98 protein-coding genes (1 of these 98 running past the window's edge) are annotated in these 115,343 nt (G+C 59.5%); 44 read left to right on the forward strand and 54 right to left on the reverse strand.

Going from position 1 to position 115,343, the window contains the following annotated elements; all coding sequences use genetic code 11:
- Positions 1-11: 11 nt before the first annotated feature.
- From A8O26_RS16760 to A8O26_RS16790, 7 genes are read right to left on the reverse strand one after another with little or no spacing between them, the layout of a single operon-like run.
- Complete coding sequence (locus A8O26_RS16760; protein ID WP_064118980.1) at positions 12-1,340, reverse strand: amidase family protein; 1,329 nt, start codon at positions 1,338-1,340, stop codon at positions 12-14.
- Positions 1,341-1,370: 30 nt separating this feature from the next.
- Positions 1,371-3,080 (reverse strand): NAD(P)/FAD-dependent oxidoreductase, encoded by a 1,710-nt coding sequence (locus tag A8O26_RS16765; protein ID WP_064118981.1) that lies wholly within the window; start codon positions 3,078-3,080, stop codon positions 1,371-1,373.
- Positions 3,081-3,099: 19 nt separating this feature from the next.
- On the reverse strand, positions 3,100-3,585 hold the full coding sequence (locus A8O26_RS16770; protein WP_064118982.1) for an aromatic-ring-hydroxylating dioxygenase subunit beta: 486 nt from the start codon (positions 3,583-3,585) through the stop codon (positions 3,100-3,102).
- Complete coding sequence (locus tag A8O26_RS16775; RefSeq protein ID WP_064118983.1) at positions 3,566-4,864, reverse strand: Rieske 2Fe-2S domain-containing protein; 1,299 nt, start codon at positions 4,862-4,864, stop codon at positions 3,566-3,568. Before A8O26_RS16775 ends, A8O26_RS16770 begins: the two co-directional genes overlap by 20 nt.
- A 14-nt stretch (positions 4,865-4,878) precedes the next feature.
- Positions 4,879-5,811: a flavin reductase family protein gene (locus A8O26_RS16780; RefSeq protein ID WP_064118984.1), complete on the reverse strand. Its 933-nt coding sequence runs from the start codon at positions 5,809-5,811 to the stop codon at positions 4,879-4,881.
- Positions 5,808-6,224: a hypothetical protein gene (locus tag A8O26_RS16785; RefSeq protein ID WP_064118985.1), complete on the reverse strand. Its 417-nt coding sequence runs from the start codon at positions 6,222-6,224 to the stop codon at positions 5,808-5,810. Before A8O26_RS16785 ends, A8O26_RS16780 begins: the two co-directional genes overlap by 4 nt.
- Positions 6,205-7,572 (reverse strand): MFS transporter, encoded by a 1,368-nt coding sequence (locus tag A8O26_RS16790; RefSeq protein WP_064118986.1) that lies wholly within the window; start codon positions 7,570-7,572, stop codon positions 6,205-6,207. Before A8O26_RS16790 ends, A8O26_RS16785 begins: the two co-directional genes overlap by 20 nt.
- A 105-nt stretch (positions 7,573-7,677) precedes the next feature.
- On the opposite strand from A8O26_RS16790, the gene A8O26_RS16795 reads away from it, so the two are divergent.
- Entirely contained in the window at positions 7,678-8,565 is an 888-nt protein-coding gene (locus A8O26_RS16795) for a LysR family transcriptional regulator (RefSeq protein WP_064118987.1), read from the forward strand.
- Between the two features lie 353 nt (positions 8,566-8,918).
- On the opposite strand, the gene glpD is transcribed toward A8O26_RS16795, so the two are convergent.
- From glpD to A8O26_RS16815, 4 genes are all read right to left on the reverse strand, one after another.
- Positions 8,919-10,454, reverse strand: a complete 1,536-nt coding sequence (gene glpD, locus A8O26_RS16800; RefSeq protein ID WP_064118988.1) for a glycerol-3-phosphate dehydrogenase — start codon at positions 10,452-10,454, stop codon at positions 8,919-8,921.
- Between the two features lie 295 nt (positions 10,455-10,749).
- Entirely contained in the window at positions 10,750-11,505 is a 756-nt protein-coding gene (locus A8O26_RS16805) for a DeoR/GlpR family transcriptional regulator (RefSeq protein ID WP_064118989.1), read from the reverse strand.
- Positions 11,506-11,600: 95 nt separating this feature from the next.
- Positions 11,601-13,103 (reverse strand): glycerol kinase GlpK, encoded by a 1,503-nt coding sequence (gene glpK, locus A8O26_RS16810; RefSeq protein ID WP_007916698.1) that lies wholly within the window; start codon positions 13,101-13,103, stop codon positions 11,601-11,603.
- A 77-nt stretch (positions 13,104-13,180) separates the two neighbouring features.
- On the reverse strand, positions 13,181-14,032 hold the full coding sequence (locus A8O26_RS16815; RefSeq protein WP_064118990.1) for an MIP/aquaporin family protein: 852 nt from the start codon (positions 14,030-14,032) through the stop codon (positions 13,181-13,183).
- Positions 14,033-14,395: 363 nt separating this feature from the next.
- Here A8O26_RS16815 and ybaK point away from each other — a divergent pair, with 363 nt between their 5' ends.
- Together ybaK and A8O26_RS16825 are read left to right on the forward strand one after the other, a co-directional pair.
- Positions 14,396-14,866 carry a Cys-tRNA(Pro) deacylase gene (ybaK, locus tag A8O26_RS16820; RefSeq protein WP_007916692.1) on the forward strand — a complete coding sequence of 157 codons (471 nt, stop codon included), beginning with the start codon at positions 14,396-14,398 and terminating at the stop codon, positions 14,864-14,866.
- 95 nt (positions 14,867-14,961) lie between these two features.
- Positions 14,962-15,744 (forward strand): PhzF family phenazine biosynthesis protein, encoded by a 783-nt coding sequence (locus A8O26_RS16825; protein WP_064118991.1) that lies wholly within the window; start codon positions 14,962-14,964, stop codon positions 15,742-15,744.
- Between the two features lie 117 nt (positions 15,745-15,861).
- On the opposite strand, the gene A8O26_RS16830 is transcribed toward A8O26_RS16825, so the two are convergent.
- A complete protein-coding gene (locus A8O26_RS16830; protein WP_064118992.1) occupies positions 15,862-16,971 on the reverse strand; it encodes an ABC transporter ATP-binding protein in 1,110 nt (369 codons plus the stop codon).
- On the reverse strand, positions 16,968-17,888 hold the full coding sequence (gene argF / locus A8O26_RS16835; RefSeq protein WP_064118993.1) for an ornithine carbamoyltransferase: 921 nt from the start codon (positions 17,886-17,888) through the stop codon (positions 16,968-16,970). Before argF ends, A8O26_RS16830 begins: the two co-directional genes overlap by 4 nt.
- Positions 17,889-18,291: 403 nt before the next feature.
- Here argF and A8O26_RS16840 point away from each other — a divergent pair, with 403 nt between their 5' ends.
- From A8O26_RS16840 to grxD, 3 genes are all read left to right on the forward strand, one after another.
- Entirely contained in the window at positions 18,292-18,582 is a 291-nt protein-coding gene (locus A8O26_RS16840; protein WP_027612069.1) for a hypothetical protein, read from the forward strand.
- 134 nt (positions 18,583-18,716) lie between these two features.
- On the forward strand, positions 18,717-20,822 hold the full coding sequence (locus A8O26_RS16845) for a molybdopterin oxidoreductase family protein (RefSeq protein ID WP_064118994.1): 2,106 nt from the start codon (positions 18,717-18,719) through the stop codon (positions 20,820-20,822).
- A 97-nt stretch (positions 20,823-20,919) separates the two neighbouring features.
- Entirely contained in the window at positions 20,920-21,261 is a 342-nt protein-coding gene (gene grxD, locus A8O26_RS16850; protein ID WP_064118995.1) for a Grx4 family monothiol glutaredoxin, read from the forward strand.
- Between the two features lie 132 nt (positions 21,262-21,393).
- Here the strand turns inward: grxD and bfr are convergent, their stop codons facing one another.
- Positions 21,394-21,867, reverse strand: coding sequence for a bacterioferritin (gene bfr / locus A8O26_RS16855; protein ID WP_016986653.1), 474 nt, complete (start codon positions 21,865-21,867; stop codon positions 21,394-21,396).
- 200 nt (positions 21,868-22,067) lie between these two features.
- The gene (locus A8O26_RS16860; protein WP_003227725.1) at positions 22,068-22,286 is read right to left on the reverse strand and encodes a bacterioferritin-associated ferredoxin; all 219 of its coding nucleotides are present in this window, start codon (positions 22,284-22,286) and stop codon (positions 22,068-22,070) included.
- A 314-nt stretch (positions 22,287-22,600) separates the two neighbouring features.
- On the opposite strand from A8O26_RS16860, the gene A8O26_RS16865 reads away from it, so the two are divergent.
- From A8O26_RS16865 to A8O26_RS16875, 3 genes are all read left to right on the forward strand, one after another.
- On the forward strand, positions 22,601-23,203 hold the full coding sequence (locus A8O26_RS16865; protein ID WP_003227723.1) for a peroxiredoxin: 603 nt from the start codon (positions 22,601-22,603) through the stop codon (positions 23,201-23,203).
- 216 nt (positions 23,204-23,419) lie between these two features.
- Entirely contained in the window at positions 23,420-23,890 is a 471-nt protein-coding gene (locus tag A8O26_RS16870; protein ID WP_064118996.1) for a Panacea domain-containing protein, read from the forward strand.
- Positions 23,891-23,893: 3 nt separating this feature from the next.
- Positions 23,894-24,304 carry a hypothetical protein gene (locus tag A8O26_RS16875; protein WP_064118997.1) on the forward strand — a complete coding sequence of 137 codons (411 nt, stop codon included), beginning with the start codon at positions 23,894-23,896 and terminating at the stop codon, positions 24,302-24,304.
- A gap of 57 nt (positions 24,305-24,361) precedes the next feature.
- Here A8O26_RS16875 and rnt read toward each other — a convergent pair whose 3' ends face one another.
- Complete coding sequence (gene rnt, locus A8O26_RS16880; protein WP_007916667.1) at positions 24,362-25,039, reverse strand: ribonuclease T; 678 nt, start codon at positions 25,037-25,039, stop codon at positions 24,362-24,364.
- On the reverse strand, positions 25,036-26,082 hold the full coding sequence (pyrC, locus tag A8O26_RS16885) for a dihydroorotase (protein WP_064118998.1): 1,047 nt from the start codon (positions 26,080-26,082) through the stop codon (positions 25,036-25,038). Before pyrC ends, rnt begins: the two co-directional genes overlap by 4 nt.
- A 160-nt stretch (positions 26,083-26,242) precedes the next feature.
- Here pyrC and A8O26_RS16890 point away from each other — a divergent pair, with 160 nt between their 5' ends.
- Together A8O26_RS16890 and A8O26_RS16895 are read left to right on the forward strand one after the other, a co-directional pair.
- A complete protein-coding gene (locus A8O26_RS16890; protein ID WP_064118999.1) occupies positions 26,243-27,151 on the forward strand; it encodes a flagellar protein MotY in 909 nt (302 codons plus the stop codon).
- 129 nt (positions 27,152-27,280) lie between these two features.
- The gene (locus tag A8O26_RS16895) at positions 27,281-28,498 is read left to right on the forward strand and encodes an argininosuccinate synthase (protein WP_007916658.1); all 1,218 of its coding nucleotides are present in this window, start codon (positions 27,281-27,283) and stop codon (positions 28,496-28,498) included.
- A 111-nt stretch (positions 28,499-28,609) separates the two neighbouring features.
- Here A8O26_RS16895 and A8O26_RS16900 read toward each other — a convergent pair whose 3' ends face one another.
- Entirely contained in the window at positions 28,610-29,326 is a 717-nt protein-coding gene (locus A8O26_RS16900) for a hypothetical protein (protein WP_064119000.1), read from the reverse strand.
- A 505-nt stretch (positions 29,327-29,831) separates the two neighbouring features.
- Here A8O26_RS16900 and A8O26_RS16905 point away from each other — a divergent pair.
- Positions 29,832-30,458 carry a response regulator transcription factor gene (locus A8O26_RS16905; protein ID WP_064119001.1) on the forward strand — a complete coding sequence of 209 codons (627 nt, stop codon included), beginning with the start codon at positions 29,832-29,834 and terminating at the stop codon, positions 30,456-30,458.
- 89 nt (positions 30,459-30,547) lie between these two features.
- Here the strand turns inward: A8O26_RS16905 and A8O26_RS29800 are convergent, their stop codons facing one another.
- From A8O26_RS29800 to metG, 8 genes are all read right to left on the reverse strand, one after another.
- Positions 30,548-30,724, reverse strand: a complete 177-nt coding sequence (locus A8O26_RS29800; RefSeq protein ID WP_155740668.1) for a PA3496 family putative envelope integrity protein — start codon at positions 30,722-30,724, stop codon at positions 30,548-30,550.
- A 109-nt stretch (positions 30,725-30,833) separates the two neighbouring features.
- Entirely contained in the window at positions 30,834-31,472 is a 639-nt protein-coding gene (gene nth, locus A8O26_RS16910; RefSeq protein ID WP_064119002.1) for an endonuclease III, read from the reverse strand.
- Positions 31,469-32,041, reverse strand: a complete 573-nt coding sequence (locus tag A8O26_RS16915; protein WP_064119003.1) for an Rnf-Nqr domain containing protein — start codon at positions 32,039-32,041, stop codon at positions 31,469-31,471. The genes nth and A8O26_RS16915 overlap by 4 nt, the downstream gene beginning before the upstream one ends.
- Positions 32,038-32,643, reverse strand: coding sequence for an RnfABCDGE type electron transport complex subunit G (locus tag A8O26_RS16920; RefSeq protein ID WP_064119004.1), 606 nt, complete (start codon positions 32,641-32,643; stop codon positions 32,038-32,040). The genes A8O26_RS16915 and A8O26_RS16920 overlap by 4 nt, the downstream gene beginning before the upstream one ends.
- Positions 32,640-33,623: an RnfABCDGE type electron transport complex subunit D gene (locus tag A8O26_RS16925; RefSeq protein ID WP_064119005.1), complete on the reverse strand. Its 984-nt coding sequence runs from the start codon at positions 33,621-33,623 to the stop codon at positions 32,640-32,642. The genes A8O26_RS16920 and A8O26_RS16925 overlap by 4 nt, the downstream gene beginning before the upstream one ends.
- Positions 33,610-34,818, reverse strand: a complete 1,209-nt coding sequence (gene rsxB / locus A8O26_RS16930) for an electron transport complex subunit RsxB (protein ID WP_064119006.1) — start codon at positions 34,816-34,818, stop codon at positions 33,610-33,612. The genes A8O26_RS16925 and rsxB overlap by 14 nt, the downstream gene beginning before the upstream one ends.
- The gene (locus A8O26_RS16935) at positions 34,815-35,384 is read right to left on the reverse strand and encodes an electron transport complex protein RnfA (RefSeq protein ID WP_064119007.1); all 570 of its coding nucleotides are present in this window, start codon (positions 35,382-35,384) and stop codon (positions 34,815-34,817) included. Before A8O26_RS16935 ends, rsxB begins: the two co-directional genes overlap by 4 nt.
- 131 nt (positions 35,385-35,515) lie before the next feature.
- Complete coding sequence (gene metG, locus A8O26_RS16940; RefSeq protein WP_064119008.1) at positions 35,516-37,567, reverse strand: methionine--tRNA ligase; 2,052 nt, start codon at positions 37,565-37,567, stop codon at positions 35,516-35,518.
- A 155-nt stretch (positions 37,568-37,722) separates the two neighbouring features.
- Here metG and apbC point away from each other — a divergent pair, with 155 nt between their 5' ends.
- A complete protein-coding gene (gene apbC / locus A8O26_RS16945) occupies positions 37,723-38,817 on the forward strand; it encodes an iron-sulfur cluster carrier protein ApbC (RefSeq protein WP_064119009.1) in 1,095 nt (364 codons plus the stop codon).
- Between the two features lie 129 nt (positions 38,818-38,946).
- On the opposite strand, the gene A8O26_RS16950 is transcribed toward apbC, so the two are convergent.
- Positions 38,947-39,705, reverse strand: coding sequence for an SDR family oxidoreductase (locus A8O26_RS16950; protein ID WP_064119010.1), 759 nt, complete (start codon positions 39,703-39,705; stop codon positions 38,947-38,949).
- Positions 39,706-39,869: 164 nt separating this feature from the next.
- On the opposite strand from A8O26_RS16950, the gene A8O26_RS16955 reads away from it, so the two are divergent.
- The 4 genes from A8O26_RS16955 to groL all read left to right on the forward strand — a co-directional run bounded on the left by A8O26_RS16955 (position 39,870) and on the right by groL (position 43,393).
- Positions 39,870-40,601 (forward strand): HugZ family protein, encoded by a 732-nt coding sequence (locus A8O26_RS16955; protein WP_064119011.1) that lies wholly within the window; start codon positions 39,870-39,872, stop codon positions 40,599-40,601.
- Between the two features lie 65 nt (positions 40,602-40,666).
- Positions 40,667-41,143 carry an FxsA family protein gene (locus tag A8O26_RS16960; RefSeq protein WP_064119012.1) on the forward strand — a complete coding sequence of 159 codons (477 nt, stop codon included), beginning with the start codon at positions 40,667-40,669 and terminating at the stop codon, positions 41,141-41,143.
- Between the two features lie 260 nt (positions 41,144-41,403).
- Positions 41,404-41,697, forward strand: coding sequence for a co-chaperone GroES (locus tag A8O26_RS16965; protein ID WP_007916610.1), 294 nt, complete (start codon positions 41,404-41,406; stop codon positions 41,695-41,697).
- A gap of 49 nt (positions 41,698-41,746) precedes the next feature.
- Entirely contained in the window at positions 41,747-43,393 is a 1,647-nt protein-coding gene (groL, locus tag A8O26_RS16970; RefSeq protein WP_064119013.1) for a chaperonin GroEL, read from the forward strand.
- Positions 43,394-43,585: 192 nt separating this feature from the next.
- Here groL and A8O26_RS16975 read toward each other — a convergent pair whose 3' ends face one another.
- Positions 43,586-44,329, reverse strand: coding sequence for a phosphatase PAP2 family protein (locus A8O26_RS16975; protein ID WP_064119014.1), 744 nt, complete (start codon positions 44,327-44,329; stop codon positions 43,586-43,588).
- A gap of 222 nt (positions 44,330-44,551) precedes the next feature.
- On the opposite strand from A8O26_RS16975, the gene colR reads away from it, so the two are divergent.
- The 5 genes from colR to A8O26_RS17000 all read left to right on the forward strand — a co-directional run bounded on the left by colR (position 44,552) and on the right by A8O26_RS17000 (position 48,277).
- Entirely contained in the window at positions 44,552-45,223 is a 672-nt protein-coding gene (colR, locus tag A8O26_RS16980) for a two-component system response regulator ColR (protein ID WP_064119015.1), read from the forward strand.
- Complete coding sequence (locus tag A8O26_RS16985; protein ID WP_064119016.1) at positions 45,223-46,497, forward strand: sensor histidine kinase; 1,275 nt, start codon at positions 45,223-45,225, stop codon at positions 46,495-46,497. Before colR ends, A8O26_RS16985 begins: the two co-directional genes overlap by 1 nt.
- 160 nt (positions 46,498-46,657) lie before the next feature.
- The gene (locus A8O26_RS16990) at positions 46,658-47,326 is read left to right on the forward strand and encodes a class I SAM-dependent methyltransferase (RefSeq protein ID WP_064119017.1); all 669 of its coding nucleotides are present in this window, start codon (positions 46,658-46,660) and stop codon (positions 47,324-47,326) included.
- A gap of 4 nt (positions 47,327-47,330) precedes the next feature.
- Positions 47,331-48,047: a lipopolysaccharide kinase InaA family protein gene (locus A8O26_RS16995; protein ID WP_064119018.1), complete on the forward strand. Its 717-nt coding sequence runs from the start codon at positions 47,331-47,333 to the stop codon at positions 48,045-48,047.
- A gap of 2 nt (positions 48,048-48,049) precedes the next feature.
- Positions 48,050-48,277: a hypothetical protein gene (locus A8O26_RS17000; protein WP_034153490.1), complete on the forward strand. Its 228-nt coding sequence runs from the start codon at positions 48,050-48,052 to the stop codon at positions 48,275-48,277.
- Between the two features lie 124 nt (positions 48,278-48,401).
- Here the strand turns inward: A8O26_RS17000 and A8O26_RS17005 are convergent, their stop codons facing one another.
- The 10 genes from A8O26_RS17005 to A8O26_RS17050 form a co-directional block, all read right to left on the reverse strand.
- Positions 48,402-51,428, reverse strand: a complete 3,027-nt coding sequence (locus A8O26_RS17005; RefSeq protein ID WP_064119019.1) for a multidrug efflux RND transporter permease subunit — start codon at positions 51,426-51,428, stop codon at positions 48,402-48,404.
- A gap of 13 nt (positions 51,429-51,441) precedes the next feature.
- On the reverse strand, positions 51,442-52,590 hold the full coding sequence (locus tag A8O26_RS17010; RefSeq protein WP_064119020.1) for an efflux RND transporter periplasmic adaptor subunit: 1,149 nt from the start codon (positions 52,588-52,590) through the stop codon (positions 51,442-51,444).
- A gap of 155 nt (positions 52,591-52,745) precedes the next feature.
- Positions 52,746-53,846 (reverse strand): DUF1513 domain-containing protein, encoded by a 1,101-nt coding sequence (locus A8O26_RS17015; RefSeq protein WP_064119021.1) that lies wholly within the window; start codon positions 53,844-53,846, stop codon positions 52,746-52,748.
- A gap of 14 nt (positions 53,847-53,860) precedes the next feature.
- On the reverse strand, positions 53,861-54,925 hold the full coding sequence (locus A8O26_RS17020; protein ID WP_007916589.1) for an imelysin family protein: 1,065 nt from the start codon (positions 54,923-54,925) through the stop codon (positions 53,861-53,863).
- A 28-nt stretch (positions 54,926-54,953) separates the two neighbouring features.
- Positions 54,954-56,381, reverse strand: a complete 1,428-nt coding sequence (locus A8O26_RS17025; RefSeq protein ID WP_064119022.1) for a di-heme oxidoreductase family protein — start codon at positions 56,379-56,381, stop codon at positions 54,954-54,956.
- Between the two features lie 319 nt (positions 56,382-56,700).
- Positions 56,701-58,047: an imelysin family protein gene (locus tag A8O26_RS17030; protein WP_064119163.1), complete on the reverse strand. Its 1,347-nt coding sequence runs from the start codon at positions 58,045-58,047 to the stop codon at positions 56,701-56,703.
- Positions 58,048-58,186: 139 nt separating this feature from the next.
- Complete coding sequence (locus A8O26_RS17035) at positions 58,187-60,238, reverse strand: putative bifunctional diguanylate cyclase/phosphodiesterase (protein WP_064119023.1); 2,052 nt, start codon at positions 60,236-60,238, stop codon at positions 58,187-58,189.
- A gap of 343 nt (positions 60,239-60,581) precedes the next feature.
- Positions 60,582-61,178, reverse strand: coding sequence for a superoxide dismutase (locus A8O26_RS17040; RefSeq protein ID WP_008085479.1), 597 nt, complete (start codon positions 61,176-61,178; stop codon positions 60,582-60,584).
- A gap of 176 nt (positions 61,179-61,354) precedes the next feature.
- Positions 61,355-61,957 (reverse strand): LysE/ArgO family amino acid transporter, encoded by a 603-nt coding sequence (locus A8O26_RS17045; protein WP_064119024.1) that lies wholly within the window; start codon positions 61,955-61,957, stop codon positions 61,355-61,357.
- Positions 61,958-61,962: 5 nt separating this feature from the next.
- Positions 61,963-62,364 (reverse strand): ACT domain-containing protein, encoded by a 402-nt coding sequence (locus tag A8O26_RS17050; RefSeq protein WP_064119025.1) that lies wholly within the window; start codon positions 62,362-62,364, stop codon positions 61,963-61,965.
- A gap of 96 nt (positions 62,365-62,460) precedes the next feature.
- Here A8O26_RS17050 and A8O26_RS17055 point away from each other — a divergent pair, with 96 nt between their 5' ends.
- The 4 genes from A8O26_RS17055 (at position 62,461) to A8O26_RS17070 (ending at position 66,383) form a co-directional block, all read left to right on the forward strand.
- On the forward strand, positions 62,461-63,360 hold the full coding sequence (locus A8O26_RS17055) for a LysR family transcriptional regulator ArgP (RefSeq protein WP_064119026.1): 900 nt from the start codon (positions 62,461-62,463) through the stop codon (positions 63,358-63,360).
- Between the two features lie 96 nt (positions 63,361-63,456).
- A complete protein-coding gene (locus A8O26_RS17060; protein WP_064119027.1) occupies positions 63,457-64,449 on the forward strand; it encodes an NAD-dependent epimerase/dehydratase family protein in 993 nt (330 codons plus the stop codon).
- Positions 64,450-64,565: 116 nt separating this feature from the next.
- Positions 64,566-65,420: a hypothetical protein gene (locus tag A8O26_RS17065; protein ID WP_064119028.1), complete on the forward strand. Its 855-nt coding sequence runs from the start codon at positions 64,566-64,568 to the stop codon at positions 65,418-65,420.
- 114 nt (positions 65,421-65,534) lie between these two features.
- Positions 65,535-66,383, forward strand: coding sequence for a cache domain-containing protein (locus tag A8O26_RS17070; RefSeq protein WP_064119029.1), 849 nt, complete (start codon positions 65,535-65,537; stop codon positions 66,381-66,383).
- Between the two features lie 124 nt (positions 66,384-66,507).
- Here A8O26_RS17070 and A8O26_RS17075 read toward each other — a convergent pair whose 3' ends face one another.
- Entirely contained in the window at positions 66,508-68,025 is a 1,518-nt protein-coding gene (locus A8O26_RS17075) for an MDR family MFS transporter (RefSeq protein ID WP_064119030.1), read from the reverse strand.
- A 79-nt stretch (positions 68,026-68,104) separates the two neighbouring features.
- A complete protein-coding gene (gene pobA, locus A8O26_RS17080; RefSeq protein WP_172828175.1) occupies positions 68,105-69,289 on the reverse strand; it encodes a 4-hydroxybenzoate 3-monooxygenase in 1,185 nt (394 codons plus the stop codon).
- Positions 69,290-69,476: 187 nt separating this feature from the next.
- Between pobA and A8O26_RS17085 the strand changes: the two genes are divergently transcribed.
- On the forward strand, positions 69,477-70,361 hold the full coding sequence (locus A8O26_RS17085) for a helix-turn-helix domain-containing protein (RefSeq protein WP_064119032.1): 885 nt from the start codon (positions 69,477-69,479) through the stop codon (positions 70,359-70,361).
- A 134-nt stretch (positions 70,362-70,495) separates the two neighbouring features.
- Here A8O26_RS17085 and A8O26_RS29970 read toward each other — a convergent pair whose 3' ends face one another.
- Both A8O26_RS29970 and A8O26_RS17090 read right to left on the reverse strand, forming a co-directional pair.
- Positions 70,496-70,672, reverse strand: coding sequence for a hypothetical protein (locus tag A8O26_RS29970; protein ID WP_008085463.1), 177 nt, complete (start codon positions 70,670-70,672; stop codon positions 70,496-70,498).
- Between the two features lie 131 nt (positions 70,673-70,803).
- On the reverse strand, positions 70,804-71,709 hold the full coding sequence (locus A8O26_RS17090) for a LysR family transcriptional regulator (RefSeq protein WP_216637711.1): 906 nt from the start codon (positions 71,707-71,709) through the stop codon (positions 70,804-70,806).
- Between the two features lie 114 nt (positions 71,710-71,823).
- On the opposite strand from A8O26_RS17090, the gene A8O26_RS17095 reads away from it, so the two are divergent.
- Both A8O26_RS17095 and A8O26_RS17100 read left to right on the forward strand, forming a co-directional pair.
- On the forward strand, positions 71,824-72,702 hold the full coding sequence (locus A8O26_RS17095; protein ID WP_064119034.1) for an MBL fold metallo-hydrolase: 879 nt from the start codon (positions 71,824-71,826) through the stop codon (positions 72,700-72,702).
- A 46-nt stretch (positions 72,703-72,748) separates the two neighbouring features.
- A complete protein-coding gene (locus A8O26_RS17100) occupies positions 72,749-73,363 on the forward strand; it encodes an NAD(P)-dependent oxidoreductase (RefSeq protein ID WP_064119035.1) in 615 nt (204 codons plus the stop codon).
- Positions 73,364-73,560: 197 nt separating this feature from the next.
- On the opposite strand, the gene A8O26_RS17105 is transcribed toward A8O26_RS17100, so the two are convergent.
- Entirely contained in the window at positions 73,561-74,442 is an 882-nt protein-coding gene (locus A8O26_RS17105) for a LysR substrate-binding domain-containing protein (protein WP_064119036.1), read from the reverse strand.
- 224 nt (positions 74,443-74,666) lie between these two features.
- Here A8O26_RS17105 and A8O26_RS17110 point away from each other — a divergent pair, with 224 nt between their 5' ends.
- The 6 genes from A8O26_RS17110 (at position 74,667) to A8O26_RS17135 (ending at position 82,066) form a co-directional block, all read left to right on the forward strand.
- On the forward strand, positions 74,667-76,304 hold the full coding sequence (locus A8O26_RS17110) for a 5-guanidino-2-oxopentanoate decarboxylase (RefSeq protein ID WP_064119037.1): 1,638 nt from the start codon (positions 74,667-74,669) through the stop codon (positions 76,302-76,304).
- Positions 76,304-77,752: an aldehyde dehydrogenase family protein gene (locus A8O26_RS17115; protein WP_064119164.1), complete on the forward strand. Its 1,449-nt coding sequence runs from the start codon at positions 76,304-76,306 to the stop codon at positions 77,750-77,752. Before A8O26_RS17110 ends, A8O26_RS17115 begins: the two co-directional genes overlap by 1 nt.
- Positions 77,753-77,969: 217 nt before the next feature.
- Positions 77,970-79,073: an ABC transporter substrate-binding protein gene (locus tag A8O26_RS17120; RefSeq protein ID WP_064119038.1), complete on the forward strand. Its 1,104-nt coding sequence runs from the start codon at positions 77,970-77,972 to the stop codon at positions 79,071-79,073.
- Between the two features lie 170 nt (positions 79,074-79,243).
- Entirely contained in the window at positions 79,244-80,152 is a 909-nt protein-coding gene (locus tag A8O26_RS17125) for an ABC transporter permease (protein WP_064119165.1), read from the forward strand.
- Positions 80,149-80,997 (forward strand): ABC transporter permease, encoded by an 849-nt coding sequence (locus A8O26_RS17130; protein ID WP_064119039.1) that lies wholly within the window; start codon positions 80,149-80,151, stop codon positions 80,995-80,997. Before A8O26_RS17125 ends, A8O26_RS17130 begins: the two co-directional genes overlap by 4 nt.
- Before the next feature lie 13 nt (positions 80,998-81,010).
- Positions 81,011-82,066, forward strand: coding sequence for an ABC transporter ATP-binding protein (locus A8O26_RS17135; protein ID WP_064119040.1), 1,056 nt, complete (start codon positions 81,011-81,013; stop codon positions 82,064-82,066).
- A 243-nt stretch (positions 82,067-82,309) separates the two neighbouring features.
- Here A8O26_RS17135 and A8O26_RS17140 read toward each other — a convergent pair whose 3' ends face one another.
- On the reverse strand, positions 82,310-83,239 hold the full coding sequence (locus A8O26_RS17140; RefSeq protein WP_064119041.1) for an AraC family transcriptional regulator: 930 nt from the start codon (positions 83,237-83,239) through the stop codon (positions 82,310-82,312).
- Positions 83,240-83,577: 338 nt separating this feature from the next.
- Here A8O26_RS17140 and A8O26_RS17145 point away from each other — a divergent pair, with 338 nt between their 5' ends.
- On the forward strand, positions 83,578-83,931 hold the full coding sequence (locus A8O26_RS17145; RefSeq protein WP_064119042.1) for a putative quinol monooxygenase: 354 nt from the start codon (positions 83,578-83,580) through the stop codon (positions 83,929-83,931).
- Positions 83,932-83,974: 43 nt separating this feature from the next.
- On the forward strand, positions 83,975-84,217 hold the full coding sequence (locus A8O26_RS17150) for a hypothetical protein (RefSeq protein ID WP_038366794.1): 243 nt from the start codon (positions 83,975-83,977) through the stop codon (positions 84,215-84,217).
- A gap of 4 nt (positions 84,218-84,221) precedes the next feature.
- On the opposite strand, the gene A8O26_RS17155 is transcribed toward A8O26_RS17150, so the two are convergent.
- The 9 genes from A8O26_RS17155 to A8O26_RS17195 form a co-directional block, all read right to left on the reverse strand.
- Positions 84,222-84,851, reverse strand: a complete 630-nt coding sequence (locus A8O26_RS17155) for a flavin reductase family protein (RefSeq protein WP_064119043.1) — start codon at positions 84,849-84,851, stop codon at positions 84,222-84,224.
- 276 nt (positions 84,852-85,127) lie between these two features.
- Positions 85,128-85,403 (reverse strand): hypothetical protein, encoded by a 276-nt coding sequence (locus A8O26_RS17160; protein WP_064119044.1) that lies wholly within the window; start codon positions 85,401-85,403, stop codon positions 85,128-85,130.
- Between the two features lie 382 nt (positions 85,404-85,785).
- Positions 85,786-87,105: an MFS transporter gene (locus A8O26_RS17165; RefSeq protein ID WP_064119045.1), complete on the reverse strand. Its 1,320-nt coding sequence runs from the start codon at positions 87,103-87,105 to the stop codon at positions 85,786-85,788.
- A gap of 385 nt (positions 87,106-87,490) precedes the next feature.
- Positions 87,491-88,819 (reverse strand): sigma-54-dependent transcriptional regulator, encoded by a 1,329-nt coding sequence (locus A8O26_RS17170; RefSeq protein ID WP_064119046.1) that lies wholly within the window; start codon positions 88,817-88,819, stop codon positions 87,491-87,493.
- Positions 88,819-90,579, reverse strand: a complete 1,761-nt coding sequence (locus A8O26_RS17175) for an ATP-binding protein (protein WP_064119047.1) — start codon at positions 90,577-90,579, stop codon at positions 88,819-88,821. The genes A8O26_RS17170 and A8O26_RS17175 overlap by 1 nt, the downstream gene beginning before the upstream one ends.
- Positions 90,580-90,664: 85 nt before the next feature.
- On the reverse strand, positions 90,665-93,112 hold the full coding sequence (locus A8O26_RS17180; protein WP_367600753.1) for an RHS repeat-associated core domain-containing protein: 2,448 nt from the start codon (positions 93,110-93,112) through the stop codon (positions 90,665-90,667).
- A gap of 271 nt (positions 93,113-93,383) precedes the next feature.
- Positions 93,384-96,119 (reverse strand): RHS repeat-associated core domain-containing protein, encoded by a 2,736-nt coding sequence (locus tag A8O26_RS17185; RefSeq protein WP_081265208.1) that lies wholly within the window; start codon positions 96,117-96,119, stop codon positions 93,384-93,386.
- Complete coding sequence (locus A8O26_RS17190) at positions 96,116-100,612, reverse strand: SpvB/TcaC N-terminal domain-containing protein (RefSeq protein WP_064119049.1); 4,497 nt, start codon at positions 100,610-100,612, stop codon at positions 96,116-96,118. The genes A8O26_RS17185 and A8O26_RS17190 overlap by 4 nt, the downstream gene beginning before the upstream one ends.
- 218 nt (positions 100,613-100,830) lie before the next feature.
- The gene (locus A8O26_RS17195; RefSeq protein WP_008080438.1) at positions 100,831-102,354 is read right to left on the reverse strand and encodes a fumarate hydratase; all 1,524 of its coding nucleotides are present in this window, start codon (positions 102,352-102,354) and stop codon (positions 100,831-100,833) included.
- A gap of 626 nt (positions 102,355-102,980) precedes the next feature.
- Between A8O26_RS17195 and A8O26_RS17200 the strand changes: the two genes are divergently transcribed.
- The 3 genes from A8O26_RS17200 to A8O26_RS17210 are packed head-to-tail and all read left to right on the forward strand — an operon-like array spanning position 102,981 to position 105,816.
- The gene (locus A8O26_RS17200; protein ID WP_064119050.1) at positions 102,981-104,087 is read left to right on the forward strand and encodes a GGDEF domain-containing protein; all 1,107 of its coding nucleotides are present in this window, start codon (positions 102,981-102,983) and stop codon (positions 104,085-104,087) included.
- Positions 104,080-105,015: an iron-sulfur-binding ferredoxin reductase gene (locus A8O26_RS17205; RefSeq protein ID WP_064119051.1), complete on the forward strand. Its 936-nt coding sequence runs from the start codon at positions 104,080-104,082 to the stop codon at positions 105,013-105,015. Before A8O26_RS17200 ends, A8O26_RS17205 begins: the two co-directional genes overlap by 8 nt.
- Before the next feature lie 51 nt (positions 105,016-105,066).
- Positions 105,067-105,816 (forward strand): enoyl-CoA hydratase-related protein, encoded by a 750-nt coding sequence (locus A8O26_RS17210; protein WP_064119052.1) that lies wholly within the window; start codon positions 105,067-105,069, stop codon positions 105,814-105,816.
- A gap of 175 nt (positions 105,817-105,991) precedes the next feature.
- On the opposite strand, the gene pyk is transcribed toward A8O26_RS17210, so the two are convergent.
- Positions 105,992-107,443: a pyruvate kinase gene (pyk, locus tag A8O26_RS17215; RefSeq protein ID WP_064119053.1), complete on the reverse strand. Its 1,452-nt coding sequence runs from the start codon at positions 107,441-107,443 to the stop codon at positions 105,992-105,994.
- A gap of 172 nt (positions 107,444-107,615) precedes the next feature.
- On the opposite strand from pyk, the gene A8O26_RS17220 reads away from it, so the two are divergent.
- From A8O26_RS17220 to A8O26_RS17235, 4 genes are all read left to right on the forward strand, one after another.
- On the forward strand, positions 107,616-108,002 hold the full coding sequence (locus A8O26_RS17220; protein ID WP_064119054.1) for a tetratricopeptide repeat protein: 387 nt from the start codon (positions 107,616-107,618) through the stop codon (positions 108,000-108,002).
- Between the two features lie 233 nt (positions 108,003-108,235).
- On the forward strand, positions 108,236-108,595 hold the full coding sequence (locus A8O26_RS17225) for a PilZ domain-containing protein (protein ID WP_064119166.1): 360 nt from the start codon (positions 108,236-108,238) through the stop codon (positions 108,593-108,595).
- Between the two features lie 248 nt (positions 108,596-108,843).
- Entirely contained in the window at positions 108,844-111,918 is a 3,075-nt protein-coding gene (locus tag A8O26_RS17230; protein WP_081265209.1) for a hypothetical protein, read from the forward strand.
- Positions 111,919-112,068: 150 nt separating this feature from the next.
- Positions 112,069-115,343 carry the 5' portion of a Tc toxin subunit A gene (locus A8O26_RS17235; protein ID WP_064119055.1) on the forward strand. Its footprint extends 403 nt past the window's final position, so 3,275 of the gene's 3,678 nt are visible here — the first part of the coding sequence; it begins with the start codon at positions 112,069-112,071; its stop codon lies beyond the right edge, outside the window.

The following is a 115,343-nucleotide window of genomic DNA, read 5'->3' on the forward strand; positions in this document are numbered from 1 at the left end:
GGGAGCGTGGTTTAGGCGATGTTGAGCAAACGAGCTAACCGTTGAACATTCGCCAGCAAAAAGCCGTCCTGCCCCGGCAACGCATCGAACGACAGGCCGACCGGCAAAGCACCCGCCGCCGCGACCGGAACGCTGATACTCGGCGCCGCCAGATTGCTCGCCGGATCGGTATTGCGCACGAACGTTTCAAAGTTGCTCTCGTCCGCGCAGGCGCTCAGCAGCGGTGCGCTGCACGTGACGGTCGGGTACGCCAGCAGATCCAGTTGATGGCGGCTGAAGAGGGCGCGGTATTCCTGCTCCAGACGCAGTTTGCTCATCAATGCCTGCACGTAGTCGGTGTAGGAAATCGCCGGGCTCTCCAGTTGGGCGGTGAGGATTTTCTTGATCGCCGGATCGCGAATCTGCGCGAGGATGTCGAAAAACTGTTCACCGCGTCCGGCTTTCATCAGGAAGCGTGGAAAGTCGATGAAGAACTCGTAGATCGGCAGCGGAAACTGGATGCGCTCGTTGATCTCGCCAATCATGGCGTCGTCGACCGGCACGATGATCGCACCGCGATCGGCGAGGGTATCGATGGCCGCGCGGCAGTCACGCTGCACATTGTCGGCGAGCTCGGCCCAGAGGAAACGCTCGGGAATGCCGATGCGCAACGCCCGCGTTTCTGCCTGATGCAGGCTGCCGGTCAGTTGCGTGTGAACGAACTGGCAATCTTCCACCGTGCGGGTCAGCAGGCCCGGGGTGTCTTTGGTTTGCGACACCGGGACGATGCCGTCGACCGGATAAACGCCGGTGGTGGGGCGAAACCCGACAATCCCGCAGAACGCCGCCGGGATACGCACCGAGCCGCCGGTGTCGGTGCCGACCGCGCACGCCACCAGCCCGGCAGCGACAGCCGCCGCGCAACCGCCGCTGCTGCCGCCGGCACTGTGGCGCTCGTTGGCGGGGTTGAGCACGGCGCCATGAGCATGGTTGGCCGAGGTCACGCCGAACGACAGTTCATGCATGTTGTTCTTGCCGACGATCTGCGCGCCCAATTGGCGGAAACGCTGAACGATGCCGGCATCGGCCGGCGGCACATAGTCGGCCAGCCCGGGCGTACCGGCGGTGGTCGGCATGCCGCTGACGTTGATGTTGTCCTTGAATGACACCGGCAGGCCATACAGCGCGCTGTCGCGCCCGGCGGCATTTGCCTTGAACGCTGACGGGTCGAAGGTGATGAAACTGTTCAGGTGTTGCAGGTGCACATGACGCTCGCGCAGGGCGTGCTGCCAGGTGTCCGGGCAGTGTTGACCACTGCGAAATCCGTTGACGAGCTGTTCAATGGAAAGCTGGCTGTACATGGATGATTCTCGGCGTGGGAAGGGACAGGGTCAGCAGTAGCGGTACTGCGAGTGCAAGTCGTCGAGCGGGTTACCGGCAATCAAATCGCCGCCCAGACTGCTGATCACCGCACATGCGCCATTGAGCGCAGTTTGAATCGCGCCTTCGGCCCAGCCGCCGGTGAACGAGGCGCCGCAACCGGCGAGGTACAAACCGGTGTCCTGTTTCGGATCGAGGGCGGTGCGGAACTGGTAGAACAGGCGCTCGGAGTAAATGTCGTCGCCGGGGAAATTCAGCTTGAAAGCGCCGAGTGCGTGCTTGTCGGTCAGCCAGTCGTATTCCAGAACGTAGCGTTGGTAGTCGCCGTCGAGCGGGAGCAGATGGCTGGCAAATTCCGGCGCGCTCATCGCCAGTTCATCGACCAGACGCAGGCAGCGTTGCACCTTGTCGGTCATCGAAACCATCTTGTGCGAGTCGTCTTCCCAGGTGTAACTGATCAGCACCACGCCCCAGGAGTCCGGATCGTGCGGTGCGTAGTCGAGGCAATACACGCCCTTGACCAGGGTGTCGGTCTGGATGTTGTGCGCCAGGCCATGTTTGAGCCAGAACTTGTCCTTGGTCAGGATAAACAGCTTGGATGAGCCGACCATGTGCGTTTCATTGATCGCCCGCGCCACGTCGCGATTAACGAAGGCCTGGTTCTGCGTGAGCTTGAGGTTGACTTGCAGGGCGCGGGTCGTGGTAGTGGTGATGACGCGATCACAGGCATAGGTTTCGCCGTTGCTGCCGGCCAGCAGAATTTCGCCTTTGGGCCCTTTGTTGATCGATTCGATGCGCGTGCGACAGATCATGTCGCGCACCTGAATGCCGTTGAAGGAGGTGTCGGCAATGCGCTCGGCCAGCGAGGAAATGCCGTTGGGCACCAGACGCTGATTGACCTCCAGCGCATTCACCACCAGGCGCAGGATCTCGGTGAACGAGGCACGGTACACCGACTGGAAACCGCCGGAGCCAATGCCCAGCGAGCCGAACAGATGGAAGTCTTCAGGCTTGCGCCACGGCTTGCCGCCCGGCGGTTTTTTGCCGGTGAAGATGCGCACCATCGCCGAGTAAAACGAGCTGTCGCCGAAGCAGTCCAGATAGCGTTGCCACTCGGGCTGCACTTCGCAGTAATTGTGCTGCTTGAGCAGTTCGGTGATCAGTAGCGGTGGCGCCAGGCACGTGCCGTCATCGAGGGTGACGCCTTCGCTGAGAAAGGCGATCCAGCCCTGGTGCACGGTGCTGAACAGCGCCGGCGGCGGTTGCATCGCCGCCCAGTGATGGGCCTCGCCACGGTAGTGGATTTCGGTGTCGACGACGCCTGGGTCGGGAAACGCTTCGGTGGTCTGGATACCGAAACGATTGAGGTAGTGAAACAACCCGACCTCACTCGGCGGAAAGCGCATGGCGCCCATTTCCGCGATGAACTGCGGCTGTTCCTCATCAAAGCACTGCGTCAGCAGACGCCCGCCGACATGCGCAGGTTCGGCTTCAAACAGGGTGACGCGACGTGCCCCGGCGCGCAGCAATTCGTAAGCAGCGACCAGCCCGCTGAGGCCGGCGCCGACGATGCCGATGTGTTTCTCGGCAGTTTCCGCTGGCAGGTAACCGATGGCTTCATCGGCACTGCGCAGGAACTGGCCATAGTCATACAGCAGATCGACGTAGGGAAAAGACAGGCACGCGGACGCCTGACTGACATCATGGGAAATAGGTTTCACAGGGGGACTTCTCGATCGATCAGATAATGAGCTGCAGGCTTTCAAGGGCGCGTGCGGGGTTGAGCAACAGGATTTTCTTGCCGTGAATCTTCCAGGTGCCATCGATATTGATCAGTTGATGTTCGACGGTCACCGGGTAGTGCCATTCGTTGTCGCCGCGCGCTTCGCAATAGAGCATGTTGGAGCTGGCGAAGGCGCTGAACGAGGCTTCGACAAGGGTGATGCGCGGGCGCTGGGCGATGTGCAGGCTGCGGCTCTTGGGTTGCTGGGAAAAGTTGCGCGCGTTGGCCAGCCGATTGATTCGCAGCGTGGTCAGAAAGCGGTCCTCATACACCAGCGATGATTCGTGCAGCGGGCTGACCTGTTCGCGGGTCATCGGGATCCAGTAGTGGTAGTCATCGCTGAGCAATTGCTGCCAGGCGTCGAAATCCTGCTGGTCGAGCAAGTGCAGTTCGGTCTCGATCAGTTGCTCGATGGCGTGGTGATTAGATTGATCGTGTTGCATGGTCGTCCTGCATCAAGTGCTGCCAACTGTTATAGAAATTACGCATGGCCATTTCGCTGGTGCCGGACACCACTTGGCTCTGCGCGTAGGATTCGTTCGGGCTGAACAGGCGGGCGACGTTGACCCATTCGTTGGCGTCGCTGCCCAGGCCTTCCATGGCCCGTTCGTACATTTCTACGTCGTCGTGGGCGACCATCGAGCAGGGCGAGTTGATCAGGTTGTTGTACTGCACGGTTCTTTCCAGCAACTGCACGGGCGCGCCTTGCAGTTCGAAGATCCACGACTCGACGATGGTCTCGCGGGCGCTGACCGGTTTGATCACGCGCAAGGTCTGGATCGGCCCCTTGACCATCAGGTTGGGGAAATACACGGTGTTGTGGCGGGTGTCGTCGAGGATCGCCCGGGCCTGCTCTTCACCGTAGTTTTCGACCATCAATTCCCAGTACCCGGGGATGTCGGTGTAGGCCTTGTGGATCGAATTGCTGACCCCGGTGTGCCCGTGGCCATTGGGCCAGACCCGAATGCCCATGCCGGCGAAAAATTCGTAGGAGGCCATGAACGGCGAGAACAGCTCGACGGCCATCGGTGGCTTGCCCTGATCGCCGGTTTCCTGCCAAAGGCGTATCGCTTCGCCGGCCGAAGATTCGTGGGCGATCATCGGGTGGCAGGTGTCGGTCTGGTTGTCGACGACCATTTTCCAGTTACAGCGATGGCGGTGCAGCAGCGGCTGGCCGACCACTTTCAACTGACCCAGCGGCGAGCGCATGACCATGTTGTCCAGGGTCGACAGCGACTCGCCAAAAAACGCCTCGAAGCCGATGCCTTCTTCCGTCAAACGGACAAACACGAAGCCGCGATAGTTGTGCACCGCGTTCACCGGGCGCATGCCTTTGTGCGCGGAACAACTGCTGAGGTCGCAGTCGTCGTATTCCTTTTTCACCGGAATGCTCAGCAACTCGCCGTCAGTCTTGAACGTCCAGGCGTGGTACGGGCAACGCATGAAACGGCCGACATTGCCGCGCGCTTCGGCGAGGACTTTCACACCTTTGTGCGGGCAGCGGTTGTGCAACACGACGATGGTGCCGTTCTTCTGCCGAACCATCGCCAGTGGCTGTTGTGCGAGGGTGGTGGTGAAGTAGTCACCGGTTTCGGGGATCAGGCTGTCGTGACCCAGGTAACACCAGCTCGCGGCGAACACGCGCTGCTGTTCCTGTTCGAAAAGCGCCTGATCAAGGAACAGAGATTTATGCACTTCCCTGCCATTGAAATAGTTGTCCAACGCGGTGTCCTCTCTCAGATCGCCAGTTTCAGGCGCGGGCTTTTTGCGCGCGAGACGCAGGGGTAGATTCGTGCACTGCAGGCCGCTTCCTGTTCGCTCATGATGAAGTCGCGGTGATCGACATCGCCTTCCAGTACATCCAGCGCACACACGCCGCATTCACCACGACGGCAGTCATAGAGCGGATCGAGTCCGGCCGCTTCCAGGGCTTCGAGCAACGACTGTTGCGGGCCGACATTGACGCTGACGCCGGAGTCTGCCGCCTCGATGACACAGCCTTGTGCGGCGTCATCGCGGGCAACGTTGAACACTTCCAGATGGATCTGCTCACGGGCCAGGCCAGCGTTTTCGGCGTGGCTGAGTACTTCACCGAGCATTGCCGCCGGGCCGCAGACATACAGACGGTCATCGGCGCGCAGATCGGCGAGCACTTCGCTGATCGCCGGGCGACTGCCGGAGAGGTGCAGTTGCATGCGTTCTTGCAACTGGTCTTGCAGGTGTCGGGCGTAGACCGCGTCGTCGGCGCTCTTGGCGAAATAATGCAACTGAGCCGGGCGGTTCAACACGCTCAGGTGGCGCAGGATGCCGGTCAGCGGCGTGATACCGATGCCGCCGGCAATCGCGATATCACGCCCGCTGTCAGCGTCGAGCGGGTAGTTGAAGGTGTTCAACGGACCTTCAAGTTCCACGCTGTCATTGACCGCCAAGGTGCGGATGTACTGGCTGCTGACCGAGTCTGGCGAGAGGCGGATGGCGAAGGTGAACCGGCCATCCGCAATCTCGTCCACGTGCACCGTCGAGTAATGCCGACAGTCGTCCAGCCCCGGAATCAACCATTTGAAGTGCGCACCGGCATGAGTCATGTCCGACAGGGAGGCCGGACCGCTGACGGTGACTTCCTTGATCGATGCCGAGAGCATCCGGCAGTGGGTGACGGTGTACTTCATGCAGGTTTTTCCTGGTTGATCGGTGTTTCGTGCAGGTACAACCACTGAACGTCGTGGTGCTGGACACGCAGGATCGCCAGCGAAATACGTGAGGTTTCACTGTGGTTCAGGCGATGGGTTTCCTTGTAGCGCAGGGCCACGGTCGAACCTTCGTGCCAGACCGTGTGCAGGTCGCTGATCAGGATCTCCAGACCTTTGCGGGCACCGACGGCGCCGCTGAACAGTTGCTCGACTTGTGCCCGACCGACCACGGCGGCCGAGGTGGTGACCATGCTGAAGTGCTCGGCGAACACCTCCATCAACGGCGCGATGGCGTCTGCGCCGGCACCGTCGGCATTGGTGAAGACACGGTGAATCAGTTCGTGCACGTGGTGAATACTGTGTTGCGCTCGTTCAACCAGGTTGTTGTTCATGGCATTCCTTTGGAGGGTTCAATTGACTCATCTGAAACAGCGGGAACAGCCCGACCAGAGCGGCAATCGCGAAGGTCGCGTGGTAAGCCTGTGTGGTATCGAACTGCTTGAGCAGCACATTGAAGATCATCAGAAACAACGCGGCACCGAGGCTGAACGACATCTGCCGATTGATATTCCAGATCACGCTGGCCTTGTGCGTATCGCCGCCGGCAAAGTCCATCAACGAGGTGGTCTGCGCGGTGTTGGCGCCGATGCCGCCACCAATGCCCATCAGGCTGTAAGCGATGACGATCACCCACAGGTCCGCCGGGTCATTGACCAGCATCAGCGTGGCGATACCGGCGCTGTGCAGGAGCATGCCGAGGGTGAACAGGCGTTTCGCGCCGACGCGGTTGTAGACCCGGCCGCAAAGGGTCATGGCGATGAAGGCGCCGATGGCATAGAGGATCATGAACATCCCGGTCAGCCGGGCGCTGAAGTGCAGGGTGTTCTGCAGGAAGAAAATGCTCATCAGGTTGACCCCGGTGAACACGCCGGGAATCGCGTAATAGATGAAGATCGAGGTGCTGAGTTTTTTGCTTTTGAGCAGGCTCAATTCGATGATCGCGTTGCTGCAGCGGCGGTAATGCAGCAGGTACAGCGCGATAAACAGCAGGCCCGCCGCGACACAGATCAGTGCGGCCAGCGCCGGGTAGTCGCCACCGTACAACGACATGCCCATCAGCAGGCTGGCGAGTGCGGCGCTGACCAGCAGCAGGCCTTTGATGTCCGGGCGCGGCAGATCGGTTGGTTTGCTTTCCTTGATCCAGAACCACGACAGCCCGGCGGCGAGCAACGAAAACGGGATGTTGCTGTAGAACACCCAGCGCCAGGAGCTGCTGTCGACAATGATGCCGCCGACTGTCGGTGAAATGGCCGGGGCAATCAGCGCTACGGCCATCACCAATGTGGAGATCTTGGCCCGCTGCTCGCCCTGAAACAGGTTGAAGGTCAGTGCCTGACCGACCGGAATCAGCAGCCCGCCACCGACGCCCTGAACGAACCGCCAGATCACCAGTTCGTGGAAACTGTCGGCCATGCCGCACATCCACACTGAACCGCTGAATACCAGCATCGATGCGGTAAGAATCTCGCGGCTGCCGAAGCGCCCGGCCAGCCAGGTGCTCACCGGAATAATCAGGGTCAGGCCAAGAATATAGGCGTTGGCGACCCACGCCACCGATGAAGTACTGACTTGCAAAGTTGCCGATATACTCGGCAATGCCACCGCCGACATAAATATGTTTATACAGTCAATAAAGAAGCCGATCAGAAAGATCAGCGCAATCTTATAGCGATAGTTCATGTTGAATCCCCTTTGCCGCGCAGCATAGGGGCGATGGACTTGAAGTGTCGATACGACTATGCTTAAAACAATGTTTGACAGGATTTAACAGTGAGCCATAGCGCCATGCACTCTCATCTTAATCGGGTTCAGACCTTCCTTGCGGTGGTGGATTTTGGTTCTTACACCAAGGCTGCGAATTATCTGAGTATCAGCAAAGCTATGGCCAGCCTGCATGTCAAGGCGCTGGAGGAGGTTTTGTCGGCGACGCTGTTGATCCGCAATACCCGCAATATATCGCTGACCGAAATAGGTCAGGAGTTCTATGAAGAGTTCAAGGGCATTGTCGCAGACATCGACAATGCCTTTGATAATGTCCTCAAAGGTAATAATCGGGTGTCCGGAAAGTTACGGATTAGTTCGACCAGTGAATACGGTGAGAAGTATATTTTGCCGTTGATTCCGTTGTTCTCCGAGCGTTATCCGGAAATTCGTTTGTGCTACAACTTTAACTCTTCATTGAATGATCTTGTCGCGGAAAAGCTTGATCTGGTGATTCGTCTGGGCAACTTGGCGGATTCGGCATTCAAGAGTCGCAAGTTGGCCGATTATGAAATCGTGCTGGTGGCCACCGAGCAATTTCTCGCCCGACATCCGGTGCGTGAACCGCAGGATCTGAACAATGTGCCGTGGATTGCCAACAGCAATTTACAGGCGCCGACCCAGTGGACATTGCGCCTTGGGCAAGGGCAGGGCGCCGAGGTCGGCGGCACCAGCCACTTTGAATCGAATTCTTCGACGGCGATTCGTTCGATGACGTTGTCGTCGCTGGGGGTGTCGGTCTTGCCGGCGTGGGTGGTTGCAGAAGACATTGCCGCCGGGCGTCTGGTGCGCTTGCTGCCGGAGTATTCGCTGCCTTCGCAGTCGATCAATGTGGTGTTTCCCAATACTCCGCACCTGCCCCACAAGTCGCGGGCGTTTATCGACTTTCTGTTGTTGCATTTGGCGCAGTGATGCCAGCCCAAAAGCCCCTCACCCTAGCCCTCCCGAAACGTCGGACCGCCCGGAGGGAGAGGGGACTTGACCGCGTTGCCCTTGCGAGTTACGCCGACCTGAAATATCGAGTCGACCTCAGAGTTTGAAAAGCCCCGATTGACTCTCCCTTTCCCTGCGCGGTATTTGAACGACCCCCGATCGGCTGCTTTTTTCTTGCGCGGTATTTGAACGCCCCCCGATCAGCTCCCTTTCCCCCTCGCCCCCCTTGGGGGGAGAGGGTTGGGGTGAGGGGGGCCTGGATCTTGTTGGCACAACAAAAAGCCCCTGAATCTCACAATTCAGGGGCTTTCGTTCAAGCGACGGTGCGAAGATCAGGCCGCTTCGGTCTTGCGGTTCTGTTCAACCTTGCCCAGATAAGCCGCCAGTTTTTCCTGCTCCGCCGGGGTGGTGAACAAACCGAGTTTGCTGCGGCGCCAGAGAATGTCATGCGCCGTGGTCGCCCACTCTTCGCTGCACAGGTAATCAACTTCGCGGGTGTAAAGCCCGCCACCCAGGTGTTCGCCCATGTCGGCCAGGGTTTCCACGCCTTCGAGCATGCGCCAGGTGCGGCTGCCGTAGGTGGTCGACCAGCGACGGGCGATCTCGGTCGGGACGAAGTCGAACTTGTCGCGAATCAACGCGCTCAACGCCTGCGGGGTGGTCATGTCTTCGCCGCCGGGCAGGGTCGCCGTAGCGGTCCAGCTCGGGCGCATCTGGGTGAAGAACGGCATCAACTGCGCCATCGCCGACTCAGCGAGTTTGCGGTAGGTGGTCAGCTTGCCGCCGAACACCGACAACAGTGGCGCTTCTTCACCGCCGGCCGACAACGCCAGGGTGTAATCGCGGGTCACGGCCGACGGATTGTCGGATTCGTCGTTGCACAGCGGACGCACACCGGAATAGCTGTGCTGGATGTCGTCGCGGCTGACCTGCTTCTTGAAGTGCGCATTGACCACTTTCAGCAGGTAATCGGTTTCGCCTTCAGTGATCGCCACTTTCGCCGGATCGCCGGTGTATTCGCGGTCGGTAGTGCCGATCAGGGTGAAGTGGTTCAGGTACGGAATGGTGAAAACGATGCGCTGATCTTCGTTTTGCAGAATGTGCGCGTGATCGCCTTCGTACAGCTTCGGCACGATGATGTGGCTGCCCTGAATCAGGCGAATGCCGTACGGCGATTCCATCTTCAGGTCATCACGAATGAACTTGGCGACCCATGGGCCGGCGGCGTTCACCAATGCTTTGGCGGTGATCGAAAACAGGCTGCCGTCGGCGCGTTCCAGGTTCAGGTGCCACAGGCCTTTCGCGCGACGGGCGCTGACGCAGCGAGTCTGGGTGTGCACGTGGGCGCCTTTTTCGCGGGCGGCCATGGCGTTGAGCACCACGAGGCGGGCGTCGTCGACCCAGCAATCGGAATATTCGAAGCCTTTCTTGATTTCACTTTTCAGCGCGCTGTCGGCGCCGAATTTCAGGCTTTTCGAACCCGGCAGTTTTTCGCGCTTGCCGAGGTTGTCATACAGGAACAGGCCGGCACGGATCATCCACGCCGGGCGCAGGTGCGGTCGGTGCGGCAGCACAAAGCGCATCGGTTTGACGATGTGCGGCGCCTTGGCCAGCAATACTTCGCGTTCGGCCAGCGCTTCCCGCACCAAGCGGAATTCGTAATGTTCGAGGTAGCGCAGGCCGCCGTGGATCAGCTTGCTGCTGGCCGACGAGGTATGGCTGGCCAGATCGTCCTTTTCGCAAAGGAACACCGAAAGCCCGCGACCGGCGGCATCCGCTGCGATCCCCACGCCATTGATCCCGCCGCCGATAACGGCGATGTCGTAGATCTCGGAGATTGGGGGCGTACGCAAGGTAGAGGTGGACATCGGCTGGCCTCGGGTTCTTTTGATTTTCTATATTGGAAATCGAACATGAATGTTCATTTGCGAAAATGGTAGCCCATAAACACGCGCGCAGCCAGTCACGTTCGATTGAAAAAACTCATCGAAGACCAAAGAAAGGAAAATTTTCGAACATGGGAGGCGCTTAATGGCGCGAGAGGTGTGTTGTTTGAGTGATCGCTTTCGCGAGCAGGCTCGCTCCCACAGTTTGAAATGCATTCCAGTGTGGGAGCGAGCCTGCTCGCGAAGGCGTCGGTACAGCCAATGAAGATAAGTGGGGTTAAACGACTTCCAGGCGAATCTTGTGCTGACTCAACAACTGCGCCAGCGCCGGCACCGGCTGCTGATCGGTCACCAGGCAATCAATCAGGCTGATCGGCCCCAGCCGAATCATCGCGTTACGCCCGAACTTGCTGGAGTCAGCTGCCAGAATCACTTGGCGTGCATTGGCGATGATCGCCTGGGAAACCCGGACTTCCTGATAATCGAAGTCCAGCAAACTGCCGTCTTCATCAATACCGCTGATCCCGACCAGGGCGAAATCAACCTTGAACTGATTGATGAAGTCCACGCTCGCCTGACCGACCACACCGCCGTCACGGCGTACGTTACCGCCGGTCAGCAGCACATCAAAATCATCCTTGGCACTGAGCATCGACGCCACGTGCAGGTTGTTGGTGATGATCTTCAGGTGATTGTGATTGAGCAGGGCGCGAGCAATCGATTCAGTGGTCGTGCCGATATTGATGAACAGCGAGGCGTGATCGGGAATCTGGGCGGCGATGGCTTCACCGATGCGTTGTTTTTCATCGCGCATCTGATCGGCGCGCATCGCATAGGCAGTGTTCTCGACGCTGGAATCGTAGGCGGCGCCGCCATGGTAGCGACGCAGCAGATTGGCTTCGGCGAGTTGATTGATGTCGCGGCGGATGGTTTGCGGGGTTACAGCGAACAGCGTGGCCATTTCCTCGATGCTCACATAGCCGCGTTCGCGGACCAGCTCGAGGATTTGCTGCTGACGGGGAGGCAGATTCATGGGGCTTCCTTTGGGCTGCCGTGCAAAATTTGCCCATGATGCCGCAGGAATCCGCTCCCGACCAGTTAGTTACCTATCAGTCTCTGAAGGTTGGCTTATTCAGCGTCCTCACGCGCCCAGTCACGGGTGCGGCTGACGGCTTTTTTCCAGCCTTTGTACAGCTTCTCTTTCTCCACTTCGTCCAGGCTCGGCTCGAATTCACGTTCGATCACCGCTTTGCCGCGCAGTTCTTCCAGGCTGCCCCAGAAGCCGCACGCCAGACCGGCCAGGTATGCCGCGCCAAGTGCCGTGGTTTCGCGCATTTGCGGGCGTTCAACCTGCGTACCGAGGATGTCGGCCTGGAACTGCATGAGGAAGTTGTTCGCCACCGCACCGCCGTCCACCCGAAGGGCTTTGAGGCGTTCGCCGGAGTCCTGTTGCATGGCGTCGAGCACGTCGCGGGTCTGGTAGGCGATCGATTCCAGCGCCGCACGGATGATGTGATCCACACGCACGCCGCGCGTCAGGCCGAACAGCGCGCCACGGGCATACGGGTCCCAGTACGGAGCACCGAGACCAGTAAACGCCGGCACCAGGTACACGCCGTTGCTGTCTTTGACTTTATTGGCAAAGTATTCGGTGTCGTGGGCGTCGTTGATGATCTTCAGTTCATCGCGCAGCCACTGCACGGTCGAACCACCGTTGAACACGGCGCCTTCCAGTGCGTAAGCGACTTCGCCGCGCGGGCCGCACGCGATGGTGGTGAGCATGCCGTGCTGGGATTTCACCGCTTTGTCGCCAGTGTTCATCAGCAGGAAGCAGCCGGTGCCGTAGGTGTTTTTCGCCTGGCCTGGCTCCACGCACATCTGGCCGAACAGCGCCGCTTGCTGGTCGCCGGCGATACCGCCGATGGCGATGCCGCTCTTGGTGCGACCGTAGATTTCCGAGGAAGCTTTCACTTCCGGGAGCATTTCGCGCGGGATGTCGAGAATTTCCAGCATCTTCGAATCCCACTCCAGCGAGTGGATGTTGAAGAGCATGGTGCGCGAAGCGTTGGTGTAGTCGGTGACGTGTACTTTGCCGCCGGTGAATTTCCAGATCAGCCAGCTATCGACGGTACCGAACAGCAGTTCGCCGTTGCGCGCACGTTCGCGGCTGCCTTCGACGTTGTCGAGGATCCACTTCAGTTTGGTGCCGGAGAAGTACGGGTCGGTGACCAGACCGGTGTTGTCGCGGATGTACTCCTCGTGGCCGTCACGCTTGAGCTGCTGGCAGATCTCGGTGCTGCGGCGGCACTGCCAGACAATGGCGTTGTACACCGGGCGGCCGGTGGTCTTGTCCCAGACCACAGTGGTTTCGCGCTGGTTGGTGATGCCGATGGCGGCGACCTGGTCGTGGTGCAGACCAGCCTGTGCCAGCGCTTCAACCATGACGGCGCTTTGGGTGGCGAAAATTTCCATCGGATCGTGTTCGACCCAACCCGCCTGCGGGTAATGCTGAGCGAACTCGCGCTGCGCGGTGCAGACCACGTTCGCATCGCGGTCGAAAATGATCGCGCGGGAGCTGGTCGTACCCTGATCGAGGGCAATGATGTAGTTCTTATTCTGAATGTCGGTCATGTCGATTGCCTTGGACGAAATAAGGGAGAGTGGGCCGTGGCGCAGGCTCGGATTGGCAGGAGCCTGCGCCGACTGTTTCAAGAAGTTCTTGGTTTGCCGTCAATGGCCGGTTCTGCATCCTTTGTAGCAGGTGTGGCGCCGGTCAGGTGACGGGCGATCAGCCCGCGATACCCGGCAGCGCCGAGGCAGGCACCGACAATCGGTGCAAAAATCGGAATCAGGAAGTACGGAATATCGCGACCACCAGTGAAAGAAATTTCACCCCAGCCAGCGAAGAAAGTCATCAGTTTCGGACCGAAGTCACGCGCCGGGTTCATCGCAAAACCGGTCAGCGGGCCCATCGAACTGCCGATCACCGCGATCAGCAAACCGATCAGCAGCGGTGCCAGCGGGCCTTTCGGCAGGCCGTTGTTGTCGTCGGTCAGCGACATGATCACGCCCATCAGGATCGCGGTGATGATCATCTCGACCAAGAAGGCCTGAGCAGTCGACAGCACCGGGTTCGGGAAGGTCGAGAACACCGAGGCCAACTCAAGGCTGGCGGTCGAGCCGCGAACCATTTGGTGAGTTTGTTCGTAATCGAAGAATAGATTGCTGTACAGCGTGTAAACCAACAGTGCGCCGCAGAACGCGCCGGCGATCTGGGCAAGAATGTAGAACGGCAATTTGCGCTTTTCAAAGTCGGCGAAAATCGCCAGGGCGATGCTCACGGCCGGGTTCAGGTGCGCGCCGGAAACGCCCGCAGTGAGATAGATCGCCATGCTTACGCCGACGCCCCAGATGATGCTGATTTCCCACAGGCCGAAGCTGGCGCCCGCGACTTTGAGCGCGGCGACACAACCAGTGCCGAAAAAGATCAGCAGTGCAGTACCCAGAAACTCGGCCATGCATTGGCTCGATAGCGATGGTTGCTGTAAAGCAGTTGTCATTGAAAACCTCGGTTTTTGTTGTTGTCTGGCGCGTTTGCCGACAGGGCAAGGCGCGATTTTCACCGGGTAGGAATCCCCATTCCGTCGCCGGTTTACTGCTGAGTGCTGCGATGACGATAATTCTTACATTATTCAGATTCGAAAAAATATAGACAAGAAACAAACCTGTCAAAGGTCGAAAGTGAACCATCGGTCACAATAAAACTATTCGCGGTGTGAATGATCCTGTGTGATCGAGGCGCACGGATATGCTCGCAATGTCTGCAAGCCACGGGAATCGCGGCTTGGGATAGAGCCTTTTGGTGGCTGATCACCTAGAATCCGACGCAGTATTTTTCTGTCACTGCCGAGCCTGGAGTTGCCATGACCCCTGCGTTGGATTTGTTGAAAAAAGTTCGTGCCGAACATCGCGTGCACAGTTACGAACATGACCCCAAAGCCGCGTCGTATGGGCTGGAGGCCGCAGAAAAACTCGCGCTTGAGCCGGCACAGGTGTTTAAAACGTTGCTGGCGGCCAGCGAAAAAGGTGAGTTGCTGGTGGCGGTGGTGCCAGTCGTCGGAAGCCTCGACCTCAAAGGTCTGGCGCATGCCGCCGGGGTGAAAAAAGTCGAAATGGCTGACCCGGCAGCGGCACAGCGTTCCACCGGTTATCTGTTGGGCGGCATCAGCCCGTTGGGGCAGAAGAAGCGCCTGCGCACCTTCATCGATAACTCGGCTCAGGGTTTTGCGACTATTTATGTCAGCGCCGGTCGGCGCGGCCTCGAAGTCGAATTGGCGCCTGCTGTGCTCGCCGAGCACACCCAGGCGAAATTTGCCGACATCGGCCGCACTTAAGCGTTATCGCTGTATGCAGAAAATTGGCCGGTTCTGTCACTGGCGCTGAGCGCCTCGCGCTTGCATGCTCTGGCGACTCATTCAGGGAGAAGGTTATGCAACTCGAGTTTCATCAGGTCGATGCGTTCAGTGATCGGCCGTTCAGTGGCAATCCGGCGATGGTTTATCGGCTCGATGCCTGGCTTGCGGACGAGCTGATGCAGAAGATCGCCGGCGAACACAATCTGGCGGAAACCGCCTTTCTGGTGCGCGAAGGCCAGGCCTGGCATATCCGCTGGTTCACCCCGACCACCGAAGTGCCGTTGTGTGGACACGCCACACTGGCCAGCGCTTATGTACTGTTCGAGATCTACAAGGAAAACGCCGAGCGTATCGACTTCACTTGCAAATCCGGCCCGTTGAGCGTCACCCGCGAAGGTGATCGGTTGTGGCTGGATTTCCCCTCGATCGTGCCGTCAGAGATTGGCGTGACCCTGGATGTCGAGCGGGCGCTCGGTGTTGAAGCCGTTGATGTGCTCGGCTCCAACGAGTTGTTTGTGGTGCTGGAGTCAGAGCAGGCTGTGCTTGATTGCAAGCCGGACATGGTGGCACTGGCCAAGCTGCCGTGGCTGGGTGCGATCGTCACGGCGCGCGGTAATCAGCATGATTTCGTCTCGCGCTATTTCGCCCCGGCGATTGGCATCAATGAAGATCCGGTGACCGGCTCGACGCATTGCAGCCTGATTCCGTATTGGTCAAAACGTCTGGGCAAATCGAGCCTGACGGCGTGTCAGCGTTCGGCGCGGGGTGGGGAGTTGTTCTGCCGGCTTGAGGGTGAGCGAGTGAAGATCGGTGGCAATGCAACGCTGGTTGCCAGCGGAACCTTGTTGTTGGGCTAGCCCAAAAACACTGTGGGAGCGAGCCTGCTCGCGAATACGGTCGGTCAGTCAAATCATCTGTGACTGATACATTGCATTCGCGAGCAGGCTCGCTCATTAGTTTTGATCCGGGATGGATCAGAGCGCGGTGCTGTAGCGGCGCACGCCGTTTTCCACCGCCGGGATTTGTGCAGCGGTGCTGCCAGAGGCCTGGAACAACACCAGATGTTCAGCGGCAACGCGAATCCCCACCTGCGCACCGACCTGATGATCAGCGTGGCTGGGGAAAATCGATTCCAGCTGCGCACCCGTCGGCAGTTGCAGGCGATACAACGTCGAAGCGCCAAGGAACGTCTTGCCGACAATCCGTGCTTTCAACGCACTGTCCGGCGCATAAACAATGTCATCCGGACGCAGCAACACATCCACCGCGCCGCCAATCGGCCAGGTGTAAGCCCGATTGCCGCGCAGCTCACCCAGTTCGGTCTGCACCGATTCCGGGCTGCCGAGCTGGCCGCGAATGAAGTAACCCTGACCGATGAAGCTGGCCACAAACGGCGTCGCCGGTTCGTGATACAGGTTGTACGGCGTGTCCCACTGCTCCAGTCGACCTTCCTTGAACACGCCAACGTGATCGCTGACGGCGAAGGCTTCTTCCTGATCGTGCGTGACCAGAATCGCGCTGGTGCCACGGGCCTTGAGGATGTCGCGCACTTCATGACTGAGCTTGCGGCGCAGCTCGCCATCGAGGTTGGAGAACGGCTCATCTAGCAGCAGCAATTGCGGTTCCGGCGCCAACGCGCGGGCGAGGGCGACGCGCTGTTGCTGGCCGCCGGACAACTCGTGCGGGAAGCGCTTGCCGAGGTTTTTCAGGTTGACCAGTTCGAGCAGCTCTTCGGTGACGCGCTCCTTGTTCGGGTGCTTGCGGATACCGAAGGCAATGTTGTCGGCGACGCTGAGGTGCGGAAACAGTGCGTAGTCCTGGAACACCATGCCGATCCGGCGTTTCTCCGGGGCCAAAGTGAAACCGGCACTGGAAATGGTTTCGCCACCGAGGGTGATTTCACCTTCGTGCACCGGTTCGAAACCGGCAATCGCGCGCAGGGTGGTGGTCTTGCCGCAGCCGGACGAGCCGAGCAGGCAGCCGATGTCACCGGCGTTGAGGTGCAGATTGAGGTTCTGCACCACACGTTGATCTTGATAGCCGCAAGCGAGGTTGCGCAGGTTCAGCAGTAATTCATGGCTCATGCGTGGTGATATGCCGGTTCGACGAGGAACTCGAGCAGGGCCTTCTGTGCGTGGAGACGGTTTTCTGCCTGATCCCAGGCGACGGAGCGCGGGTCATCAAGCAGGTCGAGGCTGATTTCTTCGCCGCGGTGCGCAGGCAGGCAATGCAGGAACAGCACGTCCTCGGCAGCGAGGTCGAGCAGGGCACGCGTGACCTGGAACGGCGCGAACAACTTTAGCCGCTTGGCAGTTTCCTCTTCTTGACCCATCGAGGTCCAGACGTCAGTGCTCACCAGATGCGCGCCGCGCACGGCGTCTTGCGGATCGCGGACGATGGTCACGCGATCACCGGCCCTGGCGACGAACTCAGGATTGGGCTCGTAACCTTCCGGGCAGGCGATGCGCAACTGGAAGTCGAACTGCATCGCCGCTTCTATATAGCTGTTGCACATGTTGTTGCCATCGCCGATCCAGGCCACGGTTTTGCCCTGGATCGAGCCGCGGTGCTCAAGGAAGGTCTGCATATCGGCGAGCAACTGGCACGGGTGCAGGTCATCGGACAGGCCGTTGATCACCGGCACGCGCGAGTTGGCGGCAAATTCGGTCAGGGTGCTGTGGGCGAAGGTACGGATCATCACCGCGTCGAGCATGCTCGACATGACAATGGCGCAATCGCCGATCGGCTCGCCACGGCCCAGTTGGGTGTCGCGCGGCGACAGAAAGATCGCCTGGCCGCCGAGCTGGATGATGCCCGCCTCGAAGGATATCCGGGTACGAGTCGAGGATTTCTCGAAGATCATGCCCAGCACGCGGTTTTTCAGAGGCTCGAACAGTACGCCGCGGTTACGCAGGTCCTTGAGCTCAACGCCTCGACGGATCACGCTGACCAGCTCTTCGGGCGTGCAATCCATCAGGGAGAGAAAGTGCCTTGCGCTCATCATTGACTACCTTTTTGCTACAAACCGCAGATGCTCAAAGCCTTGTTTAACGGAACAACGGGCGAGACCTGCGGCGTAAGCCGCACGGGGCGACGAAATAGGGGGAGGCGCGATATTGACACTAAATGTCGCGTTATGCCAATACCTGCGGTTTTTGCGGGAATAGAAGGGTGCACAGGATGTTGCCGTCGCGCATTTTGAGCCGGGTTCTGGGCCGTCGCGAGCCCCTTTGTACACTGGCCTCGCCGGGCTTGGCAATGCGCCGTGGCGGGGATCGGGTCACTTCGGTCGGTTTACGACCGTGGCGCCATGCCATCATTTGGTCGGATGCTCAGGCTGAAACATTTGCTAAAGCAAAGTGCTGAGTTATAACTACCTTTCGAGCGACGCAGGAAGCCTCCGCATGGAATCGAAAGAAAAACTGTTAATGGAATTGCTGGGCCACACGGCTCGCTCACTGACCCATCTCACCGCTTCAGTCACCTCAATGTCTTTCGAATTGCTGCGCAGCGAAGACGAGGTGGTCAAGACCGCCGGTCGCCACATGATCGATCGCATGGCGACCATCAGCGCCGGGCTCGACGAGCACTGGCGCCTGATCGGCGAACTCACCGGCGTGCATGTCGCCCACGAGCAGATCGAAACCATTCAGGAAATCCAGCTGGCCGCACCGCCTCAACTGCCGTCGAACTGACCACGGCGGTTTATCGGCTCGCCTGATAACCGTCGATTCACAAGACGAACGTCGCTGGCGCCAGACCTGCGCCGGGGTCATAGTTTTGTTCCCGCGGGCGTGATTGCCCGCCCAGAACAAGACAGAGACTGGCCATGACCAAGACTCTCCATCACCGCGCCTGCCACCTGTGTGAAGCCATTTGCGGGCTGACCATCGAGACCACTGAAACTGACGGCAATGTCGCGATCACCTCGATCAAGGGTGATGCGCTCGACACCTTCAGCCGTGGCCACATCTGCCCCAAGGCTGTGGCCTTGCAAGACATCCAGAACGACCCCGACCGCCTGCGCCAGCCGATGCGCCGGATTGGCAGCGAGTGGCTGCCGATCGAGTGGGACCAGGCGTTTGCGCTGGTGGCCGAGAAACTGGCGGCGATTCAGGAGCGCCATGGGCAGAACGCCGTTGCCGTCTATCAAGGCAACCCGAGTGTGCATAACTACGGGCTGATGACCCACAGCAACTATTTCCTCGGGCTGTTGAAAACGCGCAATCGTTTTTCGGCGACCTCGGTCGATCAGTTGCCGCATCACCTGAGCAGCTATCTGATGTACGGCCACGGCCTGCTGCTGCCGATTCCGGACATTGATCACACGGACTTCATGTTGATCCTCGGCGGTAATCCGCTGGCGTCCAATGGCAGCATCATGACCGTGCCGGATGTCGAAAAACGTTTAAAAGCGATTCAGGCGCGTGGCGGTAAAGTGGTGGTGGTCGATCCACGGCGCAGCGAGACGGCGGCGATGGCCGATCAGCATTTGTTCGTGCGCCCCGGTGGCGATGCGGCCTTGTTGTTTGGCGTGCTCAACACGCTGTTCAGCGAAGGCCTGACCCGCGAAAGCCATTTGCCCGTTGATGGGCTGGATGACGTTCGCGCAGCTGTCGCAGGTTTCACTGCTGAGGCCATGAGCCCGCTGTGCGCCGTGCCTGCCGGACAGATCCGCCAACTGGCCCGCGACTTCGCCGCCGCGCCGAGCGCGGTGTGCTATGGCCGCATGGGCGTATCGACGCAGGCTTTCGGCACGCTGTGTCATTGGGTGGTGCAGTTGATCAATCTGGTCACCGGCAACCTCGATCGCGTTGGTGGTGCGCTGTGCACAGAGCCGGCGGTGGACCTGGTGGCGTCGACCTCGGGCGGGCATTTCAACAAATGGCAAAGCCGCGTTTCCGGGCGTCCCGAGTACGGCGGCGAGTTGCCAGTGTCGGCGCTGGCCGAAGAGATGCTGACAGAAGGTGAGGGGCAGATTCGCGCGTTGATCACCGTCGCCGGCAACCCGGTGTTGTCGACGCCGAACGGGCGGCAATTGGAGCAGGCGCTGGACGGCCTGGAGTTCATGCTCAGCATTGATCTGTACATCAACGAGACCACGCGTTACGCCGATCTTATTCTGCCGTCGACCTCGGCCCTGGAAAATGATCACTACGACACCACGTTCAACCTGTTTGCGGTGCGCAACGTCACCCGCTTCAACCGTGCGATCCTCGCCAAACCCGAGGGCGCGCTGCATGACTGGGAGATCTTTGTGGGCCTGGCCAAGGCCTTCGCCGAGAAGACCGGCAAAGAACTGAAACCGACCATGCCGCCCTCGAAGATGATCGACATGGGCCTGCGCATGGGTATGTACGGTGACGCGTCCGAACAAAAACTCTCGTTGGCGACCCTGTTTGATCATCCTCACGGGATCGACCTCGGCGCGCTGAAAGCGAACCTGGCGTCGCGTCTGAAAACGCCGAATCAGCGTGTGCAGGCCGCGCCGCCGGAAATCCTCGCTGACCTCGCACGTTTCGCTGAATTGCAGGCGCCGGCCGCCGATGAGCTGTTGATGATCGGGCGCCGCCATGTGCGCAGCAACAACTCCTGGATGCACAACTATCACCGCTTGGTGAAGGGCAAGCCGCGTCATCAGTTGCTGATGCACCCGGATGACCTTGCCAGTCGTGGGCTTAACGATGGTCAGTGGGTGCGCGTCAGTTCGCGGGTCGGGCAGATCGAGGTGGAGGTGATCGGCAGTCTGGACATGATGAAAGGCGTGGTCAGTCTGCCGCACGGTTGGGGGCATGCGCGGCCGGGTGTGCAGATGGCGATTGCCAGTGGTCAGCCAGGGTCGAGTGCCAATGACCTCACCGATGAATGCCAGCTCGACGAGTTGTCCGGCAACGCGGCACTTAATGGCGTGCCGGTGACGGTGGCGGCGGCTTGAACGTGACTGTCGGGGAGACCGAGCATGGCGCTCGGGATTCCGTTACAATGCGTCACCGTGCCGACCCATGAGTCGGAAAGTTCAGCCGAGGTGCTCCATGGATATCATCGAAACGATTAAAGAGCAGATTGCCAACAACACCATTCTGCTTTACATGAAAGGCTCGCCGAATGCCCCGCAGTGCGGCTTCTCCGCGAAAGCTGCGCAGGCTGTAATGGCGTGTGGCGAAAAGTTTGCGTACGTGGACATCCTGCAGAACCCGGAAATCCGCGCCAACCTGCCGAAGTACGCCAACTGGCCGACTTTCCCGCAACTGTGGGTCGGCGGTGAACTGGTCGGCGGTAGCGACATCATGACCGAGATGGCTGCAGACGGTTCGCTGCAAAGCACCATCAAAGCAGCTGTTGAAGCAGCAGCGGGGAACAAGTCCGAAGCTTGATCAGCTTTTGTGGGAGCGAGCTTGCTCGCTTCCACATGGGTTTCAGCATTGACTGAAATCCGGGCAATAAAAAGCCCCGCGCCTCGAAAGAGGGCGGGGCTTTTTAGTGTCTCGAGTTTAGCGGGCGCTAACTTACTCTTCGCCCATCTGCGATTGCAGATAGTTCTCAAGACCGACTTTATCGATCAGGCCCAGTTGGGTTTCCAGCCAGTCGATATGTTCTTCTTCGGATTCGAGAATGTCTTCCAGCAGTTCACGGCTGCCGAAGTCGCCAACGGTTTCGCAATGCGCGATCGCGGTCTTCAGGTCAGCGTGGCCAGTCTTCTCGATACGCAGGTCGCACTCCAGCATTTCCTGGGTGTGCTCGCCGATGTGCAGCTTGCCCAGATCCTGCACGTTCGGCAGGCCTTCGAGGAACAGGATGCGCTTGATCAGCTTGTCCGCGTGCTTCATCTCGTCGATGGATTCTTTGTACTCGTGTTTGCCGAGCTTGTTCAGACCCCAATCTTCATACATGCGCGCATGCAGGAAGTACTGATTGATCGCGACCAGCTCATTGGCAAGGATCTTGTTGAGATGCTGGATGACTGTAATGTCGCCTTTCATGATCGGAGTCCTGCCCTGTAATAGCTGTATATACGGCAGAGTTTGAGCTTCGTATTTATAAGTGTCAAACCTAAGTTATTGAATAATATATGAAAATTAATCGGAATAAGAATGTTTGTGTTCCGCGTCTGGAGCCTAAGCGTTTGATTTACAGGCATAAAAAAACCGGACATAAGTCCGGTTCTTTGAAATAGGGTGTATTACGCAGCGGTAAATTCTACCGGATAGGGGATCGCGGCCTGGGCGGTTTGCAGCTTGGTCAGGGTTTCGCGAACGACTTCCTTGGCAAGGCACGCACATTTGCCGCATTGGCTGGCGACGCCGGTAGCCTGGCGGACTTCTTTATAGCTGCAGCAACCTTCATAGATCGCTTCGCGGATCTGTCCGTCGGTGACGCCAGTGCAGAGACAAACATACATAAGTGAGAACCGTCGCTGGTTGTGACTCAATTGCGATGGATCTTAATGTTAACGAGAATGATTGTCAAAGTGCTTTCGGAACGCTTCAGCTGAATAACAGCCATGACTGACGAACGGTATTTGCTGGCGATTCGCCTGGCCCCGTAAATGCAGCGGCGTTGCGCGCCTGCTTTGAAAAACCGTTAAGGACAGGCCAAATTCGCAGTGTATGATGGTCGGCCCTTGCGAAGGGGGTTCGTGTCACAGGGCTGTCGCCTGAGGGTGGCAGGCTGGCGCGGACCCTGAACTTCAAGTTTTTACACCAGGAGATATCAATGAGCGTACTCGTAGGCAAACAAGCCCCTGACTTCACCGTCCCGGCCGTACTCGGCAATGGCGAGATCGTTGACAGCTTCACCCTGTCCTCGGCCATCAAAGGCAAATACGGCCTGGTGTTCTTCTACCCACTGGACTTCACCTTCGTCTGCCCGTCCGAGCTGATCGCTCTGGACAACCGCATGGCCGACTTCAAGGCACGCAACGTTGAAGTGATCGCAGTGTCGATCGACTCGCACTTCACTCACAACGCATGGCGCAACACCCCAGTGAACAATGGCGGCATTGGCCAGGTGAAATACACCATGGCTGCCGACATGAAGCACGACATCGCCAAGGCCTACGACGTTGAATCCGAAGGCGGCGTGGCTTTCCGTGGCGCGTTCCTGATCGACGACAAAGGCGTTGTCCGCTCGCAGATCATCAACGACCTGCCGCTGGGCCGTAACATGGAAGAGCTGATCCGTCTGGTCGACGCTCTGCAATTCCACGAAGAGCACGGCGAAGTCTGCCCTGCCAACTGGAAAAAAGGCGACAAAGGCATGAACGCTTCGCCAGAAGGCGTTGCGGCTTACCTGACCGAGAACGCTGCTGCCCTGTAAGGCGCAACGTCGAGGTACAAAAAACCGGCCCATGTGGCCGGTTTTTTTATGCGGGGAATTATTGGCAATAGCCGCTCGGCATCATTTGTTTCAAATGCGCGTAAAAAATACTGGATGACTGAACAGTGGCTGGATAGGGTTGTGGTCGAGCAATAACGGGGTGCGAGGGCGATGGCCTTCGCCTGAATCGCGCCTCACTTCAGTAAGAACGGTGCAATGGATTGCATGATGCAGAAGGGGGTTCAAATGCCGAGTAGCTTGGACGTTGCGGGTTATTTTCTCAGCCTGGAAGGGCATGAGGGCGAGATCTCCAATCTCAAAATTCAAAAAATGGTTTATTACGCTCAAGGGTTCAGTCTGGCAGTCCATGGCGAGGCTCTCTTCCCTGAAAAGCTGGAAGCGTGGATGCACGGGCCAGTGGTTCCGGATCTGTATCGAAGATTCAGCCAATTTGGATCGAGTGCCATTCCTCCTCCAAGTGATTTCAACCCCGAAGTTTTCAGTGCCAAGCAACAAAGTTTACTCAACGAAGTGTTCGACGTTTATGGCCAATTCTCGGCGTGGAAACTGCGTCAGTTGACGCATGAAGAGGCCCCATGGCGTAGAAACTTCAAGGAAGGGCAGTTCAGCCGAGAAATTCCCGCCTGCGAGATGCAGGAGTATTTCCGGGAGCATTTGGTGAACTGAAAAATGGCCAGGTTCAAACGCAGGGAACGCGATGCGGTGATAGTAACGGCACGGACGTCCACCATCGAAATGGATTCATCGGAAGCGCGACCTCCGGTTTTCTCATTTGAATATTTGCAGAATGGCTGGTGCATTCAAGATTGCGAGGCCGTCGAACGGTCGAAAATGCTTGAGCGTCTCAGGATCCTGGGAAAGATGCCTTGGAGAGAATTGCGCAAGGAGCATAGGCATCGATATGGCTGTGAAACGATTGAGAGAAACAGCCTGAAAGTCGGGATACCTGATTTTTTAACAGGTGATGTCAGATTGTTGGTGTTTCGGGCTTTCGAACGTGTAGCGATGGTCGGTTACAAGAACCATCGGGTTTTTTACGTCGTGTGGATTGATCGAGAATTTAAGCTCTACAAGCATTAAACAAAAAACCGGCCCACGTGGCCGGTTTTTTTATGCGCGGGATTTACTCAACGAAGATCAGTCGTCGAAGTCTTCCCAGCCGCCCATCTGTTTCCAGCGGTTGACGATGCCGCAGAACAGCTCAGCGGTTTTCTCGGTGTCGTAACGCGCCGAGTGCGCTTCACGACCGTCGAAATCGATGTCGGCGGCCTGGCAGGCTTTCGCCAGTACGGTTTGACCGTACGCCAGACCGGCCAGCGTTGCGGTGTCGAAGCTGGAGAACGGGTGGAACGGGTTGCGTTTCATGTCCAGACGCGCGACCGCAGCGTTGAGGAAGCCGAGGTCGAAGCTGCTGTTGTGGCCGACCAGAATCGCACGCTTGCAGCCGTTGGCCTTCAGCGCTTTGCGGATACCACGGAAGATGTCGGTCAGCGCGGTTTCTTCGCTGACTGCCATGCGCAGGGGGTGATCGAGCTTGATCCCGGTGAACTCCAGCGCCGCCGCTTCAATGTTGGCGCCTTCAAACGGCTCAACGCGGAAGAAGTAGGTGTGATCGGGGTAAACGAAACCCTTTTCGTCCATGGCGATGGTGGTCGCGGCAATCTCCAGCAACGCATCGGTGGCTGAATTGAATCCACCGGTTTCTACGTCGACGACAACCGGCAGGTAGCCACGAAAGCGTGCTGCCATCGGGTGACGGGAACCGCCACCGCCACTTTGACCGTCCAGTTCGTCGTCGAAATGGTCTTCACTCACGCGTGTTCCTCCAGCAGGCGCCAGCGCAGTTTTTCACCGGCGCGCAGCGGGATAACGTTCAGCTCGCCAAACGGCAGGCTCGTTGGGGCAGTCCATTCTTCACGAACCAGGGTGATGCGATCGGTGTTCGTCGGCAAGCCGTAGAAGCGCGGACCGTTGAGGCTGGCAAAAGCTTCGAGCTTGTCCAGCGCGTTACGCTGTTCGAAGGCTTCGGCATACATCTCGATGGCCGCGTACGCGGTGTAGCAGCCGGCACAGCCGCAGGCGGCTTCCTTGGCGTGCTGGGCGTGCGGCGCCGAGTCGGTGCCGAGGAAGAACTTCGCGCTGCCGCTGGTGGCGGCATCGAGCAGGGCTTCCTGATGCGTGTTGCGCTTGAGGATCGGCAGGCAATAGAAGTGCGGCCGAATCCCGCCTACCAGCATGTGATTGCGGTTGTAGAGCAGGTGATGCGCGGTGATGGTCGCGCCAACGTTGGCCGAAGCCTCGTTGACGAATTGCACGGCGTCGCCGGTGGTGATGTGTTCGAACACCACTTTCAGGGTCGGGAAACGCTCGACCACGCGGCGCATGTGCTCATCGATGAAAATCTTTTCGCGGTCGAACACATCGACGTCGCCACGGGTGACTTCACCGTGGATCAGCAACGGCATGCCGACTTCGGCCATGGCTTCGATCGCCGGCAGAATCTTGTCGATGCTGGTGACCCCGGAGTCGGAGTTGGTGGTCGCGCCGGCCGGGTACAATTTGGCGGCGTGGACGAAACCGCTGGCCTTGGCTTCACGAATTTCTTCGGGCTGGGTGCGGTCGGTGAGGTACAGCACCATCAACGGCTCGAAGCGACTGCCGGCCGGGCGGGCAGCGAGAATCCGCTGACGATAGCCGTCGGCTTCAGCGGCGTTGCGCACCGGAGGTACCAGGTTGGGCATGATGATGGCGCGGCCAAAAGTGCGCGCAACATCGGCAACGGTATTGGTCAACACGGCACCATCGCGAAGATGAATGTGCCAGTCGTCGGGACGCAGCAGGGTCAGGCGGTCGGACATGAGGGGATTCCAGGCGGGTCAAACTGAGGCGAATGCTACCGGAAAAGACTCTTGCAGGCACTCGCTATCAAGTTTTGCGGCAAGCGTCCGATATCCCGTAGGTATGCCGTAAACATAGTGTGAATCGGTCTTTGTGTTTCAGAAGCCAATGGAGCCTCCCGTGCGCCAGCGTTATTTAGCCTTGCTCAGTGTGTTTGCCAGCCTTCCGGCGATGGCGCTCACGTACCAGACCCGTCTGGAGAACATTGAGTGGACGGTCGCCGGCGACAAGTTCGAATGTCGTCTGACCCAGCCGATCACCGATTTCGGTTCGGGCGAGTTCGTGCGCAAGGCGGGCGAGCAGGCGATTTTCCGCCTGAATGCCTACAACGCCATGCTGGGTGGTGGCTCGGCGACGTTGCTGGCAGCCGCTGCGCCTTGGCAACCCGGCCGTGGTGACATCAATCTGGGTTCTGTCAGGCTCGGCAGCGGTAATGTGCTGTTCAACAGTTCGCAGTCGCAGGCCGGTGGTCTGATCAGCGGTCTGCTGGATGGTCGCAGTCCGGTCGTACGCCGTGCCTCGGGCGATGGCCGGGTCTCGGAAGTGCGTTTATTGCCGGTCAAGTTCAGCAAGGCGTTTAACGACTATCAGACGTGCGTGGCGAAATTGCTGCCGCAGAATTTCGACCAGATCAAGCAGTCTCAGATCGGCTTCCCCGGTGAAGGCGTTGACCTTGATGCCGCCGCCAAGGCCAAGCTGCAAGTGATGCTCGAATTCATGAGGGCCGATCCGACGGTCAATCACATCGAGCTCGACGGCCACTCCGACAACAGTGGCAATCGCCTGACCAACCGTGAGCTGTCGCGTCGCCGGGCGTTGGCGGTGGTCGATTTCTTCAAGGCCAATGGCATTCAGGAATCGCAGATCACCGTGCGTTTCCATGGCGAGCAATATCCCATCGTGCCGAACACCAATGCGGCCAATCGCGCGAAGAACCGTCGGGTCAATGTCAAGCTGGCGCGGGTGGCACCGACCACGGCTCCAGCACCGCAAGCGAGCACGCCTGCCAGTACCGCGGCGACTTCCTGACCCGCCGGTCATCGTCGCGCTCTCGACAGCTTCTGTCGCTTTGTCGTCTTAAGCTGTCGCGCCTCTGTAAATTATCGCGTTTGGGCGGTAGACTCCTCGGCTTTCCGTAGAACCCCGTGGAGTGATGGCATGGCGGACGTAAACAAGGTCGTTCTGGCGTATTCCGGCGGCCTGGACACTTCGGTGATCCTCAAGTGGCTGCAGGATACTTATAACTGTGAAGTGGTGACCTTCACCGCTGATCTCGGTCAAGGCGAAGAGGTCGAGCCGGCCCGCGCCAAGGCTCAGGCCATGGGCGTCAAAGAAATCTACATCGACGATCTGCGCGAAGAGTTCGTGCGTGATTTCGTGTTCCCGATGTTCCGCGCCAACACCGTTTACGAAGGCGAGTACCTGCTGGGTACTTCCATCGCACGTCCGCTGATCGCCAAACGTCTGATCGAAATCGCCAACGAAACCGGCGCTGACGCCATTTCCCATGGCGCCACCGGCAAGGGCAACGACCAGGTGCGTTTCGAACTGGGTGCCTACGCGCTCAAGCCTGGCGTGAAAGTCATTGCCCCATGGCGTGAGTGGGACCTGCTGTCCCGCGAGAAGCTGATGGATTACGCCGAGAAGCACGCGATCCCGATCGAGCGTCACGGCAAGAAGAAGTCCCCGTACTCGATGGACGCCAACCTGCTGCACATCTCCTATGAAGGCGGCGTGCTGGAAGACACCTGGACCGAGCACGAAGAAGACATGTGGAAATGGACCGTCTCCCCGGAGAACGCTCCTGACAAAGCGCAATACCTGGAACTCACCTATCGTAACGGCGACATCGTTGCACTGGACGGCGTCGAAATGACTCCGGCCACCGTGCTGGCGACGTTGAACAAGATCGGTGGTGCTCACGGTATCGGCCGTCTCGACATCGTCGAAAACCGTTACGTCGGCATGAAGTCCCGTGGCTGCTACGAAACCCCGGGCGGCACCATCATGCTGCGCGCTCACCGCGCCATCGAATCGATCACCCTTGATCGCGAAGTCGCTCACCTCAAAGACGAGCTGATGCCGAAATACGCCAGCCTGATCTACACCGGTTACTGGTGGAGCCCAGAGCGTCTGATGCTGCAGCAGATGATCGACGCTTCGCAGGTCAACGTGAACGGCGTTGTGCGCCTGAAGTTGTACAAAGGCAACGTGATCGTCACTGGCCGCAAGTCCGACGATTCGCTGTTCGATTCCAACATCGCGACCTTCGAAGAAGACGGCGGTGCTTACAACCAGGCCGACGCGGCGGGCTTTATCAAGCTCAACGCGCTGCGCATGCGCATTGCTGCCAACAAGGGCCGCAAGCTGTTCTGATTTTCAGAAGAACGCATAAATGAAAGGGCGATCTTGTCTGCACGACAAGATCGCCCTTTTTATTGGAGGATCTACCTTGCTCGCCCAGTCTGCGCAGCAAGGACTGTTTCTTCAAACCCGCCCCAGCAGCGTTACCGCTTGCGAACACACGTTGTAAACAATGCAGGGCGTTGCGCCCGAGCCTTTCTTGGCCTGTTTGATTTGCAGTAAGGCGTTGTGTGTCAGTAGAGCGTCTGAAACGTGATTGCTGATAAAAACGATGACCCGCCCGGTTTTCTTCTCGCTCCGGGGGATTTTTTCCAGAAGCATGGCGAGTTCTTTCGAAGCATTGATATCCCGCGCATCGACGATGTGCACATGGCTCGAGGGCGTGGCTAACTGAACATTGTGTTGTACGACCGTTTTGGCTTTTGTGGCGTTTTCTGCCGGTGGGTCGGGCACGCTATGCGCCTTGCACGTGTTCTGGCACGGATCTGCAACGGTCTCTGCGGACGCGATGTGGCTTGAAACGCCGAGAAAGCCGTGTGCGAGGGGATCTTGCGTCGACGGGTTTCGCTTGCTGTTGCGATCATTGTTGTCGATGGCTTTTAAAAAGCTCTTGTCGGTCTCGAAGTCAGACGGAGAATAGAGCGATCGATAGTTGAAGTTTAATGTCATAAAGAACAGAAACAACAAATAGAACGGAAAGGTCACCAGGAACCAGACGTAGAACTCCCGATCCTCGTTATCTAGAAACGGCAGAGAGACGGCCGCTGAGGCTTCGGATATTGCAGCGAAGATGGCGATGACGGTCATTGGATTGGTGATTTTGCTTTTTATCTTTATCATTCTTTCTTCTCTTTTATTGATGTTTGTCAATGTCTCGTAAGTCGGTCTTGCGGGTTCTTGGTATTTTTGGTTATAGCAAAAACATGCGATGAAGTATAAGTAACCTTGCTTTGAATCGTTGTAAGTTATTGGCGTTGCGCCGATGCAGCCAGTGGGTAATGTTGTTGCCTGGTATGTCTATTCGCTTAATTAATGCAAGTATTATCAAGTGAGTGTATTGGGCCAGCCATGACTGTCAGCCTCGACAAGGCTCGATCTCTGAGAGAGTGCCAGCAGTGATGCGGGGCGGACCGCGCGAGGTTGAAAAGCGAGAAATTGCCGCGAAGAATCAGGCCAAATAGCGTCAGATGTGTAGATGGACAACGGTTTTTTGTGGGATTTATCCTCAATGGCTGTAGGGAACGTCTCTCGATGCAAGTGCATGTGAGACTTGGCATGCCATGGCACAAGTGACTGGGCTATTGTGCGGGCTCTAAAAATTCGAACAGCGAAACTGGACTTGCCCATGAATAAAGTGCTGATCGTGGATGATCACCCCGTCATTCGTCTTGCGGTGCGTATGCTGATGGAACGTCATGGCTACGAAGTCATTGCGGAAACTGATAACGGTGTGGATGCGTTACAACTTGCTCGCGAACAAATGCCGGATATTGTCATTCTGGATATTGGTATTCCGAAACTTGATGGTCTGGAGGTTATTGCGCGACTGACCACGACGGCCATGCCAATTAAAGTGCTGGTGTTGACGTCGCAGGCACCCGGGCACTTTTCAATGCGCTGCATGCAATCGGGGGCGGCAGGTTATGTATGTAAACAACAAGACCTGACTGAATTGCTCAGCGCGATCAAAGCGGTGTTGTCCGGTTACAGTTATTTTCCCAATCAGGCACTGCATACCGTGCGGACAAGCCTGGGCAACGCCAGTGAGGCCGATATGGTCGATCGTCTTTCGGGGCGCGAGATGATGGTGTTACAGCAATTGGCACGTGGAAAAACCAACAAGGAAATCGCCGATGGCATGTTTTTGAGCAACAAGACTGTCAGCACCTATAAAACCCGCTTGTTGCTCAAGCTCAATGCTCGCTCGCTGGTCGATCTGATCGAGTTGGCGCAACGCAACGGACTGGTCTGAAAGTCTGAGTGGCTGACGGAATCATGGGCCGATCGAATTCAGCTAATCGCAGAAAGTAAAAAGCCTCCGTTTCGGGAGGCTTTCATGTGTCAAAGATCAAAGTCGTAATCAGCCAATTGCCTTTGCAGTCGGCGCTCCTCAAGCAGGTTGTCGATGGTGCGGCGTTTGCTCAGATTGGTTTTGGCAACCTCGACCACAGGTTCGGCGTCATCAGTCCCGACGTTCTCGTCGTCGTCCACATCCAGTGCTTCTTTGTCAGTACTCATACAAGGTTGACTCCCGGCTAATACTGCCTTTGGCGCTCCTTATATCGGTAATGCAGCGACGGGTAAAAAAGATTTTTTCAATCGACTTATCAATTATTGCAATAGCCGGTCAATCGTCCGAAGTTTTGTGTTTGTACTCGCACAGATCTTCAATGCGGCAACTGCCACAGCGCGGCTTACGGGCCAGACATACATAACGCCCGTGCAGAATCAGCCAGTGGTGTGAGTCGAGCAGAAATTCCTTGGGCACAAACTTCATCAGCTTGTTTTCTACTTCAACCACGTTTTTACCGGGGGCGATCCCGGTGCGGTTGCTGACCCGGAAAATGTGCGTGTCGACCGCCATGGTCAACTGGCGAAAAGCGGTATTGAGTACGACGTTAGCCGTTTTGCGGCCAACCCCGGGAAGGGCTTCCAGTTCTTCACGCGTCTGTGGCACTTCACTGTCGTGACGTTCGACCAGCAAGCGGCAGGTCTCGATGACGTTCTTGGCTTTGCTGTTGTAGAGGCCGATGGTCTTGATGTATTCGGACAGCCCTTCGATACCCAATGCATAAATGGCTGCCGGGGTGTTGGCCACGGGGAACAGTTTCGCCGTGGCCTTATTGACGCCGACGTCAGTCGACTGCGCCGAAAGAATGACCGCGATCAGCAGTTCGAACGGCGAGGAGTAGGCCAGTTCGGTCTTGGGTTCGGGATTGTCTTCATGCAGTCGACGAAAAATCTCAAGACGTTTTGCAGCATTCATGGGCGATGCGTTTCCTTGGAAATAGAGTTCGAACGAGTCCAGGCCTGACCAGCCGCCAACAGCAACCCGGCGAGAATCAAGGCGCCGGGAACCAGCGTTGCCACATGCAGGCCGTCGCCGAAGAAAACCAGGCCATGCCAGTGCTCCGTCAAGCCGACAGCGAGGCCGCCGTGGCCGATGAGTTCGCGCAGCACGGCAAACCCCAGCATCAAGGCGCCGAACAGTGCGCAGCGTTTGAAGCATTCGGCCAGCGGCTGGCGAAAGAAACCAGTATGTTCCAGCATCAGGCATTGCCAGGCGATCAAGCCTGCGTAGAGTGCAAACGTCTGCTGCCATGGCAGAAACCAGCGTTGCGCGAGAATCTCGGCACAACTGGCCAATGCCGCAGCGAGCACGACGCTGGCCAGCCATGCGGCGCTGCCTGTCAGGCGCGAGCGCAGGGGCGCCATGCACACGCCATAAGCGCCGATCACGGCGACCAGCATCAGAAACGCCCCCAGCGCGCCCGCCAACGTGGCAGTTGTGCCGAGCAGAAACACCCACAGTAAAGCGCTCGCTGAGCGGTTCATGTTCCGCTCCCCAGTAACGCTGCCCGATGTTCATCAAAGTAGCGCAGTGCATCATGGATCGCGTTGATCGCCGCCCGCGAGGTGATGGTCGCCCCGGCGATCTGATCAAACTGTCCGTGATCTTTCTTCAGTGCCCAGCCAGCCTCGCTCGGCTCTTGGATCGACTTGCCGGAAAACGCCTGCAGCCAGCTATTCGGCCAATCGCCGATCAGGCCACCGAGTGCCGGGGTTTCGGTGTGCTGGAGGGTTTTTACGCCGAGCAATTTCCCGTTGGCATCAATGGCAATCAGCAATTCGATGATGCCGGCATAACCCTGAGTCTGGCTGCGCAGCAACACGGCCACCGCTTGCCCGTCTTTGCTCGCGCGGTAAGCGCCGACGAGTGTGCTGTGGCTCAACGCAAGGTCGCTCAATGTCAGCGGTTGTTCCAGCGGCTGGTTGTCGTAGCTTTCGGCGGGGAGCACGTCGAGCAATTTGCGACTGTCGAGCAAACGTTGCTCGGCGGCAATCTGTGGCGCGCTGCTGCGCTGTACAAAACAGGTCGCACCGATACCCATCACGGCCAGCAGCATCAGGGCCAGTGTGCTGGACGTGCGGTTCATGGGCTCACCTGTGGCTGACGGCTGGCAGCAAAGCGCTCCAGTGCCGGCACGCAAAGGTTCATGAATAGCACCGCGAACGCGACGCCGTCCGGGTAACCACCCCAAGTGCGAATCAGATAAGTCAGCAACCCGACGCCTACGCCAGACAACAAGCGAGCGAGCGCTGTTTTAGCGCCGGATACGGGCTCGGTGACAATGAAAAACGCACCGAGCATGGTTGCGCCGCTGAGCAGATGAAACAGGGGCGAGCCATGCGAATCCGAGCCCGAGCCGTTCCAGCCCAGCAGGCTTGCAACAAACAGACTGGCGAGCATACCGACCGGCGCCTGCCAGGCAAAAACGCGGCGTTGCAGCAAGAACAACCCACCGGCGAGGAACGCCAGGTTCACCCATTCCACACCACGCCCGCCGAAGTGACCGAACGCCGGATTGCTGGCGAACAGCTCGTCCATGGTCAGGCTTTTGTTGATGCGCAGGCTGTCCAGCGCGGTGGCCTGTGCCCAGGCATCCGGCGCCTGGCCGAGGTTGAATACATGTTGCAGCGTGGCTGACAGATCCAGCCCGTGCGCTGGCCACTGAGTCATTGGCTGGGTAAACAGCACCATCGCCAGGGCGAAGCCGAGCATGGCCGGATTGAACGGGTTTCTGCCGACGCCGCCGTACACATGCTTGCCGAACAACAGCCCGGCAGCCATCGCCGTCACCGTCAGCCACCACGGGCAATAAGGGGGCAAGGCGGCGGCCAGCAATGTTGCGCTGACCAAGGCACTGCCATCACTCAGCACCGCTGGTAGCGGTTGTCGACGTAGCCGCGCGACGCCTGCTTCAATCAGCATTGCACTGCTCGCGCACAGGATCAGGTTGATCAGCACGCCCCAGCCATACAACCAGAACAGCGCCAGCAGCCCCGGCAGGGTGGCAAGCAGTACCCGCTTCATCGCCTGTTGCAGGCGATCATCGGGTGCCTCAAGGGGCGACATGATCTTGCACCTGGCGCTCGGCGTCTTGCAGGCGGGCGCGGGCCTTGTCGAGGATTTCGCTTGGCGTGTCAGCCTGGCGTTCGAGTTTGCTGAGGTCGGCACGGGCGTAGGCCAATTCCGTTTTCAACTGGCGAAGCTGGCTGTCGATCGGGCGTTTCTCAACGCGCACCAGATCAGGCGCAGGCTGATCACTACTGGCTTCGGCGGCGTGCAGCGCCTGTTCGGCATCGCGTAGCGCCTGTTCCAGCGTCGCTATGTGCGCCGGTGCGGCATCGGCAGCCTGGGCTTTTTTCAGTTCGGCGCGGCGCATGGCCAGCTGGATTTTTGCCCGCTTCAAGTCGGCATCCTTCGCCGGGGCTGCGACTGGCGGTACGGCTGGCTGGCTGCTTTCCAGTTGCGCCAGCGCTTGCTCAGCCGCTTCGAACTGCTGCTGCAACACGATCAGTTGTGACTGTTGTTCGAACGTCGGCGGATGACCGAAGGCTTTCAGCGATTTGTGCAATTGCGCACGGCTCATCGCCGCATCGATCTTGGCTTTCTTCAGCGCCGCATCGACGTTGGCGGCTTTCTGCGCGCGAACCCGCTCCAGCGCAGCCTGCACCGGATCGCCGGTGCTGACTTGCGGTTGCGCAGCACGCTGGGCTCGCGCTTCGCGCTCTGCCTGTTTCTGCTGTTCTTCGCGTTGCAGGCGCGCATTGCGTCGCTCGAAACGTTGGCGTGCGTGATCGCGTTTGGCCGCGCGGGCACGTTGCTCCTCCAGGCTGAAGGCCAAGCCACCGACCACCGGCAACGTGCTCGGCGGCAACGGATGCATCTCGATGCAGTCGACCGGGCAGGGCGCAACGCACAGGTCGCAACCGGTGCACTCATCAATGAGCACGGTGTGCATCAGTTTGGCGGCGCCGACGATGGCATCGATCGGGCACGCCTGAATGCATTTGGTGCAGCCGATGCATTCGGCTTCGCGGATATACGCGACTTGCGGCGGTGCCGAACCGCGGCTGATGTCCAGTTCCAATACCGGCACTTTCAACAGTTCGGCCAGCGCCGCGATGGTTTCGTCACCGCCGGGCGGGCACTTGTTGATCGGCTCGCCCTCGACGATGCCGGCTGCGTACGGCTTGCATCCGGGATGGCCGCACTTGCCGCATTGGGTCTGCGGCAGGAGCGCATCGATGCGTTGAATCAGACTCATGTTTTGATCAGTCCACTGAATCCGAGAAAAATCACCGCGATCAGTCCGGCGCCGATCAAGTCGATCGGCAGGCCGCGAAAGGGCAGGGGAATGTCGTTGTCGGCGGTGCGTTCACGCAAATCCTGGAACAGGCTCAACACCAGCCAGAAACCCAGACCGGCACCCAGACTCAGGGCGGTTGCATGTAACCAACCCTGGTCATTTTGCGCATTGATCAGCGCCAATCCGAGCACGCCGGCGTTGCCCAGCAACAGCGGCCACAAACCGTCGAACGACAGGCTGGGCAAGCCGCGCGCAAGACCTTTGAGCAGTGGCGCGATCAGCAACACACTCAATGGCAGAAACACGAACAAGCGCAGCGCCTCAAGTTGCAGCGGTACCAGCAACCAATGCCAGATGGCGTAACTGGTGATGCCGACAATCAGCATCAGGCACAACGTAGCCAAACCCAGCGCATGCACCTGACGACGACTGCCTGCCAGCAGCGGATCGACGCCCAGCGGCCAGTGCAACACAAAATTGTTGAGCAGGGCGGCACTGATCAGCGTAAGCACGAGTTCGGTCATGGTTCTGCCGGCCAAGCGGGCGGAGGTCTCTTAAGGTTAGGCATTATCCGGCAGCCACGTTGGCTGGGCCAGATATGAAAAATCCCACCGGCATGCAGGGCACGCCGATGGGATCGATTTGTTGCAGTCGCTTACTTGATGCGTTGACCCGGCTTGGCGCCGCTGTCGGGGCTCAGCAGGTAAATCTCTTCACCGCCAGGGCCCGCTGCCATCACCATGCCTTCGGAGATACCGAACTTCATTTTCCGTGGCTTGAGGTTGGCGATCATCATGGTCAGGCGACCGTCGAGTCTGGACGGATCCGGATAAGCGCTCTTGATCCCGGAGAACACGTTGCGTTGCTCGTCACCGATGTCGAGGGTCAGGCGCAGCAGCTTGTCAGCACCTTCCACGTGTTCAGCCTTGACGATCAGCGCGACGCGCAGGTCGATGGCGGCAAAGGCGTCGAAGTCGATTTCCGGCGACAGCGGGTCCTTGGCCAGTTCGCCATTGCCGGCCGGTGCAGCAGCGCCGGTGTCGGTCTGGCTGGCGGTCAGGTCTTCTTTCGAGGCGTCGCTCATGGCTTGTACTTTTACCGGGTCGATGCGAGTCATCAACGGCTTGAATTCGTTCAACTGGTGGTTGGCCAGCAGCGTGGTGTGGTCGTTCCAGGTCAGCGGGGCGACGCTGAGGAACGCCTCGGCATCGGCGGCCAGCAGCGGCAACACCGGTTTGAGGAAAATCACCAGTTGGCGGAACAGGTTGATGGCGGTGGCGCAGATCGCCTGGACTTCAGCCTGTTTGCCTTCCTGCTTGTTCAACGACCATGGTGCCTTGTCGGCGATCCAGGCGTTGGCGCGGTCGGCCAGGGCCATGGTTTCACGCATGGCGCGGGCGAAGTCGCGGGCTTCATAGGCGTCGGCAATGCTTGGCGCGGCGGCGAGAAAGGCCTCGGTCAGCTCTGGCGCGGCATTGGTGTCGACCAGCAGGCCGGCGTTGCCTTTCTGGATGAAACCGGCGCAACGGCTGGCGATGTTGACCACTTTGCCGACCAGGTCGGAGTTGACCTTCTGCACGAAGTCTTCGAGGTTCAGGTCGAGGTCATCGACGCCACGACCGAGTTTGGCCGCGTAGTAGTAACGCAGGTATTCCGGCGACAGATGATCGAGATAGGTCCGGGCCTTGATGAAGGTGCCGCGCGACTTGGACATCTTCTGGCCGTTGACGGTGAGGTAGCCGTGCACGTTGATGCCGGTCGGCTTGCGGTAGCCGGCGCCTTCGAGCATGGCTGGCCAGAACAGCGCGTGGAAATTGACGATGTCCTTGCCGATGAAGTGGTACAGCTCGGCGGTGGAATCCTTGCCCCAGAACGCATCGAAGTCCAGCTCCGGCGTGCGGTCGCAAAGGTTCTTGAAGCTGGCCATGTAGCCGATCGGCGCGTCCAGCCACACGTAGAAGTACTTGCCCGGCTCGCCCGGAATCTCGAAACCGAAGTACGGCGCATCGCGGGAGATGTCCCACTGTTGCAGGCCGGCGTCCAGCCATTCGGCGATCTTGTTGGCCACCGCGTCTTGCAGGGTGCCGCTGCGGGTCCAGGCTTGCAGCATTTGCTGGAAGTCCGGCAGTTTGAAGAAGAAGTGCTGGGAATCCTTGAGCACCGGGGTGGCGCCGGAGATCGCCGACTTCGGATCTTTCAGATCAGTCGGCGCGTAGGTCGCACCGCATTTTTCGCAGTTGTCGCCGTACTGGTCTTCGGTGCCACATTTAGGGCAGGTGCCCTTGATGAAGCGGTCGGCCAGGAACATTTTCTTTTCCGGGTCGAAGTACTGGGTGATCGAGCGCTGGGCGATGTGCCCGGCATCACGCAGTTTCAGGTAGATCTGGCTCGACAGCTCACGGTTTTCTTCGGCGTGAGTGGAGTGGAAGTTGTCGAAATCAACCAGGAACTCGGCAAAGTCGGCGCTGTGTTCAGCCTGCACGTTGGCGATCAGTTGTTCCGGGGTGATGCCTTCCTTTTCTGCACGCAGCATGATCGCCGAACCGTGGGCGTCGTCGGCGCAGACATAAATGCATTGATTGCCGCGATGCTTCTGGAAGCGCACCCACATATCGGTCTGGATATATTCCAGCATATGGCCAAGGTGAATCGAACCGTTGGCGTAGGGCAGGGCGCTGGTGACGAGGATCTTGCGTGGTTCGGACATGTGGGGCTTCGCTACTTGATGAAACGGAGGTCGGCCACTATAAAGCGCCGTGCAAGATATTTCACCCCTGCAAATCGTTGCCGGGCATGCCGTCCGGAGTATAGAAGGGGTAGGATACCCGCCATCTTTTCCCAGTCTTGTTATCGGAGTTGCCCATGAGTGCCGTCACTCGCGCAGCGGTGGAAGCCGTCCTCAGCCAATACACCGACCCTTACCTGAACCAGGATCCGGTCAGCGCCGGATGCGTGAAAAACATCGAGATCGTCGGTGACCGCGTCAATGTACAGCTGGAAATCGGTTATGCCGCCGGCCTGTTCAAGAGTGGTTGGGCGCAAATGCTGCAACTGGCCATCGAAAACCTCGAGGGTGTGACTGCGGCAAAAGTCGAAATCAACACCGTGATCGCCGCGCATAAGGCTCAGGCGCAGATTCCCGGGCTGGCCAACGTCAAGAACGTGGTTGCCGTGGCCTCCGGCAAGGGTGGCGTGGGCAAGTCGACCACCGCCGCCAACCTGGCACTGGCCCTGGCCCGTGAAGGCGCCAAGGTCGGCATTCTCGACGCCGATATTTACGGCCCGAGCCAAGGCATCATGTTCGGCATCCCCGAGCGCACCCGTCCCGAGGTCAAGGATCAGAAGTGGTTCGTGCCGCTCAAGGCGCATGGCGTTGAAGTCATGTCGATGGCGTTCCTGACCGATGACAACACGCCGATGGTCTGGCGCGGGCCGATGGTCTCCGGCGCGCTGCTGCAACTGGTCACGCAAACCGCGTGGGGCGATCTGGATTATCTGGTGATCGACATGCCGCCAGGCACTGGCGACATCCAGCTGACCCTGGCGCAAAAAGTCCCGGTAGCCGGTGCGGTCATCGTCACCACGCCACAGGATCTGGCTTTGCTCGACGCGCGCAAAGGTGTGGAAATGTTCCGCAAGGTCAACATTCCGGTGCTGGGCGTGGTGGAAAACATGGCCGTGCACATCTGCTCGAACTGCGGGCATGCCGAGCATCTGTTCGGTGAGGGCGGGGGCGAGAAACTGGCGACGCAGTACGGCGTTGAACTGCTGGCCTCGCTGCCGCTGTCGATGCTGATCCGCGAGCAGGCCGACGGCGGCAAGCCAACGGTCATCGCCGAGCCGGACAGCCAGATTGCCATGGTCTATCAGGAACTGGCCCGCCACGTCGGCGCGCGGATTGTGTTGCAGGAAGCGGCGACACCGGCGATGCCGAACATCACCATCAGCGACGATTAATCACCTGAAACACTGATAACCCTGTGGGAGCGAGCTTGCTCGCGAACGCGGAGTGTCATTCAACCTATCAGTTGTCTGATGCGACGCCTTCGCGAGCAAGCTCGCTCCCACAGTGGTTTGCGGTGTGGGTCAGATACGCAACCCGCCATCCATCTCCAGAATCCGCCCGGTGTAATAGTCGTTTTCGAAGATATACGCCGCCGAATGGGCGATCTCTTCCGGCTTGCCCATACGCTTGAGCGGAATCCCCGAAGTCATCTTCTCCAGCGCTTCCGGCTTCATGCTCAGGGTCATCTCGGTTTCAATGAAGCCCGGCGCAATGCCCGCCACGCGAATGCCGTATCGCGCCAGTTCCTTGGCCCATGTCACCGTCGCCGCCGCCACGCCAGCCTTGGCCGCGGAATAGTTGGTCTGGCCAACGTTGCCGGCACGCGAAATCGACGAAATGTTGATGATCGCGCCGCTGTTCTTCAGCTCGACCATTTTCGCCGCGACTTCGCGGGTGCAGAGGAACACGCCGGTCAGGTTGACGTCGATCACCGCCTGCCACTGTGCCAGGCTCATCTTGCTCATCTCGCCGTCCTTGACCTTCAGCAGCAGGCCATCACGGAGGATCCCGGCGTTGTTGATCAGGCCGTGGATCGCGCCGAAGTCGGCGGCGACCTGAGCGACCATGTGCTCGACCTGCTCTTCATTGGCGACATTGCACAGATAGCTGCGCGCCTCGACGCCTTTGGCTTTGCACGCCGCGACCGCGTCGTCGAGCTTTTCCTGATTGAGGTCGACCAGCGCCAGCTTCGCGCCCTTGCCGGCGAAATACTCGGCCATCGAACGGCCCAAACCCTGGCAACCGCCGGTGATAATGATTACTTTGTCGTTGAGTTGCATTCGCATGCCCCGATAGCAGGTCTGAGTAGTTTTTGTTTTCAGCGACTCCCGATCTGCACCGGCCGTGGCTGGGTTGCACATGAGAATTGCCCGCTGGCGTGACTGGGACTTGATTCCCGGCGCCTGTCCGTTTTTTCGACGGATTCTATTTAAGGAGTCATAAATTGAGCGTTGAAGTGGCCAAGAATGCCCGAGAATTGCTTCTCAAGGAATACCGTGGAGTGCTGTCGACTCACTCCAAATCGATGCCCGGTTTTCCTTTTGGCTCCGTGGTGCCGTATTGCCTGGACGAGCAGGGCCGGCCGCTGATCCTGATCAGCCGCATCGCCCAGCACACCCACAACCTGCAAAAAGACCCGAAATGTTCGCTGCTCGTCGGCGAGCGTGAAGCCGATGACGTGCAAGCCGTTGGTCGCCTGACCTATCTGGCGCAAGCACAGAAACTCGAAGACCCCGCGGCCATTGAAGCGGCCGCCGAGCGTTATTACCGCTATTTCCCGGACTCGCAGAACTACCACAAGGCCCACGATTTCGATTTCTGGGTACTGACCCCGGTGCGCCATCGCTACATCGGCGGTTTCGGCGCGATTCACTGGGTCGATCAATTGACCCTGCCCAACCCGTTCGCCGGCAAGGCCGAAGTCAGCATGGTCGAGCACATGAACAGCGACCACACCAAAGCCATCGCGCACTATGTCGACCTCACCGGCTTGCCGAAAACCGTGCCGGCGCAACTGGCGGGCATCGACACCGAAGGCATGCACCTGCGCATCGGCCAGGCGCTGTACTGGCTGCCGTTTCCGACCCCTTGTAATACGCCGACACAAGTGCGCGAAGCCTTGGTTTCTCTGGCTCACGCCGAGGTCTGGCCAAAAAATGAGGTGGCCGACGCTTGAATTCACGAAAGGGCGACGTCATCTAAGGCTTACTGCAAGGCATTTCTTGCGTTGAGGAAACTTTGATGCGCCCTTTTCTGTTGCTCTTTCTGCTGTTTCCAGTGCTGGAGCTGTTTGTATTCGTCAAAGTGGCAGGCTCTATCGGGTTTTTCCCGGCCCTGCTGCTGATCATTGTCGGCTCGATGTTCGGTGTGTTTGTGCTGCGCGTCGCCGGTCTGGCCACGGCATTGCGTGCCCGTGAAAGCCTGAACCGCGGCGAACTGCCCGCGCAAACCATGCTCGAAGGGTTGATGCTGGCATTGGCCGGCGGTCTGTTGATCCTGCCGGGCTTCATCAGCGATGTGGTCGGTCTGGTCATGCTGCTGCCGATCTCGCGTCGTCTGCTGGCGAATAAAATGCGTCAGCGCGCCGAAGAACAGGCCATGCGCCAGCGTGCGTTCGCCGATGACCTGCAGCCTCGTGGCGGTCCCGCACCGCGTCAGCCGCTGGGCCGCGAAGGTGATGTGATCGAAGGCGAGTTCGAACACCGCGACAGCAAGTAACTGCTCTCTCTACACGGCACCTTCGGGTGCCGTGTTCGTTTATGGGCTGCTTTTGTGCAACATATCGGTGAAAAATTTTTCGCCTCGCCCTTGTAATAAGCTTATGCGCCCTTATGTATCGGTCACCGAAAGGTTTCCGACATTCGAGTCGGACAGACTTCCGCGGCTCGCTCGACGAACCGCAACCGGCGCAGGCCGGATTCGTTAAACCCGCCGGGACTACACCGGCCGATGAAAACCACAATTAGGAGAGATCGACAATGAAGCTTCGTCCTCTGCATGACCGCGTCGTAATCCGTCGCAGCGAAGAAGAAAAGAAAACCGCTGGCGGTATCGTCCTGCCAGGTTCGGCTGCTGAAAAAGCCAACCACGGTGTGATCCTCGCTGTAGGCCCGGGCAAAGCTCTGGAAAACGGCGAAGTGCGCGCACTGTCCGTGAAGGAAGGCGACAAGGTTGTGTTCGGTCCTTACTCCGGCAGCAACACAGTGAAAGTCGACGGCGAAGATCTGCTGGTAATGAGCGAGAACGAAATCCTCGCTGTTATCGAAGGCTGATACCCCGCTCATTTTCCCGCTACTACAAAGTATTTAAGGAATATCGATCATGGCTGCTAAAGAAGTTAAGTTCGGCGATGCCGCCCGCTCCAAGATGCTCAAAGGCGTCAACGTTCTGGCTGACGCGGTAAAAGCGACCCTGGGCCCGAAAGGCCGTAACGTGATCATCGAGAAGAGCTTCGGCGCTCCGACCATCACCAAGGACGGCGTTTCCGTCGCCAAAGAAATCGAACTCGAAGACCGTTTCGAAAACATGGGCGCGCAGCTGGTCAAAGACGTTGCCTCCCGTGCCAACGATGACGCTGGTGACGGTACTACCACCGCTACCGTTCTGGCTCAGTCGATCGTCAACGAAGGCTACAAAGCCGTTGCCGCCGGCATGAACCCGATGGACCTGAAGCGCGGTATCGACAAGGCGACCATCGCCGTTGTTGCTGAGCTGAAAAAGCTCTCCAAGCCATGCGCTGACACCAAGGCAATCGCTCAGGTCGGTACCATCTCGGCCAACTCCGACAGCTCCATCGGCGAAATCATTGCCGAAGCCATGGAAAAAGTCGGTAAAGAAGGCGTGATCACCGTTGAAGAAGGCACTGGCCTGGAAAACGAACTGTCGGTTGTAGAAGGCATGCAGTTCGACCGTGGCTACCTGTCCCCGTACTTCGTCAACAAGCCGGAAACCATGGTTGCCGAACTGGACAACCCACTGGTACTGCTGGTCGACAAAAAGATCTCGAACATCCGCGAAATGCTGCCAGTGCTGGAAGCCGTTGCCAAAGCCGGCCGTCCACTGCTGATCGTTTCCGAAGACGTTGAAGGCGAAGCCCTGGCGACGCTGGTTGTGAACAACATGCGTGGCATCGTTAAAGTCGCAGCCGTCAAGGCGCCAGGCTTCGGCGACCGTCGCAAGGCCATGCTGCAGGACATCGCTGTTCTGACCGGCGGTACCGTTATCTCCGAAGAGATCGGCCTGAGCCTGGAAGCTGCCACCCTGGAAAACCTGGGCAGCGCCAAGCGCGTGACCATCTCCAAGGAAAACACCATCATCGTTGACGGTGCTGGCGTTGCTGGCGACATCGAATCGCGTATCGCTCAGATCCGTGCTCAGGTTGCCGAAACGTCCTCGGACTACGACCGTGAAAAACTGCAAGAGCGTCTGGCCAAGCTGTCCGGCGGCGTTGCAGTGATCAAGGTTGGCGCTGGTTCCGAAGTTGAAATGAAAGAGAAGAAAGCCCGCGTTGAAGACGCCCTGCACGCGACCCGTGCAGCCGTTGAAGAAGGCGTGGTACCTGGCGGTGGCGTCGCGCTGATCCGCGCTCTGGAAGCCCTGACCGAACTGAAAGGCGACAATGCTGATCAGAACGTTGGTATCGCTGTGCTGCGTCGCGCTGTTGAAGCGCCGCTGCGTCAGATCGTTGCCAACTCCGGTGACGAGCCAAGCGTTGTGGTCGACAAGGTCAAGCAGGGCGGCGGTAACTTCGGTTACAACGCTGCGACTGGCGAATACGGCGACATGATCGAAATGGGCATCCTGGATCCTACCAAGGTGACTCGTTCCGCTCTGCAAGCTGCAGCTTCGATCGGTGGTCTGCTCCTGACTACCGAAGCTGCTGTAGCTGACGCGCCGAAGAAAGACGGCGGCGCTGGCGGTGGCATGCCAGACATGGGCATGGGCGGCATGGGCGGCATGGGCATGTAAGCCTGCCTTGTCCCTGTAACGCAAAACCCCGCTGGCGCGAGTCAGCGGGGTTTTTTATTGCCCAAATATCAGCATCACCGCAAAAAACTGTGGGAGCGAGCTTGCTCGCGAAGAGGGCGTGTCAGTCAACCTATAGGTTGTTTGACACACTGCATTCGCGAGCAAGCTCGCTCCCACATTGGGTTCTTTGTTTCAGGCGCTAACTGGGTTTGATGCCAATACCGGCTGAACCTTGTCCGCCGGGCGATACAGCACCCAGTAATACGACCCCAGACAAATCAGCCAGCAGAAAATCGCCGTCCACACGTTGTGCGAAAAGAAGTGCGCACCCTGCATCATCCGGCTGATCGAAAACACCGAACCCAATGCAAAGGCAAAGATAAACGCCTGACGCGCCAGACGCGGCCGGCGATCGCGCAGCACAAAGAACAGCGCAAACAAGGTGAAACCGGTGGCCGCATGACCACCGGGCCAGCAACGGCCGGGCTTGTCGGTCTGCGGTCGATGCTCCATCAACTTGCTGTAGGTTTCATGGCCGCCGAACTGCTCCAGGCTCCACGGACATTGCACCGCAGTCACCGCTTTCACCGGCGTGACGAACGAAGTGGCGAGGCCCAGCGAGAGCACCAGACAGCCCAGTTCCCTTTTGAAGGGTTTAAGTCTGTCGACGAAGAACGCGCCGATGAAGCCGAGAATGGCAAACACCGAAAACGCGATGACTACCTGTTTGGCCCGGTCATGCAAGATATCTTCGAGGAAGTAACTGTGTCGTCCGATAAAGTCGCCGGCGACCGGGTCATAAAAAAGTCTGGCCAGATCCATGTCCAGATCGGTCAGTTCAAGCAGCACCAGAATAATCGCCGCGACGGCGGGTATTCCCAGGCACAACCAGAAATTCAGTGGCCTTGAAACGGGGCGGGCAGAAGTCGACGCCATGGGCAATTCCTTGGTCGGTAGATAGGTTCTGAAAAAGCGCAAACCCGCAGAGTCTGCGCGCGCTCGCGTCGCTGAATTGTTAATCGAAAGTGAAAAAAACGTTGGCAGGAACAATGAACGGTTTTCTCGCGAAACAACCCAACGCACGCCTAGCCGTGAGCCACACTTGGCCGTAAGCTGCGCGGGCCAAGACGGCCGTTACCCCGTACGGAGGAGGTGCCCATGCGAATTCTGCTGGTCGAAGACAACCGCGACATCCTGGCCAATCTGGCTGATTATCTGGGCCTCAAGGGCTATACCGTCGACTGTGCGCAGGACGGTCTGTCGGGCCTGCATCTGGCGGCTACCGAGCATTACGACCTGATTGTCCTCGACATCATGTTGCCCGGCATCGACGGCTACACCCTCTGCAAACGCCTGCGTGAAGACGCTCGTCGGGATACGCCGGTCATCATGCTCACCGCACGCGATCAACTCGATGACCGTCTGCAGGGCTTCAAGTCTGGCGCCGACGATTACCTGATCAAGCCATTTGCCTTGTCCGAACTGGCTGCGCGGGTCGAAGCGGTGATGCGCCGCGCGCAAGGCGGAGGCCGTCGGGCGCTGCAGGTCGCCGATCTGAGCTACGACCTCGATACTTTGGAAGTGACCCGCGACGGTAAATTGCTGAAACTCAACCCGGTCGGCCTCAAGTTGCTGGCGGTGTTGATGCAAAAGAGCCCGCACGTGCTGCGTCGGGAGATTCTCGAAGAAGCGCTGTGGGGCGATGATTGCCCGGACAGCGACAGCCTGCGCAGCCACGTTCACCAATTGCGTCAGGTCATCGATAAGCCGTTCGCCAAGCCACTGCTGCACACCGTGCACGGCGTGGGTTACCGGTTGGCCGATGTGTAATGGAGTTTAAGCAAAGTCTTTCTCAGCGGATCATCATTGCCTTCGCGTTGATGAGCGCACTGGTCGCCGGTGCGTTTGCCATGGGCATCGTCGCGACCGTGCACCTTGTGGAAGAAAAACTGATTTCGGCCGGGCTGGGCGGCGACTTGCAGCGTCTGCTGCTGATGGACAACGTCTCGGACTGGAGCCATCGCCCGGAGCCGGACCAGCTGTTCTATTTCAGCGGCGGGCCGGGTGATTTCGAGCTGCCCAAGGATCTGCGTCACCTCGATTCAGGCTTCCATGAGGTGTTCCGCGAGCAACTGTCGTACCACGCGATGGTCGAGATCGTCGACGGTCGGCGTTATGTGCTGTTGCAGGATCAAAGTGATTTTGAAGAGCGTGAGCGCGTGCTGTTTGCCGTGGTGCTGGTGGGCTTTGTGCTCAGTCTGGCACTGGCGGTGTTCCTCGGTTGGGTGCTTGCGCGCAAAGTGATGGCGCCGGTGGTACGCCTGGCGCGGCAGGTGCGCCATCGCGATCAACTGCTCGGGCTGGCGCCGCCGCTGGCGCCGGATTATGCGGCTGACGAAGTCGGCGAGCTGGCGGTGGCCTTCGATGCCACATTGGGGCGCCTGCGTCAGGCGCTGACACGCGAACGCTTGTTCACCAGCGACGTCAGCCATGAATTGCGCACGCCGCTGATGGTGCTGGCCAGCTCCTGCGAACTGCTGCTGGAAAACCCCGGGATCGACCAGCGCGGCCGTTCGCAAGTCGAGCGCATCGCCCGCGCGAGTGAAGAGATGCGCGAGCTGGTGCAGACCTTCCTGATGCTGGCGCGGGCCCAGCACGAAGATGCTGGCATGGCACTTCAGCAGGACCTCTCGCAGGTGGCCGAAAGCCTGTTATGTCTGTGGCGCGGTCCCATCGAAAACAAGGGGCTGAAGCTGGTCTTTGAGCCCGGCAATCCGGCGGACACTCGTTACAACGCGACCCTGCTGAATGCCGTGATGGGTAACCTGTTGCGTAACGCGCTGCATTACACCGAAAACGGTTTCATACGCCTGACACTCAATGCCAACGGGTTTGTGGTGGAGGATTCCGGCGTCGGTATTCCGGAAGAAAAACGCGAAGCCATGTTCGAACCCTTCGTACGTGGCAGCGAAAAGCGCGGCGAAGGCCTGGGATTGGGGTTGTCACTGGTTCAGCGGATCTGCGAGAACCAGGGCTGGACCGTCAGTCTCAGCACGATGCAACCCAATGGCTGTCGCTTCGAGGTTGATCTGGGCAAAATCTGACGCAGGGGTGGCTCAAGGCTACTCCCTCTCACCTGTCTAAATCCTGTATAACTCTGTAATAGTTTGTCGGTTTACCGGACGTTTTTTTCACAAATGGATGACCTGACGCTGACACGCCGCTCCCTAAGGTGGTGCCATCAGCAACTCAGGAGTCCTGGTGATGGCCGGCCCGATCAAACTCGATTTTTCCGAGAAGTACGACGATCAACACGCGCAGAAATACCTGCGCAAACACAAAGAAAGCCTTGGACGTCGGCTCTCCCACTGGCGTGACGAACAGTTGGCCCGCAAGGCGCTGGCGTCCGTCGGTGAGCCGGGGCTGGTGCTCGATCTGCCCTGCGGTGCAGGGCGTTTCTGGCCACTGCTGGGCGAAAAAGCCAACCGGGTGATCATCGGCGCGGACAATTCCGAGTCGATGATCAAGACGGCGATGCAGTCGCAACCGGCCGATGTGGTGAAACGGGTACAACCCTTGCACACATCTGCGTTCGACATTGCCCTGCCGGACAACGCAGTCGACAGCATTTTCTGCATGCGTCTGCTCCACCACATCGGTGAAGCCAAGCACCGCATGGCGATTTTGCGAGAGTTCGAGCGCGTTACCCGTGACAGTGTGATTGTTTCGTTGTGGGTCGACGGCAACTTCAAGGCCTGGAAGCGCGAGCGTGCGGAGAAAAACCGTGACAAGCGCGAGTACCAGAATCGCTTTGTGTTACCGGCCGCTACGGTCGAAAAGGAATTCGAAGCAGCAGGTTTTCGAATTCAGGAACAACTGGACTTTATTCCGCTCTACGCCATGTGGCGGGTTTACGTATTACGCAAGAGGTAACAGGATGGCAGTGCAATTTGCAGCAGAAACGGAAGTCGCTCCGCAAGATCGCTTTGACTTTTACTGGAACCAGCGCGGTGAGTGGGTGGAAGAACCCAATGTCCGTCGCGGTGGCGAAAGTGGTGTGCAAAGGGTCGTGGGGCGCGATGGTCAACTGCTGTATGCGAAACGCCAGACCGGTCATATCTATCGCAGTTGGTTGCACCCTTTTGGCCGTCCCACTGTGTTGCGTGAGCTGGATGCGCTGACCGGCGTCAGCAAGCTCGGTGTACGCGTGCCGGAGATCGTTTTCTGTGGTGCCCAGCCTGATCCGCAACACAAGTGGCGAGCGCTGTTGGTGACCAAGTCCCTGGACGGTTTCCAGGAACTGGAACACTGGCTGGCAGCGGCTGGCGGTCGCGATCAGTGTGGCGAGGTGGTTTATGAGCGTGTGCTCAAGGACCTTGCCGAGAATCTGGCGCGCATGCACAAGGGTCGTTGGCAGCACAGCTGCATCTACATCAAGCATGTGTTCGTGCGAGTGATCGGCGAAGGCGAATCGGCCAAAGTCGAAGTGGCTTTGATTGACCTGGAGAAGTGCCGCCAGCGTCTGACCGCTTACCGCGCAGCCTCCCACGACATGAAACAATTACGTCGCCATTCGTCGTTCCGCGACGCGGACTGGAAGAAACTCGTCTATTTTTATGAGACGGCGTTTGGCAGCGCTATCAAAGGTTTATAGCGATGAAACTAGAAATTGCTAGAGGTTTGTTCCTGGTGGGGGCCTTGGCAGTTGCTTCATTGGCGGTGGCTGCCTGGGAGCAGCCCCGCATGCAGGTTGTTGGCGCATCGGTAGACGATGCGCACTGCGCGGTACCACGGGTGGCGAAAGCCTCCGTGGCGACTAAACCCGACCATGATCTGTTGTTGTTCATGTTCGGGCTTTCTCAAGGGATGAGGCCACAGAGTTGATTCGATTGAAGCCAATATAAAAGGCCTCGCAGCCGTTGCGAGGCCTTTTTTTATGCCCGGATTTTATGGGTATACGCAGGCCAAATGTGGGAGCGAGCAGGCTCGCTCCCACAGGGGACGGGAATTATTTGAGGTCGGGTTTCGCCAGCAGGGTGTAAACACACGGCAGAACGAACAGCGTAAACAACGTCCCGATCGACATCCCCGTGGCAATCACCATGCCGATATCAAATCGGCTGACCGCGCCCGCACCCGTGGCGAGAATCAACGGCACCATGCCAAACACCATCGCTGCTGTGGTCATCAATACCGGACGCAGGCGAATCGCCGCCGCTTCCTCAACGGCTTCACGCGCCGTCAGGCCCTTGTCCTTGCGCAACTGGTTGGCGAACTCGACGATCAGAATCCCGTGTTTACTGATCAGCCCGATCAGCGTCACCAGCCCGACCTGGGTGTAGATGTTCATGCTCGACCAGCCGAGGAACAGCGGGATCAACGCCCCGCAGATCGACAACGGCACCGTCACCAGAATCACCAGCGGGTCGCGGAAACTCTCGAACTGCGCCGCCAGCACCAGAAAGATAATCGCCAGCGCCAGCGCAAAGGTTACCCACAGGGCGCTGCCTTCCTGGACGAACTGGCGTGAGGCGCCGCCATAGTCGAAGGCGAACCCGGCGGGCGCTTCTTCGCGGGCAATCTGCAACACGGTGTCGATGGCTTCGCCCATGCTCACCAGCGGGAAACCGGAAATCTTCGCCGCGTTGAGTTGCTGGAACTGGTTGAGCTGGCGCGGTCGGGCGCGGTCGCTGACCTTGATCAGCGTCGACAACGGCAACAACTCACCCTGAGTGTTTTTCACGTAGTAATTGTTCAGCCAGTCCGGGTTGTCGCGATAGGGGCGTTCGACCTGGGCGATGACCTTGTAGCTGCGCCCTTCAATGGTGAACCGGTTGATTTCCGCCTCGCCCAGCAGGGTGGCGAGCGTGCCGCCGAGGTCCTGCATCGACACACCCATCTGCGCCGCTTTGGCGCGGTCGATATCGACCACCACCTCGGGTTTGTCGAACGCCAGATCGAGGTCGACGAAGGCGAACTTGCCCGACTCCATCGCACGTTTCTTGATCCGGTCAGCCACTTGCAGCAGCAGTTCATAGTCGTTGGCGGTGTTGACCACGAACTCGAACGGCAAGCCTTCACCGGTGCCGGGCAGGGATGGCAGGTTGAAACCGAAAATCTGCAGGCCCGGGATTGCGCCCAGCTTGCCTTGTACCTCGGGGAGAATCTGCATCTGCGTGCGACTGCGCTCGTTCCACGGTTTGAGCAGGAAACCGCCGATGCCGGCCTGCACACCGTTGTACCCGTTGATCTGGAACGAGGAGTAGTACTCCGGGAATTCCTTGAAGATCTTGATGAATTCGTCGGTGTAGGTGCTCAGGTAATCGAGGTTGGTCGGCTGCGGCGCGTTGGCCATCATGAAAATGATGCCCTGATCCTCGTCCGGGGCCAGTTCCGACTTGGTGAACTTGAGAAACACCGGAATCAGGCACAGCACGATCACCGCAAACACCAGCACCACCGGCCGCGTGTTCAGCGTGCCGTGCAACATACTTTGGTAGCGGCGCTTGAGGCCTTCGAAGACACGGTCGAGGCGGTGCGCCAGGCCACTGGGGTTTTCCTCGTGGCGCAGCAAAAACGCGCACATCATCGGCGACAGGGTCAGGGCGACGATCCCTGAGATCACTACAGCGCCGGCCAGAGTCAGCGCAAACTCCTTGAACAGCGCCCCCGTGAGTCCCGTCAGGAAACCGATCGGCGCATACACCGCTGCCAGGGTGATGGTCATCGACACCACCGGCATGGCGATTTCCCGTGCGCCTTCCAGCGCCGCATCAAATGGCGTCTTGCCTTCCTCGATGTGCCGGTGGATGTTCTCCACCACGACAATCGCATCGTCGACCACCAGACCGATGGCCAGCACCATCGCCAGCAGCGTCAGCAGGTTCATCGAGTAGCCCATCATCTGCATGAAGAACATCACGCCGATCATCGACAGCGGAATGGTTACCACCGGGATCACCACCGAGCGTAATGCGCCGAGGAACAGGAACACCACGACGATGACGATCAGCACCGCTTCGAACAGGGTTTTTACCACCTCGTCGATCGAGGCCTGAATGAATAGCGTGGCGTCGTAGGCGATCTCGCTTTTCAGGTTCGGCGGCAGCTGCGCTTCCAGTTCCGGCATCAGCTTGCGCACTTCCTTGATCACGTCCAGCGGGTTGGCCCCCGGCGTGGCCTTGATGCCGATGTACACCGACGGTGTGCCACCAAACGAGCTGATCGAATCGTAGTTTTCCGCGCCCATTTCCACCCGCGCGACATCGCTGAGCAGCACCCGGCTGTCGCCACTGACCTTGAGCGGAATCGCTGCGAACGCCTCGGCGGATTTCAGTTCGGTGTTGGCGTTGATGCTGGTGACGACGTACTCGCCTTTCACTTCCCCGGCGGCGGAGAGGAAGTTGTACTGGCGCACGGCGTTGGTCACGTCGGCGGCGCTGAGGCCAAAACCGGCGAGCTTTACCGGGTCGAGCCACAGGCGCATGGCGAACACCTGGTTGCCGAGAATCTCCGCTTCGGCCATGCCCGGCAGGGTTGCCAATTTCGGCTGGATCACCCGGGACAGGTAGTCGGTGATCTGCGGGTTGCTCAAGTCCTTGCTGAAGAAGCTGATGTACATCAGCGCCGAAGCGTCGGCGGACTCCTTGCTCAGCACCGGGTCCTCGGCGTCCTGCGGCAGCTTGTTCTTCACTTCGTTGGCCTTGGCCAGCAGCTCGGTGAACAAACGGTCGGTGTTCGAGCCGATGCGCGCGTAGATCGAGATCACCGAAAAGTTCTGCCGGCTGACCGAAGTCATGTAGTCGATGCCCTCGGCACTGGCCAGGCTCTGCTGCATCGGCTGGGTGATATAGCCCTGAATAGTTTCCGCGTTGGCCCCGGGGTAAGCCGTCGTGACCGTGATCAGAGCGTTTTCCATTTGCGGGTATTGGCGCAGCGGCAACTTGCTCCAGGCCTGGAAGCCGAGCAACACAATCAACAGGCTGACCACAGTGGCGAGCACCGGGCGGCGGATGAACGGATCGGTAAAAGCCATGGGGATTCCTTGATCAGTCGGCGCGAGGCGGACTGTTCTGCTCGCCGAGGGTCTTGTCGTCGCTGATGGCGATGTGCGCACCGTTGTCCAGTTTGATCTGGCCAGCCGTCACCACTTGTTCGCCGCTCTGCACGCCCTTGTTGATCATCACCAGGCCATCGCGGCGTTCACCGGTTTCGATGAAGCGGCGTTCGGCGATCAGCACCGGTTGGCCCTTGTCGTCCTTCTCGACGTTGCCGTCCTCGGCTTTCTTCTGCCCGACCACGTAGATCGAGTTGCCGTAGAGGGTGTAGGTGATTGCGCTTTCCGGCACGACGATGTGTTTCTGCGGATCCGGCAGCAGCACCTCGAGGCTGGTGAACATGCCCGGCAACAGTTTGCCGTCGGGGTTGGCCAGCGTGGCGCGGATCAGAATATTGCGCGTAGTGCTTTCAACGATCGGGTTGATCGCGCTGATCTTGCCGGCGAAGTTTTGCCCGGGGTAAGCGGAGACCGAGATTTGCACCGGTTGACCGATGGCCAGTTTCGGCACCGATTGTTCGGGCAGGTAGAAGTCGGCGTAGAGACTGCTGAGATCCTGCAATGTGGCGATCTTGGTGCCGCTGGCGAGGTAGTCGCCGACGTCGACCTGACGGATGCCGATGGTGCCGCTGAACGGCGCGAGGATGCGTTTTTTCGCCAGCGATGCGTTGAGCTGATTGACCGTGGCTTTGTTCTTTTGCAGCACGGCGGAGAGGCGGTCGTACTCGCCTTTGGAAATGGCGCGGCTGTCGACCAGTTGGCTGCCTCGGCCGAAGTCCAGTTGCGCCAGACCCAGATCGGCTTTGGCGGTTTCGAGGAGGGCGCTCTCGACGGCGCTGTCGAGTTGCAGCAACGGTTGCCCGGCCTTGACCTTCTGTCCGGATTCGAACTTGAGCTCGGTGACGGTGCCGGCGACCTCCAGACTCAGCTCGACGCCTTGCAGCGCCTTGAGCGTGCCGACGGTGGGCAAGCGCATCTGCCACGGTTGCTCGGTGGCGTGGGCCACGGCGACGCTGATCGGCGGTTTAGGCTTGGAAAAGCCCTGGATCATCGTGTAGATCGAAAAGGCTTTGTACCCGCCCAGCACCAGGACGATCAGCAAAACAACACCCAACATGATCAGCATGCGGCGACGCAGCATATTTCCAGTTCCTTGGATAAATCAGGTGAGACAGGCGGGCACATTACTCCGAGTACAGGGGGGATTCCAACTGGCAGTTATTACAGGTGATGCCGCAGACAAATCCTCTGGTGAGGGGGCAGGCCCCTCACCACCGGCGAACTGGCAATAGAGGGTTACGCCATCAGATGCAGATGGTTGTCCCAGAGCCCCGCCGGCAATTCCAGCGGTTTGGCCAGCAGCTCATCCTGACGGCAATCGTAGTAACGGCAACGCCCCTGACCGGAGGTCACGACAAAACCATCCTTCACTGCACCGACGCCGGCGCAATCGGGCAGCGGCGCATCGAGGCGCACTTCGCCGCTGTCCAGATCCCAGATAAAGAAGCGATTGCCACGCGGTGCCGTCAGCGCGACCAGACGCAAATCGCTGTGCACCGCGACGCTGGCGGTGTAATGCCCCATCGACTGCAACTGATGCTCCGGCACCGGGAACGCCACAAACGGTTGCCCCGGACGCTTGATCGCCAACAGCTCCGAACGCTCGTGCGAGGCGCCCATGAATTGTTGACCGGCGACGATGGTGCCATCGCTGGCGATGCCCAGATGGCGCACGCTGTTCATCTGCTGGGCGAGGGTTTCCTTGCTCAGCAGTGTGCCGTCGCGCTGCATCAGCACCAGGCTTGGCTCCATGGCGTTGAGGTTCATGTCGACGCGGCTTTCCGCCTCGGTGCGAATCCCTCCATTGGCCACCACCAGTGTCTCGCCATCGGGCATCCACGACACTTGATGCGGACCGAGGCCGTGGGTGGAAATCTCACCGCTGTGCACCAGCCGTTCGCCCTCGAACTTGTACACACCGAGCAGACCACGACCTGGATCGGTGGTGTCGTTCTCGGTGGCGTACAAGTATTCGCCGTCCTTGTGCACCACGGCGTGACCGTAGAAGTGCCGGTTCGGCTGCGAGGTCACGGTCTGCAGCAATTTACCGTCGCGCAGGTCGATCAGGTAACTCTCGGTGCCCGGACGCCGTGCGACGAACAGCGCAATCGGCTGCGTCGGGTGGTTGATGATGTCGTGGCAACGCTGGCCGACTTGCGTGGCGAACACACGCGTGCCGTCCAGCCGATAACCGACGGCGTAATGCTTGCCGTCGGTGTCGTCGCGCGCCGACAGCAGCAGCGGGCTCTGATCCTTGCGTTTGAACAGCGTCCAGCCGCCCAGCGTCACTGCTCCCAGCAGTGCACTACCTAAAGTCAGAACCTGACGTCGCAGCATGGCACTTGCCCTCATCAGTCACCGTCGTTGGCGTTGAAGCCCAGTTGGATGCCCAGCGCCTTGGCCAGTTCGCCTTCGTGCAGGCGATGGACGACGTTGAGGCTGTCGTAGATGTCATTGAGTTGCTGACGCCCGGCGTCGTCTTCGAGCATTTCGCCGAGCGAACGCTGGGTGCTGTCGAACAGTTTCAGCGAAGCGGCGTAGGCAGCATCGATCTTGTCGGCCAACGGCTTTTGCTCAGCCGGCAACAGACCGCGCAGGCCTTTGTTGTCGACGCCTTCCCACACGGTTTTGGCGGCGGCGAGGCTTGCTTCCAGTGCGGTCAGCGAGGACTGGCTGCGCCAGGCATCGGCCTGGAACGGCTGTGGCACGCCCTTGCTCTGGCGGCCCATTGGCGTGCCGAGTTTTTTCTTCAGGGTGTCCAGCGCGGTGACCTGCACACGCAGCAGATCGGCGATCGCTTCGTGGGAGTCGGCGTAACGCTGATTCGGGAACTTGGTCATCTGCGCGAGCATGCCATCGGTGTTGTTCCAGTTCTGCAGAATCTCTTCAGCCAGTTGTTTCTGACGCTCGCCGATGGCGATCAGCAGCGGGCAGTACTTGGCTTTCTGTTCGGCATTGGCCACGTCAGGCTTGGCGTCAAAGAGGATGTATTCGTAGGCCGACAGGCCTTGCACCACGACGCTGGATTTGGCCAGTGCGGCGGCGTCGATCTGCGGCTGGGCGACGACCAGTTGCTCGACCTGACGGCCGACAAGGTTTTTCTTGTCCGGCCAGAACTGCACCTGCCACGAACGGTTGCCCTCGGCCAACGGACCGATCAGCAGCGGTTGCAACTCGGCCCAGGCTTTCTGCGCGTGGAGGAAGTCGGCGCGGGCGGTTTCCAGGGTTTCTTTGCCCTGGCAGTAGGCGAGGGCGCTGACCGCCAGTTGTTTGTCGGCTTCGACCCAGCGGGTGTAGGTCGGCAGGATCACCGATTTGGCGATGGCCGCCGAGGTGACCGCTTGCGGATCCTGCGGCGAGCAGGCGCCGAGGGCGAGTGCGGCAAGGCTGGTGAACAGTAGCTTGGGACGGAACATGTCGGGCTCCCGATTCTTTTATCAGTGTTTAAAGTGAGTTCAAAAAAGCCAGCAGCGCGGCGCGCTGCTCGGCATTGAAAGACAAAACCTGTTGCTGTGCCGCTTGCGCTTCGCCGCCGTGCCAGAGCACCGCTTCGAGCAGATTGCGCGCACGGCCATCGTGCAAAAACTGGGTGTGGCCACTGACCGCTTGCGTCAGGCCAATCCCCCACAACGGCGGCGTGCGCCAGTCGCGGCCGGAGGCCTGGAATTCCGTGCGGTTGTCGGCCAGGCCGTCGCCCATGTCATGCAGCAGCAGATCGCTGTACGGGCGAATCACTTGATGGGCCAGTTCAGGTTCGGCGGCGTTGGCGGCGGTGGTGTATTTCGGGGTGTGGCAGGAATCGCAACCGGCCTGGAAAAACAGGTTCTTGCCGGCGATGACGTCTGCTTCGTTGACGCCACGACGCGCAGGGACGGCGAGGTTACGGCTGTAGAACAGCACCAGACGCAAGATGTTGTCGCTGACTTCCGGCTCGCCGTCCGGGCCATTGCCGTTCGGCGCCTGTTTGCAGGCGGTTTGCGCGTCGGTGCAATCATCGAAGGGTCTCAGGCTGGTCGTGAGACCCATATCACCCGAAAACGCGTGAACATTCTGTTGATTGAGATTCGGTTGCCCGGCTTTCCAGCCGAATCGGCCCATGACGGTCTTCTGCAATGCGTCATCCCAGACCTGGTTGGGGCGGCCATGGATGCCGTTTTTCGCTTTGGCCTGCGCGGCGGCGTTGGCGAGGATCGCTTCTTCGGGGATCGCTTCGAGCAGGCCGAGGCCGATCATCGGCGGGGCGACCCGTGCGGAAAAACGCGTGTCCGGGTGCATCGGACCGTAACCCAGCTGGGTGATCTGCAACAGCGGCTTGCGCAGTTCAACTTCGGTGCCGTCCTTGAAACGCACGGGCACCGGGGTGTAGTCGACGCGCACCTTGCCTTCCGGGGCGACGCCGGGCACGGCCATGTCCTGGAACTGGCCGCCGTAGACCGGCTCCGGCACCACGCCGACCTGCTCGATGAGCCGGGCATATTCCGGCGCATCGGGAATCGACAACCGGACCAGCATCGACACCGCGTTGGCCGCATCCGGCGTTGGCGGATGACCGCGACCGTCCTTGATGTGGCAGTTCTGGCAGGCGTTGGTGTTGAACAACGGGCCGAGACCATCGCGCGCCGTGGTGGTCGACGGCGCGATCACCCATGGGCTGCGAAAGAAGCTGTTACCGACGCTGAAGTCCACCCGCCGCGACGGCGGCAGATTCGCCGAAGGCAGCGAGAACGCATTCTGATCAGTCTTGCGCACGGTCGCCGCGCCACCCGAGCGTGCTTCACCAGGCTCGGCCTTGGTGAAGCGCGGGGCGTCATCGCAGGCACTCAGGCCCAGGGCCAGCAACAGTGCAGACAAGCGAAGAGGCAGCGAGGGCATCAGACATCCTGCGGACGGGCGAAAATAAAGGCGCAAAGTCTAACAGGGCGAGGGGGTTTGAATAAGAGGAATTATCGTTTGCTTGATACAGCGCAAGCCTTGGACCCCATGGAAACCCTGTGGGAGCGAGCCTGCTCGCGAAAGCGGTGTCCGACGCGCTGAAAATGTGGCGGCAGATACCGCCTTCGCGAGCAGGCTCGCTCCCACAGGGATGGGTGGTGTACCTGATATCGAACACACCCTGAAGTAGGGGGTTGTGTTTGGCAGACATGAAAAAGGCGACCCGAAGGTCGCCTTTTTTTGACGCGGACGCTGTTGATCAGAACTCGTGATCAGCGTTGTCCGGGTTCAGGTCGCTGATGCCCAGCTTACCGGCAGCGGCTTCAATCGAACCGGTCTGCTTGACCAAGGACGCGATGGCGTCGCGAACGATCTGGTTGCCAGCGGTGTTGCCGGCAGCGATCAACTGGTCGTAGTGCTCACCCTTGTTGGCGTGATCGACCATGACCTGGATCTTCGCTTCAGTTGCCGCCAGATCGGCTTTCAGTGCGGTGTCAGCCGCCGGATCAGCCTTGGCCACCAGCGACGACAGGCTGGCGCCGGTCATCTTGGTGCCGTCAACACGGGTGTACTCGCCCAGGTAAACGTTACGAACGCCTTTGGCATCGTAGAAGTGCGAGTTGTGGGTGTTGTCGCTGAAGCAATCCTGCTCGTCTTCAGGGGAGTTGGCTTCCAGGGACACCTTCATGCGCTCGCCTGCCAGTTCGCCCAGCGACAGGCTGCCCATGCCGAAGAGCATTTTGCGCAGACCGCTTTCGCCCGGCTCGGCTTCCAGAGTGGCGCGGTAGTTGTCAGCCACGTTCGGCTTCCAGTTGCCGACCATTTCTTCCAGGTCGCTGACCAGCAGTTGGGTCACGGACTTCAGGTAGGCACGACGACGATCGTTGTGACCGCCAGTGGCGCCGGCGCCTTCCAGGTAGTCGGAAGCCGGACGGTTGCCAGCGCCAGGGCCGGTACCGTTCAGATCCTGGCCCCAGAGCAGGAATTCGATGGCGTGATAGCCAGTGGCAACGTTGGCTTCGGAACCGCCCAGCTCGTTGAGGCTGGCGAGTTTTTCCGGGGTGATGTCTTTGACGTCGACCTTGTCTTCGCCGACCTGAACTTCGGTGTTGGCGATGATGTTGGCGGTGGCGCCCGGGTTACCCAGTGCGTGCTCGTAGGATTTGTCGACGTAGTCGATCAGACCCTCGTCCAGTGGCCAGGCGTTAACTTGACCTTCCCAATCGTCAATGATCGTGTTGCCGAAGCGGAACACTTCACTCTGCAGGTACGGAACGCGCGCGGCGACCCAGGCAGCCTTGGCGGCTTTCAGGGTGTCGGCGTTCGGCTTGGCGAGGAAGGCGTCGACGGCGGTTTGCAGGGTTTTCGCGGTGGATTCGGCATCGCTGTAAACGGCGAAGACCATGTCGGCATAGTGCGCGACCACGGCCTTGGCGGCGGCTTCGTCGACTTTACCGGCAGCGGCAGGCGCAGCCGCAGGAGCGGTGGTGCTGGCGGCTGGCGTCGGCGCGGCTGGAGCTGCAGCCTTGTCTTTGCCTTCGCCGCAACCGGCGAGGGAAATAGCGATGGCCAGCAGACTGGCGGTAGCCAGAGGCATACGAATCATGGCGAACATCCTGCTTCGATAGTTGAGTGGACTCGCGCTGGGGGTGCGCAAAACTGCGACATAATGCAAATCTTTCGCATTATGTGTAAAGGGTTGTGGCTGGAAATATTTCTTATTTACGACGGTGCAGTGGCATGGATCAAAGGATCGCCGCGTTACTGCGCTGCGCCTGTTTGAGGTAGGCACTCAGCTCGCGCGCCGGCAGCGGCTTGCTGTAGTGGTAACCCTGACCCTCGTGGCAGCCCTCGGAGATGATGTACGTTTCCTGCTCAGCCGTTTCCACGCCCTCGGCGATGACCTGCATGCCCAGGCTCTTGCCCAGTTGAATGATTGCGCGAACGATGGTCGCATCGTCGTCGTCATCCAGCAGATCCTGAACGAAGCTCTTGTCGATCTTGATCTTGTCCAGCGGCAGGCTTTTCAGGTAACTCAGCGATGAATACCCGGTGCCGAAGTCATCGATGGCGATCAGCGCGCCGGAGCGGCGCAGGCTGAGCAAATGTTGGGCGGCGGTGCTGATGTCTTCCATCAGGCCGGTTTCGGTGACTTCCAGTTCCAGGCTGCGCGGCGGCAGGCGGTACATCTGCAGCAGATTGTTGACCACGCGCGGCAACTCGGCGTGGTGCAGTTGCACGGTGGACAGGTTCACTGCCATACGCAGATCGGCAAAGCCCTGATCGTGCCATTCGCGCAATTGCTTGCAGGCCTGATCCAGCACCCATTCGCCAATGGCGATGATCGTGCCGTTCTGCTCGGCCAGCGGAATGAACAGGTCCGGCGGCACCAGACCGTGTTCCGGATGCTGCCAGCGAATCAGCGCTTCGACGCCGACCACACGGTGATCGCGATAGCTGATCTGCGGCTGATAAACCAGATAGAACTGATCGCGCAGCAAGGCATCGCGCAGGTCTTTTTCCAGTTCGCGACGACGACGCATCTCGCTGTCGACGCTGGCGATGTAGAACTGATAACGGTTGCGCGAGCGGGTCTTGGCCAGCGTCATGGTCTGCTCGGCCTTCTGCAACAGTTTCTCGGTGCTGTCGCCGTCCTCCGGAAACAGGGTGATGCCGATGGTCGCGCGCAGGCGGATTTCCTGATGGTCGAGGGCGAATGCCGCTTCCAGATCATCAAGAATGCTCTGCGCCAGTTCTGCCGCTTCGTAGGGTTGTTCGATGTCGGCCTGGACCAGTGCGAACTGATCGCCACCCAAACGGGCGAGGGCGCCGAGGCGGCCGCTGTGGGCGCGCAGGCGATCGGCCAGGGCCAGCAACAATTGGTCGCCGGTCTGGTAGCTGAATTGTTCGTTGATGCCTTTGAAGTCATCCAGCCCCACGCACAACACCGCGACCCGCCGTTGCAGCTTGCCGGCGTCGACCAGAATCTTGTCCAGTTGCTGCTGCAATTGCTGGCGATTGGGCAGGCCAGTGAGGAAGTCGTACTGAGCCATGCGCAGCAGGCTGTTTTCCGCTTCGTGGCGCAGATGGGTGTTGCGCTCGATCGATTCGAGCAACTGGTTGGCGGTGTTGATCCAGATCCCTAACTCGTTTTTCTCGTGGCCCTTGAGCTGCGGGATCTTGTGCTCGCTGGGACGATCCGGGTTGATCTCGGTGAGGTGCTCGATGATCCGCGACAGCGGTTTGGTCAGCAGCCAGTGGTAAACCAGATACAGCACCAGACCCATGGCCAGTGCGCGCAGCACGCCGGAAATGAAAATGATCACCGAACTGACGATGAAACCCTCGCCATAGGTGGCGGTGTCGAGGGTGATGCTCAGGTCGCCGTAATATTCGCTGTATGGACCACGCCCCACCAATTGCGTGGTGAAGGTGCGTTCCTGACCGAGGATCAGGTCAGTCAGCCAGCGACTGTTGGAATGCTGCAACTCGCGGGATTTCTGCGCGAGCATGGCTTCGTTGGGATGGCCGATGGAGGCCTGACGCACGGCATCGTCCTGAAACAGGCCTTCGATCACCTGCATGCCCATCTCCCGATCGAGGCTGTAAACGGCCTGAGTCGAGGGATCGCGGAACATGTCGAGGATGCGTTCGGCGTCGCCAGCCACCGCCTGACGGGTTTTGTAGGCATCGAAAACAATCTGCGCGCAGCTCAAGACTACGCCGACGATCAATGCCGACAGGAGCACGACCCGGAGCAACTTCACCGACAAGCTGTTCTTGAGTTCCAGCTTCAAAGGGTTATTCCTTAATCCGTGCGGGTAGCGTCAAGTTGCCATGAGTATTGGCAATCCCGAGTTGGCAGTCAAAGGGACAATCAGGCCCAGGGGCATTTGCCTGTGGCGTTGGCCGAAATGCTGCTGTCTGGAGTATTAGCCCTATTTGTACTGTGTCGGTAGTTTTGGCCCTCAACTTGAGCGGTTCGCAGCATTTTTTCGCTGTTTTGATGTTAGCCCGCTGTGGCATGGCGGCAAGGGGCGGGAGGATGCTTTTGCCGTGAGAGAAATCCGATCTTGAGGGAGACAATCTGCGAGCATAAAAAAACCCGGCAAAAGCCGGGTTTTTTGACTGGCGCGCAGCTTAAGCGGTGAAGGTTTTGCCTTCGAACTGCTCAGCAACGAACTTCCAGTTGACCAGGTTCCAGAACGCTTCGACATACTTCGGACGAACGTTGCGGTAGTCGATGTAGTAAGCGTGTTCCCAGACGTCGCAGGTCAGCAGCGGGGTGTCGCCGCTGGTCAGCGGGTTGCCGGCGCCGATGGTGCTGGCCAGGGCCAGGGAACCGTCAGCCTTTTTCACCAGCCAGCCCCAGCCGGAACCGAAGGTGCCGATCGAGGTTTTGCTGAACTCTTCCTTGAACTTGTCGAACGAACCGAACGAAGCGTTGATGGCTTCAGCCAGCGCGCCGGTTGGTTGACCGCCGGCGTTTGGCGCCAGGCAGTTCCAGTAGAAAGTGTGGTTCCAGACCTGAGCGGCGTTGTTGAAGATACCGCCCGAGGAAGTCTTGACGATTTCTTCCAGGGTCTTGCCTTCGAACTCGGTGCCTGGCACCAGGTTGTTCAGGTTCACGACATAGGTGTTGTGGTGCTTGTCGTGGTGGTATTCCAGGGTTTCCTTGGAAATGTGCGGCTGCAGGGCATCGTGTGCGTAAGGCAGCGGCGGCAATTCGAAAGCCATGATGATTCTCCTAATCAGGTCTGTTGCGGTGAGCGCAAGGCCGATCACGGGCGGCCAGAAATGCACCGGCGAGTTTTTACTCTTTGCGGCGCAGGGTTTCGATCATAGCACCGGGGTTGCGGCATAACCACGCAACAACTGTGTGGAATAGAGGTTCCAGAGCCTTTTGGAATAAATCAGGAAGCCAATATCAGTTGCCCTGCGACCGTGAACATCATCAGCGCCACCACCAGATCGAGAATCCGCCAGGTGCTCGGACGCGCCAGCCATGGCGCCAACCACGCAGCGCCCAATGCCAAGGTGAAAAACCACAACAGCGAGGCGCTCGCAGCACCGACCACGTAAGCGCCCGGCACCGATTGCTGCGCGCCGAGAGAGCCGATCAGCAACACCGTATCCAGATAAACGTGCGGGTTGAGCAGTGTCACCGCCAAAGCGCTGAGCATCACCGCGCGCAGCGAACGTACGGTCTGGTTTTCGCCCTGATCCATGCTCTGTTTCGAACAGGCCCGGCGCAGCGCCTGGCTGCCGTACCAGATCAAAAACGTCGCGCCGCCCCAACGCGCGATCGCCAGCAGCGTCGGGTTCTGCGCCAGAATCGTCGCCAGCCCGAATACCCCGGCGGCGACCAGCAGCGCATCGCACACCACGCATAATGCCGCCACCGGCAAATGGTGCTCACGACGCAGGCTCTGCGCCAATACAAACGCGTTCTGCGTGCCGATCGCCATGATCAGTCCGAACGCCACCAGCAGGCCGTTCACATAGCTTTGCCACATAAGATTCACTCCGCGTTGGCTGCCAGATCGCGCAGCACCTGCATGGCGCGCTCGGCATCGGCCTGGCCGACAAACAGATGGTCGTGGTAGTAACCGGCGATCACGTTGCAACTGATCCCGGCCTTGCCCAGTGCGGTGGCGAAAGCGGCGGTGAGGCCAACGGCTTCCAGCGCCGAGTGCACATTGAGGGTGATCCACGCGGCGACGTAGTCGAAATTGAAACCGGCCTGTTCGGCCTGCGCGCGTTCGAGAATCACCGTCAAACCTTCCTGCTCACGAAAGCTGCCGAGGATGTCCACACCGCTCGGCAACTGGCCGTCGCGCAGGGTACAGAACACGTATTCACCGGCATTGAGTTGCGGGCTCATGCTGCGCAACAGGGTTGTGAGTGAGGTTTCGCCAGCCATTGCAGTGTTCCTTGATAAAGAGTGCTTGCTGGCTATTCTCCGGTCGAACGCTGTATAAGAAAAACCAATAGTGCTGATCGCTCATTAGGAAAACTGATGTTCGACTACAAATTGCTTTCCGCTCTGGCCGCCGTGGTCGAGCAGGCCGGCTTCGAACGTGCCGCGCAGGTGTTGGGCTTGTCGCAATCGGCGATCTCGCAGCGGATCAAACTGCTCGAAGCGCGGGTTGGTCAGCCGGTGCTGGTGCGCGGCACGCCGCCATCGCCGACCGAGATTGGCCGGCGTCTGCTCAACCATGTGCAGCAGGTGCGTTTGCTTGAGCGCGACTTGCAAACCCTGGTGCCTGCGCTGGACGAAGAGGGTTTGCCGGAGCGCCTGCGCATTGCCCTGAATGCCGACAGTCTCGCCACGTGGTGGGCCGAAGCGGTTGGCGATTTTTGTGCCGAGCAACATTTATTGCTTGATCTGGTGGTCGAGGACCAGACAGTCGGCCTCAAACGCATGCGCGCCGGTGAAGTGGCCGCGTGCCTTTGTGCCAGTGAACGACCGGTAGCCGGCGCACGCAGTGTCTTGCTCGGGGCGATGCGTTATCGCGCGCTGGCCAGCCCGGCGTTCATCGAGCGGCATTTCCCCGACGGCGTACGCGCCGAACAATTGCCGCGCACGCCGGCGCTGGTGTTCGGCCCGGACGACTTTCTCCAGCATCGTTATCTCGCCTCGTTGGGCGTCGACGGCGGATTCGAGCATCATTTGTGCCCGTCCTCGGAAGGTTTCATCCGCCTGACCGAAGCCGGTCTCGGCTGGGGACTGGTGCCGGAACTGCAAGTGCGCGATCAGTTGCAACGCGGCGTGTTGCGCGAGTTGTTGCCAGATAAACCGATCGACGTGCCGTTGTACTGGCATCATTGGCGCAATGGCGGTCAGCTTCTAGGCTTGCTGACCGAGCAATTGGTGCGTTCATCGGCGCAATGGCTAGTGCCTTTAAAACAGCCATAAGCGTCAAGCTGCAAGCGGCAAGTTGTGGGCTTGCGCACCGTTTTTACTTGCAGCTGGAGGCTTGATGCTTGCAGCTGCTTTTTGTTGGAGTTTTGCATGAAAATTCTGGTCACCGGCGCAAGCGGCTTCATTGGCGGACGCTTTGCGCGTTTCGCCCTGGAGCAGGGCCTGGACGTGCGGGTCAACGGTCGCCGGGCCGAGAGCGTCGAGCATCTGGTGCGCCGTGGTGCCGAATTTGTGCCCGGCGATCTGACCGATCCCGATCTGGTACGCGAACTGTGTGCCGACGTTGAGGCCGTGGTGCATTGTGCGGGTGCCGTCGGCCTGTGGGGGCGTTACCAGGACTTTCATCAGGGCAACGTGCAGGTCACCGAAAACGTCGTCGAAGCCTGCCTGAAGCAGCGCGTTCGGCGCCTGGTGCATCTCTCGTCGCCATCGATCTATTTCGATGGTCGCGATCACCTCAACCTCACCGAAGAACAGGTGCCCAAGCGCTTCAAACATCACTACGCCGCGACCAAGTACCTGGCTGAGCAAAAGGTCTTTGGGGCGCAGGAGTTCGGCCTCGAAACCATCGCGCTGCGCCCGCGTTTCGTCACCGGCGCCGGCGACATGAGCATCTTCCCGCGTCTGCTCAACATGCAGCGCAAAGGCCGGCTGGCGATCATCGGCAACGGCCTGAACAAAGTCGATTTCACCAGCGTGCAGAACCTCAACGAAGCGCTGCTCAGCAGTCTGCTTGCTGCCGGTTCCGCGCTGGGCAAGGCCTACAACATCAGCAACGGCGCGCCAGTGCCGCTGTGGGATGTGGTCAATTACGTGATGCGCAAGATGGACGTGCCGCAGGTCAGCAAATACCGTTCGTATGGCCTGGCCTACAGCGTCGCGGCGCTCAACGAAGGCGCGTGCAAGCTCTGGCCGGGGCGCCCGGAGCCAACCCTGTCGCGCCTGGGCATGCAGGTGATGAAAAAAAATTTCACCCTCGACATCAGCCGCGCCCGGCATTATCTGGACTACGATCCGAAAGTCAGCCTGTGGTCGGCGCTGGATGAGTTCTGCGTATGGTGGAAAGCTCAGGACATCCGCTGAAACGAATTGGCCGGCCGGCAATGAACCGCGTACCCGCTTGGGGGTCAATCCCTGCGGCTGCGGCGGTTATACTTCGCAGCATTTAGCCATCACCGCGTTTCACAAAGGTTGCCTCAATGTCCATGCGTAATGATGCCCACGACGATTTCGATGATGTCCCGAGCCTGCGTGCCGACACCTTCGACGACGATGACATTCCGACCACCGCCCGTACTTCCGTGCACTCGCGTACACCGCCGGTGGTCAAGGTCAAAGCCGCCAGCACCGGCCCGTTGTGGGCCTTGGTCGGCGCGTTGTTTTTCGCCTTCATCGGCCTCGCCTGGTGGAGCTTTCAGCAAATCTCGTTGATGGAGCAGCAACTGGTCGCCACCCAGGAAAGCTTTGCGCGGATCAGTGAAGAGGCGGCGGGGCGCTTGCAGGACATTTCCGGCAAGGTCGTGGCCAGTCAATCCAACGTCAGCAGCGACAGCGAAGCGCTGAAGCTGCAGATCAAACAGCTCGAAGGCAAGTTGCTCGACCAGAGCAAACAGCAGCAGGGCGTGGCCGGTCAGGCCAGCGATCTGGACAAGCGTCTGGCGCAGATGACCGCGCAGACCACCGAACAGCAGAACGCCAATACGCAGTTGCAGGCACAGGTCAAAGCCTTGAGCGCGGAGCTTGCGACGGTGAAGAGCACGCCGGCCGATACCAGCAAGGTCGACGCGCAGTTGAAAGCCTTCGATGCACAGTTCAAGAGCCTTGGTGCCGATATCGCGGCGTTGAAGAAACAGGGTAATCCGAGCGCTGCGATTGATCGTCTGGAGCAGGAAATCGTCGTGCTCAAAAGCGAGCAGGACAATCGTCCGGCTGCACCTCAGGGTGGCGGCAATACCGCCGAATTCGACGCCTTTCGTGGGCAGATGACCCGCAATATCAACACGCTGCAGGCACAGATCCAGAATTTGCAGCAGCAGATCAATTCCCGCCCATGAAGCTTTGTTGATCAGTGCAGGGGACTCTGTAATCCCCTGCATCATTCTGAATACTCGTACATCACCCCAAGCCGTCTACGCTCTTGAAACACCAACAAGAACGAGGGATGCGTCATGGGGTTTGTGCAAAAATTCGCCTGGCTCTGTTTGATGTTATTGGCCGGCCTTGGCCAGGCCAGCGCCGCCACCACCGCCAAGGATGACAGCCAGGCCGCCATCGCCTTGCTGGAGAAAGCACTCGCTTACTATCACGACAACGGCGACAAGGCGTTTGCCGCGTTCAGCCGCCAGGGCGAGTTTGTCGACAAGGATCGCTACGTCTTTGTGGTCGACACCAAAGGCGTGATGCTCGCCAGCGGCGGGCCTTCCTCAGCGTTGATCGGTCGTGATGTCAGCGAAGTGCTCGGCGCGGATTTGCAGAAAGCCTTCAAGGAGGCGTTGCGGGTGCCCGAGGGCAATGGCATCCAGCAGGCGGAATACCGCTGGCAGAATCAGGCCGACGGCAAGGTCGAGCGCAAGCACGTGTTTTATCAGCGCATCGGCCAGCGGATTCTGGCGGTCGGTTATTACTTGCCGCGAGCCTCGGCCGAGCAGGCCAAAGCCTTGCTCGACAAAGCGGCGACTGACCTGAGCAAGGACGAGAAGGGCACGTTGACGGCGATCAACTCGCTCAAGGGCGGCTATTTGCAGGATGACTTGTACGTGTTCGTGGTCGATCTGGACACGCAGCGCTACGTCGCTCACGGCACCAATCTGCGGTTGATCAACACCGACTTCGGCAAGGTCAAGGATCCGGAAGGCAAGCCGGTGGGCGAGCCGATTCTGGCGTTGATCGGCAAGCAGGATGAAGGTGAGTATGAATACCGCTGGAAGAACCCGGTGACCGGCAAGGTCGAGGACAAACACGCCTATCTGAAGAAGGCCGGGCATTTCCTTGTCGCCGTGGGTTACTACAGCCCTTGAGCGAAATACTTACCCATGTGGGAGCGAGCCTGCTCGCGAATGCGGCGTGTCATTAACGATGATGTCGTCTGACACACAGCTTTCGCGAGCAGGCTCGCTCCCACAGGGTTTTGTGGTGTTGCAGCTATTTTGCGCCGTGCTCACGCCCGCGCAGCAGGTTGTTCGGCATCGCAATCGCCGCCGCCAACCCCAGCAACGACACCGCCGCACTGACCCACAGCAAATGCCGGAACGTCACCAGCAATTCCGCCCGCAAGGCGTTCTGCGCATCCCCGGGAGCGGCGTTCAGACCATCGAGCAGGACGTTGCCCGAATGCCCCTCGCTCATCAGCGAACTGCTCGCCAAATGGGCGAAACTCGAATCCTGCAACAACGCCAGCAACAGCGCCGACATCAACGCCACACCCACCGCGCCGCCCAGCGAGCGGAACAGATTGGTGGTGCTGGTGGCCACGCCGATGTCGCGTTGTTCCACCGAGTTCTGCGTGCCGACCAGCGAAGTCGGAAACTGCATACCGCTGGAAATACCGCAGAGCAGCATGAACAAGCCGCTGATCAAGGTCGCCTCGGGCGGACTGAAGGCCATGCCGAGAATCGAGATCGGCATCAGCATCGCGCCGGTCAGAATCTGCGGTTTGTAGCGCCCGGTGATCGAAGTTCGACGGCCGGCGAAATACGCACCAATCGGCAACCCCATCGCCAACGGCAGCAAGTGCAACGCGGCACTGTCAGCCCCGGCACCGGTGACACTTTGAAAGCGCAGCGGCATCAGCACGATCAGCGAGATTGCCTGGAAACTGGTGAAGAAAATCGTGCACCAGCACAGCAAGGCGTTGCGGTTGGCGAACAGGTGCATCGGCAGCAACGGTTCGCGCGCCCGACGTTCGTGCCAGACAAACACCGCCAGCACCACCGCCGCGCCAGCGAACAAGCCGAGCACTTCGCTGCTGCGCCACGAATGACCCTGACCAACCTGAGTAATGCCCAACAGCAGGGCGGTCAGGCCGATGATCATCAGCAAGGTGCCAAGGTAATCGATGATCGGTTTACGCTGCGGAATCGGCAGCCCGCGCAAATTGCGTCGCGCCACCCAGTAAGCGCCAAGGCCCAGCGGCAGGTTGATCAGGAACACCCAGCGCCACGACAGGTATTCGGTCATGTAACCGCCGAGCACTGGCCCGGCGACACTGGCCACCGCATACATGCTGCTGAAGTAACCCTGATAACGCCCGCGTTCACGCGGCGGCACGATGTCGCCGATGATCGCCTGGCTCACCGAAATCATCCCGCCAGCGCCAATGCCCTGAAGGATCCGTGCCAGCACCAGTTGTTCCATGCTCTGCGCCATGCCGCAAAACAGCGAGGCGAGGGTGAACAGGCCCATGCCGAACAGCATCAGTTTGCGCCGCCCGTACAAGTCGCCGAGCTTGCCGTAGATCGGCACTGCCACGGTCATCGCCACCATGTACCCGGAAATCACCCAGGCCAGCAGGCTGACATCCTTGAACTGCGCAGAGATGGCCGGCATCGACACGGCGACGATGGTCTGGTCCAGCGCGCCGAGAAAGATCGCCATCATCAGCGCGACCAGCACGCTGCGAATGGCCGGTTTGGGCGTTTCGGGGTGATTGAGATTGGTCACGGGCGAGCCTGCGGGCAGTGATGGACCCGCGCGGCCATTGCGCGCGGGTGGATGCTCGCCAGTGTAAGTCGGTAGCAGGCTATTCGATAGCCTCATAAGGAAGTCCGACGTAATTTTCTGCAATGGTTTTTCGCCCTGCCTCTGAACTGACAAAGTAGTCCAGTTCCGAGGCGCTGATGCGCTGGCTGAAGTCATCGTGATCATCGAAACGATGCAGCATCGAGGTCATCCACCAGGAAAAACGCTCGGCCTTCCACACTCGGCGCAGGCAGATTTCCGAGTACTTCTCCAGCAGGTCAGTGCGCCCGTCGCGGTAAACCTTCAGCAGAATATTGAACAGCGTACTCACGTCACTGGCGGCCAGATTCAAGCCCTTGGCGCCGGTAGGCGGGACAATATGTGCGGCATCGCCGACCAGAAACATCCGTCCGTACTGCATCGGTTCCACGACAAAACTGCGCAGCGGCGCGATGCTTTTTTCAATCGACGGGCCAGTGACCAGTTTTTCGGCAAGCTCCACCGGCAAGCGATTTTTCAACTCATCCCAGAAGCGCTGATCGCTCCAGTCCTCGACGTTTTCATCGGCCGGCACTTGCAGGTAATAACGCGTGCGCGTTGCCGAACGCATGCTGCACAGGGCAAAGCCGCGTTCATGGCGGGCGTAGACCAATTCGTCATGCACCGGTGGCGTGTCGGCGAGAATCCCCAGCCAGCCAAATGGATAAACCCGCTCGAAGACTTTCAGGCATTCAGCCGGAATCGACTGGCGAGCGACGCCGTGGAAACCGTCGCAACCGGCGATGTAATCGCAATCGACACGCCAGGTTTCGCCGTCCTTTTCGAAGGTGACAAAGGCTTCGTCGCTTTTCATGCCGTGAGGAACGACATCGCGCGCCTGGTAAATCGTCGGCGCGCCAGCCTCCCGACGAGCGGCCATCAGGTCGCGAGTGACTTCAGTCTGACCGTAGATCATCACGGTCTTGCCGCCGGTCAACGCGTGCAGATCGATGTGCACCTGACGTCCGTCCAGGGCCAGATCGAAACCGCCGTGAACCAGCCCTTCGGCGTCCATGCGCTGACTCACGCCAGCCTGACGCAACAGCTCTACCATGCCCTGTTCAAGCACACCGGCGCGGATGCGGCCGAGGACATAATCGGGTGTCTGACGTTCGAGGATGAGGGTGTCGATGCCGGCGTTGTGCAACAACTGGCCGAGGAGTAAACCGGACGGACCGGCGCCGATAATGGCGACTTGAGTTTTCAGCGTTTTCATTGTTTTTATGACTCGCAAGCTTCACGCGGCTCAGACCGGTGAATGATTTTTATGGATCGAGTGCTTGCATTTTTCCCTTGCGGGTCTGTCAATTGAAGGTGAAAACTGAGCCGATACCTGTACATTCTGCCAATCGGTGCGATTATCGCCCACAACCCCTGAGGCCTGGATTGAAGTGATGAACAAGCCTGAGCTGCCTTCGATTCCAGTGTTCAAGCTCTACGGTGAAAGCCTGGACTGGCCAACCCCTGACTTGCTGCACTGTGAAACCATTTCCTCCCGCAGTCGCGAACATGAATGGGAAATCAAACCCCATCGCCACGCCGATTTGTGCCAGTTGCTCTTCGTCTTCAAAGGTCAGGCAGAGCTTGAGATCGAAGGACAGCGCACCCAGCTTCAGACCCCGGCCATTCAAGTTTTGCCGCCGTTATCGGTGCATGGCTTTCGTTTTTCCGAGGACGTGGAAGGCTTCATCGTTACCCTCGCCACCCCGCTGATCAAGCACTTGCAGGCGCAACTGGGCGATTCGGTACACGCGCTGGCCAGCGCGGACAACTACCCGGCCGCACAGGACGGCGATTACCTCAACAGCCTGTTCTCGGCGTTGCAGGCCGAATACAACGGTCATCAACCGGCGCGGGAAATGCTCATGCATTCGCTGGTCAGCGTGATCATGGTCTGGGTCAGCCGTCAGGCGCTGGTACGGCACAAAGCCAGTCAGCGCCCGCAACGTCAGCGCGAATACCTCAATGGTTTCATTCAACTGGTGGAGGAGACTTACCGTCAGCACGTCAAAGTCGAAGACCTGGCGCATCGGCTGGGGATTTCGGTGTCACACCTCAATGGCACGTGCCGTGAACTGGCGGGGCAACCGGCGTTGCAGATCATGCACGAGCGTCAGTTGCTGGAGGCCAAGCGCTTGCTGACTTACACCAGCATGACGATTTATGAGATGTCGGAGTTGTTGGGGTTTTCCGACCCGACCAACTTCACGCGGCTGTTTCGGCGCAGGGTGGGGATTTCGCCAAAAGCCTTCCGCGACAGTCTGAAGGCCGAACAGTAATTTCATAACCACCCTAAACAATGTGGGAGCGAGCTTGCTCGCGAAGCGGTGTATCAGCCGCCAGTAATGGCGATTGACACAAAGCATTCGCGAGCAAGCTCGCTCCCACAGGGGCGCATTCCAGCTCACTTACCTCAGCGCAACGCGTTCAGCGTGGCATTGTGCGGAATACACCGCTCGAAGTTACAGCTCGCGTACTCGCGCGGCAGCTGTCGCAGTTGCTCGACCCGCCAGGCCGCGGTGCCGTACAGCGCCAGCGTCGCGGCGCAGGTGATGAAAATCGCGAAGTACCTTCTTGTTTTGATGTTCATGGCGTAGACCTATGAACGACATACCCTGCGGTATTACTTTCAGCATAGGTCAGCGGCGGGGAGTTGCCAGCGAGTGCGCTTGAGGATTTAACCCGCCACTCAGCACATCGATAGCCACTGTGGGATCGGGTTTACAGGCCGATATCCCATTCGGGATTTTCGGGAAATCTGAGCACCAGAAAATCCAGCATGCTGCGCAACGCCGCCGGCATGTGTTTGCGCGAGGCGTACACCGCGTAGATGTTCATCTGCCGCGGCTCGGCATGGGGCAGCAGGCGCACCAGTTCACCGCTGTGAATATGCACCCCGGCCTGATAGGTCGGCAGCATCGCCACCCCCGCGCCGGCCAGTGTCGCGCGCAATAACGTACTGGCCTCGTTGGCGCTGATATTGCCCTGCACCGGCACCGACACCGGTTCGCCATTCTCCTCGAAATGCCACAAGCTCTTGCCGAAATACGAGTGCGTCAGGCAGTTGTGCCGACTCAATTCCTCGACCCGTTGTGGCGCCGGCTGTTCTTGCAGATACGCCGGCGCGGCGCAGACCACCGAGCGACAGACGGTCAGGCGCCGGGCGATCAGGTTGGGGTCCAGATCGTTACTGGTACGAATCGCCAGATCGATGCGCTCATCGACCAGATTTACCGTGCGATCGAGCATTTGCATATCGATGCTGACACCGGGATAGCGCTTGACGTAAGCCGCCATCGCATCGGCCAGTTGCGCCTGACCGAACGAGGTACTGACGCTGATCCGCAGCAAGCCGCGTGGCGCATCATGGGGTTCGCTGACGGCGGCTTGCATGTCGGTCGACAGTTCGAGCATCTGCCGACAGCGCGGCAGAATCTCACTGCCGGCGGCGGTCAGGCTCAACTTGCGCGTGGTGCGGTGCATCAGGCGGGCGCCGACCCAGTCTTCCAGCTCCGCCAGATAACGTGAAACCACCGGCCGTGAGAGGTCCAGATGATCGGCCGCAGCCGACTGACTGCCCAGATCCACCACGGTGACAAACACCCGCATTGCTTGGAGACGATCCATGATTTGCCCGCTTTCAGAAACAAACTATGTTCAAGCATCGCATTTTTTGTACTGAGTCAGGCAACTAAGCTCTGTCCCATCGCCAAGCACGGCATTCCGACACCGGAGCAACAGATGATCGGCTTCACCACACTCAAACGCGTTCTACTCGCCACCGCTTCCCTGGGTTTCGCTGCGCACGCCGCTGCTGCCAACCTGACTCTCGATGTCTACAACCCGGGGACTGACGCCATTTTTCCGGTGACTTCGGTGCTGGTCAGCGGCGAAAAAGACGCGATCCTCGTCGATGCGCAATTCGGCAAATCCCAGGCTGAACAGGTCGTGGAAAAAATCCGCGCCAGCGGCAAGCACCTGACCACCATTTACATCAGCCATGGTGACCCGGATTACTACTTCGGCCTCGACACCCTGACCCAGGCCTTCCCTGACGCCAAGGTGCTGGCTTCGCAGCCGACCGTTGACCACATCAACAAAACCGTCGCCGGCAAACTGGCCTTTTGGGGGCCGAAAATGGGCGCCGATGTGCCAGCGAAAACCATCGTGCCGGGCGTGCTCAAGGGCGACAGCCTGATGCTCGAAGGGCAGAAGTTGCAGGTAGTCGGCCTCGACGGCAAACAGCCGGATCGCAGCTTTGTGTGGATTCCGTCGCTCAAAGCCGTGGTCGGTGGCGTTGTCGTTGCCGAGAACATCCACGTGTGGATGGCCGACACCCAGACCGCGCAATCCCACGCCGACTGGCTGGAAACGTTGCACTCGATCGAAACCCTCAAGCCGAACACCGTGGTGCCGGGTCATTACCTCGGTAACAGCCGCCGTTCGTTGGCCAGCGTGAAATTCACCGCCGACTACATTAAGGCTTTCGACGTTGAAACCGCCAAGGCCAAAGACTCCACCGCACTGATCAACGCGATGAAAAAGCGCTACCCGAAACTGGGCGAAGAAAGCTCGCTGGAGCTGAGCGCGAAAGTCGCCAAGGGCGAAATGCAGTGGTAAGCCGATTCTGAAAAACGCAGCACTCTCAAGCCAACTGGAGAATGTCATGAGCAAGATCGCAATCATTGGTGCCACCGGCCGTGCCGGTAGCCAACTGCTGGAAGAAGCCCTGCGTCGCGGCCATAGCGTCACCGCTATCGCTCGCGATACCTCGAAGCTCGGCGCGCGTGCCGGTGTGGTCAGCAAGAATGTCGATGTGCTGGATTCGGCGGCGTTGCAAGACGCAGTGGCCGGTCACGATGTGGTGATCACCGCCGCGCATTTCGCCACTGTTCCTGCGAGCGCTATTGTCGGGCCAGTGAAGCAGGCGGGTGTGAAGCGCTTGCTGGTGGTGGGCGGTGCCGGTTCGTTGTTGCTGCCGGACGACACGCGAGTGATCGACAGTGCGGGTTTCCCGGCGGAGTACAAAGCTGAGGCCAGCGCCGGTGCGGCGTTTCTTGAGGCGTTGCGTCAGGAGCAGGCGCTGGACTGGACCTTTCTGTCGCCGTCGGCGGAGTTTGTTGAAGGTGAGCGCACGGGTAGTTTCCGTGTCGGCCAGGATCACTTGCTGGTGAGCGCTGAAGGGCGTAGCTGGATTACCTTTGCCGATTACGCGATTGCGCTGATCGATGAAGTGGAAACGCCGAAGCATTCGCGTCAGCGGTTTACTGTCGGGTATTGAATTAAAGCTTTCCCCTCACCCCAGCCCTCTCCCGGAGGGAGAGGGGGCCGACCGAGTTGTTTGGCGCTGTACATCGACCTGAGTGATCGAGTCGATTATGGATTCAACACAGTAATTTCACGTCGGCGTATTTCTAGAGCATCCCCCAATCAGTCCCCTCTCCCTCTGGGAGAGGGTTAGGGTGAGGGAAAAAAGTCTCAGCGCAAATGCGCCTGCTCAACCAGCCAGATCATCAGCTCTTCCAACTGCGGCGAGGGCTCGGTTCCCGCAGGCACCACGACGAAATACGCCAATCCCGTCTTCACCTTCAATTCAAACGGCATCACCAGCCGCCCGGCGCGCAGGTCATCGCCGATCAACGACCAATCGCCAATCGCCACCCCCGTCCCATGCGACGCCATCGACATCGCCTGATCCAGCGTTTCGAAATGCTGGCCCATGTTGACGTTATCCAACTGCAAATCGGCCGCCGTCAGCCACACCTTCCAGTCCTGAGTGTCGCGAGTCGGGTGCAGCAATAAATGCTGTTGCAGATCGGCCGGGTCGGACAGTTCCGGCGGGCCTTTCAACAATGCCGGTGAGCAGACCGGGGTCAGTTGTTCATCGAACAGATGCAGCGCGGTCGACGAGTTGTCCGGTGGCGTTCCATAGATCACCGCCGCATCGAATGGCTCACGCTGGAAGTCCACGCCATGGGCCAACGTGGTGGTCAGTTTGACCGGCACATCCGGGCGCTCCTTTTGCCATTGCAGCAGGCGGGGCACCAGCCAGCGCATCACACAACTGGGGGCCTTGAGTTGCAGGGTTTCACGCTTGAGACCGATCTGCTCGGTGGCCTCGGTGATCAGGCCGAAGACCTTCTCCACTCGCGGCAGCCACTCACGACCTTCAGCCGTCAGCTCCAGACCACGGGCCAGACGGATGAACAATTCATACCCCAGATGATCCTCCAGCCCGGCGATCTGCCGGCTCACCGCGCCTTGGGTGATGTGCAACTGCTCGGCCGCCCGGGTGAAGTTGCAGCACTGCGCGGTGATCAGAAACGTATGCAGGGCGGGCAGGGGAGGCAGTCGTTTCATGTGGATCCAAGGTATGACGTGAGGACATGGCTAGTATGACTTTTAATCGATTGTTGCCGCTACCTGCCGACCGTTCAATGAGCCCATGTTCAGGTCATGTGGGGGCGAGCCTGCTCGCGAAGGCTGTATCACATTCAGCATTGATGTTGGCTGATCCAGCGCTTTCGCGAGCAGGCTCGCTCCCACAAGGGATCTGTGTTTTTAGCTGACAAAAGGGCAATGACATGGCGACGTGTGGCGAAGTACTGGTCAAGTTACTCGAAGGTTATGGGGTCGAGCAGGTGTTCGGCATCCCCGGCGTGCACACCGTCGAGCTGTATCGCGGGCTGGCCCGCTCGAGCATCAACCACGTCACCCCACGGCATGAGCAGGGCGCCGGTTTCATGGCCGACGGTTATGCGCGCACCAGCGGCAAACCGGGTGTGTGCTTCATCATCACCGGCCCGGGCATGACCAACATCACCACCGCCATGGGCCAGGCCTATGCCGATTCGATCCCGATGCTGGTGATCTCCAGCGTGCAGAGCCGCAACCAGTTGGGCGGCGGGCGCGGCAAGCTGCACGAATTGCCGAACCAGAGCGCGTTGGTCGCTGGCGTCGCCGCGTTCTCCCACACGCTGATGTCGGCGGCGGAATTGCCCGGCGTGCTCGCTCGCGCATTCGCCTTGTTCCAGGCCGGGCGTCCACGTCCGGTGCACATCGAAATTCCGCTGGACGTGCTGGTGGAAGAGGCCGATGACTTGCTCGCCAGCGTCCCGGTCCACATCGACCGCGCCGGTGCCGCACCCGCTGCCGTCAGTCGCATGAGCGAGTTGCTCGCCGGCGCTCAGCGTCCGTTGATCCTCGCCGGTGGCGGTGCGATCGATGCCGCAGCAGAGCTTACCGAACTGGCCGAACTGCTCGACGCACCGGTGGCGCTGACCATCAACGCCAAAGGCATGTTGCCTTCGACGCATCCACTGTTGATCGGCTCGACGCAAAGCCTGGTCGCCACCCGTGCACTGGTCGCCGATGCCGATGTGGTGCTGGCGATCGGCACCGAACTGGCCGAAACCGATTACGACGTGACCTTCGCCGGCGGCTTCGAGATTCCCGGCAAACTGCTGCGCATCGACATCGATGCTGATCAGACCGTGCGTAACTATCCGCCACACGTCGCGCTGGTTGCTGATTCGCGCAACGCCGCGCAAGCGCTGCTCAGCGCCTTGTCGCACAAACCGTTGGCCGAGCGCCGCAACGATTGGGGCCAGGTGCGCGCGGCGCGTCTGCGCGAAGATCTGGCGGCGACCTGGGATGCTCCGACCCTGGCGCAAACCCGCTTCCTCGAAACCGTGCTGCATGAATTGCCCGACGCGGTATTCGTCGGCGACTCCACGCAACCGGTTTACACCGGCAACCTCACCTTCAACCCGGAGCGTCCGCGTCGCTGGTTCAACTCATCGACCGGTTACGGCACCCTCGGCTATGCGTTGCCGGCTGCGATTGGCGCATGGCTCGGTGGGCAACTCGACAAAGGCGCGCGCCCGCCGGTGGTGTGCCTGATCGGCGACGGCGGTCTGCAATTCACCCTGCCGGAACTGGCCAGCGCCGTCGAAGCACGCACGCCGGTGATCGTCCTGCTGTGGAATAACCAGGGCTACGAAGAGATCAAGAAATACATGGTCAACCGCGCCATCGAGCCGGTCGGTGTCGACATCTACACCCCGGATTTCATCGGTGTGGCCAAGGCCCTCGGTTGCGCTGCCGAAGCGATCAGTTCGGTGGAACAACTGCGCACTGCGCTACGTGCGGCGACCGATCGCCAAGGCCCGACCGTGATTGAAATCGACCAGCACCAGTGGATGCAGGCGGTGGCCAAATGATGAACTTTCCAACCACACTCGACGGCCTCTACATCAACGGCCAATGGTCGGCCGGTCGCGAACATCTGCGGGTGATCAACCCGGCTACCGAGGCGCTGCTGACCACGGTCAATGGCGGTGACGAGCACGCGGTCGAGCAAGCCGTCGCCGCTGCCACTGCCGCGTTCAAGGATTGGTCACAAACCAGCGGTGCCGAGCGCAGCGCAATCCTGCGCAACATCGCCAATGGCGTGCGTAACGGTCGCGACCACTTGATGAACCTGCAGTCGAGCAACAACGGCAAACCGCAGTTCGAAGCGGCCATCGACGTCGATGACGTGATCGCCACGTTCGAGTATTACGCCGAACTCGCCGAAGGCCTCGACGCGAAACAGGACAGCAACGTGCCGCTGCCCAGCGATGATTTCAGCGCCCGCCTGCGCCGTGAACCGTGCGGTGTGGTCGGGCTGATCGTGCCGTGGAATTTCCCCATGGTCACCACCGCGTGGAAACTCGCCCCGGCCCTCGCCGCCGGTTGCTGCGTGGTGCTGAAACCGTCGGAAGTCACGCCGCTGCCGGAGCTGGAGCTGGCGGCAATCATCGCTGAATCGGGTCTTCCCAAAGGCGTGTTCAACGTCGTCTGCGGCACCGGTCTGGCGGTCGGTGCGCCACTCTCCGGCGATCCGCGAATCGCCAAAATCTCCTTCACTGGCAGCAACGCCGTCGGTGTCCAGGTGATGCAGCGTGCCGCCGAAACGGTGAAGGGCGTGAGCCTGGAACTGGGCGGCAAATCCTCGCTGCTGGTGCTCGAAGATGCCGATCTGGAACTGGCGGTAGAGCTGGCTTGCGGCGGCGGTTTCTTCAATGCCGGGCAAATGTGCTCGGCCACCAGCCGGGTGTTGGTGGCCGATGAGCTGGCAGACGAATTCCTCGAACGTTTGCAAAAGCGTGCGCAAGCAATTCGCGTCGCCGACCCGTTCGACCCGGACGTGGAGATGGGCGCACTGGTCAATCAGGCGCAATACCAGCGTGTGCTCGGTCACATCGACCGTGGTTTGAGTGCCGGGGCGAAGCTGATCTGCGGCGGTAATCGTCCGGCAGATTTGCCGCGCGGCTATTTTTTGCAGCCGACGGTGTTCACCGACGTGCCCCTCGACAGTGCGCTGTGGTGCGAAGAGATTTTCGGCCCGGTGCTGTGCGTGCGCCGTTTCAGCAGCGAAGCCGAAGCGATCGCCCTGGCCAACGACAGCCAATTCGGCCTCGTCGCCAGTGTGGTGACGCGTAACGCCGAAACCGCTGATCGTGTCGCTAACGCCCTGCAAGCGGGGCTGGTGTGGCTCAACGCGCCGCAAGTGATCTTCCCGCAAACGGCGTGGGGCGGTTACAAGCAGAGCAGCATCGGCCGCGAATTGGGGCCGTGGGGCCTCGCCGCTTTTCAGGAAATCAAACACGTGATCCGGGCGCTCTGAACGCCCGAAAAAGGTCAGCGCATGCCTCGCAACGAGGCATGCGTCGGCGTCATGGCTTCAATGAGTTTTTATCGATAGTCAGGTGTTTTGCACGACCTCAGGATGAACCCGTCGGCAGCGCTGCAGGCCTTTAAAAACAAGGCTTTCAGCGGATCCGGCCGCGCGGATGCAACGGTTGCGACCAACCTCATACTTAAAAGAACAAAGGGAGTCCGTCATGGGCGAGCACGATCTGAACAGGCGTCAATTCATTAAAACCGTCGGCGTCGCCTCGGTGGCGGCGGCCGCCCTGAGCATGCCCTTCATCCGGGCGAGCGCCAGCGACACGCGATTCGCTGGCAAGACCCTGCGTTTGCTGACCTGGTCGGATGACACCGGCCTCGCCGCACTGCGCAATATCGCCGCCACGTTCGAAGCCAAAACCGGCGCCAAGGTCATCGCCGACCGTACCGGCAGCACCTCGGAAATGGTCGCCAAACTCAAGGCCGGCGGTGACCGTGCGCAGTACGACATCATCACCCTGGCCGGCGTCGGCGCCGAAGGGCTGGCCGCCGCCGGACTGCTGGAAAAACCCGACCTCAACCGCATTCCCAACCTGGTCGACGTCCCGGAAAAATACCGCACTGGCGCCAATGGCCACGGCATCGGTTACCTGTTGTGGTGCAACAGTCTGGTCTACAGCACCCGCACGCAAAAAGAAGCGCCAACCAGTTACGCCGCGCTGTGGGATGCCGATCTGGCGCCGAACATTTTCCTGCCGCCGCCGAACTGGACCGAGGCCATGGACCTGATCATCATCGCCGCGAAACTGGCCGGCGGTGACGAACACAACATCGAGCCGGGCTTCAAGAAACTCGCCGAGCTCAAGGATCGCGTGGTGACCCTGGGCGAAAACCCGAACCAGATTGCCGAGCTGTTCCGCACCGGTTCGCTGGACATGGGCGGCCTCTATGCGCCGGCATTTTTCCCCAAGCAGATTCGCGATCCGAACTATGGCCTCGGCGCTACCTTCGGCATGAAGGAAGGGTTCTACACCGACCTGATGTTGTCGGTGATGCCGAAGAATCGTCCGGGCGATACCGATCTGGCTTACGCCTTTATCGACCACTCCCTCGACCCGCTGGTGCAGGGCAAGATGGCCGAGGACATCTTCAACGGCCCGGTCAACGCCAAGGCGATCATCTCCGCCGAAGCGCGCAAGAGCCCGTTCATCCTCACGCCGGAGCAGATTGCCGAGAAGGCGATCATGCACGACAACGCCTTCCTGGCCACCGTGCATGACCAATGGATTCGTCGCTATACGGAAATTTTTTCTTCCTGACGTCGCCCTCCCAGACACCACAGAGTCCACTGTGGGAGCGAGCCTGCTCGCGAATGCAATCTGTCAGTCACCACAGTGTTTGACTGACCCACCGCTTTCGCGAGCAGGCTCGCTCCCACAGGAAACAGAGGTGTTTGGCAGATTCGTTTTCCATTGACGAGATCATTGCTATGGAACATCAATCCCTGACCCAAGCGGTCGGCGCCGCTGACGTGCGCCCGGCGCGCGCTGTTTCACCGACCGCGCGGGCGTGGCTTTTCCTCACGCCGTCGATGCTGTTTCTCGGCGTGCTGATTGCCGCCAGCCTGCTGGTGCTGCGCATGAGTGTCGGTACCAAAGGCGCGGAGTGGACAGGTTTCAGCCTGGCCAGTTACGCCCAGTTGCTCGAACCCTATTACCTGAAATCCTTGTTGCTGACGTTGCGTCTGGCGCTGATCAGCGCGGTGATTGCCGTGGTGCTGGCGATCCCGGTGGCGTACACCATGTCGCGGCTGACCTCGCCGTTCCTGCGGCGGATTTTCCTCGCTGCCGTGCTGCTGCCGTTGCTGGTCAACCTGCTGCTGCAAAGCTACGGCTGGCTGGTGATTCTCGGCCCCGCCGGCATGCTCAATCAGGCGCTGATGGGCCTGGGCCTGATCAAGCGGCCGATCATGTTGCTGTACAACCAGAACGGCGTGTTGATGGGCCTGGTGCAAACCGCGTTTCCACTCGCGGTGTTGCCAATTGCCAGCGCCATGCGCGGCGTCGCCCGCACCTATGAGGAAGCGGCTGCGACCCTCGGCGCCAGCCGTTTTCAGGTGTTCCGCCAAGTGGTGTTGCCGATGAGTTTGCCGGGGATCATCACTGGCGCAACGCTGGTGTTCGCTTACAACGCCAGCAGCTTCGTCGTGCCGTTGCTGCTCGGTGGCCGGCGCGTGCCGATGCTCGCGGTGATGGTGCATGATCAGATCGCGCCGCTGATGAACTGGCCTGCTGCGTCCGCTGCCGGCGTGGTGCTGATCATCACCACGCTGGCGATCATGACCTTGTCCGAATACATCACCGGCCGTCGTCGGCGTCTGCTGGAGGCTTCGCAATGAGTGCCCTGACCAAGAAACGCATGGCCCTGTTACCCGGCGAAACCGGCAAGTTTGCCGGCATCCTTTCCGGCTTCATTCTGCTGTTGGCGGTGTTGCCGATCCTGACCATGATCGTCATGTCGTTCAGCGGTGCGTCGAACCTCGACTTCCCACCGAGCAGCTACAGCCTGCAATGGTACAAAGCGGCCTGGCACACCTTCGTTTCGCCGGACGCCAGCGACGTGTTGAGCCTCGGTCAGGCCATGGCCACCAGTCTGTTGGTGTCGTGCCTGACGATGGTCTTCGCCACGTTGATCGCAGTGCCCGCCGCTTACGCGCTGACCCGTTGCGAGTTCCGTGGCAAAGCCGTGGCATTGCAACTGATGTCGCTGCCACTGGTGTTTCCGATGGTGGTGTTGGGTCTGGCCTTGTTGCTGGTGTTCGACAGTCTGCCGTTCCACATGACCACCTCGCGATTGGTGATTGCCCACGTGATTCTGGCGCTGCCGTTTGTGGTGAAGAACTGCACCGCCGCGATGCTTTCGATCGGCAGTGAAGTCGAAGAAGCGGCGCGGATGCTCGGCGCCTCGCCATTGCGCGCGATTGTCGATGTGGTGGTGCCGTTGATGAAGTCGGGGATTCTGGCCGGCATGCTGCTGGCGTTCATCGTCTCGTTCAACGAATTCACCGTGACCTATTTCCTCTACACCATCGACGTCATGACCGTGCCGATCTGGATGTATAGCCGCACCGTGTCATCACTCGACCCTACCGTGTTCTCGTTTGCCGTGCTGATCGTGCTGATCGACTTCGTCCTGATCTGGGCGCTGGAGAAGCTGGTGGGCGAGGGCGGCGTTTCCTTTTGATTTGAGGTGCAACATGACTGGTCTGATTCTGGAAAACGTCGAGAAATTCTACGGCTCGGCGTGTGCGGTACAAGACGTCAATCTGCATTTGCCGGAAGGCAAACTGGTGTGTTTCCTCGGCCCTTCCGGCTGCGGCAAAACCACTTTGCTGCGAATGATCGCCGGGCTGGAAACCCTCACTGGCGGCGAGATACGCCTGGACGGCGAGGACATCGGCCACACCCCGGCGCACCTGCGCAACTTCGGCATGGTCTTTCAGTCGCTGGCGCTGTTCCCGCACATGACCGTCGGCGAGAACATCGCCTACCCGCTGAAGTTGCGCGGCGTGAGCAAGGCTGATCAACACAAGCGCGTGGTGGAGTTGCTGGAACTGATCCAGTTGCAGGCGATGATCGATCGTCCGGTGGCGAAGCTCTCCGGTGGGCAAAGGCAACGCGTGGCAATTGCCCGGGCGATTGCCTCGCACCCGAAAATCCTTCTGCTCGATGAGCCACTGTCGGCGCTCGACGCCAAGCTGCGTGAGTCGATGCAGGTGGAAATTCGCCAACTGCAACAGCGCCTGAACATCACCACGATCATGGTCACCCACGATCAGCGCGAAGCGATGACCATGGCCGATATCGTCGTGGTATTGGGCGAGCACAAGGTGCAGCAGATCGGTACGCCGATTGAAATCTATCGGCATCCGGCCAACGAGTTTGTCGCTGACTTTATCGGCTCGGGCAACATCTTCCCGGCCACCGCATTGGGCGACGGCAAGGTCAGCCTGCCGGGTGGCGATGCGTTGCAAGTGCCGATCTGCAGCAGCATTGTCGTCGGGCAGAAAGTGAAGATGCTGATTCGCCCCGAAGACCTGCAACTGTCGGCAGCGCAGGCGACGGCGGGGAATCGCTTGCTCGGCAAGGTGACGTTTGTGCGTGATATCGGCGCGACCATCGAGACCACGGTGGAGTGTTCCGGGGTGACGTTTACCGCGTTGAGTACGCCTTGTCAGGGGATCGGGTTGGGGATTGGGCATCCGGTGTCGGTGACGTTGCCGGCTGAGGCTTGTCGGGTGTTAGGGGCTTAGGAACCCTCACCCCAACCCTCTCCCGGAGGGAGAGGGAGCCGACCGAGGTGTCTGGCGCTATCCATCGACCTGAGATATCGAGTCGATTATGGATTCGGCGAAGCAGGCGATATCCGTCGACCTGAGATATCGAGTCGATTATGGATTCGGCAAAGCACTTTCAGGTCGGAGTACTTCTTCAATATCCCCCAATCAGTCCCCTCTCCCTCTGGGAGAGGGCCAGGGTGAGGGGCTTCTAAAAGGTCACACCGAAAGCCGCAACCGCGCCAGATCCCGCAACGGCGGCGCACCAAACAGGCGGCTGTACTCACGGCTGAACTGTGACGGACTTTCATACCCCACGCGATACCCCGCCGCCGAAGCCTCCAGCCCCTCCGCCAACATCAAGCGCCGCGCTTCCTGCAAACGCAGCTGCTTCTGATACTGCAACGGACTCATCGCCGTCATCGCCTTGAAGCGGTGATGCAAGGTCGACACGCTGAGGTTCACTTCCTTGGCCAGATCATCAATGCGCAGTGGCTGCTCGAAGTTGCCGTTGAGCCATTTGATCGCCTGGCTGATGCGATGGCTCTGACTGTTGGCAATCGCGATTTCATACAAGCGATGCCCCTGCGGACTGCGCAGCAGGCGATAGAGAATCTCCCGGCGAATCAGCGGCGCGAGCATGGCAATGTCTTTCGGTGCATCGAGCAAACGCGCCAGACGCAGCACCGCATCAAGCATTGAACTGTCGATCTGCTCGACATACAAACCACGCCCGGTCGGCCGGGTCGGTACGCCCATCGGACCGGCATCGGCAATCAGTGCGGTGATTTCGGTCGGGTCGATGTCCAGGCGCACGGCGAGGATCGGATCTTCCGGCGACACGTTGACCACGCGCCCGCTCAACGGCATCGAAACCGACACCACCAGGTAATTCAGCGGGTCGTAATTGAAGTACTCATCGGCCAGCCGCACCTCTTTACGCCCCTGCGCCATGATGCACAGCGCCGGTTGCGCGAGCACCGGGGCGAAGTCGTGGGACTGGGTGTGGCGCGACATGAACAGCGAACCGATGGCGGTCTCGTAGCTGCCATCGTCGGTGGTGTTGCGGCGGATGATCGCCGCCAGCTCCGCGCGCTGTTTTTCCATGTCAGCGGTGGGTTCGGCTTGAAAACGATCGAATGACGTCATGCACGGCATCCTCGGCAGGGGAGGTGGAATGGAGCAGAGCATATGTTTGTGCAAGCGGCAGCGGTAGACACATCCTGCGAAATGCTTGCCTGATTCTGCTTGGGCTTATGGGCATGCCCAGCCATAGCAGGACGCAGAGTGGCAAACTTGCTTGATACGCCGTATGACAACCGTGTGACGCTGTTTTACAGGTTGTTACAGCTTCTGTGTGCAGTCTCGCAGGATTGTGCAACGCGGCGGCAGGATTCGACTAACGGCGAAGTGTGTGCGGCCCTTAACCTTTGATCCTGTCGCAGCCCGTCCCCCGGCTGCCACGCGACTCCCTGGGAGGGTTGAACATGTCCAAGCAGATTCCCGTCAGTCATATGGCCTTCGTCCGAGCGCGCGCCGGGCGTTCGGCGGAACTCGGTGTACGCCTGAGCGCGTTGATCGATCCGTCCCGCGCCGCCCCCGGTTGCCTGAGCTTTGCCTTGCAGCATTCGCAGTGTGATCCCGAGTTGTGGCTGGTCTCCGGTTTCTGGAGCAGCCAGCAAATGATGACCAACTATTTCAAAAGCCCGTCGATGGAAATCTTCGCCGAGCTGGTGCAGGAACTGGTGGTCAACAGCCTCGACTTCCACACCTTCAAGGACGTGTCGGCGGCGCAAGCGCTCGGCCAATGCCCGGCGCCGGTACACAAACTCGTCGGTTGAGGGTTTAATGTCCGGCTTATCTGTCTGAGCCGGGATATGTGACATGGCACGTAAAGAGTTCGAACACTTCGAAGCAGTTTCCGCAGTCGTCCCCGTCGAGTTGGGCGGCAACAAGGGGTATCACGCGGCAATCGCGGTCAAGGCCCTGGTCGATGGCGGTGCACCACGCTTTCACAAACTGCTGAATGATCAGGTCTTCCCCGGCGCCATTGCTGCCGATGAAGCGGCCATCAATGAGCTGGATAACCTCAAGGGCGTCACTGAAGACGCCGAGTTGATCTGGTAACGCGTTACGGGTTGGCGCCCGGACGCCACATCTTGAACAGGGCCTCAGGCCCCAGCTGGAAATAATCCGCCGGCCCGCCGCCGCGCAGAATCGGTTCTGCCGCGGCGGTGTCGTAGATGCCGTCCTTCAACAGCCACTTGGCGATATGCACGGCGACCACTTCGCCGAGGATCAGCCAACTCGGCACCGTTTCGCCATCGGCGCGCTGCAACTGAATGATCTGCGTGACCTTGCACTCGAAGGACACCGGACTCTCAGCCACCCGTGGCACCGAAATCACCTTTGACGCGACGGTCGTCAATCCCGCCAATTCAAACTCGTTGACCTGCGGCGCAACCATCGCGCAGCTCTGGTTCATTTGCTCGGCGAGCGGGCGGGTGGCGAGGTTCCAGACGAATTCGCCGGTCTGCTCGATGTTGTTCAGGCTGTCTTTGCGCCCGACGCTGGAAAAACCAATGATCGGCGGAATGTAGTTGAAGGCGTTGAAGAAACTGTACGGCGCGAGATTGAGCTGACCGTTGGCATCCTGCGAAGAAATCCAGCCGATCGGGCGCGGACCGACGATGGCGTTGAACGGATCGTGGGGCAGACCGTGGCCTTTGGCGGGTTCGTAGAAGTGGATGTCATCGGGCATGGTGGGTGGTCCTGGAGAGGGCTGGATCAAGTGGCCAATAGTGCAAGCACACGACGCATATTTCCAGCCGGACACCGATATTCCAGGCTATGAAATTCCCCTGTGGGAGCGAGCCTGCTCGCGAAAGCGTCGGGTCAGTTGCATTGATATCGCCTGACACGACGTCTTCGCGAGCAAGCTCGCTCCCACAGGGTTTGATGTGAACTCAGGAAATTGTCATCCCCCCAGAGATGACTAAGCCCGGCCGAAGCCGGGCTGTGGGAGGCCTGCTGATTCTTAGCTGATGGCAGCCGCAGTACCGGTTTTATCGAAACCATCAGCAGCGACGGTTTTACCCAGGTTGGTCTTGTCGAAACCATCAGCAGCCACGGCTTTACCAATATTGGTTTTATCAAAACCGTCAGCGGCATAAGTGCCGGTATGGCTGGTTTCGATGGCGGCGCTGGCGCCGTTGATGAAGTCGGCGGATTTGGTTTTGTCCGAACCGTCGGCGGCGAAGGTGTTGGCGGCCAGCACGGACAGGGTCAGGGCGAGGATCAGTTTGGTTTTCATGTCGGTTGCTCCAGATTCGTTGGCGGGTGTGTCTTGCATGGGTTTAATGCTACGCCAACTAAATTGATTAAAAAGCGCAAATTAATGCTAAAAACTATCGATTAACTTGATATTAATGGCGGCGCATTCAATTCGCTTTCGTCGTCGGAGCGAGCGTCGCGCAGGTCATCGATCAGGTGATTGCAGAATGCGGGGGCAGCATTAATTAGCGATTAATCGCTGTGCGGCGGATGTGAGGAATTTTTCATGCGGGTCTGGGTAACGCGGTGACCCCATTCGCGAGCAGGCTCGCTCCCACAGGGAAATGCATTCCAAATGTGGGAGCGAGCCTGCTTGCGAAGGGGCCCTCACAGCCACCATTGCAGTGGCTGTGAACACCCGATCAGTCAGTCACGATGCGCGAATGTTTCTGGGTGTCTTTCATGGTGATGTACACCAGCAACGACACCGCGATGCACGCCGTCACGTACCAGTAGTAACCGGTTTCCATGCCGATGCTCTTGAACCACAGCGCGATGTATTCGGCGGTGCCGCCGAAGATCGATACGGTCAGTGCGTACGGCAGGCCGACGCCTAGCGCGCGGATTTCGGTCGGGAACAATTCAGCTTTCACCACCGCGTTGATCGAGGTGTAGCCGCTGACGATGATCAGCGCTGCCATGATCAGGAAAAACGCGCCCCACCAGCTCTGAATGGTGTGCAGGGTCATCAGGATCGGCACGGTGAAGATCGTCCCGAGCACGCCGAAGGCGATCAGGATCGGACGACGACCGATCTTGTCCGACAGGCCACCGATGATCGGTTGCAGGCACATGAACAGGAACAGCGTGGCGGCGGAAATGGTGGTCGAGTCAGAGATGCTCATGCCGACGGTGTTCACCAGATATTTCTGCATGTAGGTGGTGTAGGTGTAGAACGCCAGGGTGCCGCCCATGGTCAGGCCGACCACGGTCAACAGCTCTTTGGGGTGGCGCATCAAGGTGCGCATGGCGCTTTCCCTGGACTTTTCTTTCTTGGTGAACGACTCGGTTTCTTCCATGCCGCGACGCAGGTACAGCGCGACGACCGCACACAGCGCGCCGATGGCGAACGGAATGCGCCAGCCCCACGCGTACAGCTGTTCAGTGGTCAGCACGTTCTGCAGCACGATCAGTACGCCCAGCGCGATGAGCTGGCCGGAGATCAGGGTCACGTACTGGAAGCTGGAGAAGAAGCCACGGCGTTCCTTGGTCGCCATCTCCGACAGATAGGTGGCCGAGGTGCCGTACTCGCCGCCGACCGACAGGCCTTGCAGCAGACGGGCGAACACCAAGAGGATCGGCGCACCGATGCCGATGGTTTCGTAGTTCGGGCTCAGGGCGATCAGCAGCGAGCCGAAGCACATCAGGTAGACCGAGGCCATCAGGGCTTTCTTGCGGCCGACCTTGTCGGCGTACAAGCCCATCATCCAGCCACCGATCGGGCGCATCAGAAAGCCGACGGCGAAGATCGCGGCGGTGTTCATCAATTGTGCGGTGGAGGAGCCGGCGGGGAAAAAGGTCTTGGCGAAGTACAGCGAGAAGGCGGCATACACGTACCAGTCGTACCACTCGACCATGTTGCCGACGGAACCGCTGAAGATCGATTTGATCCGGCTGGCGGTGGTTCTTTCTTTGGCGGGCACGGCAGCCGACCCAAGTGGCAGGGCGTTGGAGTTATCCATTGAAGGATCCTTCATTTAATTGTTTTTGTGGAGCGCGTTGAAACGCAGCCTGCTGGGGCTATAGCAGGAGGTGTGCCAACGGGGGGAGTGCCGGTTTAGAGGGCGGGACGGGGTTGGGTGGGCGGTTTTATGCCGATTATTTTGGTTTGGTGAGCGGATTTCCGCTCATGGGGATGAAAGTCCAAAGCCCCTCACCCTAGCCCTCTCCCAGAGGGAGAGGGGACTGACCGAGTGGATTGTTCGAGGTACATCGACCTGAGATATCGAGTCGAACTCAGGTTTGAAAAGCACGAAGATCGGCTCCCTTTCCCCTCGCCCCCTTGGGGGAGAGGGCTGGGGTGAGGGGGGGAAAGATTTCAGCCACAGCGAAAATCCCAAGCCCTACTCACTCGGCCAAAAACATCTCCCGACTCAACCCATGCCGCTGCAGCTTTTCATTGAACGTGCGGCGTGGCAGTTGCAACTCTTCAAGCACCGCTTTCACATCGCCCTTGTGCCGGGTCAATGCCGCGCGCAAACACTGCGCTTCAAAGGCCTCCTGCTGCGCCGCCAGCGACTGGCCCGGATCAATCCCCGATGGCGGTTCATCCAGCCCTAAAACCTGGCGTTCGGCAACGTTGGCCAGTTCGCGGACGTTGCCTGGCCAGTCATGGCTGAGCAGGTGACTCAACTGCGCGCCACTCAACGGCGGGAACGTACGGCCCAAACGCTGAGCAGCACTCTGGGCAAAGTTTTCGAACAACAACGGAATGTCTTCGCGGCGCTCACGCAGCGGCGGCAGACGCAGTTCGGCGACGTTCAGGCGGTACGCCAGGTCTTCGCGAAAACGTCCGGCGCGGGCCTCGTCGAGCAGGTCGGGTTTGGTCGCTGCGACAATGCGCAGGTCGACGCGAATGCTCTGGTTCGAGCCGAGGCGTTCAAGCTTCTGCTCCTGCAACACGCGCAGCAGTTTCACCTGTTGGGCCAGCGGCATGCTTTCGATTTCATCGAGAAACAGCGTGCCGCCGTCGGCGTATTCGAGTTTGCCGATACGCTTGCCCGAGGCGCCGGTGAACGCGCCGCTTTCATGCCCGAACAGCTCGGCCTCGAACAACTGTTCCGGGATCGCCGCGCAGTTCAGGGCGACAAAGGGCTTGTCCGCACGCGGGCCAAAATCATGCAGGCAACGCGCGACCAACTCTTTGCCGCTACCGGTCTCCCCTCGGATCAACACATTCACCGGCAGCGCCGCCAGATCCAGCACCTGTCGGCGCAAGGTCTGCAAGCCACGGGACACACCAAGCAGCGTCGCATCCAGTTTGGCGCGGTTGTCGGCCTGTTCGTGCAGGGCGCGGTTTTCCAGCACCAGGCGACGCTTTTCCAGCGCCCGGCGCAGGCTGCCGAGCAGGGTTTCCGGGCTGAACGGTTTTTCCAGAAAGTCGTAGGCGCCATCGCGCATGGCTTCGACGGCCATCGGCACATCGCCATGGCCGGTCAGCAGAATCACTGGCAGATCAGCATCGCGTTTCTGCACTTCGGCCAATAACGCCAGCCCGTCCATACCCGGCATGCGCACGTCACTGAGGATCACCCCGGCGAAATGCGCGGGCAGGGCGGCGAGGCATTCTTCGGCGCGGCTGAACAGCTGCACCTCGAACCCCGACAGGCTCAGCCACTGTTCGACGGCGTTGCGAATGCTGCTTTCGTCATCGACCACCATCACCGAATTGAGCATCAGATATGCGCCTCCAGATCGATCGGCAAGGTCAGGGTGAACACCGCGCCACTCTCGCCATTCTCGACGCTCAGGCGACCGCCGGATTCATGCACGATGGCGAACGAGACCGCCAGCCCAAGCCCCAGCCCGTCACCCACCGGTTTTGTGGTGAAGAACGGGTCGAACACTTGGCTCAGGTGCTCTTCGGCGATCCCGCCGCCGTTGTCGATCACGCTCAAGCGCCACAATTGCTCGTCGGCTTCCAGACGGATTTGCAGGCGCTTGCACGGTTTGCTGTGCATCGCATCGAGGGCATTGCGCAGCAGGTTGATCAGCACCTGTTCGAGACGAATCGCGTCGCCGCGCATCCACGCCGGCCGCGTCAGGTGCAGCACCAGGCTGACCTGTTCGTCACGCAGGCGCGCGTCCAGCAACTGCAGCGATTGATCGACCACCGTCGCCAGATCCAGGCGTTCGCGCAAACCGCTGGGGCTTTTGCGCGCGAAGGTTTTCAGGTGACCGGTGAGGGCGGCCATGCGCGTGAGCATCTCGTCCACCGGTTTGAGCGCCTTGTACGCGTCGTCGACGCGGCCATGATCGAGCAGCAGGCGCAGGGTCGCCAGTTGCATGCGCTGAGCGGTCAGCGGCTGATTGATTTCGTGGGCGAGGGCGGCGGACATCTGCCCGAGCGCGGCGAGTTTGGCCGATTGCACCAGGCCTTCTTGCGCGGTGCGCAGGTCACGGGTGCGCTCTTCGACCAATTGTTCGAGTTCTTCGCGGCTACGCTGGCGGATCTTCGACAGGCGCCAGCGCTGGTTGAGAAACAGCAGCAAAAAAACCAGCGCCAGCCACACTCCGGCGGCGGCGAGGCCGGCATTGCGCAGGTCTTCGAAGGCCACTTGCGGGCGTCGCAGCAGGTGCAGGGTCCAGCCTTCGGCCGCCAGCGGCAGCGACTCCCATAGATAATCCGCCGTGCCTTGCGGGCCTTCGACGCGACGCAGATCGCTGTTGTCATCGAAGCGGCGCAGCGACAGATGGGTCAACGGCACGAGGGCCTGTTTGTCGTATTGGCGGGTGGTTTTGATCTCGGCCAGATCGGCGCTGTTCAGCGCCCGCAGCGAGCGATAACGCCAGCCGGGCTGGTTGGCGATGAAGATGATCCCGCGTGCATCACTGACCAGCAGCGTGTCAGTGCCTTGGCTCCACTCGCGCTCAAGTTCAGGGAATTCAAGCTTGACCACCATCGCGCCGAGAAACTCTTCCTGGTCGCCGAGTACCGCGCTGGAGAGGAAGTAACCGGGAATGCCGCTGGTCACGCCCACCGCATAAAAGCGCCCGGTGCCTTGCGTGCGGGTCTGACTGAAGTAAGGGCGGAAACCGTAATTGTGGCCGACGTAACTGCTCGGCAAACGCCAGTTGCTCGCGGCTACGGCCAAGCCAGTGTGATCAAGCAACTCAAGGGTCGAGGACTGCGCCGCGCCGTTGATCTTTTCCAGTTTCAGGTTCAACGCCGCCTGTTCTGCGGCATCGACTGGGCCTGCCAGTGCCGCACGCAACTGCGGGTCCAGCGCCAGCACCGCCGGCAGTGCGCGGTAGCGGTCGATCAGGGTATGCAGGGAGTTGGCATACAGCGCCAGTTGCTGATTGGCGCGGGCGGCGTCTTCCTCCAGCGCCTGTCGCTCGGCATGGCGGATGGCAAGCGTTGCGGCAATGGCCGCGCCAGCGATGATCAGCAGGGTATACAACGACAGACGCAGGGTACGGGAAGTCGGCAGCATGCTGGGCAGATGGGTGGCAGGTCGGGCGGGCACGATAGCATGGGCCAACGTGGCTCGGCGCGCTGTTCAATCGCGTCATGAGAATTCACGTCTGCGACTGTGTGGTGGTGATTCCAATAAGGTGTCTGGTTCTGGGTTTGGCGACGGGCTTTTGCCTCGGCTCCTCAACGTTGGGCTGTTCCAGTTGAACAAAGGCATCGGCTGTGTCGATCACTGTCGAGGCAATCGAACTCAGTGTTTTTGCCTGTTTTATCGCCTCGAACAGATTGGTGCCGCTGTCGATCAGGATGAGGGCTTCAAGCCTTTGGTCTTTGGTAAGGGAGTCGAGTTGCTCCATGACCAGTGTTTTAAATTCAGAAGTCATATTTTTGAGGGTTTCATCGAGCTTCAGTGTGTCATTGAATAATGCGGTCCCTCGGTTGATCAAATCGTTCGCACCGTCGACCACGTTTGAAACGGTCTCGCCGACGGTATTGAGGCCATCCTTGAGTTCCTGGGTGTGCAGCGTTTGCGCCAGCTTCAAACCTTTCTTGAAGAAGTGGTAGCGCAGCAACGGCATCACCACGCCACCGACCACCCCACCGACAGCCAGACCGATCGCGTTGCCGGCGCCCGGTACAACGCTGCCCAATATGCCGGCCAGCGTACCTCCCGCCGTTACGCCCTTAAGGACTGATTTGATACCGTGTTTCGACTTGAGGAATTTGCCGAAAGTCATACTTTCACGCAGTTCGTTGATGTCGGCGTTTTCCGGAACAAGCCCGTCGAACTCAGTCGCCAGATTGTGTAACTGAGCCGCGGCTGTCTGAGCCTTGTCGAGCATTCCCACAAAGTCGCCAAGTAATTCGAATACGGCTTTTTTGCCGCCGGTCCTGTCGACGTACAGGAGTGGGTTGTTGCCAACCATCGCGTACAGATTCAGGCCATCGACTTCGCCATTCGGATCGGCACTGAGCCAACGCTGCAACCACGCGGCGTAATAACGTTCGCCGTAGTAATACAACCCACTGACATCCATTTCCTTTCCCGAGTAACGCACGGTCTTGTAGTCGATCCCGTCTGCCGGGTACTTGAGCATCCAGGCGGTGGCACCGAACGGGTAATAACCTTCGTGGCTGATGATGTGTGCCTGTTGATCGAGTTCCATCACGCAGGAGCCGAGGTGGTCGTCGAGGCTGTAGCGCAGTTGATCGTCGTCGACGTCCTTGGGTTTTCTCCGGGCCCAATGCAGGCAGCGCGCGTTGCCGACGCTGATGACGTGGAGTTCTTCGTCATTGTCGCGGGTGCGGATTTCCAGTCCTGGCAGGTAGCGCACCTGATGAAAGTGTTCAGCGTTGCCCGCATGAGTTTCGTGGCGCTTGAACACCCGTACGCCCTGACTGTAATGGTAATGCTCGGCGTCGTGGCTTCCGTTTTCGCGATGGATCAGGGTGACGCTTGCCAGTTCATCGCGCGGGTTCCAGTACAAGGGTTGCCCCGGCTGCATGCCTTGCAGATTGCCGTGAGGGTCGAACAGGTTATCGAACACCGGCTCCGGGTCGCCCGACTGCCAGCGCACCCCGCGATTGCTGTTCGGGTCGATGCGCATCTGCCGGGTGTAGTTGTTACCAGCGCGCACGTGGCGCAGTTCGATCAGGTTGTTGCCGTGGTCGTACTGATACGTCTGGCTGTAGTTGAGGCGGTTGCCTGGGTCGCTCGGTTGCGGCAGGCCGGGAATGTCCGAGGGCGGGGCGTCGTCGTAACCCGTGGCGCTGGTCAGTCGGTAGAGCGAGTCGTAAGTGAAGTCGCGATGGCCGTCGATCAGCTGGTTGGCGAAGTATCGCGGTTGAAAGGCGTGGTCTTCGATGCGAATGATGTTGCCGACAGGGTCGTAAAAATATTCGAAATCCTGCAGGACAGCGCCACTGTCCTTGCGACTGGACTGGGTGTGCAAACGGCCGTCCGCCGGGTCGTAGGTCCACTGACTGCGCACCTGATTGCCGGCGAGTTGTTCGCAGATCTGGTCGGCAGCGTTGTACTGCGCATCCAGCAGCACCGCTTGCCAGTCGGTCTTGCCGTTGATTTGCAGGTGCGTTTGCCTGAGCTGCCCGGCCAGGCCGCGGCGCGACTGTTGTCGATGACCGCCGGCGTCGGTTTGCTCCAGCACCGCGCCGAGCGGGTTGAATCGCCGCTGGCTGGTGAACGCCTGGCCATCGCTAAAGGTGCGGGTTTCTGTCAGCGGCTGGCCGATGAGGGCGAAGCTGTCGGTGCGCAATAAACCCGAACGGTCTCGCTGTTCCAGCAGTTGGCCACGCTGATTATGCCCTGCGTCAGCCGTGGCATCGGCGTAGGTGAAGACATCCACCTCGGCTTCGTTGTTTTCCTCGACAGCGACGACCCGCAGTTGCTCATCGAAGGTCGTTCGCCAATGCGCGTCGCGCGCGTCCCAGCGTTGCAACGGCTCACCGGCCAGCCCAGGCAAATCGAGGCGCCAACCGGCGTCGACACTGTCGATTTTCAATGGCCCGCCGGCGAGGTTGTAGATCCTGCTCAAGCTGGGGCAAAGCATGGTATCGAACAGACGTGGATCGTATTGTTCTACCAACTGACCAGCGGGGTTATAGCGTTGGCGGGCGATCAGGCGCTCAACCTCTCCATCCCACGTAATACGCAGATATGCAGTCTGTCTGACCGTGAATGACCGAGGGTCTCTAGCCTGCACTGTGGGTGTGCGCAAATGTATTGATCTATTCATGAGCGGGTGCTTGCCATTCATCCAGCCGCAAAACCACACAGTAAAAAGCGTCGAGAAAGATCGACACGCTCTAGGCCGCTTTTTGTTTGTTGTATTGGCTATATTTGCCAATCAGTTCGATACCTCGCCGGGCTTCTGCCAGCCGCACCGAAATGCCATCCATGATTCGTTCCCGGCTGATGGACATAGCATCCTGGGTTCCAACGTTACCCTTTGCAAGATCGACGATAAATCCGACTGAGCCCATGACACCTTCGTCATAAAACTCGTTGATCCCAATACTGCTGAAGGCCGCATTGACGTCGCTTCGATCCTGTTCAAGCATCTCGGTAATCAAGACCAGCGCTGTTCTGAGGTCATCAATTTCGATATCCCTCATACCCGCCAACGCTGTCGCTGCGTCTATGCCTGAATGACCAATTGCCATCATTTCACTCGCGGCAGGTATGCCCGCGATTTTGGAAAGGGCTTTCTCAGCGGCTGTTTCGGCCAGTTTTTGTCGGCCCGCTGAGGTCATCGGATTATAGGATTTAACCACTTTTTTTGCGTATTTCAGGGGCGTGAAAAAGCCAACAGTCGCATTGCTGTGGATGCTTTTCGGATTCAGTTTTTGGGTATCGGGCAAGACGGGTGTCGAGGTGGTCGTATATTCACCCAGCTTGTCTATTGCCGCGCCGGCGGCTTTGGAAGCAAGCGTCCCTACGATGATCGTCCCGACGACAGGAATAACACTACCAATTGTTGCGCCCGCCGCGCCTGCTCCTGTAGTAAGAGCTCCTTTGGCAATGTTGAAACCTGTGTGGGTGGCAACGCGTTTGCCAATGTCGGCAGCGCTGAACATTCCGTTCAATTGACGATTGATCGTTTGAAGTTCAACGCCCAGGTTGTTCAGGACTTTTGTGTAGTCCGCGATGTCCTTCCTGTCGTTCGACGGCGTGTCTTTTTGGGTGCCGTCATTATCGATGTACAGGATTGGATTATTCCCTACAAATCCATACAGATTCAGCCCATCCACATCCCCCGCCGGATCCGCACTGACCCAACGCTGCAGCCACGGCGCGTAATAGCGCGCGCCGTAGTAGTACAAACCGCTGACATCCAGTTCCTTGCCCGAGTAACGCACGGTCTTGTAGTCGATGCCGTCTGCCGGGTACTTGCGCATCCACGCCGTGGCCCCGAACGGGTAATAGCCTTCGTGGCTGATCAGATCGCCCTGTTGATCCAGTTCCATCACACAGGAACCGAGGTGATCGTCGAGGCTGTAACGCAATTGATCGTCGTTGATGCCTTTGGGTTTTCTGCGGGCCCAATGCAGGCAGCGCGCGTTGCCGACGCTGATGACGTGCAGCTCTTCGCCATTGTCGCGGGTACGGATTTCCAGCCCCGGCAGGTAGCGCACTTGCTGGAAATGCTCGGCCGTGTCAGTGAAGGTTGTGTGGTGTTTGAACACCCGCGCGCCCTGACTGTAGGCGTAATGCTCAGCGTCACTGCGCTGGTTTTCGCGGGGGATGAGGATCACCTGTTGCAGCTCGTCGCGGGCATTCCATTGCAGGTTCTGGCCCGGCAACAGGGCTTGTTGATTGCCATGGCAGTCGAACAGCTGATCGAACACTGGTTCCGGATCCTCCGGTTGCCACTGCACCGCGCGATTGCTCAGCGGGTCGATGCGCATCGTCCGGGTGTAGTTGTTGCCGGCCCGCACATGGCAAAGTTCGACGAGGTTGCCGCCACTGTCGTATTGGTAAGTCTGGGTGTAGTTGAGGCGATTGTTGGGGTCGCCCGGCTGCGACAGACCGGGAATGTCTGGCGGCGGGGCGTCGTCGTAACCGGTGGCGCGGGTCAGCCGATAAAGCGAGTCGTAACTGAAATCGCGGTGGCCGTCGACGAACTGGTTGGCGAAATAAACCGGCTGGAAAGCGTGATCTTCGATGCGACTGATATTGCCGACGCGATCGTGAAAGTATTCGAAATCTTGCAGGACCTCGCCGATTTCCTTGCGGCTCGACTGAGTGTGCAGGCGGCCGTCCGCCAAGTGATAGGTCCAGCGGTTGCGCACGTGGTTGCCGGCCTGTTGCTCGATGATCTGTTCGGCAGCGTTGTACTGCACATCCAGCAACACCGGTTGCCAGTCAGTCTTGCCGTTGATACGCAGATGCATTTGTTTGAACTGTCCGGCCAGACCGAAGCGCGAGCGTTGTCGGTGGCCGCCGGCATCGGTCTGCTCCAGTACTGCACCCAGTGGACTGAACAGCCAGTGGCTGGTGAATGCTTCGCCATCCTCAAAGGTCCGGGTTTGCGTCAGCGCCTGGCCGGTGAGGGCGAAGCTTTCCGTGCGCAGCGTGCCCGAACGATCCTTCTGTGCCAGTAACTGGCCGCGCAGATTGTGGGCGGCGTCGGCGCTGGCATCGGCGTAGGTAAATACATCGACATCAATCTCGTCGTTTTCGGCGAGTGCGATCACCCGCAGTTGTTTATCGAAGGTCGTGCGCCAATGCGTGCCGCGCTGGTCCCAGCGCTGCAACGGCTCACCGGCCAGACCGGGCAGGCTGAGGCGCCAGCCGGCGTCGACGCTGTCGGACTTGAGCACTGAGCCGTCGAGGCGGTGAACCGAAACCAGACAGGGCACGCAAAGGCGCGGGTCCCATTGCTCGACCAGGCGTCCTGCGGCGTCATGTTGCTGGCGGGTGGTCAAGGCAGTGGGCGTGTCATCGACCACCGCGCGCAAGTAGGCAACCTCTCGCACCGGCAGGCCGCGAGCATCACTCACGGCCAGCGCTGGCGTACGCCGATGCATGTTGGCCGTCATGACCGTGGCGGCTTGGCGGGCGTTGCCGGTTCGGCGGTGTCGTTGAAATCTTCGCTGGCGTGGTACCAGGGGTGGTAGCTTTCGCGGGAGAAATCGCCGCGCGCATTGATCAGCTTGATCGGCCGGCCCAACGGGTCATAGAACAGTTGATCGAAATAGCCGAGCTCGCGCAGGGATTGATCGTTGACGTAGCCATGGCTATTGGCGAAAAACGGCCGGAACTTCCGCACCGGCAAGCCCTTGTTGTTGTATTCGACACGTTCGCTGATGCGCCAGCGCGGGTCGGCGTCGACCTCTACGAACTGGCCATCCTCGACGATCAGCGAGCCGTCGGCGTCGACCGCGTACGCCTTGCCCGGATCGACCAATTGCTGGCTTTGCAGGGCCCGGCCGAAGCCGTCGACGCAAGCTTTGATGATCTGGATCTGTGTCGGTATTTCATCGTCCGGGTAGCGATCGGCGCTGAGCACCACACTGTGCACCGGTTCTTGGTGAGCGTTGTCAATGAACTCGCGCAGCGCCAGTTCCGCGGCGCTCAGCACGGTGCGCCGCGTCAGTTGCCGGCGAGCACTGGCGCGAATATGCCCGCTGGGCAGCACGTATCCAAGGTTGACCCATGCGGTCAGTGCAACGGCGTCCGGCGATACCTGGCCCATCCAGCTGAACAGGTCCTTGCGTAGCGTGCTCGCGGCTTTTTGCACCGCGCCTTCGGGGTTTTCAATGGCCGGGTCCGGACGATGATCTTCCGGTGGTTGATATTCGCTCAGGGGTTTGAAGCCCGCCGCGACACCCCGTTCGGTGCCGTAAAAAGTGGTGGTCAGTGGTTGTCCGGAAGGCTCGTAAAGCGCTTCTTCGATGTTTTCGTTGGCGTCGATGATGCGTTGCGGCTGCAAGGCGTGGTAGTCGTACTCGATGTGCGTGGTGCAGTGATCCGGCAGTTCGACGCGGGTGATCGCCAGGTGGTAGGCGTCATATTCGGCGAGAGTCGCGCCCTGACTCAGGGTCTCGTGGTAGCTGCGCACCTTGTAGAAACCGCTGAGGTCGGCGTAATCGGCATAGCCGTAATGCACCGACCAGAGGTTTTGTTCCTCGTCGATGGCAGGGGCTATTTCGAATAACAATCGCATCGGTGTGTAGCCGATCTTCGCCAGTTCGTCGCGAATATTGAAGGGTTTTGGTAAAACGTCGTAGGCATCCAGCGCGGTCTTGTCCAGCTGCGCCAGCTCCAATGGGCCGACGAGTGCGACAAAATCGGCTTTGCCCTCCTCGTGCGGTGTGCCATCGGCCTTCACATAACGTTGCACCGACTGCGTCGTCAGTACCCGCAGCGCATCCCAGTGCGCTGAATCCTGATGCTCAAGCAGGTCTGTATAGTTGACCTGTTGCGGCGTCAGACCTTCCGGCAACAGACCTTTGGGCAGCACCAGTGCATTGCCGCGCTGTTGCCACGGCAAACCGTGCCGCCACTGTTGCACATCGTCGGTCAGATCGATAAAGCATGCGCGTGTTTCGCTCAGATAAAAGGATTGCTGCGCCTCGTCGTGTGCATCGCGCCACCACTGTTGCTCATCGACATCGGCAAAGGGCGGTGTGTCCGCGTCGGTCAGGCGCCGCGCATAGCTGACGGTCAGCGCATGGGTGGATAAACCGTGGGCGTCCCAGCTCAGATTGAGGTCGTGGCGGCACAGCGGATCGTCGATGAATCGGTCGTACTGGTAGCTGATGTTTTCCAGCGCCAGCGGCAGCAATACCGCTGAGGCGTATTGGCCTCGGGCCCGCACTTCGCGCACCAGCCAGCGGTTCTCCTGCACCGCAAAAGGACGGGGTATCCCCGGTGTATCGATGTCGTCCTCGGCGTAGGTTTCGATGCGCATGACCGAACCCACCAGTGCCCGGGCGATTTCGTATTCGGTGTCGGCATCAGGCGGGGTGATGGTTTCATCGCACTTGTCGGTAGCGTGATAGCGGCTGAACAGGGTTTCGCCCAGCGGGCACGCCTGTTGATCGCCATTGAAGTAATGTGCACGCGAAGGGTTCAGCGACTGCCCGGTATGAAACCAGGTACAGACCCGCACCGGCGCAGTAAAACCAGCCTCGTCATCAGCGCTGGCGCGCTCGCTGTCGGTCTGTTGCAGCTGGCCGAACCCGCGGAACTCACGTTCTCTGGCGTCATAGGCACCCTCGCGGTAGACGAACGTCTGGGTCAGGCAATTGCCGGTGATTTCGTCCAGTTGCCGTTGTTTTTTGACCACGGCCACGGCAAACGGCAAATGACAGACCGGCAGGTTTTTCAGCGTCAGCATGCGCTGCTTCTCATCCAGCCACTCCTGCGCCGAGCTGCGATAAACCACGCTGGCGCTGCAACCCATATTGTTGTTGCTTGCGGTCAGCAGATAGGGTTTGGCGGCAACAAAGTCGTAGCGCCAGTGCTGCGGCGTGATGTGTGGCACGGTCAGAATCAGGCTCGCGCAGCCGAGGCCTTGCAGGTCGGCGAAACTGACCAGGCTCAAGCGGTCGTAACGCACGCCTTCAGGCCACGGCACGTGGATCGGTGTCTGTTCCAGCCCGTTGCCGCCACGGTTGCGGTAGATATCGAACCCCACCGATCGCAGATAAATCAGCGCAGGCGCACCGCTGCCATCGAGGTCGGCGATGCGCACGCGCGATGCATCGAACGATTCGTAGGCAAAGGGCAGGGCGCTGATGACCCGGCCTTGGCCAAAGGTGCCGTGCCCAAGATTTGGCCAGCATTTGATTTCGTCATGACGGATCCGGCACAGCTCGGGCATGTCGCTGCCGAGCAGGTTGCCCAGCATCACTAACTCGCTCGGCGAGTTGCTGAACAGCGGCAGACGATCATCGCTCGGCTTGTGCTCTACCTCTTCGGCGGCGGCGAAGCCTTCCTCGCGTCGGTTGGCATACAGACGCACCGAGTTCGGCCCGATCAGCGCCAGTGAGCTGAGCCCGTCGCCGCTCAGGTCACCGAGTTGCGCCAGCGTGTGGAAAAACTCCAGCGGAAACGCCTTGAACGGGACAAAATCGGCAAATTCACGCTGTGCATTGAGCGTGCGAAACGCGCTGATGCCCGGTTGCGCGCTGATCCAGTCGAGGCGGCCATCGCCGGTCAGGTCCGTCAGCAGTTGTTGCACCGGGCGCTGGCGATCGCCCACCGGAATGCTCTCCAGCGCCTGCCACGGCCCGTAACCGATCTCATCGGTGCCCGATGTTTTGCGCAGCGGCTCACGGTAATACCAGCACTGATCATAGCGACACAGAAAACCCGGCACGCCTTCGCCATAAAGGTCAACGCACTGGTAAAAACCGCCGTCTTCCACGCCGGGCTGATTGTCGGATTCGAGCAGGCGTGTGGGGGTGCGGTTGATCTCGAACGTTGAATACTCAAACTCCACCGGCGGGCTGTTCTCGACACCGCCGTCGGCGTCATAGGACTGATAATGGGCGGCGCTGATCTGGCTGAAAGACCATTCGCTGGAAGGTGTCGAGTATTCCAGCAACAGACGTCGTACCAGCGCCGGTTTGAGCGCGGGCTCATCGCTGAAACGGTGGAACATCAAGACTTGCCGACAGAGCCGGCGCGTCGCCAGTTCAAAGCCCTGCCCATAGGTCGAAAACGGATCCTGGCGCGTGAGCCACGGTTGCAGGGTGTCGCCATCGTAGGCCGGCACATCGGTCAGCGCGGTACTGCGCTCGCCGTAATCGAACAGCAAGTGAAAGTGCCAGTCCAGATCGGCCGGGTTTTCCACCTTCCAGCTATACAGATCCTTGCTCGCCGTGACGTTGCCGTAGCACACCCGGTGCAGGTAGCGCTGGGCGCGGTGATCATGGATCGGGTCGGGGTCCTGATCATCGCTCTTGTAGGCATAACAGATGTGTTCACCGCGTGCGTTCATGCTCTCGCAGAGCAGCCAGGCCGAGACGCGCAGCGGATCTTCGGGATCGGCGCGGCGGGAGGCGTGGGTTTTCCCGTAGAGGTGCAGCGAGCCGTCAGCGCCGTGCACCAGCCAGAATGGCGCCTGGCCGGTTTGCTGCCAACGCTCGCACAGGGCAAAGCCACTTTCGACCCGTGGCCAGTAACGCACCACGCTGTGCGCGCCGATGTCGACGCCGTCGTAACGGGATTCCAGGCGTGATTTGAGGCTGCCATCGTCAGCCAGCTCCGGCATCCACACTTCGCCGTCATGACCAATGATCTCGTCGTGATCGGTGTAGCGCGGCACGCCTTTTTGCGTGCGCCGGCTGATGGCGCCAGCTCCCACGGTTTCCCAGCCAATACCTACAGGGCCATTGCCGCTCTGGCTGCTGTAGCTCAGGCTCATTTGCGGGTCCCAACCCCGCCCGCTGGAGATCGGCAATGGCAGCTCGAACGATGCCGCTCCCGTTGGACCAACGACGCCCCAGCTCTTGCCGATGGTGGCAATCGAGGCGCTTTTGGCGATGCTCGGGGGCGTGATACTCAGTTCTTGATCGGCCATGATCCAATCCATTGCGTACGTGAACACGAAGGTGGATTGACGCTAGCAAGAAAAGGCGTGCGCGTAACCTGTCAGATCTGACAGGTCATCAAGAATAAAAAGTGTGGTAGATGGCGGTTTTTATCGCCAAATCCCGATCAAGCCGTAAAAGCCAAACGACGGGCATAAAAAAGGCCGGCCCGTCGGGTGACGGGCCGGCCTTTTCATGGCTGCGAAGCTTACTGCACTTCGACGGCCAGGCTTTCGCTGATTTTCTGTTGCCAGATCGCCGGGCCGGTGATGTGGACCGACTCGCCTTTGCTGTCAACGGCAACCGTCACTGGCATGTCCTTGACCTCAAACTCGTAGATCGCTTCCATGCCCAGTTCGGCAAACGCCAGCACTTGCGACTTCTTGATCGCTTGCGCCACCAGATAAGCAGCACCGCCGACGGCCATCAGGTACACGGCTTTGTTGTCCTTGATCGCTTCGATCGCGGTCGGGCCACGCTCGGATTTGCCGATCATGCCCAACAGGCCGGTCTGCTCAAGGATCTGCCGGGTGAACTTGTCCATCCGCGTCGCGGTGGTCGGGCCAGCCGGGCCAACCACTTCGTCACCGACCGGATCAACCGGGCCGACGTAGTAGATGAAGCGACCCTTGAGGTCGACCGGCAGGGTTTCACCCTTGTTGAGCATCTCGACCATGCGCTTGTGCGCGGCGTCGCGACCGGTGAGCATTTTGCCGTTGAGCAGGACGGTTTCGCCCGGCTTCCAGCTCTGCACGTCTTCCGGGGTCAGGGTGTCGAGGTTGACACGACGAGCCGACGGGCCGGCTTCCCAGACGATTTCCGGGTAGGCGTCCAGCGGAGGTGCTTCCAGCGAAGCTGGACCTGTACCGTCGAGCACGAAGTGTGCGTGACGGGTGGCGGCGCAGTTCGGGATCATGCACACCGGCAGCGAAGCGGCGTGGGTCGGGTAATCCATGATCTTCACGTCGAGCACGGTGGTCAGGCCACCGAGGCCCTGGGCGCCGATGCCCAACTGGTTGACCTTCTCGAACAGCTCCAGACGCATTTCTTCGATGCGGTTCTGAGGGCCACGGGCCTTCAACTCGTGAATGTCGATGGATTCCATCAACACTTCCTTGGCCATCACCGCAGCTTTCTCGGCGGTGCCGCCGATGCCAATACCGAGCATGCCCGGTGGGCACCAGCCGGCGCCCATGGTCGGAACGGTCTTCAGTACCCAGTCAACGATCGAGTCGGACGGGTTGAGCATGGCCATCTTCGACTTGTTCTCGGAACCGCCGCCCTTGGCCGCCACGTCCACTTCCACGGTGTTGCCCGGGACGATGGAGTAGTGAATCACGGCCGGGGTGTTGTCCTTGGTGTTTTTCCGAGCGCCCGCCGGGTCGGCGAGGATCGAGGCACGCAGGACGTTTTCCGGCAGGTTGTAGGCGCGACGCACGCCTTCGTTGATCATGTCGTCCAGGCCCATGGTGGCGCCATCCCAACGCACGTCCATGCCGACGCGCACGAACACGGTGACGATACCGGTGTCCTGGCAAATCGGGCGGTGGCCGGTGGCGCACATGCGCGAGTTGATCAGGATCTGCGCCATCGAATCACGGGCCGCTGGCGATTCTTCGCGCAGGTAGGCTTCGTGCATCGCCTGGATGAAATCCACGGGGTGGTAATAGGAAATGAACTGCAGGGCGTCGGCAACGCTCTGAATCAGGTCGTCTTGCTTGATCACGGTCATGAGTCGCGCTCCTCTAAAAGACGGGAACATTCAATAAGGTGCCTGCGGCTTGGGTGCATCGGTCGGTCGCAAGCACCTTTCAAGGCACGCCGGGGCTGCTGGCGCGACGCTAAAAAGGCGCGGCAGTATACCGCGCCTCGGTGGGGCGTACACGTGCCGGCAGTCATTCGTTGGTCGCATGGCTGGGCGAATATCGGACAGCGGGTTTGCACTTCAGGATTGACCCCCTCACCCCAGCCCTCTCCCCCAAGGGGGGCGAGGGGGAAAGGGAGCCGATCTTCATGTTGTTCAAACCCTAAGTCCGGCTGGGGGAAAGGGAGCTGATCTTCGTGCTATTCAAAACCTTAGGCCGGCTCAGGAAAGGGGCCGATCTTCATGCTGTTCAGACCTGAGTTCAGCTCGGTATTTCAGGTCGGTGTAACTCGGATAAACAACGCGGTCAGTCCCCTCTCCCTCTGGGAGAGGGCTAGGGTGAGGGGCTTTTGGCAGTAAGCGCAGGCCACACTTTTGACGTCAAATTTCGAGCCCGAAAATCGGTGGTCATTTATCGACTACGCCACTAAAGTGGCAGCCGGTCTGTAGAGTAGGACACTCTGTCAGCCTCCTATCGCACGGTGAGTCAACGATTGACCCATAACGCCATTCAACGTCTTTTGCTCAAACGTTTTGCCCTTGCTGCGGCCACCTATGGATTGGCTTTGCTGCTGCTGTGGCTGGCGTTTTTCACCGGTCATTACGGCCAGTCCCTGAGTTCTGTGGCCATCGGCAGCGCGCTGGTGGTGATCAGTCAGGCGAGCCTGTTCGCGCTGTTCTGGAGCGGGCGCAATCAACGCTTTGCCGACCCCAGCCTGACCGAAGTGCAGGTGCTGCTGGGGCTGGGCTGGCAAACCTGGCTGATCGCGCATCTGGATGACGCCCGGGGCGCCTTTCTGGTGTTCTATGTCTTGATTCTGCTGTTCGGTTTGTTCCACCTCAGCCGGCGGGCGTTCATTCGCTGTGCGCTGCTGGTGTTCTTCAGTTTTTGCGCGATCACGCTGTGGGACGGCTATCACTTCCTCTTGCCGGATCCGGCGCTCGCCGCCCTGCAGGTGTGCATTCTGGCGATGGTACTGGCGTGGCTGGTGCTGTATGCGCGCTTCGTGCAGGTCTCGCGGCAACGCCAGCGTCAGCGCCGGTTTGCCTTGCAGGCGCATCAGGACACCCTGCGCGGGATGATGCGGCAGCTGGAAGATCTGGTGGCCACCGACGAGCTGACCGGGTTGTTCAATCGCCGCCATTTTCTGCGCCTGGCTTCGCGTGAGCTGAACACGATGGACAGCGACGTGGTGCATGGCCTGGCGCTGATCGACCTCGACCATTTCAAACGCATCAATGACCTGCACGGTCACGCCGCCGGCGATCAGGTGTTGCAGGCGTTCGCCGGCGTTGCCCAGGCGTGTCTGCGCGACGGCGATGTGCTGGCGCGCTATGGTGGTGAGGAATTTGTGGTGTTGCTGCCCGATTGCGACGCTGAACGCATGACTGCCTGTTGCGAGCGCCTGCGCCTGGCCTTTACCGATGTTGAACTGGTCGGCCTGAACGTGCGCAACCTCAGCCTGTCGGCGGGCATGACCCTGCTGGAACTGGGCGATGATCTGGACGACGCCTTGCAGCGCGCCGATCAGGCGCTGTATCGGGCCAAGCGCGACGGACGCAATCGTTGTGCCGCCGCCTGGGAGAATCTCGATGCCTGAACTTCGCGTCGGTCAACGCCAGTGGTCGGTGGCGGCGGGCAGCAACCTGCTCGATGCCCTCAATCAGAACGGCGTCGCCGTGCCTTACAGCTGTCGTGCCGGCAGTTGCCACGCCTGTCTGGTGCAATGCGTGCAAGGTCTGCCGGCCGACAACCGCCCGGATGCCTTGAGCGCCGAACAACGCCATGAGGGCTGGCGACTGGCCTGTCAGTGTCAGGTCGTCGAAGATTTGCAGGTGCATACCTTCGATCCGCTTGCCGACGGTCGCCCGGCCGTGGTCGAGGCACTCGACTGGCTGAGCGATGGCGTGCTGCGTTTGCGCTTGGCCCCGCAGCGGCCATTGCGCTACAGCGCCGGGCAACATCTGGTGCTGTGGATCGATCACATCGCCCGGCCGTATTCGCTGGCAAGCCTGCCGGAAGAGGATCGCTTCCTCGAGTTTCACCTCGATTGTCGCCTGCCCGGCGAATTCAGCGATGCGGCGCGGCGCTTGCAGATCGGCGACCCGGTGCGCCTTGGCGAACTGCGCGGCGGCGCTTTGCATTACGATCCGGACTGGCACAGCCGGCCGCTGTGGCTGCTTGCCGCCGGCACCGGTCTTGGTCCGTTGTTCGGTGTGTTGCGTGAAGCCCTGCGGCAGGATCATCAAGGCGCCATTCGTGTTATTCACGTCGCCCATGACGCGGATGCGCACTACCTGGCCAAACCCTTGGCGGCACTGGCCGCGCAGCGCGAAAACCTCAGCGTCGAGCTGTGGACGACGGCCGAGTCAGCCGCCGCTTTGGCGCAACTGCGCCTTGTCTCCCGGCAAACCCTGGCCTTAGTCTGCGGCTCGACGGCCAGTGTCGACGCCTTTGCAAGGCGCCTGTATCTGGCCGGATTGCCGCGCAATCAACTGCTGGCCGACGTCTTCCTGTCCCGTGGTTAAGCGCTGAATTCTTCATCGGATCGAGAGCCGCCCGAACTGTCGAGAGATGCCATGACCGAAGCCATCCTGCTGGAACGCGAACGCGGTTTACTGACCTTGCGCCTCAACCGCCCGGACAAGAAAAACGCCCTGACCCGCGCCATGTACAGCTGCCTCGCCGAAGCGTTGAAACAGGCCGACAGCGACCCGCAAATCAACGCCGTGCTGATCACCGGCAGCGCTGAATGCTTCACGGCCGGCAACGACATCGCCGACTTCATTCAGCAACCGCCAAGCGACCTCGACAGCCCGGTGTTCCACTTCATGCTCAATCTGCTTGAGTGCCGCAAACCGGTGATCGCTGCCGTGGCCGGTGCAGCGGTGGGCATTGGCACGACGTTGTTGCTGCACTGCGATCTGGTTTACGTGGCCCGCGATGCGCGGTTGCGCATGCCGTTCGTCAATCTTGGTTTGTGCCCGGAGTTCGGCTCCAGCCTGATCCTTGCGCGTTTGCTGGGGCAGGCCAAAGCGGCGGAGTTGTTGTTGCTCGGTGAAGGATTCAGCGGTGAACAGGCTGCGCAGTGGGGGATTGCGACCGAAGCGTTGGGCAGCGGCGATGCGGCGTTAAGCAAGGCGCGGGAAATGGCCCTGCGTTTCGATGAGTTGCCGGCCGAAGCGGTGCGTATCAGCAAGCAATTGATGAAGGCACCGGATCGCGAGCTGATCCGTAAGGTGATCGAGGAGGAGGGTGTGCTGTTCACCCAACGGCTGCGCTCGCCGGAAGCGTTGGCGGCGTTGAGCGGGTTTATCAAACGGCATTGAGATCTTCACTGACTGATCAGTCCTCTTCGCGAGCAAGCTCGCTCCCACAGGGGACGCATTCCAATGTGGGAGCGAGCTTGCTCGCGAAGGGGCCGGGGCAGTCAGCACATCTTCCAGATCAGAATGCAAAAAGCCCCGGCACTCACATGCCGGGGCTTTTGTTTTTCAGCGTCACTCAGACCTGCGGGTCGCCCACGTGCAGGATCTTCATGCCGTTGGTGCCGCCAGTGGTGTGGTAGCTGTCGCCCTTGGTCAGGATGACCCAGTCGCCTTTTTCCACAACGCCGCGCTTGACCAGCTCGTCGATGGCCTTCTGGCTGACTTCGTGCGGTTCCAGCGAAGCCGGATCGAACGGTACGGTGTACACGCCACGGAACATCGCTGCACGCGCCTGAGTTTCACGGTGCGGCGAGAACGCATAGATCGGCACCGAAGAACGGATGCGCGACATGATCAGCGGGGTGTAGCCACTTTCGGTCAAGGCGATGATCGCTTTAACGCCCGGGAAGTGGTTGGCGGTGTACATGGTCGCCAGTGCGATGCTTTCGTCGCAGCGAGTGAATTCGGTGCCGATGCGGTGGCCCGAAGTCTTGCCGGTCGGGTGCTTTTCAGCGCCGACGCAGATGCGCGCCATCGCCTGCACAGCTTCCAGCGGGTACTGGCCAGCGGCGGATTCAGCCGAGAGCATTACGGCGTCGGTGTAGTCGAGCACGGCGTTGGCCACGTCGGACACTTCGGCGCGGGTCGGCATCGGGTTCTGGATCATCGACTCCATCATCTGGGTCGCAACGATCACAGCCTTGTTGTGGCGGCGTGCGTGCAGAATGATTTTCTTCTGAATGCCCACCAGCTCGGCGTCGCCGATTTCCACACCGAGGTCACCACGGGCAACCATCACCGCGTCGGAGGCCTTGATCAGGCCGTCGAGGGTTTCGTCGTCGGCCACGGCTTCGGCACGTTCGATCTTCGCCACCAGCCAGGCAGTACCGCCAGCCTCATCGCGCAGTTGACGGGCGTATTCCATGTCGGCAGCGTCACGCGGGAAGGACACCGCGAGGTAGTCGACTTCCATTTCTGCGGCGAGCTTGATGTCGGCCTTGTCTTTTTCAGTCAGGGCCGGTGCGGTCAGGCCGCCACCGCGACGGTTGATGCCTTTGTGGTCGGACAGCGGGCCGCCGATGGTCACGGTGCAATGCAATGCATCGTCAGTTTGGGTATCAACGCGCATCACCACACGGCCGTCGTCGAGCAGCAGCTCGTCGCCCACGCCGCAGTCCTTGACCAGATCCGGGTAGTCGATGCCGACTACTTGCTGGTTGCCTTCGGTCAATGGATGGCTGGTGGAGAAGGTGAATTTGTCACCGATCTTCAGCTCGATCTTCTTGTTGGCGAATTTGGCGATACGGATTTTCGGGCCTTGCAGGTCACCCAGCAGGGCGACGAAGCGGCCGTGCTTGGCAGCGAGGTCACGCACCAGCTTCGCGCGAGCCTTGTGCTCGTCGGGGGTGCCGTGGGAGAAGTTCAGACGGGCAACGTCCAGACCAGCCAGAATCAGCTGTTCGAGAACTTCCGGCGAGTTACTGGCCGGGCCAAGGGTAGCGACGATTTTGGTACGACGGACGGACATGCAAAGACTCCTGAGTTCAAGCGCAAGCGAAGGCTACTATGCTCCGAGGGTGTAGTCATTGTTCGAATGCACTACTTAATGGTTTCTTTATTGAACACGGTAACTTTGGGACAAACGCGCCTGAAGATTTCCGACCCTGGGTCGATACATTGCTCAAGACAGGAGAACCTTCATGCGATTCGTACCCATTGCCGCCCTTGCCCTCAGCGTCCTCGCCGTCACGGGCTGCACCCGTTGGTCGATGAACCATCATTTGAACAACGCCTACAGCGCCTATGATCGCGGCAATTGCGAGCAGGTCATGCTCGAACTGTCCAAGGTCGAACGCGCCAGCCGTGCCCGCCCGTATGTGTGGCCGGAAGTGTCGATGATGCGCGGGCAGTGCCTGGAACGACAGAAAATGTTTGTCGATGCGGCGCAGACCTATCAGTTCATCATCGCCTCATACCCGAACAGCGAATACGCTTTCCGCGCCCGCGCCCGCCTGGAAACCTTGCAGAGCCTGGGTCACTACCCGACGCGCAGCGCCGCCGCCGTGGTCAAGCCGACGCGCTTCTGATGACAGTTGTCATACAAAATCTGGCCGGTTGTACAGGCTGAGCTATAGTCGAATGATCCGGGTTTAGAGCAGTGTTTCTAATCCGGGGCAACACCTGCGACTGGCAAGTGGTCACGTGACAGCGAGGTAGCGACTGTCACACCGGAAGCGGGGAGAGCGTGCCGGCGATACCGGCGCGTTCCGAAGCAAAGGTGCGGCTCTGTGATGGAGCCTTGCATGGCGAACTGCGCATCATGTTTACCGACCGCCGAATCGAACGGCACCAGTTGCCGTATTTCCTCAGGGTGTTCAACAGCGTCACCGACAAGCCCATCGGCTTTCTCGGCAACGTGTCCGCAGACGGGCTGATGCTGATCAGTCAGTTGCCGATGATGACCGGCGTGGATTTCCATTTGCGCTTGAAGATCCCCTGCGGCGACGGCTGCCAGCAGGTAATCGACCTGACAGCGTGCTGCCTGTGGTGCCACGAAGACGCGACCCCCCTGCATTACGACGCCGGCTTCAGCCTGCTGCGCCCGCCGCCGGAATATGGGCAGCTGGTTGAGGCGTTGCGTCAGTATTTCAGTTTTCAGCCGTTGCCGGCGTCGGCCTGATTTTCCCCCGCAGCCCGAGCAAAGGATCGCAGCCTGGCGGCTACTACCGGGTGTACACACCCACACCCACGTCCGATTTGGAGTTGCCGAAGACTGCGATCTCTTTGCGCTTCAGGCGCTAAGCGCGATCACTCCTGATTCGCTGGAACCCGTTACCGTTTGTCGGGACTGTCAGATTTTACAGGTGTCAGTAGTGCTGCCGTGCCTGTAGACATTGTGTAAACGACGAACCACGGAAGATCGCTACCATGGCTGACATTACTGTAAGGGTATTGGAAAAACCGGATATCAACGATCTTGAAGATGTTCCGCTGCTGCCAAGAGAAAGTATTGGGGGTAAGCCCGACGGACCGGTGTTCAGATTTAGAGACGAGATAATGCTGGGCAGCTCCATAACGAAGCTTACCTTTTACATTCCTCAAAGTGATGGCACTCATCCGGTCTGGATCGATTATCACTGTGGTTCTTATTACAGCAGAGTGGTAGATGCCAGGTTATTCAAAGCGTTGGATTGGCACACCATCGAGATTTCCGGACTCGTTGGCGAGGGCGGCGCAAGGTTTGATGCCAGGTGGCGGTACTACGGGCAAGATTCTGAGTGGACATCCCAGCATGCGCAAATGTGGCCTGAAGCCACGTTTGATTCGAGGTTAATCATTGCTGATGGGGAGTTAAGGGGAACCGCCCGTGGTCAGCATATTATTACCGTAGTGCGTCCGGGGTCTGCCACGGCACTGACCGAAACAGTGACTGCCACGAGCGGCAATACCTGGACAGCCAAATTGCTGCCCAACGTTGAGTCAGGCGACTTCCTTATTGAGGAAAACTATCCAGGAGTGCGTGGCAGATACACTCAGACCAGGCACTTCACAATCTTGAACGCTCCCGTTATTACCTCTCCAGTCGCCGGGGGTCATGTAAAGGAGCAAAGGCCCGTAGTCTCTGGCGATGGAAAGCCCAATGCGACAGTCAGGATCTATCAAGAGAACTCTGGCGTCACTCTTTACGGCGAAGTACTGGTCCCGCCAAACGGCCATTGGTCAACACCTGTGCGCGTGGAGCTGCCAGAGGGATCCTTCACGTTCACAGCGCAGCAGACTTTTGGCACTACCTTGTCTCTTTGGGCGAAAGGCGTAACCGTTACTGCCAGCAATCGTCCTGTCATAAGTCCTGAGCCAATCTTTCAGGAAACAAATTTCAAGCTGTCTGGAAGCCAAAGCGAGGCGGGAGCCACGGTTCAGGTGTTCCGTGATTTGACTCAAGACATGGTCGGGGAAAGTTGGCCGTTGACGGGTGAGAACTGGGAGGCGGCCGTCAACGTCCCGCCAGGACCTGTGTCACTGGTCGCCATCACTGTCGTTCCAGGATTGCAGTCCAGGCGCAGTGTGCCCCGTGCGTTCAAAATTCGCCCTCCCAAGTTGATCGGCATCCAGGTCGAAGTTTTGGCCGATGATTCGATCAGGTTCTCAGGCACCGCCTACCCGGGTGCGACAGTTGTGATCACTGTCCTTGAGTCGTCAGTCGAGTCGCCTGCGGAGGTTGAGGCAATTGACGGTACTTGGGTTACCACGGCTAAGGGTTGGCCCTCCGGTATTTACAAACTCAAGGCTATTCAAAAGGTTTCTGATAACGCCAATGGCTGGATCGAGTCAACGCATGGGGAAGAGGATGAGTTGTCTCAACCCATCATACTGAACGTGAGCGAAGTCACCTCCACCACCACCTATCAACCCATTGTCAGTGGTAAAGGCGTTGACGGTGCCAAAGTTGAGTTATTGATACCCGGAGGCGTGGCGTCGCACTTTCCCGATGCAACCGTCAGTGAAGGCCTGTGGTCGAGCACTGCGAAGACTGAAGTGGGTCCGTTGAAGGACTACGTACTGCACATTCGCCAATGCCACGACGAGTTGGGCTGTTCCAAGTGGTTTGAGCACATAGTCAACGTTCCGCCATTAGCCCCCGGTCTGAACGACCCGGTTGAAGCCGGCATGTCACCCAAGCTCTGTGGTACTTGCTGGCCGGGGGCAAAGGTCTACATCCGGTACAGCGACGACAACGAGGTTGCACACGCGGCGAAGGTCACTGGTAGCACGTGGTCCTTCCAGCGGGCAAAGCCATTTGCCCCGAATGTGCTGCATACCGTAACCGTGACCCAAGTGGTCGGCGTGCAAACCTCCGACGCCGCGTCTAAAACCTTCACTGTCAAACAGCCGATGTTCACGCCGGTTATCACACAGCCGGGAGCGGGCGAAAAGGTGGGGCGCGAGGTCGTCGTCGAGGGTACTAACGGTATGAAGGGCGCTACGTTGCAGTTAACGAACGCTCAATTCACGGAGGAAATAGGGCTGCCGTTTCTGGTGGGACAGAATGGCGAATGGGCGGTGAAACTCAGCGATCTGCCTTTTGGTCCATTCACGGTCTATGCGGTGCAAACACTTAATCAAATTCCCTCCGAGAAAAGTGAACTGCGAAGCTTCCAGGTCGTGCTGTTACCACCTCAATTTACCGCGCCGTCGCCCGATGGCAAGTTGCCGCGTAATGGCATCCTTAAAGGGCGGGGCATGCCGTTCGGGCGGGTCGATATCTGGCTGACGGGCGGTGAAGAGCCCTGGTTGAAAAATATACCGGTGGATGAGTACGGTGACTGGGAGTGGGGAGTGGATTTGCCATTGGGCCACAACACGATGCGGGCTCGGCAGTATTTCGATTTTGCTGGCAAACCCTATGAGTCTGAAGACACCCAGGACTTGATGTTTGACGTAGTTCCGGCAGCGCCTTTCATCGAGACGCCACTCTTGCAGGAACACGTCGGACGGAGGGTGGTGGTGTCGGGCTTCGGTGTACCAGGCGATACCATTAGCGTGGAGTTGGGGAACGACATGCAAAGCACCGTGGTGCTTGAGGATCGCACCTGGTCGGTCGGTGTCAGCCCTGGTCTGGACGATGGCAACATGACTTTGATCGTGAGGGCAAAACTGGGCGACTTCGAGTCAGACGCCACACGACGCGATGTCGTGACGGGTACGTACTTGCCCGTCATCAATAAGCCGGCAGCAGGTCGCTCGATCAGCGAGCCGGTGGTCTTTGCCGGCATGGGCGAGGAAGGTAGCGGGCAGGTCGCAGCCTGGTTCAATCCGGAGATTAAATTGACGCCTGCGTTGACTATCGAAAAAGGCCAGTGGCGTGGCATCTCCGATACGTCCTCGAGGCCGGGTGGCAACTGGTGCCGCTTCAGGCAGACGATCACTCCAGGGGCAAAGTTGTCCGACTGGGGCTTGAGTGCACGTTTCGAAGTGCTGTCCGAGCCTTCGAAAAAAACCTGAGCTGCAGAATGCCGATGAACGGTCATTAAACCTGTCAGATCTGACAGTAGACGTTAATGACCATCTGGCGCTCAATTCTCTTGAATGAATACGCGACCTGTAGCAATCGACAGGCCGCGCGTGCCCGGTCTCGCCCTAAGGAATCTGATCATGGCTGATTTACGCCGTCCCGGTTTGCAGCTGTACACGCAGTTGTTTACCGAAGAGGCAACTGTCCAGAACACCGGATTGCAAAATCTCAAAGCATACCTGGAAGACGGAGGTTCGATTTTTCCTCTGGTGGAGATGGGCGTACCGGGTATGGTCAGCAAACATGAGATTAGCGTCGAGGAGGCTCAGCGGTTTTTGCACCGGGCCAACAGCATGGCCACTTATTTGAGCCGCCAGTTCATCGAACGCGAGTTGCACGCTGGCAGCGGTACACAGACGTCGTCGTCAGGGCTGTTGTCGATGGTGCCTGGCCCCAGGTATGAGGACCTGTTCTTTACCCCATTCGACAGTATGTGTTTGCCAGAGGCTTTGGAGTCGCTCGCCTCACCAGTGGCCTATCTGATTGACCTGCTGCGCTGGGTCCGCGACCGGATCGAACCTTATCGTCAGGGACAAGAGTCTCCACCGGAAAAGTACGAACTGCATACTCGCCGCCGCGATCTGATGGGGTTGTCGGTCGATTTCAATGCGGTGTATCAGTCGGTGTCTTCGGTGGACATCATCGTCTCGGTGCTTGAAACCTTCATCGCTACCCATCCGGGAACACGCGGATTGACTGCAAATGCCTCGATCGAAGACGCGTTGATTAACGCTCGTTATCCCAATGGCCTGCCGTACTACCAACATTGGGTCACGATTGACGGTGTCGCGCAGCTCAATGATCTGTCGGTAGGTGATTTTGCGCACAAAGTGGATAAAGGCTACCCGTACTTTTTGTCAGCGGCTGCCTGGACGGAAAACGCCGAGCGTGCGTTGGCACATGCCTCGCGATTGGGGCCTTATCAGCGCGCGTTGTTAACGGAGCCTGCCGCAAACTTCAACAAGTTAAACGATTTTTATCAGGATAACTACGGCGTGGAAGAACTTCCCGCAGGTAACCTTTATCAGGTCCCGTTCTTCGCCGAACACACAAAACTCGATGCACCCTCGATCGAACGATTGTTGTCGATCCACGAGTTCGCCCCGGTGCGTTCCGCCAATGTGACGTACAAGGAGGAGGATACCGGGCACGCGGAAAGCGCACGCTCCGGTTCGGTTTACATCAATGCCCACTCGCACCCCGGCATACACATCAATAAACCGGATATAGCCCCTGCTTTTATGCATCGGCTATCAGTATTACCCAAAGATGAAAAGGGGTTTCCCAGTTTTGACCGGATGAACCGGATGGTGCGCCTGTGCAACTGGCTGGCATTGCCCAGTGATCAGGTAGACGCCTTGCTGGTTGCCGCAACCCGGGCTGAAGAACGCGGCGGTTTGGCTGAAGGCGCATGGTGGATAACCAACAACGGTGTACATGCTCTCGGACTGTTCCAGACCTTGCGCGAACGTTACAACTGTTCAGCCGTGGACTTCGCGGCGTTCATCGATCAGTTGGGGATTTACGGGCGCGGCGAAGCGTTGTCGCCATTCGATCAGATATTCAACAACCAGGGGAGCTTTCGCGAGCCGCTGAAACTGGATGACGGAATTTTTCCGGTGACACCTGCACCCGGTGAGGTCAACTTGACGATCAACCAGTTGTGCAATGGCCTGGGGATCGACATCCAGACCTATCAGTACCTGGCAGTGCAAGTGGCCAGCGCGCACAACGCCAGCGGCACGTTCACCCGCTGTTTGCCCATCATTTCCAGTTTTTATCGACTAGTCAGGTTGCCAAGGTTGCTCAACCTCACACCGGTTGAAGGTGTGTTGATGCTGTTGCAATTGGGTGGCAAGGAATGGCTGGACGGTGTGGCGGGCCCTCCGGCTATCAACGCTGGCCAAAGCACCGCGCCCGATATTTTGCAGATCATCACCGCTCTGCTGGCGTGCGTGCAGTGGTGCGAGCAAAGCGAGCTGCCAGTGTTGTGGATGTTGCAACACGCGGCAGACCCGCAACCTGCGCGCGAAGCCAGCGAGCAGGATCGGCAGTTGTTCGATCAGATACGCAATCTGCTGCCAACGGCACAGTTCTCCAACGCGGGTGTGTTGATGGCCGGTCTGCCGCGTGCCGGTGCGGCCGACTGGCTGGACTTCCTGTCCGCCGAGGCCGATGGCATGCCGGCTGTGGTTGATGCCGGCGGTCTGGTGCTGGCACCCGTCGGGACGCCGGAGGATTACCTGATTGAAACCCGCAGAAGGCTCGAATGGTCGGTCGATAATGCTCTTGGCGTTGTCGAGGCGGACTCGCGCACGGCCATGGTCGACATTCTGCTGAGCGTGCTTCTGGACGCCAGAGATGCGCAAGAGTCGCTGGTCAAGCAAACGCTGGCGGTCTATGCCGGGGTCGAGGTGGAACAGGCGATACCCGTACTGAATTGGGCCAACGCGACGGTTTACCGGTTATTGCAAGAGGTGAGCGCACGTGTCGATTCCAGCATCGAGCCATCAGCTCGCCGAGGTGAAGCGAAGCCTGATCCATTGCTCGGTCTGCTGGCCGACGTACGGCGCCGCAGCGAGGTCGTGTCGACGCTGGGTTTAAGTGCCGTGCTATTGCAGGAGTACCTGGATTACGGCTACGACGCCTGGATGGGGCAGAGCGACAAATACGTAATGTCGATGCAAACGCTTTATCACCTGACAACGCTGACTCGGGCGTTCGGCTTGAGCACGCAACCGGCGCAGAAACTGCTCGACTACCTGCGCGCGGTGCATCTTGTTGAAGCCAGGGGACCAGACGCGCAGCGCCTGTTGCAACTGGCGGCTGCCACCCGACTTGCCGCGTTTTTCGGCTGGAGCGTGCAGGAGGTGCGAGAGTGCGTCGAGCGCATGGACACCCCGGCAGCGATTCTCACAGACCTGACCCAACTGGCTCTGTTGATGCGCGTGCGTGAACTGTCGATGGATACGGGCATGGATGCACTGACGATTTTCCTGATCGGCAATTTGCCTGAACAGGTGGAAAGGGTGGTCTACGCCGAGGCCGCCGAACTGGCCTTGCTCAGTGAGTCCGTCGCGCGTGCCCCCATCGTTCAACTGCCAGCCGATCTGCGGCAACTGGTAACCACGACGTGCACCGTGGATAAAAGCGAAATTGTCGCCGGATCCACAGAAAAAGCCGTCTACACGGTCACGCTCAAAGACGCTAACGGAAATTTCCTGAGCGGTGTCAAAGTGCATTTTCGCGCAAGCCTGGGCCACATCGAAACGGGCAATACCCAGCCCGACGGCACATTCACAGCCACCTATACCCCCGGTAAGGAAATGGGCATGGACACGCCTGTGTACTGGCT

The sequence above is a fragment of the Pseudomonas fluorescens genome (genome assembly GCF_001648775.1).
GTDB lineage: Bacteria > Pseudomonadota > Gammaproteobacteria > Pseudomonadales > Pseudomonadaceae > Aquipseudomonas > Aquipseudomonas fluorescens_M.

Bases quoted from the DNA above. Each gene is read 5' to 3' on its own strand.
- rsxB (WP_064119006.1), bottom strand. From the start codon at position 34,818: ATGAGTCTGATTCAACGCATCGATGCGCTCCTGCCGCAGACCCAATGC.
- A8O26_RS17050 (WP_064119025.1), bottom strand. From the start codon at position 62,364: ATGGCTGGCGAAACCTCACTCACAACCCTGTTGCGCAGCATGAGCCCG.
- bfr (WP_016986653.1), bottom strand. From the start codon at position 21,867: ATGAAAGGCGACATTACAGTCATCCAGCATCTCAACAAGATCCTTGCC.
- A8O26_RS17125 (WP_064119165.1), top strand. From the start codon at position 79,244: ATGGAACATCAATCCCTGACCCAAGCGGTCGGCGCCGCTGACGTGCGC.
- A8O26_RS17085 (WP_064119032.1), top strand. From the start codon at position 69,477: ATGAACAAGCCTGAGCTGCCTTCGATTCCAGTGTTCAAGCTCTACGGT.
- A8O26_RS17170 (WP_064119046.1), bottom strand. From the start codon at position 88,819: ATGCTCAATTCGGTGATGGTGGTCGATGACGAAAGCAGCATTCGCAAC.
- nth (WP_064119002.1), bottom strand. From the start codon at position 31,472: ATGAATGCTGCAAAACGTCTTGAGATTTTTCGTCGACTGCATGAAGAC.
- A8O26_RS17105 (WP_064119036.1), bottom strand. From the start codon at position 74,442: ATGAAACGACTGCCTCCCCTGCCCGCCCTGCATACGTTTCTGATCACC.
- A8O26_RS17190 (WP_064119049.1), bottom strand. From the start codon at position 100,612: ATGGCCGATCAAGAACTGAGTATCACGCCCCCGAGCATCGCCAAAAGC.
- A8O26_RS17015 (WP_064119021.1), bottom strand. From the start codon at position 53,846: ATGCTGCGACGTCAGGTTCTGACTTTAGGTAGTGCACTGCTGGGAGCA.
- A8O26_RS16975 (WP_064119014.1), bottom strand. From the start codon at position 44,329: ATGGCGTCGACTTCTGCCCGCCCCGTTTCAAGGCCACTGAATTTCTGG.
- A8O26_RS17005 (WP_064119019.1), bottom strand. From the start codon at position 51,428: ATGGCTTTTACCGATCCGTTCATCCGCCGCCCGGTGCTCGCCACTGTG.
- A8O26_RS16935 (WP_064119007.1), bottom strand. From the start codon at position 35,384: ATGACCGAACTCGTGCTTACGCTGATCAGTGCCGCCCTGCTCAACAAT.
- A8O26_RS16965 (WP_007916610.1), top strand. From the start codon at position 41,404: ATGAAGCTTCGTCCTCTGCATGACCGCGTCGTAATCCGTCGCAGCGAA.
- A8O26_RS16760 (WP_064118980.1), bottom strand. From the start codon at position 1,340: ATGTACAGCCAGCTTTCCATTGAACAGCTCGTCAACGGATTTCGCAGT.
- metG (WP_064119008.1), bottom strand. From the start codon at position 37,567: ATGTCCGAACCACGCAAGATCCTCGTCACCAGCGCCCTGCCCTACGCC.
- A8O26_RS16960 (WP_064119012.1), top strand. From the start codon at position 40,667: ATGCGCCCTTTTCTGTTGCTCTTTCTGCTGTTTCCAGTGCTGGAGCTG.
- A8O26_RS16995 (WP_064119018.1), top strand. From the start codon at position 47,331: ATGGCAGTGCAATTTGCAGCAGAAACGGAAGTCGCTCCGCAAGATCGC.
- A8O26_RS16905 (WP_064119001.1), top strand. From the start codon at position 29,832: ATGAATAAAGTGCTGATCGTGGATGATCACCCCGTCATTCGTCTTGCG.
- pyk (WP_064119053.1), bottom strand. From the start codon at position 107,443: ATGTCCGTCCGTCGTACCAAAATCGTCGCTACCCTTGGCCCGGCCAGT.
- A8O26_RS16770 (WP_064118982.1), bottom strand. From the start codon at position 3,585: ATGCAACACGATCAATCTAATCACCACGCCATCGAGCAACTGATCGAG.
- A8O26_RS17210 (WP_064119052.1), top strand. From the start codon at position 105,067: ATGACCGAAGCCATCCTGCTGGAACGCGAACGCGGTTTACTGACCTTG.
- A8O26_RS16860 (WP_003227725.1), bottom strand. From the start codon at position 22,286: ATGTATGTTTGTCTCTGCACTGGCGTCACCGACGGACAGATCCGCGAA.
- pyrC (WP_064118998.1), bottom strand. From the start codon at position 26,082: ATGTCCGACCGCCTGACCCTGCTGCGTCCCGACGACTGGCACATTCAT.
- A8O26_RS17045 (WP_064119024.1), bottom strand. From the start codon at position 61,957: ATGTGGCAAAGCTATGTGAACGGCCTGCTGGTGGCGTTCGGACTGATC.
- A8O26_RS16865 (WP_003227723.1), top strand. From the start codon at position 22,601: ATGAGCGTACTCGTAGGCAAACAAGCCCCTGACTTCACCGTCCCGGCC.
- A8O26_RS17230 (WP_081265209.1), top strand. From the start codon at position 108,844: ATGGCTGACATTACTGTAAGGGTATTGGAAAAACCGGATATCAACGAT.
- A8O26_RS16870 (WP_064118996.1), top strand. From the start codon at position 23,420: ATGGATTGCATGATGCAGAAGGGGGTTCAAATGCCGAGTAGCTTGGAC.
- A8O26_RS29970 (WP_008085463.1), bottom strand. From the start codon at position 70,672: ATGAACATCAAAACAAGAAGGTACTTCGCGATTTTCATCACCTGCGCC.
- A8O26_RS17110 (WP_064119037.1), top strand. From the start codon at position 74,667: ATGGCGACGTGTGGCGAAGTACTGGTCAAGTTACTCGAAGGTTATGGG.
- A8O26_RS17220 (WP_064119054.1), top strand. From the start codon at position 107,616: ATGCGATTCGTACCCATTGCCGCCCTTGCCCTCAGCGTCCTCGCCGTC.
- A8O26_RS17225 (WP_064119166.1), top strand. From the start codon at position 108,236: ATGTTTACCGACCGCCGAATCGAACGGCACCAGTTGCCGTATTTCCTC.
- A8O26_RS17130 (WP_064119039.1), top strand. From the start codon at position 80,149: ATGAGTGCCCTGACCAAGAAACGCATGGCCCTGTTACCCGGCGAAACC.
- A8O26_RS16990 (WP_064119017.1), top strand. From the start codon at position 46,658: ATGGCCGGCCCGATCAAACTCGATTTTTCCGAGAAGTACGACGATCAA.
- A8O26_RS16840 (WP_027612069.1), top strand. From the start codon at position 18,292: ATGGAATCGAAAGAAAAACTGTTAATGGAATTGCTGGGCCACACGGCT.
- A8O26_RS17205 (WP_064119051.1), top strand. From the start codon at position 104,080: ATGCCTGAACTTCGCGTCGGTCAACGCCAGTGGTCGGTGGCGGCGGGC.
- A8O26_RS17095 (WP_064119034.1), top strand. From the start codon at position 71,824: ATGATCGGCTTCACCACACTCAAACGCGTTCTACTCGCCACCGCTTCC.
- A8O26_RS17165 (WP_064119045.1), bottom strand. From the start codon at position 87,105: ATGGATAACTCCAACGCCCTGCCACTTGGGTCGGCTGCCGTGCCCGCC.
- colR (WP_064119015.1), top strand. From the start codon at position 44,552: ATGCGAATTCTGCTGGTCGAAGACAACCGCGACATCCTGGCCAATCTG.
- ybaK (WP_007916692.1), top strand. From the start codon at position 14,396: ATGACCCCTGCGTTGGATTTGTTGAAAAAAGTTCGTGCCGAACATCGC.
- A8O26_RS17140 (WP_064119041.1), bottom strand. From the start codon at position 83,239: ATGACGTCATTCGATCGTTTTCAAGCCGAACCCACCGCTGACATGGAA.
- A8O26_RS17020 (WP_007916589.1), bottom strand. From the start codon at position 54,925: ATGTTCCGTCCCAAGCTACTGTTCACCAGCCTTGCCGCACTCGCCCTC.
- A8O26_RS17120 (WP_064119038.1), top strand. From the start codon at position 77,970: ATGGGCGAGCACGATCTGAACAGGCGTCAATTCATTAAAACCGTCGGC.
- A8O26_RS29800 (WP_155740668.1), bottom strand. From the start codon at position 30,724: ATGAGTACTGACAAAGAAGCACTGGATGTGGACGACGACGAGAACGTC.
- A8O26_RS16825 (WP_064118991.1), top strand. From the start codon at position 14,962: ATGCAACTCGAGTTTCATCAGGTCGATGCGTTCAGTGATCGGCCGTTC.
- A8O26_RS17030 (WP_064119163.1), bottom strand. From the start codon at position 58,047: ATGATTCGTATGCCTCTGGCTACCGCCAGTCTGCTGGCCATCGCTATT.
- A8O26_RS16845 (WP_064118994.1), top strand. From the start codon at position 18,717: ATGACCAAGACTCTCCATCACCGCGCCTGCCACCTGTGTGAAGCCATT.
- glpD (WP_064118988.1), bottom strand. From the start codon at position 10,454: ATGTCCACCTCTACCTTGCGTACGCCCCCAATCTCCGAGATCTACGAC.
- A8O26_RS16900 (WP_064119000.1), bottom strand. From the start codon at position 29,326: ATGATAAAGATAAAAAGCAAAATCACCAATCCAATGACCGTCATCGCC.
- A8O26_RS16785 (WP_064118985.1), bottom strand. From the start codon at position 6,224: ATGAACAACAACCTGGTTGAACGAGCGCAACACAGTATTCACCACGTG.
- glpK (WP_007916698.1), bottom strand. From the start codon at position 13,103: ATGACCGACATTCAGAATAAGAACTACATCATTGCCCTCGATCAGGGT.
- A8O26_RS16895 (WP_007916658.1), top strand. From the start codon at position 27,281: ATGGCGGACGTAAACAAGGTCGTTCTGGCGTATTCCGGCGGCCTGGAC.
- A8O26_RS16915 (WP_064119003.1), bottom strand. From the start codon at position 32,041: ATGAACCGCTCAGCGAGCGCTTTACTGTGGGTGTTTCTGCTCGGCACA.
- A8O26_RS16790 (WP_064118986.1), bottom strand. From the start codon at position 7,572: ATGAACTATCGCTATAAGATTGCGCTGATCTTTCTGATCGGCTTCTTT.
- A8O26_RS17175 (WP_064119047.1), bottom strand. From the start codon at position 90,579: ATGCTGCCGACTTCCCGTACCCTGCGTCTGTCGTTGTATACCCTGCTG.
- A8O26_RS17070 (WP_064119029.1), top strand. From the start codon at position 65,535: ATGGGGTTTGTGCAAAAATTCGCCTGGCTCTGTTTGATGTTATTGGCC.
- argF (WP_064118993.1), bottom strand. From the start codon at position 17,888: ATGAGCGCAAGGCACTTTCTCTCCCTGATGGATTGCACGCCCGAAGAG.
- groL (WP_064119013.1), top strand. From the start codon at position 41,747: ATGGCTGCTAAAGAAGTTAAGTTCGGCGATGCCGCCCGCTCCAAGATG.
- A8O26_RS17000 (WP_034153490.1), top strand. From the start codon at position 48,050: ATGAAACTAGAAATTGCTAGAGGTTTGTTCCTGGTGGGGGCCTTGGCA.
- A8O26_RS16875 (WP_064118997.1), top strand. From the start codon at position 23,894: ATGGCCAGGTTCAAACGCAGGGAACGCGATGCGGTGATAGTAACGGCA.
- A8O26_RS17025 (WP_064119022.1), bottom strand. From the start codon at position 56,381: ATGCCCTCGCTGCCTCTTCGCTTGTCTGCACTGTTGCTGGCCCTGGGC.
- A8O26_RS16815 (WP_064118990.1), bottom strand. From the start codon at position 14,032: ATGACAACTGCTTTACAGCAACCATCGCTATCGAGCCAATGCATGGCC.
- A8O26_RS17040 (WP_008085479.1), bottom strand. From the start codon at position 61,178: ATGGCTTTCGAATTGCCGCCGCTGCCTTACGCACACGATGCCCTGCAG.
- A8O26_RS16805 (WP_064118989.1), bottom strand. From the start codon at position 11,505: ATGAATCTGCCTCCCCGTCAGCAGCAAATCCTCGAGCTGGTCCGCGAA.
- apbC (WP_064119009.1), top strand. From the start codon at position 37,723: ATGAGTGCCGTCACTCGCGCAGCGGTGGAAGCCGTCCTCAGCCAATAC.
- A8O26_RS17135 (WP_064119040.1), top strand. From the start codon at position 81,011: ATGACTGGTCTGATTCTGGAAAACGTCGAGAAATTCTACGGCTCGGCG.
- A8O26_RS17160 (WP_064119044.1), bottom strand. From the start codon at position 85,403: ATGAAAACCAAACTGATCCTCGCCCTGACCCTGTCCGTGCTGGCCGCC.
- grxD (WP_064118995.1), top strand. From the start codon at position 20,920: ATGGATATCATCGAAACGATTAAAGAGCAGATTGCCAACAACACCATT.
- A8O26_RS17185 (WP_081265208.1), bottom strand. From the start codon at position 96,119: ATGACGGCCAACATGCATCGGCGTACGCCAGCGCTGGCCGTGAGTGAT.
- A8O26_RS17100 (WP_064119035.1), top strand. From the start codon at position 72,749: ATGAGCAAGATCGCAATCATTGGTGCCACCGGCCGTGCCGGTAGCCAA.
- A8O26_RS16920 (WP_064119004.1), bottom strand. From the start codon at position 32,643: ATGAACCGCACGTCCAGCACACTGGCCCTGATGCTGCTGGCCGTGATG.
- A8O26_RS16830 (WP_064118992.1), bottom strand. From the start codon at position 16,971: ATGAGCCATGAATTACTGCTGAACCTGCGCAACCTCGCTTGCGGCTAT.
- A8O26_RS17055 (WP_064119026.1), top strand. From the start codon at position 62,461: ATGTTCGACTACAAATTGCTTTCCGCTCTGGCCGCCGTGGTCGAGCAG.
- A8O26_RS17060 (WP_064119027.1), top strand. From the start codon at position 63,457: ATGAAAATTCTGGTCACCGGCGCAAGCGGCTTCATTGGCGGACGCTTT.
- A8O26_RS16795 (WP_064118987.1), top strand. From the start codon at position 7,678: ATGCACTCTCATCTTAATCGGGTTCAGACCTTCCTTGCGGTGGTGGAT.
- A8O26_RS17155 (WP_064119043.1), bottom strand. From the start codon at position 84,851: ATGCCCGATGACATCCACTTCTACGAACCCGCCAAAGGCCACGGTCTG.
- A8O26_RS17115 (WP_064119164.1), top strand. From the start codon at position 76,304: ATGAACTTTCCAACCACACTCGACGGCCTCTACATCAACGGCCAATGG.
- A8O26_RS17145 (WP_064119042.1), top strand. From the start codon at position 83,578: ATGTCCAAGCAGATTCCCGTCAGTCATATGGCCTTCGTCCGAGCGCGC.
- A8O26_RS16985 (WP_064119016.1), top strand. From the start codon at position 45,223: ATGGAGTTTAAGCAAAGTCTTTCTCAGCGGATCATCATTGCCTTCGCG.
- A8O26_RS17150 (WP_038366794.1), top strand. From the start codon at position 83,975: ATGGCACGTAAAGAGTTCGAACACTTCGAAGCAGTTTCCGCAGTCGTC.
- A8O26_RS16925 (WP_064119005.1), bottom strand. From the start codon at position 33,623: ATGTCGCCCCTTGAGGCACCCGATGATCGCCTGCAACAGGCGATGAAG.
- A8O26_RS17195 (WP_008080438.1), bottom strand. From the start codon at position 102,354: ATGACCGTGATCAAGCAAGACGACCTGATTCAGAGCGTTGCCGACGCC.
- A8O26_RS16780 (WP_064118984.1), bottom strand. From the start codon at position 5,811: ATGAAGTACACCGTCACCCACTGCCGGATGCTCTCGGCATCGATCAAG.
- A8O26_RS17090 (WP_216637711.1), bottom strand. From the start codon at position 71,709: ATGGATCGTCTCCAAGCAATGCGGGTGTTTGTCACCGTGGTGGATCTG.
- A8O26_RS17065 (WP_064119028.1), top strand. From the start codon at position 64,566: ATGTCCATGCGTAATGATGCCCACGACGATTTCGATGATGTCCCGAGC.
- A8O26_RS17010 (WP_064119020.1), bottom strand. From the start codon at position 52,590: ATGCTGCGTCGCCGCATGCTGATCATGTTGGGTGTTGTTTTGCTGATC.
- A8O26_RS16950 (WP_064119010.1), bottom strand. From the start codon at position 39,705: ATGCAACTCAACGACAAAGTAATCATTATCACCGGCGGTTGCCAGGGT.